Raw genomic sequence first — 115,343 nt, 5'->3', positions numbered from 1 at the left:
CGGACAGGTTGGCTTGATTATGCTTGAGGCTACAGCCGTAACACCCGAGGGCCGGATCTCCTATCAGGATTTAGGCATTTGGAGCGACGAGCATATTGAGGGATTACAGGAAATCGTCCGTCTCATCCATCACCACGAGGCTAAGGCGGCAATTCAACTGGCTCATGCCGGAAGAAAGGCCGAGCTGGAAGAAACGATTATCGCACCTTCCGCTATTCCCTTTGAAGGCATGAAGACACCGAAGGAAGCTTCCAAAGAGGATATTGCCCATATCATTGCATCTTTTAAAGATGGCGCGCGTCGTGCCAGGGAAGCCGGATTCGACATCATCGAAATTCATGGCGCCCACGGCTACCTGATTAGTGAATTCCTCTCCCCGCTCGCCAACAAGCGCAGCGATGAGTACGGCGGCAATGCAGATAATCGTTACCGCCTGCTGCGTGAGATTATCGAAGAGGTGAAGACGGAATGGAACGGCCCGATCTTTGTGCGTATTTCCGCAAATGAGTACCATGAAGAAGGCAACTCGCTAGAGCAATTCATTCAATTCGCTGCATATATGAAGGAACAGGGAGTTGACCTGATCGATTGCAGCTCCGGCGGTATCGTTCCTGCAGCCATTGATGTCTATCCTGGCTATCAGGTCAATTTGGCCGACCGGATTCGGAACGAAGCCGGCATCGCAACCGGAGCAGTCGGCCTTATTTCCAGCGGTCTGCAAGCGGAGGAAATCCTCGGCAATGGCCGGGCTGACCTTATCTTTATCGGCCGAGAGCTGCTGCGCAATCCATATTGGCCCCTAAGCGCGGCCAAAGAGCTGGGCGCTGTAATCGAGCGGCCTAAGCCGTATCATCGCTCATAATATTTTTACTTTAAGGAGTGGCTCACAACATGGATCATTACAATAACTCCAGTATAGGCAATTCCCCTCCTCCTCGCCGCGTGCTCATCATGACCGCGGTTGAGGCGGAGCGGGAAGCGGTGCTGCGCGGCTTAAACGGTGCAGTTGGATTTGAGGTGCGATTGGCAGGTGTCGGCCCAATCGCTGCTGCGGCCAATACGGCGACGACGCTTGCAGCAGCGGGCGGGGCAGAAGCATTTGATCTGGTGATCAGCGCTGGTATCGGCGGCGGATTTATCGGCATAGCGGACATCGCTTCCATCGTCATTGCAACCGACATCATCGCCGCAGATTTGGGGGCCGAATCGCCGGAGGGCTTCCTGAGCCTGGACGAGCTCGGCTTCGGCTCCTCGCGGCTCAAAGCCGATGAACGCTTGTCGAGTCAATGGGCTCAGACCGTTCTGAAAGCCGGAATTCCCGCATGTGCAGCACCAGTTCTGACATTATCCACGGTTACGGGATCGGCAGCCACGGCGTTGGAGCTTAGCCATCGGATTCCTGGAGCCGCCGCGGAAGGAATGGAAGGATACGGCGTAGCCCTAGCGGCATACCAGCTAAATCTGCCCGTGCTGGAAATTAGGGCCATCTCCAACCCGGTCGGCCCGCGCCAGCGCGAGCTGTGGAAAATTAGCGATGCTTTATCAGCCTTGGAACGAGCCTGTTCCTTATTACCGGAGGTACTGGAATTATGAAAATAGCTTTCTCCCCCTGCCCGAACGATACTTTCGTGTTTCATGCCTGGGCGCATAACCTCATTCCCGGAGCGCCGGAGCTGGACATTACCTATGCGGATATCGACATAACCAACGGTCTTGCCGCTAGCGGCAAAGGCCCTGACGTATTGAAAATTTCTTATGCCGCCCTCCCTTGGGTGCTTGATGAATATGCGCTTATTCCCTGCGGAGGCGCGCTCGGCCGTGGCTGCGGCCCGCTGGTGTTGACGGCCGGAGACAATTCCGCCACATCGGAGGCAGATACAGCAGCAGCTGATCCTTCCATGCTGTCTGGACGGCGCATCGCCGTTCCGAGCGAGCGTTCCACAGCCTACCTGCTCTTCCGCTTATGGGCAGCCCAAGCAGTGCCCGGCGGCGTAGGCGAAATCGTCGTCATGCCCTTCGACCAGATCATGCCTGCTGTGCGGGACGGCCAGGTCGATGCCGGGCTCGTCATCCATGAAGCCCGCTTTACTTACCCTGCTTATGGCTTAACCCTAATGCGGGATCTCGGCAGCTGGTGGGAGGAGGATACCGGCCTGCCGATTCCATTAGGGGCCATTATCGCCCGCCGTTCTCTTGATCTTGCGGCCGTTGCGAACTGGACACGTCAATCGGTGCAATATGCGTGGGCTCATCCTGCGGCCTCCAGGGAATATGTCATGAGCCATGCACAAGAAATGTCGCCGGAAGTTACCGACGCGCATATCAACCTGTATGTAAATCGTTATACGGAATCGCTAGGCGAGGACGGATATGCCGCTGTTACTGCGCTGCTTAGCCGTGCGGCTAAAGAAGGGCTCGTGCCAGAGATAGACCCAAGCCTGCTCCGTTAGAAACAAATAAAGAGCCGATCCGCGTTAAGCACTTTTGCCTAACATGGATCGGCTCTTTGTTTTTCGAATTATTTGCCGCCAAACCGCTTCCGGTAGCCGCATTTGCGGCACAGCTCCTCTACGGCGGTTCTGCGCGAGAATCCTTCATAGAGCCGGGTTGCCCGTTCTCCTTCGATAATGTCCGAGAATGGCGTCTTATAGACATTGCCTAAATTAATCACGCCTTCCCCGTCCAAGCAGCATGGGATGACCGTGCCGTCCACGAGAATGCCCGCTTGATTCCGCAGCGCATGGCAGAAGCCGTGGCCGTCGTCCTCCTCCGCCCGCAAGTCCGGCCAGTCAAATTCGTGGTCCTGGTTCAAGTACACCCGGTCGGCTAGCTTAATTCCGCCTCCCGGTACGACTCTCTCCTCGATTTGATAATCGAGCCCAAACTCTTTCTCGATCATTTGCAGCGTAGCCCGATTGCGGCTTCGCTGCAAATTGGTCTCGTTACTCTTATCCAAATTCCACAGCCGGAACGAGACGATCATATCGGAGGTATTGACCGCCTCCCGTACAAAGGACAATATATTCTCGATATATCCCTCGCGATCGGTCGAACCCTCATGACCATCAAAGCTGTGCAGCGAGAAGTTCATTTGCCTGAGAGCAGGCTTGTTGATGATTTTGGACCAGGCTTTGCGAATCAAGGTTCCGTTTGTCGTAATATTTACCTTGAGGCCCTTCTCATGGCTCAAATCAAGCAATTGGTCGATCTTCGGATGCAGCAGGGGCTCTCCCTTCACATGCAAATAAATATAGTCCGTGTGCGGTCTTACCTCGTCCAGCACTTTCGCGAAATCCTCGACTTTGATGAACTGGGATTTACGCTCCGTAGGCGGGCAGAAGCTGCAGGCCAAATTGCAGATGCTTGTCGTTTCAATATAGAACTTTTTGAACTTTTTCATCTCGTCTTATTCCTACTTGTCTTATTATATTTGCGTTTATAACGGAAACGGCGTATCCGTTGGCTTAGCGTAACCCTCCCGATACTTCTCGTCGATGAGTGAACGAATGTCCGCGGCTGTTTTGCCGTCCTGCTGCATTTGGATTGATTCTAAGGCAATCTCCAGACATACGTTGCATTTTGTACCATGATCATCCCAGACGATCGAGCCGTCCTCCTTCAACTCATGGATGAAGCAGTCCCGATTACTGCGATGACCCGCCGAGTCCCCGCAGCCGCAGTAGCAAGGCATTCCGTCCAGCAGTTCGGGATACTCGCTGACAGCTTTGTATACAAGAGTTACATATTCATGCTGGCCCTCCAAAAAAGAAGGCAGCATATCCCGGCTTGCCGTCAGTTCCTGCACGTCTCCGCTAGCCGTAATATGTACCTCGTCATGCTGCATATGATTCGCGTCATTTCCGCTGGCCTGACCCTTACTCCCGCCGGTGCAGGCAGTTAAAGAAAGTAATAGAAGAGTAGACGCCAGCATCGTGGCAAACGCTTGTCTCACCGTTCCAAATCCCCCATTCATCTTACGAGAAATATGATCATAATCACAAAATCACTAGCTCTATTCTATCTCAAAACAGGATGAAACGCCTAATGAAATATGCCTCGCCCTTAATCTCCTTACCGCTTCGTTCTTCTATTTCCTAAGCTTGTATCAGGCGGAATGCTCAGCAGCGTACTCTTGGAGGCGCCGATTTGCTGGGAGCTGTAAATGCCGCTATGGCCGGAGAATACATAACTGACCAAGCAGGCAATAAACATGTACAGCGCCCCTTCGGAACCGAACAACTCGATACCCATGATGAAGCAGGCCACCGGCGTATTGGCAGCTCCGCAGAACACCGCGATGAAACCAAGAGCCGCGAGAAACGGACCATGGAGATGAAGCCACCCAGACAAGCTATGCCCCAGGCTGGCCCCGATCGCGAAAAGCGGCGTCACCTCTCCTCCCTGAAATCCCGAGCCCAGCGTCACCGAGGTGAACAACAGCTTGCCTAGAAAAGCAAACGGCGAAACTCCCTCGCCAAAGGAATCGGCGATTAACGGCAGGCCAAGCCCCAAATAATCCCGGGTTCCCGCCGTATAGACCATAACGATGATGAGACCGCCTCCGAGCGCAGTCTTCAGTACAGGATTAGGGACTACCCGGCTGAAGGCTCCTTTTAAATAGTGGGTCAATTTACTGAATACTAGGCTTGTCAACCCAAACAGGATGGATGCGGCAACGACCTTCAGCAGCACCATACCGGATAAAGCCGGAATTTCCCCGATTTGATACGTATGGTGCTGAACACCCCACAGATAAACAGTGGTCAAATGCCCGACAAAACTCGCGGCAAAACAGGGTACGAGCGCCCGATAACTGATCAAACCAAGTACAGCCACCTCTAGTCCGAACATAGTCCCCGCCAGCGGCGTACCGAATACGGAGCCAAATCCCCCGCTGACTCCACACATCAGCAGGATGCGGCGATCCAGCGGATCCAGCTTGACGAGCCGGCTTAACGAATCGGCCAGGCTTCCCCCCATTTGCACGGCAGTTCCTTCCCGGCCGGCTGAACCGCCAAGCAAATGGGTTACCAAGGTTCCGAACAGGATGAGCGGCGCCATTCGAAGGGGGATGCGTTCATTCCCGTTTTGGATTTGCTCCAGAATGAGATTATTGCCCTTAGCGCTGCTTTTCCCCCATTTCATATACGCATAGCTTACTAGCGCACCCCCAAGCGGCAGCAACCATAATAGCCAAGGATGCATATACCGCCAATCCGTAACAGCATCGAGACTGTTCAGAAAAAAGGCGGAAGCCGTACCGGCAAGCAGTCCGACAGCACTCCCAAGCAGAATCCATTTCACGAATGAACCGGGAAAAGCAGCAATTTTTTTAATTTCCCCGACTAGATAGTTACCCATTGTTCGATCATTATGGCGAGGCGATGATTGTTGATCCGGCATGAACTCAAATCCTCCTGGCAGGTTGAACTGGTAATGAACAAAAACTCCTACCAGCGCGCAGGCAAAATACGCACTGATAGGAGTCATTAGCCTCATTGGCAGTTATGGCGAACTCCATCGCCTTCGCTTTTTGGTTGGACTCATTGTATATCAATTTACTGCCAGACGTCAATCGTCCCCGGTCAAAGCTGGATCAGTATCCACCGCCCAAACCAAACCAAGCCAAGCAAACCAAACCCTTCTTCCCGGCATAAGATGAATGAAACCAGACAGAAAAGGTGATTTCATTGGCAAGTTTCCACAAAGTGTATCAAATCAAGCAGCGGTTGACCACGAAAATGCTGAAACGGCGTGGTGTTCACGGCATAGGCGTAGGCTTATGCAACCCGCGCCGCCCGGGAAAAGGCGCAGCAATTATTCTATATGCCAGCGCTCTGGCGGCAACCGCAAAATCTAGCCAAAAAGCTTCGTCCAAACGAAAACCTTTAAATCCTGCCCAGTTGCAGAACAAATTAGGCGTGCCTGTCCGCATCGTACGTTCGACAGGCTTTCATAAACACGGCGGATCGGAAAGCTTCCGGTTCAGAAGAAGAATCCGCCCGGTAGTCGCGGGTTACAGCATCGGAACCCCTGTGGTTTCCGGTACAGCTGGATTAATTATAACCGGAGTACGGGGCGGCAAAAACCGCTACGTCCTCAGCAATAATCATGTGCTCGTGAACGAGAACACCAGGCGCTGCTCCAAGACGCTCCAGCCGGGAGGTGCCGACGGAGGAACGGTAAGGGCGGATCGCATCGGAGAACTGCATCGTTTCGTAAGACTTAGTAAGAAAAAGAACAATTACTTGGATGCAGCGATGGCCAAACCTTTTCGCCCTTCATTGCTCAGCCCCCGTTACGCTGTGTTCGGAACCGTCCCCGGCCATCTGCGCTCTTATCGTGCGGGAGACCGATTCAAGAAGGTTGGCCGCACGACGGGAATAAGCACTGGCCGCGTAGAATCGATCCATACTGATATACTTGTCAGCTACGGTTCATATGGCAACCTAGGGACGATAACCTTCAAGAACCAGAGCGTCATTCGCGGCAAACGACCCGTCTCTTTAGGCGGAGACTCCGGCTCGGTATGGCTTACCGGCCGCGGAAATTTGGCGGCCGCGGTCAATTATGCCGGCTCTGCCGATGGCCTCCTGTCGATCTCATATCCGATTGAATGGTTCATGCAGGTATTCCGTACGAAGGTAGCCCCCTTCCGTTCTCAGCGGAAGCATCATACCCTGAACCGTCCAGACCGGAGTCGGCCGCGAAACTATGCCTGTACGCAGCCTTTGCCGCCCAAGCTGCTGCGTGTAATCAAACCTATTTCCGCCGAACGCTGTCCCAAAACACGCCACCGTTAAAATAAAAGGGAGCTTTCGCTCGAGTTAAACTTAAGCGAAAGCTCCCTTTATCCGGCTATAAGCTATTATTCCATAAAATCTTTCAAGCGTTTGCTGCGGCTTGGATGTCTCAGCTTGCGAAGCGCTTTGGCCTCGATTTGTCTGATCCGCTCCCGGGTCACACCAAACTCCTTGCCAACCTCTTCAAGCGTACGCGTCCGTCCATCATCCATCCCGAAACGCAGACGAAGCACATTCTCCTCACGTTCAGTCAGCGTATCCAGCACTTCCTCCAACTGCTCCTTCAGCAATTCGTACGCTGCAGCATCCGCTGGTGCAAGCGCATCCTGGTCCTCAATAAAATCACCCAAATTGGAATCATTTTCTTCCCCAATTGGGGTCTCTAATGAAACCGGCTCCTGGGCAATCTTCATGATTTCCCGAACCTTCTCCGGCGTAAGATCCATCTCCTTAGCGATTTCCTCCGGAGTCGGCTCACGGCCGATCTCTTGAAGAAGCTGCCGGGACACGCGAATCAGCTTATTGATGGTCTCTACCATATGAACCGGTATTCGAATCGTTCTGGCCTGATCGGCGATAGCTCTCGTAATGGCCTGGCGAATCCACCATGTAGCATAGGTACTGAATTTGAAACCCTTCTTGAAATCGAATTTCTCGACGGCTTTAATAAGCCCCATATTCCCTTCCTGAATCAGATCGAGGAACACCATTCCCCTACCGACATATCGGCGGGCAATACTAACGACGAGACGCAGATTGGCTTCCGCCAGTCTGCGTTTGGCTTCTTCGTCACCTTGCTCTATTCGCTTCGCCAGTTCGATTTCTTCCTCTGCCGATAAGAGTGGCACTCTGCCGATCTCCTTCAAATACATGCGGACAGGATCATCAATCTTTATACCTGGCGGCAACGTCAGGTCATCCGTATATTCTGATTCAGTATGAAGCTTCAAATCCTCTGTCACGATTCAGACCCCCACCTATGAATTGAAATACAACTTATCTTGATCTATATTTCGTTTGACAATTGCCAGCTTTTATGCTACTATAAAAGCGATCCTAAAATGATTACTGCTATTTGACTACCCGTCATTTTAACATATAAATAATAATTAATCAACGAATAGTTTTGATTAATTTATGCAAATAACGCTGATCCCATACGGGTCGGCGTTTTTTAATGGATAACGATTTTTAGGATCAATGAATCAACCCGAATTCTCGGGCCTGCTCCTCCGTTAAAATGAACTGTTCCTTATCCCACACCTCATCATTCTCGCTCAAACCAAATGCGCTCATCACTTTCGGCCAGATCCCTTTTTCCATCGCCTCGCTCTGCGTGATAATAATCTTCATGCCAGGATCGCTCCTTTTTCCAAGGTCTTTTATACCTAATTAATTAAAATTTTAATAGTATTTTAGCCAATATATCGAATTTGAAACGTGGAGTTGACTGACCGAATCGAGTCCTAAGGATTATTTACAATTTGTAATCGCTTACAACATGCTTGCAAAGGTCTGCGGGAACATGCTCATTTTAGGCGTTCAGCCTCTTTACCGTGCACAGGATATATGCATGCCATCCTATTTTTTTCGACAAATAACCTCACGCAAATCTGAATATATACCCAAAATTTATGTCGATTAAACAATTATTTTGAAAAATAATGCTAAAGACCTACGACAAAATACGACAAAAATATCAATTTATATGATATAGTGCAATTATAACCAATTCTTTCATGTATTTTTCATACGGTAAAGAAAAAATAGGAGGTAGGGCCTGGAAGTAACAGCATATCATGAAATCCTTTCATCTTCCCGCCACCATAGTCCTATTTTTGTGAATATTTTATTATTAAAGGAGCTGGACAACATGACTTTACATTTAAATCCTTTTCTCCGGCGTCTCTTCTTCCTGTTAATCGCAAGCTTGATCATATTCGGCACTATAAGTACCCCCACATCAACCAAAGCCGCTGCAACCGGCAAGCTTCCCAAAGCAACATGGCTGTGGAATACTAAACTGATCGAAACGCAGACCGAAGAGCTACTGGCATTCTCCGCTTCGGAAGGCATCCACATGATTTATTTACAAATCAGCACGCGCGTAGACATCCCTTATTACAAGAACTTCATCTACAAAGCGAATGCGCTCGGTATCCAGGTTCACGCTTTGAACGGAGCCCCAAACTGGGCGCTAGAATCAAACCGCTCTCAGTTGACAAGCTTTATGAACTGGATACGCAGTTACCAAGCGATGGCCGCTGAAGAGGAACAATTCACAGGCGTACATGTAGATATTGAACCTTATCTTTTACCTGAGTGGAAGAACGACATGAATACCGTCATTGGGCAATGGCAGTCCAATGTACAGTATATCGTTCAAGAGGCTAAGAAGATGAAGCTGCCAATCGCTGCTGACCTGCCTTTCTGGTTAGATAAATATGCAGCAAGCGACTCGGAAATGTCACTAAGCTCCTGGATGATCTCCCAATACGACTCCGTGACCCTGATGTCTTACCGCGATAGCGCCACAGCCGTCATCAACCTAGCTAAAGAGGAGCTTCAAGAGGCGGCAAAGTTGAACAAGCGTATTTATACTGGCGTAGAGACTAAATATTCCGCTGAAGGGAATCATGTATCCTTCTATGAGGATGGATACGACTATATGAACACGCAGCTGCTTTATTTGGATCAGCTTGGCAGAACCTACAGTTCATATGCGGGCATCGCCGTTCATGACCTCGTGGGAATGATGGAATTGGCCGGGCGAAGCAAGCCTTAGTCCCTATTATTTCTAAAACCCGTCTTACCCTGAAGCTCTCTCCATTTTCAGAATGATCGATAGTCATTCAAAAATGGAAAGAGCTTTTTTGATATTCTGTACTGTAATATGGTCGATTTAAGGCCGTTGCCCTTCTAAATTTTTAGCCGCTACAATGGATGCTGTAAACGTTTACAACTATAGCAGCGGTGTTGATCCCGCGGAAAGAGAGGGATTCACGATGTCATGTCAGGTTACAGACAGGAAATCACGCGTTCTCCCTTCGCTATCCAAATGGCTGGTCATGATGCTCATCGTCGGTATTATGCCGTTGTTCCCCGTTTCTCAGCCCCCCGCGGCCTGGGCCGATTCGCAAATCACGATCGACTCCCACAGCGATGGGGCGCAGGTAGCAGCAGGCCAAGTTATTATTGCCGGGCATTTTACGGACATCTACGAAATCAAGCTGATTGTGAATGGGCGCGAGCAGCTCGATACACACATGAACAACTTGAGCGGAACAGAGACGGGCACATGGTACGCCGAGTTGGACACCAGCCGGTACCATGGAGAGATCAGCCTCGTTGCGCGAGGACTTAGCAGTGAGACCAGATACGGAGTAACAACCCCGGTCAAACGGATCGAGGTCGATAATCCAGACTCCTCCCCTCCCCTTGTGCACATTGATCAGCCGCTGGACGGCTCCCTCGTCGAAGGACAAATCTCCGTTGCAATATCCGTCTATGCCTTAAATCCGGTTCAAACCGTTGAAGTCAGAATTAACAGCGGACCATGGAATGCCGCCAGCGGCTCCGGCCAGAACTACGAATATATATGGGATGCCGATTCAGCTCCTAACCGCACCTCAAGCATCGAGGCTCGGGCAATCGACCAATTCGGCAATATCGGCCGCAGCTTGACCGTATACGTGAAGAATGGCGAAGTAGTTCCAGAAGAGATCGTTTTGGATCGGCAGGATCGAGCCATATGGATTTGGGAAAAAGCCGCCTATAATTTATTCCTCAACCCAGGCTCGCGCACTGCCCTTAAGGCTTTCTCAGACGATACTGCCACCTTCGGCTCCGACCCGGTAACAACCTTCTATCTTGGTGTATTCCCTTATGAAGGCGTCGACATCCTGGAGGATGAGACCCACAAAGTACGCGATTTCTTAGCCTGGGCTCACGATAACGGCTTTAAAGTCCATGCCTGTATCGCCGGAGGAACGGTTCCGCCCTATTTTGGAGCGTTAACCCCGTATCATGAGCTGTCGATACGTGAAATGGAGAAAGTCATCAACTATAATTTATCTTCATCTGCTAACGAGCAGTTTGACGGCGTAAACGTGGATATCGAACCGTATATCCTTCCGGAATTCAAACTGCAAAAGCCTTCGGTACAGCTACAGTATCTCAATATCATGGAGCAGTTGATAGCCCGTAGAGATACCGCAGGCATCGCATTGCCTTTTGGTCCGGCCATCCCCAGATGGTTCGACAGCAACGAACCAGCCAAAGATATTACGTGGAACGGGCATACCAAATGGCTGTCCGAGCATATTCAGGATATGAGCGATTATATTACGATTATGGACTACCGCGATACAGCCGACGGCAGCGCCGGAATCATTGCGCATGCGCAAGGGGAAATCGACTATGCCAATTTGATCGGAAAGCCGGACTCGGTCATTATTGGCGTCGAAACGCTGGATATTGCCAACAGCGGAGACCCGGAAACCATTACTTTCCGCGAGGAAGGCCGAACTTATATGGAAAGTGAGCTGGATAAGGTCTATGCCTGGTTCAGCGGGAATCCCGCCTTCGGGGGCATCGCCATGCATCATTATGATTCGATTCGCTGGCTGCCTTCGGCCTGGGGGCCAGGTGGAGTGAAGTGGACGGTAACGCCTGAAGATGTGAGTCCGCCGACTGCCGTGAGCGTGCAGCCATCCGCCGAAGCCTTCGACTATCAGAGCATAACCCTCCGTTACGGCAGGGCTTTCGACAATTCGGACATCGAGGAATACGTCATTTACCGCAGCACCGAGCCCGACTTCGAACCTGGCTCTACAAACATCGCCGGCCAGTCCCGCAACCTGACCTATAAGGACCGCGGCCTACTGCCTGATACCACATATTATTACAAGGTTGCGGCCAAAGACATTAGCGGCAATATCGGCCCCGCATCAGAAATAACTTCGGCCACGACCTTCGGCACAACCCTTCGCCCGATGATCATCAGCGGAATGAATATCGTCCGCGAAGGTACTCGCTCGAAGGTGACGCTAAAAGTGGGCGATTACGAAACAGGTGAACAAATCATCGCCAGGGTATACGGTCGCTTCACCTTTAATGGAGGCAAGTACATCGAACTAGCCCCCGATGCAAGCGGTATCCTGTTTGCCCATTCGGAAGCATTGCCTGACGCCGCTGGAGAAGTCGGCTTCTGGCCGCAGCGCGTGCTATCGGGAGACTACTACTGGGCAAGCGCATACGATAATCCGCGAACCCAGACAGTGATCGCAAGCTGGCCTAATCCGTAAACGGATAAACGGATCATAAACACCAACAAGCTCCCTCAACCGTTGGTCAAGGGAGCTTGCTGGTTGTGTACTCTATTGTTGAAGCCGCCTAATCTTATATATCGTCAGCTTGCCGGGCTGCTTGCACGAGCGCTGCCGCATTCCGCTCGATTTCATCAAAGCGCCCTTCTTTTACGAGAGCCATATTGACGATGCTCCCCCCGAGTCCGACCGCAGTTGCTCCCGCTTGAAAAAACTCATGAATATTATCAAGCCGGACACCTCCCGTGGCGATCATCGGTATATGACTAAGCGGAGCCCGGATCTCGCGCAAATAGGCGAGCCCCATCGATGCCATGGGAAATATTTTTACCGCGGTTGCCCCCACATTCCAAGCTCTGACGATCTCGCTTGGCGTTATCGCGCCCGGATAAACATCAATCGATTGTTCGCGGGCATAGTTCACGACAGCTTCATCCAAATTTGGGGAGATTAAATACTCTGCCCCTGCGGATACGGCCTCTTTGGCCATGTTCAAATCTAGGACCGTACCTGCCCCGATACGCATCCGATCGCCAAATTGCTCGCGCCAGCGCGAGATCATGCCCAACGCGCCGTCGCTGTTTAATGTCGCTTCCACAAACACTACCCCTGCACGGGCCAAAGCCGCGATCAATCCGTCTGCCCGATCATCAGGCACATGGCGAAGAATGGCGATGATTCTCTCTTGTTTCAATTGCTCAAACGCAGTGCTCATCCTGCTCCCCCTCTCGCTTCACAACGTAGCATGTTCGAGTCCCGAATACAATACTTCCGTTCTTCTTCTTACATAAATTAGTTGAAATGTGACTCAAGCGCCCAAGTCAGTTATAATTTAGTAGGGATTCAACTACGTTCATTGAGGTGATAAAAATGAAGCTGACCTATTTAGGACATTCTTCCGTTCACATCGACACCGGCGAATACAAGCTTATCATCGACCCGTTCCTAACGGGCAATCCGGTCGCTACGGTCTCGGCTGAAGACATCGAGGCCGATTACGTGCTGCTGACGCATGGCCATTCCGACCATATCGGCGACGCCGAGGCCATTGCCCGCAACAATCAATGCCCGGTCATTGCCGTCGTTGAATTAGCGAACTATTTTGCAGCCAAAGGGCTCGAGACAACCGGTATGAATCTCGGGGGCTCCTTCACTTTTCCGTTCGGTAAATTGAAGTTCACTCCGGCCCTGCACAGCTCATCTGTTGAAGTAGATGGCACAAATATCTACCTCGGGAATCCTGCGGGGATATTGCTCGAGCTGAATGGGTTTACCGTCTATCACGCTGGAGACACGGCTTTGTTCACCGATTTGCAGCTGATTGGCACGCGTCACCGGGTCGATTTGGCCTTTATCCCGATCGGCGATTTCTTTACGATGGGCCCAGAGGATGCTTTGACTGCAGCGGAATGGGTTAGCGCCCGCCATGTCGTACCTATTCATTATAATACCTTCGGTCTGATCCGGCAGGATGGCGACCTGTTCGTCAGCGAGCTTAGCAAGCTGGGCATTACCGGACATGCGCTTAAACCTGGAGAAGAACTGCATCACCATCAACTAAGCTTATAAATACAGCAGCCCCATGCTACCGGTTTCGGCAGCCTGGGGCTGAACTGTCTCGGCTAATCCACCAGCTCTTTGCCTTTCGTCTCTGTACCCAGCCATAATACGGCCGCCGCACCGATAAGAATGGTCACGAAAAAGATACCGAAGATGTATCCGATTTGATAATGTCTGGCAACGAGCATCCCTACCATATACGGCGCAATAACTCCGCCGACACGGCCGAATGAGGCAGCCAACCCAACGCCCGTTGACCGTACTCCGGTGGGATACAGCTCAGGCGTATAAGCGTACATCCCGCCCCAAGCGCCAAGATTGAAAAACGACAGGCAAATGCCGGCAGCGATCAATGCGCCTTCCGTAGTCGCGAGGCCAAACCATGCCGCACTGACGGCGGTAAGCGCCAGATATAGAACAAGGACAAATTTGCGGCCAAACTTCTCAATAAAATAGGCTGCCGTAAAGTAACCAGGAAGCTGTGCCAACGTCATGATCAGAACGTACTCGAAACTCTTGACCAGGCTGAATCCCTTCAGCATCATCACCGACGGCAGCCACAGGAACATGCCATAATAAGAAAATACGACTGTGAACCAGAGTACCCACAGCATGATCGTCGCACGACGATGGGGCTTGGCCCACACAGATTTGAATCTCTGGCGAAACGACGTCGCTTGTTTTCCCTTCTCTACCGTTTGCTTTGTGAATCTCGGCGGATCCTCGATCGCCCTGCGCAAGTATAGGGCATACAGCGCTGGCAGCCCGCCGATAATAAAGGCCGCTTGCCAGCCGTACTTCGGTATCACGAAATAGGCAATCAAAGCCGAAGCAATCCAGCCGGCCGCCCAAAAGCTCTCCAGCAGCACGACCGCTCTTCCCCGATCCTTAGACTGAACCGATTCCGACACCAGCGTAGAGGCAACGGGCAGCTCCCCTCCCAAGCCAAAGCCGGCAATGAACCGAAGGATGCATAGGACCGCAAATCCGGTGGCCGCTGCCGACAAGCCTGTCGCGAGCGAGAATATCAACAGCGTCCACAGCAGCACGGATTTTCGGCCGTATTTATCCGCCATATAACCAGCGATGGCCGCCCCGAAGACCATGCCGATCGAGTTGATACTCGTAAACAGGCCGGTTTGCTGAGGGGACAGCTGCCATTTCAGGCTTAAGTCGGCGATAATGAACGAAAGCATGCCGACATCCATCGCGTCAAACATCCAGCTCAGCCCCGCGCTCATCAGCAGCTTGCGCTGCTTCGGCTGGCGGATCGTCTCCATTATACTCATTCTTCTACCACTCCTACGGGTTCGATTGGTTTCTCTCTTCTCTTAATATGGATTAATAATAGCAAATAATGACTTTTTTCGCTTAAAAACTTCAGTTCCCTCGTTACTTCTATGTAATTCCATGGTACTATTGAGGATATTATGCTATATTTTGCAAATCTTTTTTAAAAGGCAGGATGATATTCATGGGAAGCAATTATAACACAAGTCCGGTTCCTTGGTATTATGTGTATAACGACATCATCAAAGGCCCGGTCACCATCGGACAGATGCAAAGAGATTATTACATTTACCGCGAGCTCCATCCCGGCACGATGGTTTGGACCGATGGAATGGCCGAATGGACGCCGCTATCTTCGACAGAACTGATTAATCATATCATGTTTGCGCCCGGCAGCGGCTCTCCAACAGAGCAAGCCCGTCCTCCGTATAATGGAACATATACGAATCAAGCACCCGCAGGCCAAGCCTATCCCGGATCGCAGCCCGGATCGGTTCCTGGACCAGCAGGATACCCTCCAGGAGGCTATATCCCCGGTGCGCAGGTCTATCCGGGACAGCATATCGGATCTCAGGTCCCACCCGGACAATATCCGCTGCAAAAAATCAACAATACATATATGTGGCTTATCGTTGGGGTTGCTGGCATCGGCAATCTTATATATCTTCTCGCCCGGGACGTTGGCTCGGGATTCAGTTTCATGATAACAATCATCATGGTCGGACTATATGCTCTGTTTTGCTCACTGGATAAAAATGAACTGCAGCGTTCAGGCCATCGTACGACTTCGGTCTGGTGGTTTTTGATCGTCCCTGTTTATATGTTTGTCCGAGCATACCGGGTACGGCAAGTTCCATCCTATGCGATCGTATTTTTGGTCATCAGCTTTGTCGTAGGTTTTATCTACGGTTTCGTCAACGCGTTTTTTGGAGCGTTGTTATAAGCAAAACAACATAACAAGAGCTGTTCCCTAACATTGCAATCTGCGCTCGGGAACAGCTCTTTTACTATACTCATTGCTCTAATTTAGCGCCAGATGGTAAATATGCTGCGGCCCGATCGGGCCTTCGATCAATTTGCCTTTATCTTGGAAGCCCGCAGCCATATATACGGCCTGGGCCACTTTATTGCGCTTATTTACGGCCAATGCGACTTCATTATGCCCGGGGAAGCGGGATTTCATAAATTCGGGAAGCTGGAGCATCGCTGTTTTGGCAAGCCCTTGCCCTTGATAGCGGTAGTCGATAGAGAAGGAACGCAATAGCATCGCATCGGGATTCACGGTAAATTCCTCGATGTCCGGTCCTTCATGCAGAATAAAAAAGCCGGCAGGAATCTCCTCGTATGTAATGACCACTGGGTACTGGTACTCATCCCGATTCGCTTCATCCAGCACGTCCTTCGGCAAAGCGCTGAAAAGGACCTGCTCTTCGGGAAGCTCGAAGCGCTCTAATGGCACTTTGTCACTCGGTAAATACAGACGCAAACTCACTTTATTGTTCATTGAATCAGCCGCTTACTGGCTCTCTACCCTCCTTCCCAAAATGACAAGGTCTCTCTCGTTTCCGTCCAAATTAGCGACCCGCGGCAACAGCCCCCACTGCTCAAACCCGTGCTTGTGCAGCAGCGCCAAGCTTCCGGCGTTATGGCCAAACACGAAACCGAGTATCGTCTTCACTGCAATTTCCGGGCATGATGCAATGGCCTTCTCGATCAACAGGCTGCCGATGCCCTGCCCGCGGAACCCAGAGGTTATGTAGATGCTTATTTCCGCCGTGCTGTCATAAGCAGGACGCCCATAAAAGGACTGAAAGCTAAGCCAAGCGATCACAGGATTTCCATGCTCAATAGTCAAACCTGACCTGTTGTTTTCTCCGGCCCTAACTACCCATAGCGGTCTACGGTCCGGCGTATGCTCCGCAAACCATTTCAAGCGGCTTTCCACCGTCACCGGCTCCAGATCAGCCGTAACTTCTCTGCTGTCGATTGTCTCGTTATAGATGTCTACGATCTCTTGTAAATCATCGATTGTCGCATGCTCGATTGCATATGATGTCAACATTAATGGTGGCCCCTATCCGTTTCAGCTTTCAATCCCACCAAAGATAACAAAAAAATATAAAAATAGCTAGCCTGCGAGGCTAGCTTTGGATTAATTTCTTGTACATTTTAATAACGCTGAAGTGCATTCCCTCATGATAAAGGTTGAAATTCAAAAATCCTTCGACCGTGTCCAGCGTAAAGCCGGACGATGTCGTATACGGCTTACTAACGCGCTCCTCCAGCTTGCCTGATAAAATCGAAGCAATCTGCTTAGGCTGCTGCCCTAGAAGCTCAACAATATCAGCGAGCTTTGGCACATCTTCCGTCCATTTTTCCGGGGAGGTCCCATTAGCAAAAAAACTCTTATATTCGCTAGGAATCAGCGAAGGACGACCGCTGAGCTGAAATGCAAATGCGTCCTGCACAAAAGCAATATGCCCTAGATTCCAGCGAATATTGTTGCGGAACCTTGCAGGTATAATATCCGCCTGTTCCTCCGGCAAATCCTGAACCATTTTCAATGTCTGACTGCGAATGAATTCCAATTGACTAAAAATAATTTCTCCCATGGACTGGCCTCCTTGGATTAATCGATGAGCTGCTTGATCTGGACATAGTGCTGGACAACGGGAAACGGGTCGTAGAAATGATGAAGCAGCGCTTTCCACTCTTGATACTGTTCCGACTTCCTGAATCCAACCTCATGATCGGTAATCGACCGCCATTTGACGAGAAGAATATACTTATTCTCCTCTTCCACACATTTATGCAGTTCATGGTCGATATACCCTGGCATGCCCGATATAATCTTGGACGCTTGCCGAAAACTGCTCTCAAAGTCATTGATCGTTCCCGGCTTCACATGCAGCTCGGCTACTTCAAGGATCATTCTCTCCCCCCTTACCAGCTATAAAAAGCATAAACTGTTACAATGCCCTTATTATACCATCATAATATAGATTTGAGTTAATAGGATTTTCCTTTCTGTGTCCGCAAGGCCTTGTTAATCCAAATCGCCGCGATGGAACCTTCGCCCATCGCTACGGTGGCCTGCTCCGCATGCAGGGCTAAATCGCCGGCGGCCCATACGTTATCCACGCTCGTTCGCTTGCTTCGCGGATCACTTTCCACATGGCCGTTATCACTGAGAGCAGCCCCAATCTGCCCGGCAAGCTCGGAATGAACCTTGTTTCCGCCAAAGGCAATAAAGCCCCGCTCAGCGAGCAGAACAGTACCGTCGCTAAGCACGACTTGCTCAATTTGTCCTTCCGCGGCAGGCCGTATTTTCGCAATCGCTCTTTCAATATAAGTAATGCCTTCTAGATGAATCCGTTCCAACAGCTCCGGAGTTACCCTGGAACAATCATGATTCACGTAAGTCAGCTTATTTGTCCGTTCGGCCAGAAGCAGCGCCATGCTGGCGCCGGCATCGCCTGCCCCCATCAAAACGGTAAGCTTGCCTTGGATTTCATACCCGTCGCAATCCGGGCAAATATACACACTGCTTCCCAGCAGCGGGAGAAGTCCGGGGATTTCAGGAATACGATCGCTCACTCCGGTTGCAAGCAGCATCGTATAGGCCTCGTATGTACTTCCAGCTTCCCCTGTAAGGAGTATCGTCCCGGCATCGGTTCGAGCCGCTGTTATAATCCTATCCTGAACAAAGCGGACACCGGTGCTCGCTGCCTGTTCCCTCCCCCTGCTCCGCAGCTCTTCCCCCGATACTCCCTCCGGCCAGCCTAGAATATTGTGATAGCAGCGGCAGAGCGTTGATCTGCCCTCTCCGGCGTCAACGACTAGAACATCATAAGCGGAATAACGACCCAATTGAATTGCGGCCTGAAGTCCGGCGATTCCTCCTCCGACGATGATGCAATCCTGCAGCATAAGCGATTTTCTCCATTCATTTAGATTTGGGCAAACGCTGCAAATATACCCTGGCTTCATACGGACGCAGCTTCAGTTTGCATAAGTCTTCATTTTTTTGTGGCGGATAATTCGAGATAAGCAATTCCATTCCCTCCGGGGATAATTCCTTTGGCAGTTCAAACAGCGGCTCCCGTTCAAAAAAATTAAGGATCACCAGCAGTTGATCGTTATCCAGCGTCCGAGTGTAGGAATAAATTTCGGAATGCAGCGGCAGCAGCAGCTTATACTTGCCGTAAACGATAACCTTGTGCTGCTTGCGAAGCTGGATCAGCTTCTTGTAATAATGAAAGATGGAGTCGGAATCATTCAGCGCTTCTGCTACATTGATCTCCATGTAATTGGAATTGATTTTAATCCAGGGAGTCCCCGTTGTAAAACCACCATTTGTAGTCGTATCCCACTGCATCGGGGTTCGCGCGTTGTCCCGGCTTCTCTTGCGAAGCGCCTGCATGATCTCTTCTTCCGGCACCCCGTTATCCCGCTGTTCTTCGTAATAATTCAGCGTCTCCACATCGCGGTAATCGTCGATAGACTCAAAAGCGATGTTCGTCATTCCGATCTCTTCTCCCTGATAAACATATGGCGTCCCTTCCAGTGTATGAATGAAGGTGGCCAGCATTTTTGCCGAAGGAACCCGGTACAGCACATCGTTCCCGAAGCGGGAAACCGAGCGTGGCTGGTCATGATTGCACCAGTAATTCGCATTCCAGCCCCGATCGTGGAGAACGTTTTGCCAGTTGCTAATGATTTTCTTCAGCTCGAGCAGGTTCCAGGGAACGACGTTCCATTTACCGCTCCCTGTGGAAGCGGCGTCTATGAACATATGCTCGAATTGAAACGTCATATTCAACTCGCGCCGGCCATCTCCGACATAATCCAACGCTTGCTCTGGACCGAGTCCCGACGTTTCTCCGACGGTCATAATGTCGTAATAGTATAGCACCTTGTCATGCAGGTTCTGCAATAAAGTGTGGACATTCTCCAGATTGGAGAACATTTCATAGGCCCGCACCGTTTTCGTCTGATGGGGGTTGTTGGCGTCTGGAAGCCCCTCGGCTTTGACGATATGCGATATCGCGTCAAAACGAAAGCCGTCCACTCCCTTTTTGAGCCACCACTCCACCATGTTATGCAGTTCATCGATCACCACGGGATTGTTCCAATTCAAATCCGGTTGGTATTTGGAGTATAAATGCAAATAATACTCATCCGTTTGCGGATCATACTCCCAAACCGAGCCGCTGAAGTAAGATTCCCAGTTGTTAGGAGGGCCTCCGTTTTTCCCTTTCCGCCATATGTAATAATCCCTCTTCGGATTGTCTTTAGACTGGCGGGACTCTATGAACCACGGGTGCTTATGCGAGGTATGGTTCAGCACCAGATCCATCATAAGCTTCATCCCCCGGGAATGCATGTCCTGAAGCAATCGGTCAAAATCCTCCATTGTGCCGAACTGCTCCATAATATCGCAATAATCGCTAATGTCATAGCCGTTGTCATGGCCGGGGGATTTATAAATGGGGCTCAGCCAAATGACGTTGACCCCCAGCTCCTGCAAATAGTCCAGCTTGGAGATGATGCCTTTGAGATCGCCGATTCCGTCCCCATTGCTGTCTTTAAAACTTATTGGGTAAATTTGATATACTACGCTTTCCTTCCACCATTTCGGATTCATTATATACTCTGCCTCCTTATCCGGGTTGGGCCCTAACCTGGCATGCAAGCGGATTAATTCATTCTTCCTTTATCGCGGTAAACCTGATATGCGCTTTGTTATATCTATAAACAAGTGAAACGTCCGGTATAACAAACAAAAAGAACTTTCGGCGGAATTGTATCTTTTTACCGCTTATTTTCACTGATATAGTATAATGAAATAATCTGCGTCTATACGTCAGACTATGCAATAATCGCCTTGTCTCGAAAGGATGTCAGCACAGTATATGAATTCAATTACCAGCGATTCTCAGACGTCTTCACGTCCCTTATCCCGTTCCGCACGTTTGAAGACGGCTTTTATTCTCGGCAGTCTGTCTGCCTTTGGGCCGCTTTCGCTCGATATGTATTTGCCGGCACTGCCCAAGCTCGCTGAAGAGCTGAATGCGACAGCTTCCATTATTCAGCTCAGCCTGACCTCCTGTTTGCTTGGACTAGCGCTGGGTCAATTGGCAGCTGGACCGATGAGCGATGTGCGCGGCCGTCGTGCACCGCTGATTATATCCCTCTGCATTTACGCGATAAGCTCGCTGCTTTGCGTATTTGCGCCTTCGGCTTGGATACTTATTGCCCTGCGTTTTGTCCAAGGCTTGTCTGGGTCAGCTGGAATCGTGATTTCCCGCGCCGTCGTACGCGATCTTTACTCCGGCACGGAACTGACGAAATTCTTTTCGCTGCTCATGCTCGTCAATGGTGCCGCACCGATTCTCGCTCCGATCTTTGGAGGGCAGTTGCTGCAGTTTACGTCTTGGAGGGGCGTATTCGTAGTATTAGCCTTGATCGGTGTTGTTATGATGATCGCGGTATTATTCGGGCTTCCCGAGTCGCTACCCAGGGAGCGCAGGCAATCCGGCGGCTTCGCCGCCATGTGGATGACCTTTCGTAGGTTGCTGGGAGATCGTCTGTTCATCGGCTTCTGTCTGACGCAAGGCCTCGTTTCTGCCGCGATGTTCGCATACATATCCGGCTCCTCCTTCGTCATGCAGAATGTATTTGAGGTCTCGCCGCAAATGTACAGCTTTATTTTTGCTACAAATGGCGTCGGCATTATCATCGCCAGTCAAACTACAGGCCGTTTGGCAGGAAAAATTAAAGAAGCCAAGATGCTGCAATTCGGGTTGGTTCTAGCGTTGGCGGGCGCCACAGGCCTGCTGACGGCGATACTGCTTGGAGGCAAGCTGATCACTGTCCTTATTCCTTTATTTTTTGTCGTATCCTGCGTAGGGATCATCTCCACATCAAGCTTCTCGCTGGCGATGCAGAGCCAAGGGAAAGCCGCCGGGAGCGCCTCCGCCCTGCTCGGACTTATCCCCTATATCCTTGGAGCTACCGTCGCCCCGCTCGTAGGTTTAGGTGGCGAGCACACCGCGGTGCCGCTGGGGATCGTAATCGTGATCGCCGAGCTTGGCGCTGTATGCAGCTATTTGCTCCTGGTACGTCCAAGACTTATTAGCAAATAACGCAACGGCTTCATAGAAACTAAAGCAAACAAAGCGCAATCCGGATAAACGTTTATCCGGATTGCGCTTTATAATTATTTCAGCCCTAACACTTCAAATTCATAAATACGGGCTGCAGTATCTCCACCCTGTGTCGGCTTATCGACCTGCAGACGTACGTATCTAGCCTTCGTTAGCCCGATGGCATGCTTGCTGACGCCTTTAGTATTGTCATTTATGCTTACGGCATTGTTCCAATTCTCTCCGTCCGAGCTAAGCTGAATAGTAAATGCCCGCGTATTAAACGCAGCTGGCTCACCGCCCGCTTCGGCATGCTTAATGACGAATTCACTAATTTGTTGCTCTGAGCCTAAGTCTACCGTTAGAGTATGTGGTCCCTCACCGACTGCACACCATTTCGTCTTCACATTTCCGTCCAAAGCAAATGTTGGAGCTTCCTTCTCATTCACATAACTGGATGCAGAAGCCGTTTTCCCGAGGGCAAGATTACCTATGCCGTTTACGGCTTCTTTAGTTACAGTAATAAGCTGCTTTTTAACCTCGTTTTCTCCTACTATATTTTTCGCGATTAAAGTCACTTCGAACGTACCTTCTTCATGATAAGTCACTTTGGGATGGCGTTCTGAACTCTGTTCAGGCGTCCCGCCAGGGAAACTCCAGCTCCATTCTTCGGTCACTTCCGACGATAGGTCGGTGAACTGCACCGCCTCGCCAGGCGCAATCAGCGTCTTGTCGGCTTCAAAAGCGGCAATCGGCTGCGGATACTCCGGCCAATCGAAGCCTACGGCTGCCGCCTTGCCCTTTTCATAATGACGGTTTACAGGAATGACGACCATTTTAGTCGATTTTTCTTTATCCAACCGCTTCATTTCAGGCACATAGTACACATTGTTGCCTGTCATGCCCGCCAGCTCATATTTACCGTCCGGATGCACGCGATATATTTGATAGTACAGCACATCACTGTCCTTTTTCGGAGCATTCCAGGACAGGCGGGCATCGCCGTATATGCCATCGCGGAAGTCATTTTCGATGACCTGCAGTCCCGTGACATCCCCCGGTTTCTTCGCCTTATCATTCACCTGAGTAACAGCGAGCCGCCCGACATTCGCGCTGTAATTGTCTATCGCCGCGCCAGCTTCAAACTGCAACGATATACCAGTAATGATACGACCGGCATACTGATTCAGCCTGACGCTACCTTCTCTCCAGTCCTGCTGTTCCCCAGCCTTCTCCCACTTTTTAGGCTCGAAGAGCTCATATTGATCCGGTTCATCGGAGAATGCTAAACCGATCTTTACTTTGGCTGCACTCGAATTATCCTGATAGATGAGCGAAATTTCCGTCGTCGCTTGCACCGGCAATTGCGCCTTGTACAATTTCACATGGGTGGCTGCGCCTTGACTCATCGAGCCGGCTACCTTTAATGAGCTTCCGCCATAATATGACTTGCCGAAGTCAAAGCTCGGCACAAGTGCTGCCCCGTCACCTTTAGTCTCGGTAATCCAGCGCCAAGTCGGGAGGATATCCTGTAAGCTGCGATTGCTCCAGTCTTTATCTCTCATAACTTCGCCGTTAATAGCGAACATATGACCATTGCCCGTATTGAAATGAGTAATAAACTCCGAGCCTGTCAGCACGCTCTTATCGACGATATCGTTAGCGATCCCTCTCCAGGCAAGCGGGCTGCTTCCTCCAGGCAGCTGCGTGTTCTGCGGGTTCTTGTGCTGGCCCACCCAGAAAATTTGCTCTTTCTCCATAAATTCTTCCTGGGTTTCCGAGCTGTTATAAGCCCAGTCCGGCCGATAAATGCCGAGAGATACCGGTGCCTCCTTCCCATTTGGGAATAAGATTGGCCAATTATAGTTGCCCTGATATCCTCTGGCCTCTACATCAATACCCGCATACAAATCATAAGGACTGCGCCCCAGCTCTTGGGCCTTGCCCGGTGAATTTAATAACGAATTGACATTGCTTTGCCATCTAAAATCCAGGAACATACTGTCGGACACACGCTGCTCCCCATTTTGGAAAAACATTTTGTTCCGATCGGTCAGAGCTCCTTGCCAGGCCACCGGACCAGTATCGACCATCGAATCATACCAAATGACTTCCATGCCCGACATTTTGGCGTTCTGCAAATAAGTTAAAAACTCCGCCATCTTGGCTGCATCCTGCGGCGTGCCTCCCTGGGTTTCCTGGTTAATAAACCAGCCGTCGAATCCGTAATACTGGGCAGCCTCAATGAGCTTATCCGCCACCGGGAACGATCCATCCTCGCGCTGCTGCAGTAAATCATGCATCCATTCGATTTTTCCGCCATGCTCCCGCTGCGGCAAGAACACTGTTCCAAAAACCGGAACGCCATTTTTATGGGCTGCATCAATGACATCCGCGCTTGGCGGAACGATTAGCCCCTCTCCTGCTGAACCGCCCCACATCACGAGCTTATCCACATACTGCCAGTAGCTGAAAGTATATGTATGGAACTTATCAGATCCCTGAGAAGGAGCGCCGCTTGTACTTGGATACATCGATGCCAGGGAAATGACCTTCGCTTCATTCTTCGCATTCGAATTGATTTTATCGCCTTGAATTCTGCCTCTCTGAAGCTCCACGGTTCCCCGATTAAAAGGAGCATCCTTATCCGTGGACGGTGACCATTCCAGCAATGTGCTTGGATACCAGTACGAGGAATACGGCTGAGCCGCCTCTACCTTTCCCGCATAGCCTGTTAACGAGGCTGCAAGCAGTGCCGTACCCAAAGCTAATGTCAGTTTCCGTTTCCATTTTGTACGTGTAAAAAAATTCGGATTGATTCGTTTCATAGTATCCCTCCAACGATTTACTGATTGCTCGCCTTCCATTCATCGAACTGCTTTTGCGCTTCTGCAATGACTTTATCGATCCCTGCATCCTTGAATTTCTGTTTTGCTTTCGGCAAATACGTTTCCGGATCAACCGAACCGGTATAGAGTGGAGGAATGAATTCCTTCGCCACGTTTGTAATGGCCGCAACCTCCGTTTTTACTGGACCCGTATCAAAGTTAAATCCGAAGGTAGGCGCTACGATCGCGGACGAATTGAATTTCTCAAAAGCATCCCATTTATCCTCTGGCTCGCCTTCATGCAGGTAAGTCAAGAACATATTGCCGAGTGCAAATCCAGGCATGGCGTAATTTTCTTGCATCGCCGGCAAATCTTCAATATATGGTCCTTCCAGCTTTGTATAATGCGTTCCTTCGAGTCCGTATTGAATCATATTGCGCAATTCAGCATCTGTGTTGAGCAGATTAAGAAACATCATCGCCCGCTCCGGATTTTTGGAATACGACGAAATCGCCATCATGGAACCAGCAGCAGAGCTCGTGTAGATGACCGGATCATGCATCGGGCGAGTCACGATATCGTAGCCTGCATTTCTTGACCAGCCAAGATCAGCGTAAGGCTGGGTAATCTCGCGGTCTACTAGCCATTTTCCAGTCTTGAAGTTATCAATGCCATCTAATGTAGCGATATCTTCGCGTACGTAACCTGCTTTATAGTATTGGCGCATCGTGGTTAGCGCGGCTTCCAATTCTGGAGACTCCAGCACATTCACAAATTTGAAATCCTCGGTGCCAATGTACATCCCAATCGGAATTTCGTCACCCAGTTGATAGTCAAATGGCATGTAAGGCTTGAAGTTTTTCGGTACAGCTAGAGGAGTAATATCCGCTGGTTCGTTGTCCTTGATCGTTTTCAGCAGCGGCTCCAAATCCTCAAGCGTCGTAACGTTGGATATGTCAAGATTGTATTTGTCCACATATTCCTTATTGAAGCGCCATACGAATTGCTGCGCCAATTCCTTGTTTGCAGGAATGCCATAGTTGACTCCGTTTACTTTTGTACCTTCAAGGAAACGTGGATCGAGCTGTTCTTTAATTCCTTCTCCATACTGATCAAGCAAATCGTTCAGAGGCATAAACGCTCCTTTGGCGGCATTCGGCAGGTAATCAAATGCCCAAGAGCTGGTGAAAGCGATATCATAATTTTCGCCGGAGCTGGTGATGACCTGCATTCGCTGGCTGTAATCGCCCCAATCGATCATGTTAATGTCGATGGTCGCATTGATTTTCTCGGTTAAGTACTCATTGATTTTGTCCTGAACCTTAGGCAGATCCTTCTGCATAGGGCCAATCAGGTACAGCTTCAGCTTCACCGGATCAAGCTTGGAAACATCAACCGTTCCATCGCTTTGTACTGCCTCTTCTTCTTTGGATGAACCAGCGCTCCCTTTAGAGGCGCCGCATCCGGTCAAGACAACGGACAACATTAGTAGTAAAGCAAGAGACATTAGTAAGAATCTTTTCTTGAACATGTTCCTTCCCCCTGTGTCACATAGTAGTTAAGCTATATTGAACCACTTACACAACCGGTTTGTCATACTGTGCTTCCTCAAACCGAGTGTAGCTGGCTGCAACCTGGATTTAACCTTTCACAGAGCCCACCGTTAATCCCTGCACAAAGTATCTTTGGAAGAACGGATAAGCCATGACAATCGGCGCTGTCGCCAGAACGACCATAGCCATTCTTACCGTTTCGGTCGGCAGGCTGGCGGCCACATCATAAGAGCCAATATTTTGTGCGTTCTTCGTCAGAAAGTCCATGTTCTTCTCGATTTGCATCAGCATGAACTGCAGCGGTGGTGTCTTCTGTGGATTGTTATAGTACAGCAAGGCATTGAACCAATCATTCCAATATCCTAGCGAGCTGAACAAGCCGATCGTCGCTATGCCCGGCAGCGATACCGGGAGCACGATTTTGGCGAACGTGAGAAACTCGCCGGCCCCGTCTATTTTTGCAGATTCGATAATTTCATCGGGTACCGTCGTTTGAAAAAAGGTGCGCATGACGATAATGAAAAACGCACTCATCGATAAGGGAAAAATCAGCGACCAGATCGTATTTTGCAAATGCAAAAACTGGGTCATTACGATGTAGCCTGGCACCATTCCGCCCGAGAACAGCATGGTGAAAAATGCTAGAAAGCTGAAAAATCCTCGAAATTCAAAGCTTCGCCGGGATAACGCATAAGCGTATGTAGTCACCAGAATCAAGCTTAGCAGCGTGCCCAGCACCGTTACTATCAAGGTCACTCCGAAGGAGGAGATCAGTTCACTGCCCGACCGGAAAATATATTCGTAGGCTGCGATGCTGAATTGACTCGGAAATAAGCTGAAGCCCTGTTGCACCAAGGTCTGCTCGTCAGTCAAGGAAATCATGATAACGAACAGAAACGGAAATATGCATGAGAAAGTAAACAAGCCGATAATGATGTTGAAAATAACATTCCATACTGGAGATATGGCGTTGTAATCCCGCTTCTTCTTAACCTTTCCCGGTTGCGGGGCGGCTTGAGTTGATAACTGTGTCATATAAAGCACCTCCGCTGTCTAGAAGATCGCATGATCTCTTTCGATTTTTCGAACAATATAGTTAGCGATCAAAATCAATACAAGTCCTACCATCGATTGATATAATCCCGCTGCCGTGCTCATCCCAACGTCTCCCATGTTGATCAACCCGCGATATACAAAGGTGTCGATAACATTCGTAACCGGATAGAGCGCACCCGAGTCCTTCGGAAGCTGATAGAACAATCCGAAATCCGAACGGAAGATCCCGCCGATCGCCAAAATGGTCAATATGATCATCAGTGGTTTAAGCTGCGGAATCGTAATATAGCGGATCTGCTTCCACTTGCTGGCCCCGTCAATGACAGCCGCTTCATAATAAGACTTGTCGATCCCTGTAATGGCGGCCAGGTAAATGACACTGTTATAGCCAACTCCTTTCCAGATGCCGACAAATAAAATGATGAACGGCCAATACTTCGGCTCTGAATACCAACTAATCCGCTCCCCGCCGAAAAAGGTAATGATCTGGTTTACCGTCCCTTTATCCATGCTAAGGAAGGTAAACGCGAAATAACTGATGATGACCCAGGACAGAAAATGCGGCAGGAACATGCCGGTTTGATATATTTTGGCCATCCGCTTGTTGACCAGCTCACTCAGCAGAATCGCAAAGCTCACAGCGATCACGAGTCCCAAGATGATCAGAGCCAAGTTGTACAGAATGGTGTTGCGCGTAATGATGAAAGCATCATTGGTCGTAAATAAATACTCAAAATTTTTGAACCAGACCCATTCACTATTGAACACACTGGCGAAAAATCCACCCCGGCTAATGCGGAAATCCTTAAACGCAAGTACTGTACCGAACATAGGCAAATAGGCAAAAATCAAAAACCAGACCGTCCCTGGCAGTATCATAATCAGCAATGCCCGGTTGCGAATAACTTTTTTGATAAACGCCGACATGATCAACCCCCCTTATGCCTGTTACTTACAAGCTCATTATCGTGTTTATCGATCCCCTATGATCATCAACACGGCAGCGGGTACTCCGCTTCTTACGCTTGCCCTTAACTACTTTTATTGTGCCAAGTAAGCGCTGCCAGCCACAAGTTGAAAAATACTAGAAAGTCATGGACAAATTAAAGAAATCTGTCTTGATTAGATTTGATTGAAACAAATGGCTCCCAAAGGCGGACGTAAACTCCCTACGATTCGTTATTCTTATTCCAGGGAGGAGCAGTGCAAGAAAGAAAAAGGCTGCCCTCAAAGCCGGTGGGCAGCCTATCTCAGTTCAATTTTGCGCTTATTTGGCATACATTGTTCTTAATTCCGTAGGTGATACGCCAGCATATTTTTTAAACTGCCGGTAAAAATAGGAGCTGTCGATATAGCCGACATTTACGGCGATTTCTGCTGTTTTCTGTTCGGTATGAAGCAGCAGTTGCGTCGCTTTCTCAATCCGATACTGGTTCACATAATCCGAGAAGCTGGAGCCGACTTCCTGCTGAAAAAGCTGTCCCAGATAGTTCGGATGCAGTTGGAGCCGCTGACTTAACGTCTTCAGGGAGAGCTCCTCTGAATAATGATGCTGGACCTGCTCAATCAGGAATGAGACATGCGTACTGTAGCCCGTATCACTTTGCCGCTGCAGCTCCAAGCTTCGTTCAATCGTCGCCCACACATGCTGCTGAAGCCCTTGCAGCGTACTGATTATGTGGAGCGGTGCAAACACCTCGCTATAATCAGGATTTTTCTCCATATCTTTCACGGTAAGCATAAGTTGAATAGCGATATTGATGTACGGCGCTCGGTACACCACCTGCTCATCCCCCGCGCTGCACAACAGAGATTCAATATACGCCTGCAGGGCGGGCTCATTCCCTTCAATGAGCAGCTTGTTCATCTGCTCCTGATTCAGCGGCTTCTGGGGTATTTCGATATCCGTCTGACCCTCAGCAAGCGAATAGAATATGCCGCCCTCTCGAGCTATGATGCTCCGGCCCAGGTATCCCTTCGCGGCCCGGTAGCCCTCCTGAACTTCTTTAAAATTATTCGTATGGCCCCAGGAACACCATAGGCGGATCATGGTCATGCCATGCAAGCGCTGCATAGCTGCCGTAATGCTGTCTTGAACAGCGGCATTATGCACATCATGCGACGCGAACAGGACGACGATATCATCATCCACATCGGGAAAACAAATAACCTCATGGCCTTCACCAAGCGTCTGCGCAGCGATTTGGCTAAATTCATCTGCTAGTCCAGTTAAACGATATAGCTGGGAAATCGGTTTATCTTCCGAAATTAGGCGAAGAATAGCGACATGATAAAATGAATAGTTCAGCGGTATGCCAAGCAGCTCGGCTCTCTGCCTAAACTCATGACTCTCAATTTCCCCGTTAACCCATCTTTGCAGCACATTGCTGCGCAGCACTTTCCAATCCTCCTCCGAGCGGAACATCTTCAGTTCCTCCCGCTCCCAATCACCGCGAATATGCTTGATCGTAGATTCCAATTCGTCAATATTGATCGGCTTTAGCAAATAGTTTTGAATACCTAGCGTAATTCCCACCTTCACATATTCAAATTCCTCATATCCGCTGAGCACAATAAATTTGGTTCGCGGATGCATTTCCTTTACTTTTTTGATAAGCTCAAGCCCGTTCATTCTAGGCATCATAATGTCCGTGATGAGCAAATCGACCGGTTCTTCCTTCAGCTTCTCCAGCGCCTGCTCGCCATCATTGGCCGAGCCTGCGATTTTCAATTGATACTGACTCCACTCTATGATCGAGGTCAAGCCTTGAGCAATGAGGGGTTCATCATCTACAAAAAACACTTTTCGCATGCCTATTCCCCCTTCCGGATCATCGGAATTTCAAGCTGAACTTCCGTTCCCCGTCCCTCAGTACTTTTCACTGTCAACCCGTAGCTTTCTCCGTAATTCATAATGATTCTTTCATGTACATTCATCAGGCCAATCGAGCTGTGATCCTTGTCTGGCGGTTGCTGCGCCCTTGCCAGTGTCCGGCGGATCTCAGCCAATTTCTCCGGACTGATCCCCGAACCGTTATCCGAGACGATGATATGTATTCGATCCTCTGCCCGATAGGCACGAACCGTGATGATGTTATCAAACTCCAAGGAACGGAATCCATGAACGATATAGTTCTCCACGATCGGCTGAACCAGCAGCTTAATGATGCTGAAGCCTGCGATAGACGTCTCAACCTCAATATTGACTTCCAGCCGGCCTTCATAACGGATACGGAATAAGTCCAAGTAGTTCGCGCACATATCAATTTCTTCTTCGATCGTGATGATCGTGCTTTTCTTCACCATGTTTTTGAACATGACCGATAGACTGTAAATCATCTGACCTACGTCCTTTGCGCCCATGTAATACGCCTTCATCCGTATGGATTCCAGCGTGTTGTATAAAAAATGTGGATTAATTTGCGATTGTAAAGCGACCAGCTCGGCGTTCTTTTGCTTGATTTCAGACGTGTACATTTTATCGATGTACTGTTCCAGCCGATCCCCCATATCGTTAAACCGCTGGGAAATTTGCTGCAGCTCGTCTTCGCCCGGCATTTGAATTCGCGTAGATAAATCCCCTTCCCCGATGCGGTTCATCGAGCGGAGAATCCGCTGAATTTTTTTGGAAAATTGGCGAATAATCGTTGACGTAATTGCAAAGCTGGCCGTAATAAATAATATCGTTACGACAATCAAGCCATTTCTTAAACTTTCTATATTTTGCTGGATCGATGATTTGGATACGATGCCTACGACGAACAATCCGGCGTTCCCGATATTTAATACATTTACCTTCGACAGCTCATCCAGTTCGGTCCAATCCCCTGTATTCTCCAGCTCCGAACGATAGGGATAAGTTTGTCCAAAATATGTTTCCTCCGAATCGTATAGGACGGTTCCCTCGGAGGTCAGGACCAGGATCCGCCCGTTGATGACCGGGGCTCTGCTCTGCAGCCAGGAGGAAATTTGCCTGGCATCAAATTCGACATTCAGCATCCCCACTTTTTCAAGCGTCCACGGATCCTGCAGCTCTCTAGAATAAGAGTATAGCTGGGAATCTTCCTTACCCGCCGATGTGAATTGTTCGGTATACGGCATCGTGTCCCATGCATGCAGCCTGCGATGAGCAATCCATTCGCTCCAATCGCTACTGGAGCCAGTTTCCCCGTTGAGCTGCTGCTTTTCGCGGCTGATATAGAGGTAAAAGTTTTTGGGATAGCTGTAAATCGATACGCTTTCCGCTCCCGGCTCCTGTTCCAAATAAGCTTTAAGCAATGTGTTGAAGGAACGCAAGCTTTGCTCCCCGGTTTTGGAGAACAGATTAAGCCGATACCCGAGGTAGCTCTCATACTTATGATTTAAAAAATAAATTAATTCATCGCTTAACGTCGCATCCCCGTATATTTGCTGGATGACGTTCTGCACGCTGTCATGCTGCCGGCTCAAATAAATGCTCAACACATGCGCTGTTTTCAGATTCGCATCGGTCTGCTCCCTGATCATCCGCTGGGTTTGGTACTGATACACCAGGATTGCCGCGACCGCAAACAATACGATCATCACCGTCGAATAGAGCAAAATAATCTTGTTGAACATTTTCCGCTTCAGGTGATTCAGGTAAAAACGGCGTAACTTCGACATTCGGAACACATCCTGTTCTCATGTGGTCATTTACGCGATTCAGTGTAACATCGGCTTAGTTATTGGGCAAATTATTTTGTCTATCTGTTTTTGCATTTGAAAAAAAAGCCGGGTCTGCTTATAATGGACGTTGATCCCCTAGATCACCGCGACACTTAACCTTGAGCATGGGTCAATCACCATGCGCAATATCAAGGTTCTTCTTATACACTTGCCCCCACAATACTACAAGGGGGTAACTTTCCTATGTTTTTGACAGAGCACAAACTCCAATCGCGCCTTCATGAATTGTCAGGCTATCGCTACCGCGATGCCATATCCATCCCGTCTTTTCTCAGTTTAGAAGATCATCGCAAAGAGATTAATCCCGCACTGCCAGGGGTCGACGACTCCTGGTCTGTCATGAACGTCGGCGATACCTGGAGCGGCCGCGATTTGTACTTATGGTTGTCTGCGGATGTGGAAATTCCATCGGTCTGGGCTGGTAAAAAAACGCTTGGACGTTTTGATTTCGGCGAAACCGGTGCTGGCAACAACTCCGGGTTCGAATCACTCTTTTATTTGCATGGCAAGCCGTATCAAGGCGTCGATTCCAATCATATGGAAGTATTCTTCAATGCGGATTTATCCGGAAGCAAGCAGCATCTGCTATTCCGTTTATGGTCGGGGTTAGAGGGCGGAGGACCGCGGAAAAATCAAACGCATGGCGTTCGTCTTGCCGAAATTTGCTGGCTGGATGAGATTGCCGACGATTATTACTACACCCTGAAGGCAGTCACGGAAACTGTGAAAGTGCTGGATGAGAATATGTCCGAACGCGCGCAATTGCTGAAATCCGCTGACAAATCTCTGACTTTTATCGACTGGAGCGAACCGGGCTCGGAAATGTTCTATCAGTCGGTTTACGAGGCGCGCGACTATCTCTCGGAAGCGATTAACCGGATGGAGAAAACCTCACCAGTGGAAATTACTTGTATCGGACATACACATATCGATGTGGCCTGGCTATGGCAGCTCAAGCACACCCGTGAGAAATCGGCCCGCTCCTTTTCTACGGTGATGCGCTTGATGGAGATGTTCCCGGAATATATTTTCCTGCAAACACAACCTCAGTTGTACGAGTATGTCAAGAATGACTACCCTGAGCTTTATGAAAAAATTAAAGACCGGGTGGCCGAAGGCCGCTGGGAAGCCGGGGGCGGCATGTGGCTGGAAGCAGACTGCAACTTGACCTCGGGAGAGTCGCTAGTTCGACAGTTGCTGGTCGGTACTAGATTTCTGAAGCAAGAATTCGATGTCGATTGCGATTACTTGTGGCTGCCGGATGTGTTTGGCTATAGCTGGTCCCTGCCGCAAATTTTACAAAAGTCTGGCATTCGGACGTTCATGACGACGAAAATCAGCTGGAATCAATATAATCGGATGCCGCACGACACTTTCCATTGGCGCGGAATCGACGGTACGGAGGTGCTGACTCACTTCATCACGACGACTGAGCCGTGGTCGCAGCCGGGATCGTGGTTCTACACTTACAATGGGCAGATCATCCCGAAGACCGTTAAAGGAAGCTGGGACGCCTATCGCGACAAAGAGATGAATCAGAAGCTGCTTCTGTCGTATGGCTATGGCGACGGCGGCGGCGGTGTGAACCGTGAAATGCTGGAAATGCGCCGCAGACTGGATCGGATTCCGGGAATGCCGAAGCTGAAAACAGGCAGAGCCGATGATTTTTTCCGGGAATTGAATAAGACGGTTGAGCAAACCGACAGCTATGTGCATACATGGGATGGCGAGCTGTATTTGGAATACCATCGCGGCACATATACGAGCCAAGCGTACAACAAACGAATGAACCGGAAGCTGGAACTGCTGTATCGTGATGCGGAGTGGCTGAGTGTCATGAACAGTGTATTGAGCAAGGATTGGGAGCTGTACAGCGGCCAGGCGCTGAATGATGGCTGGAAAATCATTCTGCGCAATCAATTTCACGACATCATTCCCGGTTCATCGATCCGTGAAGTGTACGAAGACAGCACGATTGAATATGCGGACGCCGAGCAAATCGGGCGAGGTGTATGGCATAAAGCTGAGCATGGTATAACCAGTGAAAAGAATCATGCATACACCGTATGGAATTCCTCCCCCTGGGCTTGGAGCGGGCTCGTTGAAATTCCGGTGACTGAGGGATTGGAGCAAGGCGTCTGGCAGGATTATGAAGGACGATCCCTTGCTGCACAGCGTTCACAGGACACCTGGGTTATCATGGTAGAGGATATCCCTTCGCTTGGACACACAACGATCCATTTCCATAGCGCTTTGCCTGCTTCTGAACAACGGAGCCCTTTCATCCTGAAAGATAACGGGGTTGTCACGCCATACTATGAGCTTGCATGGAATGAGCATGGACAGTTGACCTCTATTTTCGATCTGGAGGAACAGCGCGAGGTTCTGGCGAGCGGTGCACGCGGCAACGTGTTCCAACTGTTTGAAGACAAACCACTGGCACATGAAGCTTGGGATATTGATATTTTCTATCAACAGAAGTCCAAGGAATTGAATGATTTGCAAGGCGTCGAGGTCATCGAGTCAGGCGCGCTGCGCACCGTCATTCGCTTCAACTGGAAATATGGCAAATCAACACTGAAGCAGGACATGGTTATGTACAGTGACAACCGCCGCATTGACTTCGTAACGGAAGCGGATTGGCATGAGCGTCAGCAATTGCTTAAGGTTGCTTTTCCTGTAAACGTACGCTCGACCGAAGCGACCTATGATATCCAATACGGAAATGTGAAGCGTCCGACCCACTGGAACACAAGCTGGGATATGGCCCGTTTTGAAACCGTTGGCCATCAATGGGCGGACCTGTCCGATAGAGGGTATGGCGTAAGTCTTATGAATGATTGCAAATACGGCTACGATATTAAGGACAACGTACTGCGGCTATCGCTGATTAAATGCGCCATTCATCCGGATATTGAAGCGGACCAAGGACATCATCGCTTCACCTACTCCTTGTTCCCGCATCAGGGCGACTGGCTGCACGGTGATACCGTACGCCATGCCTGGGACCTGAATAACCCGCTTCGCTATACGGAAGGCTCCGCGGATGCTCCGGCAAGATCATTGTTCAAGCTGTCCAGCAGTACGGCAATGATCTCCGCGGTAAAAAAATCGGAGGATCGCAATACCGTAATTGTCCGGGTTCATGATTTCTCCGGCAGCCGAAATGCACTGACGCTCGAAAGCGATCTTACGCTCGCAGCATGGAGAATATGCAACCTGATGGAGCAACCGGAGGGCGAATGGCAGCATCAGTCCAGCATCAATTTTGTTCTTGAACCTTATGAGATCACTACTTTTGAAATTGATTTGCAGGCCTAGGCACTAGCCAATAATTAAAGGACCGCGTATCGCTTCTGTTGCGATCGCGGTCCTATATATAGCTACATATATTGCTCAACGGTCTGGACATATTTCCGCCGCAAGGAAGTAAGCTCTGTCTCGACTCTGCGCTGCAATACAGCTAGATCCGACAGTATTCTGCTTACCTCCGATTGCTTGCTCTCCACTTGTCTCAACATTTCGCTAATTTTCCCTTGAACGATCCAATCCATAATGAAGCCGTCAAAAAAATAATCCGAGAACTTGAGAAATCCGCCGATTTCGATATGGACCGGCATTTGCTCTCCTACATCCCGCAGCTCTTTCTCGAAATGCCGAAGGCTGTTCTGGGCATGGTACAAATCATTCATCGCCTCATCCAGACGACTATGCTTGATATGCGTCGAGATCATGCCGCCGCCAAGCATATCATAGGTACCCCAATTTTTGGCCGATCGCAGCTTGTCAACGGCGTTATCCAGATCGTGCGCGACCGAGCGCCCCGCCCGCAGTGCTTCTTCCAATTCCTTGTTCTGTACGCTTAGGGCCGCCTGTTCTTCCGCCAAAGTCCGCAGCTCTTCATTGTCCTGCAGCACTTGCCGCTCCTTAGCCCCAAACACTTGATCATAATCCAGCCTCCAGAATTTAACTTCCGCCAGCTGCTTTTCGGAAGCGGCGATTTGCTGTTCCGTATGCTGTACTGCCCGATCCGCTTCATCATATTTCAGCTTGGCTTCGAGCACCTCGCGCTGCTCCTGATCCAGTTTCTCCATCTTGCTGCCGAGAACCGTGTACAGCAAATTGGACAAGGACAAGCCGGTTAGCTGCCTGACGTCCTTCTCCTCCGCAGCGAGTCTCCGGCTAGCCTCCTCTCTCGCACGCTTCAATACGGCGAGCTCTTCCTTCAACTGCTGATGGCGCTTCTCCCACTTCTCTTTTTTCCGCCCCTTCTCTTTCAGTTCGGCTAAACGTTCATTCATCTCCTCAAACATGCCGCATCCTCTCCTCCCTAGTGTAAATGTGGCCGGATATACTGCCAATTGCGCTTTCAAATTGAAATATCAAGCGGTTCTTGCAGTTCCCTCCCTGCCTGGCGAACAAGCAAAATGACGAGCAGCATGCTGATCAGCCCGCCGAGCATTGTCAGCAGAAGCAATACGGATAAGCCGGATGCTGAAGTATTCAACAAGAAAGGAATCGTAACCAGGGTAGCTGCAGAACAGACAAAATAAATAGTCCAACTCCTGGCGGCTGAACTCGCCATTTCCTTCATCCCTCGATGTTCCGCAAGCTTCCCTGTACCTCTGCATATCGAATAAATGAGGAGCATTTGCAGTAGAGTTTCAAAAAGCATAAACAACATGCCAATTATGGAAGTCTCGAGATTATTAGAGAACAACTGCAAGTCATTCGTCTGAAACAAGCGGCCAATGGATAGAATTGCAAGAACACTTGCCGCCCACTTCCCTGCTGCATAAGCCCGCTCCCATCGCTGCAGTCCCATCAAACCGGATAAAATCATGGCGTAACCTACAACGTCAGGCAGAATATCAAAGCTACCAATGCGGATGTTGATCATGACGAACACTATCCCCCAGCCGATCCGGTAAAAATACGGCTTCATTTCTCTTGCCTCCTTGCTTTGACAATGTCCTTGACATCACTCTCTTTCAAATATGGGTCATACTGAATATATACGGGATAGTCATACTTGGCTCCGCTCTCATCCTCAAAATCCAAATGGATCATAAAACGATAAACCGCCAGCTTCAGGGCAGGGGCTGTCTTCGCTGAGTGGTCAAACTTATAAATGGCAGAGACAGATTGACCCGCTGTCATAGACAAGGGGAATTTAATATTTTGAAAAGGAACTCCTGTATACACGTAATCATTAAAAACAACCTCAACCTTTTCTTGCCCGTAACGGCCCTCTAATGCTGTGCTATTCAAAGCAGCCTGCAGCCAGCCGGATAATGAATCCAGATAGCGGGATTGTACCCCTATCAGCTTGATAGGGTGTAATATTTGAAAGCTGGTGTACCCCAACTGCTCAGACGAAGACCCGCTTGAACTGCTGGATACAGGTCTATCAGGTTCACTGGATTCATCTGCAACACTGTGGTCAGGAATAACATGGATTTCACCAACATCCACTTCCTCCAGCGACCCGTCACTGTAATAAACAAGAACCCGTTGAATCGTGATAGAATCATCTTCGTCATTAGATTGGCTATTGCGATCTAATTCCTCTAAATCCGCTTCACTAAATTGTACTCGTGCTGTCCCCATGCTCTGATGGTTGTATTGTATTTGATCTGGAAAGATTGTCACGCTCGACATGGGAAGCTCTTTAATATAAAGACCGTTTACCCGCCGATCCGCCGCTTTATTCTCCAAATATTTGAGCTCAAACATTTGGCCGAGGGCCCCTTGCACTTCGAAATAATGCTTTAAAAAGACTGGTTCCGGCAGCTGGGAAGCATTGTAAAACAGAAGATTGCCGACCCAGCTTCCAGTTATCAAAATAAATACAATAACGGTTGCGATTCGTTTCATCACCTAGTTGCCCGCCGCCTGACTATGTCCATGACCATGCCAAATGTCAGCACCATGCTCCTCAGCATGTCTAACGACTAATTCACAGAGCCGATGGGTTTCAAGCGCATCACGCGGGGACAGCCCCAGCTCCGAATTGCTGCGTACACTATCCAGGAAATGACCGATGATCTGGTGGAAGCCTCTACGGTAAAGCACCGGATCCCAGTCGTTAAATTTGATCAGCTGCTCTTTCCCTGCATGAAAATGCCTTGTTGTATTTAAACCGTCAATAAACCATTTATTCCCCGGACTCATCACTTCCAGCGTCTCTTCGGATATTCCATTATCCCGATTCATAATAGCCGTGCTTGTAAAACCGTCACCCTCCAGCTGCAGAGTAACATGGTACAGCTTCCCATTCTGCTGATAAGTTGTGATTTTGGTGTCCTTAATTTCCCCCGGCGCCAAAAAGCGAACCGTATCAACTACATGAATGAAATCATCCAAAACGAAACGGCGGGCAAAATCGGGAGAGGTCACGCGATTTTTTTGCATAATAACAAGACGCCGCTCGTCATATTCCTTCATGGCCGCATACATCGGGGCATATCTCCGGTTGAATCCGACCATCAGTTGAACTCCCTTAGATTCGGCCAGCTCTACCAATCTGGCAGATTCCTCGTAACAGTACGAAATAGGTTTGTCTACATATACATGGATGCCATGCCCAATCAAAAGCTCAATGATCTCGGCATGCGATTCCGTCGCTGTATGTATAAACGCTGCATCTACCCCGGCAGCGATCAATTGCTCAGGTCGATTAGCCGTTTCGCGAATGCGATATTGATTTGCTGTTTTGCGGAGAACCTCTGAATTGCGGGTACACAATACAAGTTCTATATTTTCGATGGCCGTTATGACCGGTAAATACGCTTTGCGCGCAATGTCTCCAAGACCGATAATGCCTATGCGCATATGGGTTCCTCCTAAATGGTTATTGTAATAACGCTTACCATGTAGTACGCATTTTTCCTTATAAAGTTACACCAAAAAGGCACCTTCCGGTGCCTTTAATCTTTTTTTACTAACGTCATATTTCGTATATTATCGGCCATCCACAACAAATTGTTCAATGCGGGCCTTGATTTGATCCCTGATTTCCCGAAAGCGCAGCATAATTTCTTCCTCGGTTCCTGTCGCCTTCGCCGGGTCTTCAAATCCCCAGTGCCATTTCACTCCAATCGGGTTAGGAACGGCCGGGCAGTGGTCGTCCGCATGGCTGCACAACGTAATAATATAATCCGCACGTTTTAGAATTTCCGGATCAATCACCTCTGAACGGTGAGTGCTAATATCCACTCCTGCCTCGTTCATAACCTGAACGGCGCGAGGATTCAACCCGTGAGCCTCCAGTCCCGCACTGAACACTTCAAACTGATTGCCCCCGATTTTCTTGAGCCAGCCGTCTGCCATCTGGCTCCGGCAAGAATTCCCCGTGCAAAGGAAATATACGCTTTTTTTATTGTTCATATAGCACTCCTCTTTCTAATGTTAACAACAGTATCGTCTATCCTATGAATAACAGCCATAAATAGAGCCCAGTTAACGTAATGACAAGCGTTGGTATCGTCAGAATAATTCCGGTCCGGAAATACTGGCCCCACGTAATCTTGATGCCTTTTTTGGACAGTACATGCAGCCATAGCAAGGTGGCCAAGGAACCGATTGGTGTTATTTTCGGCCCGAGATCCGAGCCGATCACGTTTGCAAAAATAAGTGCTTCTTTCATGACACCCGTTGTACTCGTACTATCTATCGCTAATGCGCCAATCATGACCGTAGGCAGATTATTCATCACGGACGACAACAGCGCCGTCAGCAGACCCATGCCTAATGTGGCCGCGTATAGCCCTTGATCCGCAATAACCTGTAGCCAGCTTCCAAGCTGATCGGTTAATCCGACATTGCGAAGCCCATATACGACGACATACATCCCGATGGAGAAAACGACAATAGACCATGGCGCCTCTTTGATGACTTTGGATGTGCGTATGGCCGGGCTGCGCCGGGCAGCGATGATAAATATGACCGCCACTGCCCCCGCCGCCGCCGATACAGGAATACCGATGAACTCGCTGGATAAATACGCCGCAAGCAATAGAAGCAGGATGATCCAGGATAACCGGAACATATGGGGGTCCCGGATCGCATCCTTTGGATTTTTTAACTGCGCCTCGTCATAATGGGCAGGAATTTGTTTGCGGTAGAACAGGTACAACACGATCACACTGGCACTAATCGAAAATAAATTAGGTATGATCATTTTGATAAAATAGGCGCCGAACCCGATCCCGAAATAATCCGCTGACACGATATTGACCAAATTACTCACAATAAGCGGCAGCGAGGCCGTGTCCGCTATAAAACCGCTCGCCATAATGAATGGCAGCACCATGCGGTCCTCGAATTTGAGCGCCCTAACCATAGCCAATACGATCGGTGTAAGGATCAGCGCAGCGCCATCATTGGCGAATAAAGCGGCGACAAGCGCACCTAGCAGAATGACATAGACGAACATTAACTTTCCGCTGCCGTTCGCCAGCCGGGTCATATGCAGCGCAGCCCATTCGAAGAGTCCAATTTCGTCTAGCAGGATAGAAATCAATATAATCGCAATAAAAGCGAGCGTGGCATTCCACACGATTGCCGTGACATCAAGCACGTCTTGAAAGCCAACCACGCCAAAGATCAATGCAAATATCGCGCCCCCCATCGCCGACCAGCCGATGCCAAGCCCTTTAGGCTGCCATATGACCAGGGTTATTGTAAGCGCGAATATGCTAAAAGCAATGTAAACCATCCGTTCTCCTCTTCCATTAGCAGCAGTTGTTCGCTGAGCATTTCTTAATCCACTTCAGTTGTTCCACAGGTATAGGAACATGCTCCATCAGAGCCTGGACATGAGGCTTGTCCTCCAGCGTCAAATCATAATACACCCATGACCCGCGTTTATCTTCATCTACCAGACCTGCCTCCTTCAGCTTGCGCAAATGCTGACTGACATTCGGCTGCGTCGTCTGCAGAGCATCCACCAAATCACATACGCAATGCTCCCCTTCTCTCAAAATCGCTAACAGCGTCAAACGAGTCCTGTCAGCCAGTAGTTTCAAATCCCGAATGATCTCTTCCACAGGGAGCCTCCTTCCTGCATTCCTTATAGCTAGAACAATTATATAATCAGTCAGTTATATAATCAATTAGTTATATGTAAGTTTCATGCGCACAAGTAAAAAAGGCGCCAATTAGGCGCCTCTCTCTATTGAAATTCCTCTATATGACCATGACCTTCTTTTCGGCGAAACAAATACATATTTACGATTCCAAGCCATTCGGCGTTTGCCGCTCATCGCCAGCAGCGACTAGCCTTCTATCAATCCTTTTTCAATCAAAAATTGGCGCGCGACCTCTTCTTCCTTCAGCCCTTCCACATCGACATCCGCATTCAGCTTCTGCATCTCCTCGTCGCTGATCACGCCGCTCATTAGATTCAATACCTCTTCTAATTCCGGATACTTCTCCAAGGTAGCTTTACGAATAATTGGCCCTGCGTCATATGGTGGGAAAAATTCCTTATCATCCTGCAAAATGACCAGATCATGCACCTTGATTTGCGCATCGGTGGCATAAGCATTCGTTACGTCTGTCTCTCCGCCAGCGATCGACTGATACATAATGCCGTGGTCCATCCCTTTTTGCTGCTTGAAGTTCATGCCGTACAGCTTCTGGATTCCCGGAAAACCGTCGTCCCGATCGAGAAATTCAAATTCGACGCCGAGAATCATATCCTCGGATACTTTCGCTAAATCGCTGAAGGTTTCAAGGTTGTGCCGCTCTGCAGTCTCCCGTGTTACCGCCAGCGTGTACGTATTATTAATGCCGAACGGCTCCAGAAAGATAAGTTCATCATCAGTCAGCAGTTCTCTCGTTCTTGCCAGCGATTCCGCCGAATTTCCCGTTTCTTCTTGATAGTAATTGGCCACAACCGTTCCCGTATATTCGGGATACAGCTGAATTTCACCGTTCTTCAGTGCGCCCCAAGCGACGTTGGATCCGCCGAGGTTAACCTGCCGCTTCACCTTAATGTCCGTCTTGGCTTCGATTAACTCCGCCATCATCAGGGCAAGCAGCATATTCTCCGTGAAATTCTTCGAGCCTATTGTAATTTCTCCCGTGCTTTCTGCCCCGGAGCCCTTGTTTGCTCCGCCCCCGCACGCACTCAGAAGCATTGCCGCCAATATTACCGCCAGCAAACCAGCCGCCATCTTTTTGCTTATCGTCATCATTTTCATTTTAATTGTTCGAACCTCCGTAATTAAATGCTAAATACGCCACTGCCTGCACTTTAGGAAGTCAGGCTCTAATTAGCCTGATCCATTCACACTTTCAAGCCTTTTGGAGTCGTCGCCCTCTCGAGCAGACCAAGCAAATAATCCATAATCAGGGCGAGAACAGCTGCAGGAATTGCACCGAGCAAGGTCAGCGCCTCAATGTTGCGCTGGATACCAAGAAAGATATATTCTCCTAGTCCTCCTGCTCCGATAAAAGAAGCCAGCGTTGCCGTCCCTACATTGATCACTGCAGCCGTTCGTATGCCAGCCATAATGACGTTCAAGGCCAGCGGCAGCTGAACGCGGAATAGAATTTGCCATTGCTTCATGCCCATGCCGCGTGCCGCTTCCACAATCGACTTGTCCACATCGGTAATTCCCGTGTACGTGTTGCGGATAATCGGCAGCAATGAATATAGAAACAATGCTGCCACGGCCGTCTTCATGCCGATGCCGAACAGCGGAATCATGAAGCCTAGCATCGCGAGGCTGGGGATGGTCTGCAGAACCCCGGCAGCACCCAAAGTAACACCTTTAAGAGACTTGACTCTAGTAATCATAATGCCTAAGGAGATACCGACGACGATCGCTAGCAGCATCGATAGAAATACGAGTTCGATGTGTACCAATAAAGACTGCGCCAATTCACCCTTACGCATGTCGAATTGATGAATCAGCTGCTCCCATAACGACTTATCTCTCATACTTCCTCCTCACCTCCTACCCACTGAGCGGCAAACGCCGTTAACAAGCTGCTTCGGGTTACGATGCCCGTGATTATTCCGGCCTCCGTCACGACAGGGATGATGCCAAAAGGCGCTTGTGTAATGAGTGCAAGCGCATCCCTCGCTGTCGCCGTATCCTGGAGTACAGCTTGAGGGGATTGCATGATCTCCCCGATGGTTACCGAGCTATCCATCTGAGCCGATACATCATAAGCCGAGACGATGCCCAGCAGTTTGCCCGCTTCATCGCTGACGAGCAGCGTATCCGTCCTCCTCTGGCGCATGAAGGTAAGCGCTCTGCTAGGACTACGGCCTGGCAGTGAAGTTGAAGGGTTATCCCGCATAACCTCCGTAATCGGAATATATTCGGGATTTTGATAAAGGCGATTTTTCCCGACGAAGCCTTCTACGAACTCATCAGCCGGATGACTTAAAATTTGCTCAGGGGTATCCATCTGTACCAGCTCGCCATCTCGTAAAATCGCGATCTTGTCGCCGAGCTTGAGCGCTTCTTCCATATCATGCGTGACGAATACAATCGTCTTTTTTACCTCCTGCTGGAGTCGTAATAGCTCATCCTGCAGTTGCTCCCGGGTGATCGGATCAAGGGCGCCAAATGGCTCATCCATCAAGATAATATCCGGGTCGGCAGCTAATGCCCTTGCTACGCCGACCCGCTGCTGCTGGCCACCGGATAGTTGTTTGGGATAGCGCTTCGCATAAATTTCCGGGTCGAGCCCGACCAAGCGGAGCATTTCGCCGATCCGTGCTTTCTTTTTGTCCGTGGCCCATCCTTTTAATTCAGGGATTAAACCTACGTTGTCTTCGATGGTGTAGTGAGGGAACAGTCCGATTTGCTGAATGACGTAACCAATGTTCTTGCGCAGTGTTACGGGGTTTTCCTGCGTGATGTCTTTGCCTTGCACGTATATTTTGCCCGAGGTATGCGGAATCAGGCGATTAATCATCTTCATGGATGTCGTTTTCCCGCATCCGCTGGGACCGATCAGCACCAGAATCTCACCCGCTTCCACCTCGAAACTGATATTTTTTACCGCCTGGTGGCCGTTTGCATATGTCTTGCTTACTTGTTCAAATTTCAGCATTTCTGCCTCCTTTGTGCTTAAGATTTATTTTTCTTCTCCCCCCAATATGACTTGAATCAGCTTTATTGATAGTTTTTTACTACTATGCTTGAAGCACCAATAGGTATTACTATACCAAACCCTCGAATAACTGACAACCTTGTATATACATATAAGTTGTATGTTAAAAAATGGACTCCCCACAGCAAAAAAAGAGGCTGTCCTGGCATATCTAGCCTAGGAACAACCTCTTTCATCTATGTATTACTCGCTGATTTGATTGACAAACCGCTCGGTCTTTTCGTAAATTTTCGGATCTCCCACAAATACAAGCGTATCGTTCTCCCGCAAAATAACATGCGGCCCGGGAGATATAGAAATTCTCGTACCTCTGCGCAGTGCAATCACGGTTGCTCCGGTATTTTGCCAAAATTGCAGATTGCCGATTGTTTTCCCAACCGCATGGGATCCTTCCTTAATCTGAGTTTCCATCGGGTTATACGGAGTCAGGTTTTGCAGCCGATCCGAGGCCTTCGTAATTTTGTTCAGCAGTACCTCAAATCTGCGATCCACTTCTTTTTTCTCCGCCATCAGCTGCTCCAAATCCCGCTTTAATGAATAAGCCGATTTCAAATAATTGCTGCTCGCCAAATATTCCTCGGCTTTCTGATCGGAAATAACGACGATCTCTTTGCCCTGCGAAACCGAGACGATTCCCTCATCCTTGAGCAGCCCGATCGCCTTTCGTATCGTTTCGGGAGAGACATGATATTGAGCCGCCAACAAGGAACGCCCCGATATTTTGCTATGGACAGCCAGTTCCCCGCTGACAATTCTTTGAGCAATATCGAGCGCGATGGATTTGTAGACAGCAATTTCCTGCATTGCGGTAAGTCCCCCTTTTATATCATCATGCTATCCAGTATATCTTTTTTTACCCGGCAAATAAACTAGCCCCCGTACACAGAGATTTCCCGTATTTTACGCTAGGTTAACAGAACTATGATAATGTAGACGAACGGATAAAATGGGCCGGTTTCTCTAGGTATCCAACACGCTGAAAGGAACATGACTTGCTATGAATTCAAAAATTGCTGCAAAAAAAGAGACTGCCGTCCAGTCTCCACCTCGCATAACCGTTCTTGATATTTTCCTTGCTTCAATCAAACTGGGGCTGACGTCCTTTGGCGGCCCCGTTGCCCATCTGGGTTATTTCCATCAGGAATACGTCGTCCGCCGCAAATGGATCGAGGAGAAGGCCTACGCCGATTTGGTCGCCTTATGCCAGTTCCTACCCGGACCGGCCAGCAGCCAAGTTGGGATCGGAATCGGCCTGCGCTGCGCCGGGCTTATGGGAGCCATTGCAGCCTGGATTGGATTTACGCTGCCTTCCGTCCTGCTGTTAGGACTGTTCGCTATTGCTGTACAGCGCATGAATGTTAGTGAAGCACTATGGCTGCATGGATTGAAGCTGACCGCTGTAGCAATCGTCGCCCAAGCCGTGTGGAGCATGGGTGTAAAACTAGCCGCAACCCGGAAGCAGGCTGCCATTGCTCTCGGCGCAGCAGGTGTTGCGCTGCTCTGGCCGGGCACATTTAGCCAAGTAGGCGTCATCACGGCTGCGGCACTGCTGGGGCTCTTCCTGCATCGCCATGAGACGACTGCGGAATCTATCAATCCTGTAGCTGCGGCTAAATGGCGAAAGGCTCCCAGCTACAGGCAGTCCATAATCTATATAGGACTCTATTTCACATTGCTCTTGCTGCTCCCCATGCTCAACCAATGGTCAAGCAGCGGATGGCTCTCCCTGATCGACGGCTTCTACCGGGCCGGTTCCCTCGTCTTCGGCGGAGGACATGTGGTGCTTCCACTGCTGCAAGAAGAAGTCGTCGCGCACGGTTGGGTTAGTCAGTCCGATTTCATCGCAGGATACGGTGCCGCTCAGGCCGTTCCTGGGCCCCTCTTTACCTTTGCCTCCTATTTAGGCGCAATATATGGAGGAGTGCCTGGCTTGGCCATAGCAACAATCGCCATTTTTCTGCCAGCCTTTCTGCTGGTCGCCGGCGTTCTGCCCCTATGGGATCGGCTGAGCAGCAGCATAGCTATGCAACGAGCGCTGCAGGGCATTCATGCTGCAGTGGTAGGAATATTGCTGGCCGCGCTGTACGATCCCATTTGGATCGGCACTGTTAGCAATGCGACTGATTTCGTTATCGTGCTCTGCCTTTTCGCTATGCTGGTAATCTGGAAGCTGCCTCCATGGTGCGCAGTCATCGCTGGCGCCGCAGCAGGTATTCTCACGCAAATGCTCGTTTATTCTTCATAGATCATTTTCCTGGTCATCCCGCCGTCGACAACGAGATGGATGCCAGTGACGAAATCGTTGTCCGGATCTGTTAAATAGAGACAGGCCCGGGCGATATCCTCTGGTTTACCTACACGGCCGGCCGGATGCTGGCTATGATCAATCTCTCGCAGCCCTTCGTAGTCTCCCGTCTCAATCCATCCGGGGCTAATGCAATTCACTCGTATCCCTTCAGTACCAAGCGACACAGCCATCGCATGGCTTAGGGATACGATAGCTCCCTTCGAGGCGGCATACGCCTCGGAGTTGGGCTCGGACATCAAGGAGCGAGTCGAGGAAATATTGACGACTGAACCTCCGCCTCGCTTTTTCATCAATTTGGCCGCCTCCCGCGTCACGAGAAAGCAGCTTCGCACATTTGTATTCAGCACATCATCCCATTCATCCACCGTCAGCTCAAAGGGTGATTTGAACCGGGACACCCCTGCATTGTTAATGACGATATCAATTCTGCCATATGTACGTTCAATATGTTCCAGTATGCCGAAAATGTCCCGTTCGCTGCGGACATCACAGACGATGAATTCAGCTTGTCCCCCTGCCTGATTAATAGCGTCAGCCGATTGCTCCCCGACTGAAGATTGCAGATCCGCCATGATTACTGCAGCCCCGCGGCGAGCGTAAGCTTCCGCAACTCCACGGCCAATTCCCTGTGCAGCACCAGTGACTAATACGACGAGATTGGCAAATGACATAACGAGTGCAGCCTCCTTTAAATTAACGGGTCGTAAAGAAGCTCTTCATCAGCGTTAATCCGCACATAAGACCGAAAAAGAAAAATTCACGCTCCTGAACCAAATGAAAGTATTCGGCAATCGCGATAATTTTAATATATGAAGAGGCAATTGGATAAATCCAAATCAAAAAGCATGGCAGAAACACGCCGAAAAACAGCGGTTTATTCATTTTTCGCCGGGACGGCCACCCGTTGAGCAAACTTAAATACAAGCCGAATACGAAGGCATAAATCATGTTGGCCAGCAGTGTATTGTCGGTCTTGTAAAGAATCGCCCGCTGATGTTCCATCATGGCGAAGAAGCTGCCGCTATAGTAAATAAGCAAACAGACGCCGATCATCCACGCAATGTAATAGAAAATCCCCTTTGAGTTGTTCATGTACGACTCTCCCATTTTTTTGTTGGCACGCCTTGCGGGGCGTCTGTCCTTCCCATTTTAACATGCTTCAGTTGTGCAACGATGATGATGCTGATCACAACGAGCAGTAGCCATGAGCTGATTTTTCCGATGTGAACGAGCTGCCATACTTCTTCCTGATTCGGGTATTTCCAGGCTCCAAGGAAGGTGGTTACATTCTCAGCAATCCAGATAAAGAAGCCGATAAGCAGAAATGACAGCAGCAGCGGCATGCGGAAAGTCCGCTCTTCTAGCGTAAAATAAACCGTGCAGCGGAAAAATACTGCGATTAGGAGCAGCATGAGTATCCAGCGATAATCCCCGATAAAATGATGCGTGAAAAAATTGAGATAAATTGCCGTACTGACGGCAACGGCGTAAACCGATTTCGGCCAGCCCGTAATTTGCAGCTGCAGCCGTCTCCAAGCTTGGCAAATGTAGCTGGCGACACTGGCATACATAAATCCGCTGTATAGCGGAACGCCAAACACTTTGTTCCATGCGGGTTCTGGGTAGGACCACGAGCCCATATGAACTTTGAATATTTCGAGAGCAAGGCCAATCACGTGGAACATGCAAATGACCTTCAGCTCATCCAGCGTTTCCAGCTTGCTGATGATCATTCCTGCCTGAGCGAGCAAGCAAATCAGCAAAATCCAGTCATATCTCGGAAGGATCGGCAGCTGGACCGCTTTCGTCAGGGCGAGGGCTCCGAAGATCATTAGCGGAAATATGCAGGATAGCGCTTGAAGCCAAGCAAACACGAAAAGCTTGCGGATAAATGTCATAACGATGCATCAGCCTCCTGCTTCTTCAATAGGATTTTATCACAATTCAGACCTTGAAGTGACTAAGACCGCAAAAATTAAAAACAACAGGAAAAGCGCCCAACTTGCCAGGATCAGCAAGTTGGGCGCTGGCTATGCTCTGTTGCAATTAAGGCTCAAGACCCCATACCAGATTTCCGTTCAAGTGCAAAGTCGCCTTCTCCCAGCTGGCAAAATTGGTCTTAGTGGCATCATACGAGTAGTCATCCGATTCATTATAGTTGGACCAATCCGTCTTATTGACCCGCACCTGAATTTCGCCGGTATTCGCACCCGGTGCCAAGCTGCCTGCACCAGTTCCGAACGAAATTTCCAAATAATAATCGGCTCCCGGCTTGGCCGAAGGCAGCTTGACGAAGGTTCCGCTCAAGTTGCCGCTGCCGATGGCGGCGTAGTCGCAATTGAATTGCTGCGGCTTATCACCGTCAATGGTGTAATAATAGCGAATCTTCACATTGCTTAACGATACGGCAGTGTCCCCAGTATTCACAATGCGGAACTGCGGCCGGAATTGGTTGTCTCCCGGATTCGTGTCATTCGTGCGGTATTCAAGCTTCAAATTGCCTTGCACCGGCACTGGAGTGGATGCAGGCTTGGCGCTTGCCTCCGGCGAGTTAGGACTCTCCCCAACGCTGTTGGATGCGCTGACTACATAGTAATATGTCGTGCCGTTGACTACGTTGGAATCGGTATAGGCTGCTTGCGCCGTAGTGCCTAGCGTCGTATATGGACCGCCGCTTGTCGTTGCCCGCTTCACCGTATAGCTGGTAGCGCCGTTCACACTGTTCCAGGACAGATTGACTACTGCGTCGCCAGCCACTGCGTTTGGCTTGGATGGAGCTTTTGGCGCTACTGGATCTACCGGCCCGCCTTGATTGCTGTTGATCAGACGATCGTATTCGGCATAGGCTGTAGCCATATCGACTTGAGACCAGAAACGGTGATAAGTGAACTCTGGAGCTCCATTCGTCCATTTCTTCGTTTGCGAGTTCCAAGAAGTATTGTATTTATTCTCTAAATACTGCCACTGAGGATCATTCTTAATAGCTGGTCTTACATCGGTATAGCTGGCATAAACACCGTTGCCTCCCTTAGCCGGGTCGGATGGCACCGTGGACGATCCCGGGATGGTGTTGCCTTGGCCGAACAGACCCGTCCAGCCGTTAGGGAAATAAATTTCCTTCGTGAAGTAACGGTAGTAGTCCTCGCGCGGCTCAACGGTTGTGATTCCGATGCCGTCATTGTATCCCCAAGCGGCATCAAGCAGCGCCTTGGCCAACTGTTCTGCCTGGCTGCCCAGCGCAGAGTAGCTGCCAGTTTCCGCTTTGGTTCCAGCCGCAAAGAAAGTCAGCGCTTTGATATAGCTTCCAAGCACGCCAGCATCTTGCCCCGGGTTCTTCGTTACCACGCGCAAGTTCGGATTGCCGTTGTGGCTGCCGAAGCCGTTCCAAGTTGCCGGCTGTCCGGACCATTCCAGATTGCTTGGAACCCAGAACTCCCCAGGAGCCGAAACCGTGGCAATTGCCGGATTATTACCTCCAAGTACACGATTGCCCTGGCTATCCAGATAGTAGCCTTCAGAATCGGTTACCGGACGTTGGTTAGCAAAGACATAGTCCATAGACCAGTCGATCCAATTCTGTATGACCTGTTTAGCCATTTGGAAGTTTTCCGAAGAGGTATCTCCATTCGATGCCAAAATATAGTACAGTTCTGCGATCCGCTCTACTGGCCAAGCCTGCATGCCGAACCAATTATTGGATGGCGGATCATGGTAAACAGGCGCATCATCATAAGCCAGGCCGTAGAAAGTGCTCTTGCCAGCAGGATAAGCTTTATATGATCCGTCCCAGCTGTTAGTCGCTCCGCCCGCAATCGCTCCTTCCGCGGATTGCAGCCAAGTATAGAATTCCAATTGACGTTTCAGTGAAGTCGTCCAGTCTTGACCCGCCGTCGGAGAATTCGGCACCAGGCCGCCGCTTGGATTAGAAAGCGCGTAAGCCGCTACGACGTTCTGATAACCTTGGTGAGCGTGGCTCGCTCCGATTCGCCAAGCCCAGTTGCCTGTTTGTCCCAGGCCGCCGCCCCATGCGGTATACCATGCCATGAGATAATGGCTGGCATCCTTGCCGGTACCGGCTGCCGGCGCTCCATTTGAAGCGCTTCCAATTTTCTGGAAGTATTTATCGTACATCCCGTAACGCAAGTAGTCGCCCATTTTTTTGGCCTTGTTCAAATATGCGGAATTGTTATATCCCAACTCCTTGGCCCAATACATCGCTTGAATGGCACGCGCATCCGCATCGGTCGCGTTCGTATAACGCCATTGCTCGGCCGGGACATTGCTCTCCTTCGTAAACAGAGTCATGAAGCCTTCCCCTGTTTTACCAAACGTTTTATTGTCTTGCGATGGATGTGGTACAGCCTCCCATACCGACTCCTGCTCACCCCGCTGGAACGTGTTCACATAAGTTGCCGTATGGTTTGGATTGAGCAAATTGCCGAATCCATACCAATTGTCCACATCCAGCAGCCAGTGCATCAAATACGTCTGGTTATTTCCATACGTCGCTTTAAGCTCCGCATCGAGCGGATCCCTTCCTGCGGCATATTGACCGCTAAGCTGGCTCGGATACTGATCCGGCTGCGAATATTCCCCGGCATAAGTCGCCGGGCTACTCGGGTTGTAGTAGCTCATCGTCGGCTGCTCTTCCTTGCCGTCCCCCTCATTCACCGGGATAATATACTTCTCCATATTGTCCCACGCCGCTTCAAGTTTGCTCCAATCCCCGGTGTAATGACCATACAGCACCTCGAGCCACAACCAATAGCTGTACGCCTCCGAGGTCGTCATATGCCCATAGTCCGGAGCCTCGCTCATCAGAGTCTCGATGGAGTGATAAGGAATTCCTTCGGGCGAAAAGTAGCCATTGGTTGGATTTTTAAGCTGCTGATACATTTGCAGAAACCGGGTTTCCTCGGTGGACGATGCCGCAAACGCCTTGCTGGACTGGACGGTAAACACGCCCGATACGATCGAAAGCGACAGCGCTGCACTCATTAAGAGCGATATCGGTTTCTTAAGAGCTGACCATTTCATCATAAACATCCTCTCTATTCTTTGTTTTAGGGCTCAATCCCCCATACAAGATTACTACCTAGATGCACTGTTACTTTGTCCCAATCAGCAAAACCGCTTTGTGTTCCGTTGTACGAATAATCATTCGATTCGTTGTAGTTCGACCAGTCGGTCTTATTGACTCTGATCTGAATTTCTCCGCTATCCGCTCCAGGCGCCAAGCTTCCTGCCCCTGAGCCGAATGAGATCTCCAAATAATAATCCGCCCCGGGAACCGCGTTGCCAAGCTTTACGAATTTCCCGGTTACATTCCCACTGCCTACCACCGCATAATCACAATGGAATTCTTGAGCCTTGTCCCCGTCAATCGTGTAATAATAGCGAATCTTTACGTCGCTGAGGGCAACGGCCGTCGTTCCTGTGTTGACAATGCGAAACTGCGGACGAAATTGATTGTCGCCCGGATTGGTATCATTATTGCGGTATTGCAGCTTCAATCCACCCTCAGCCGGAACTGTCCCTTCTTGGGGCTTTGCGCCTACTTGCAGCGAATTCGGACTATCCCCGACAGAGTTCCTGGCAACAACGATGTAATAATAGGTCGTCCCATTGACCACGCCATGATCGCTATAGGTCGTCCCCGTCGTTTCCCCAACCACGGTATATGGTCCTCCGTCGGCTTGCGCACGCTTCACCACATATAGGTTTGCGCCGCCTGATGCATTCCAGACTAGATCAACCTGGGCGTTTCCGGACGTTGCCTTGACGCCTTTGGGCGCAGCAGGAGCAGTCGGTGTTCCCGGATTTCCTCCGCCGGAAGGCAGTTGTCCAAACACATGAACACCAGCATCATAGACCGGAATATTGTTCATCTTAGCGGGAGCAGCAGCATTCAACGCAATGCCCTGGTAGGAAAAATCATTGCTGTTATCCCAGAAATTTGTGTTCAGCGGAGCCGAGATCCGGAATTGGACCTCCTTCCGGTGCGCTGATTGCCCTCCGGGATAAATCGCAGTTCCGGTAAAATCGATCGTCGTATAGTAAATATAATTAGCTGCATCGTACGGCTTAAGCGGCGATACCGTCGCTCCCTGATTGTATCCGCCGGCAGAAACGGTGATATCCTCGGGGCCGTAGCCTGCCGCAACTGCTTCGCTGAGATCAATGTAATAATTGAAGGACAGCTTATCGCTGGAGCGCGCAGGCCAGCCGGATCGGTTATTGAGCAGAGCTCTGATTTCCACAAAATTGCTGCCGCTCACATTCACTGAGGCTTCGACGAACATTTCGTCGTCGCGAACTTCATGTGCTGGGAAGTTTGGAAGAGGCTGCTGTCCCTGTCCATGAAGCAGCACCATTCTCGCAAGCGCCCCCGTAAAGGCGGCATTATAATCCGTGGCTACTTCGTTCGACACATAATCTCCGATCGAGTCGGTGTAGCTGTCGTTCTTGGACGGCCCGCCAACGAGAGCTCCGTACAGAATATGCCTGTGATTCGCAGGAGTCTGCTGATTATCCGCCCAGGAGCCATGCGAGGTTCTATGATGCGGATGCTGAGGTGCATTACTGCCAAAACCAACTACGTAGCTGCTGTTGCGAGGATTGTCCCCCAGCATGTACAATATTTGATTTTCGGCAAATGAACGCGCACGTGATTTCTTGACGGGATCAGTCACCCAATCCGAGTATACGAAAGCAAGGAATGCCTGATTTGCAGCATAACGAAGAGCCCCCCATTGATCCAAATGAGCAAGTCCTCCAGGCGTATACGAGACTCGTTCACCGGTTCCGGAGACGCCTGTCGTCCAGAATTCCATACTCCGTTCCGTAGACTGTACGAACCGAGAATCGCCGGTAATCCGGGCCAAGAGAAGCTGGGCGCCATATTGCTTGTTATCCCAGTTATGCGTCCACTTGTAATCCCAGCCACCAGACTGCAGCGTCCCCCATTCGCTGCTTGCGGCTATAGCCTTGTTAAGATAAGTTTCGTCCTTCGTAGCGAGATAGAGCCACACGCCACCCCAGCTCAATTCATCGGCATAACCGCTCCAGGACTTGTAGTACTGGGTTGCGTCGGTGATGCTGTCCGAATATGATCCGCGGTATTGATCCGCGAATTGATAGAGCTGTTTCGCGTGCTTAAGCAGCTCTGCCGAATAGGCAGCATCCGTATCCTTGAAAATGATAGAGGCGGCAGCCAGCGCTGCAGCTGTCTCACCGGCCAGATCCGAGCCTGGATGGGCTGCATCAATCTTATAGGATGGCCGCGCCATAGGCATGACTTCGGCTGGTCCCCACCAGTTATGATCCGCTGTACCGTTTCCTACCTGCCCCCATAATTCATTGGGAGCCGTATGGGCTTTGATAAAATAATCGGTCGCCCAGCGGATATTATCCAGGATATAATCGAGCTGGCCGGACTGCTCATATCCTTCACGATACTCGTATACAGACCACGCGAGCATCGTTGCGGTATAGGCCATCGGAAAACCGAATTTGACATGATCCCCTGCGTCATACCAGCCACCCGTCAAATCCCGGCCGACGTCAGCACCGTCCTTCATCCCGGAATCCCCGCGCCATTCCACGCGATTATTATCAGGCAATTTGCCGGAACGCTGTGTCTCGTAGAAATAAATCGATTTCTGCAACGCTTCGGCATAGTTATAATCCGAGGCCGCAGCATGAGCACTTGGCATGTTTGTTAGAGCTGAACTCCCTGTAAGCGCTAACATTAGGGCGAAAGAAAATATCCCGCTTCGTTTCACCCATTTTCCCATAATATCCTTGCCCTCCTTTCTAATACGACAAAATCTATGAAATCCTTGACAAGCCGTTTAAATTACCACCTTCCTTCGTTAAATTAGGTTTGTTGTTAGTTATTTTCCAATTAATTACAACAACCCTAGCCATAATATAGCATATGAAACTATTAATTTCTATATTTTACATAAATATTGTTATTAATTGTTAGCATCAATATAAAAAAGAGTGATATGTCAAAAAGACATACCACTCTTGCTTCAAGTTGCTATTAAAAAACACGCAGCGCAATCATGCCAATGATGCATATGGACATGCCGATGACTTCGAGCCTTCTAAATTTCTCTTTTACAAAGATACGAGTATAAAGAAGAATTAATAGCACATTCATTGCGACAACGGCCGACACCAGCCCCGTAATGCCAAATTTAAATGCGGTTATGATCAGAATCATTCCGAAAAAATTGGTTAAACCGATCGCCATGCCGCTGAAGAAAGTTCGTTTTTCATTCCACTTGCCCTCCTCCGCAGAGGATTCGTATGTGCCGGAAGCCGCTGATTTCCGTTTGCGATTTTTATCGATCAGCCACCAAGCAGCAAAACAGATCGATCCGACGGAGAACATGTAAAATAACGTGGGAAACAGCTCAGCTTCCAAGCGCGTTGACATCTTGCCAGCCATATCGTTTAAGCCGAAAAATACCATCGCCAGCAATCCCCACTGCGCTCCCTGCAAATTCCCGATTCGCAGGTCATTCGAATATCGAACTGTCAAAATTCCTGCTACGATGAGGAAAAACGCAAGCATCTGCCCTAGGGACAGCGTCTCCCCCCACATCAAGTAGGCCAGCGTGACGACAACGACAGGCGGGAGCCCGGTCAGAATTGCGATGATCGACGGTTTGCCAACAGCGAATCCTTGGAACATGCAGGCATTCGCCACAAAAGAAAACGCTCCCATAAATACGCCTGTAAGCGCGCTCAACGTCCAGCTCTGTCCAAATATGAAGCCGCCTATTAAACTAGCGAGCGCTCCGGTAAAAAATACCCCGAATAGCATTAAATTACGATCCAATCCCTGTTTTGATGACCAATGGTACAAAATACCGCGCAGACCAAAACTGATCGCAGCGAGAGAAGCGAATAACAGCCACATTTTCTTGTTAACTCCTTCTTCTAGTTGAACTCGTTATTAAAAGCCGCTAATTATGCATTATACCATCATCCTGGATATTGGCCATCACCATTGTCACTATTTTTTACAAGTTCTCTGTTTGGGCTTTTCTTGTTGCCAAGTAACTTAAGCTCAATTAATCTTATATTAAGTTTGAACACCGTCAGGAGGGACATTCATGTGGAAAGAGTTCAAATCATTTGCATTTAAAGGAAACGTACTGGATTTAGCCATTGCCGTCATCATCGGCGGGGCGTTCGGGAAAATTGTCAGCTCGGTCGTCGAGGATCTGATCATGCCGCTTTTGGGTATATTGCTAGGCGGGCGCGATTTCTCGAACATCGTGATCCAGGTCAATGAAGCAACGATCAAAATCGGCTCGTTCATACAAACCGTGATCGATTTCCTGATCATCGCCTTCTCTATCTTCCTCTTCACAAAATTGCTCAGTAAATTGAAGCGTAAAGAAGAGCCAAAGGCGGATAAACCCGCAGAACCAAGCAAAGAAGAGCTGCTGCTCACTGAAATCCGCGATCTGCTGAAGAACAAGCAAATTTAGGGGAACAAGAAACTCACTGCAGCTATTCTACATAACAACACCCGCAGCGAAGCATATCTGCAAGCTGCGGGTGTTGTCTTGTTATTCTCAGGAAGAAGCAGCATTTGCTGCATTCAGCGTCGCGATCATTTCTTCCATCATTTCTTCCGTAAATGTACCTCCACCAAAATTAACCAACGCGCGCAGCGGCATATATTTCATCATCGCTGCCAGCATTTCCGCCATGTTCCCCTCATCGCTCATCTGCGCAAAAGGATGCGTCTCGTTCACTTTATCGAGCAGCTTCTTCGCTGTCGCAGAAAGATGCGGATCGGCAAGCAAATCTCCGACCAGCGTATTCCGGTGCACCTTCATTTTGATCGCTGTGCCCGAACGGACAAGCAGCGTGTCGCGCAGCACGATTTCACGGGAAGATTTCCCGATCAGCACTTCGAATTCCCCCGTTTCGACATGCCAATCGTTTAACTCGACATTGTAATATGCGAAGGAGCGTTTATCGAGAGTAAAAGTAACTTTCTTCTCCTCTCCCGGCTCTAGGCTGACCTTCTCAAAGCCTTTCAGCTCTTTCTCCGGTCTCGTTACACTGCTTTGCACGTCTCTCACATAGAGCTGGATAGTCTCTTTACCGGCAGTCTTCCCCGCATTTTTTACGAATACGCTGACTTCCACAGTATCGGAATCCTTGATTTCCTTTGCGCTGATCGACATATCCCGGTAACTGAACTCGGTATAGCTCAATCCATGCCCAAACGGGAACAGCGGCTTGATTTCTTTGGCGTCGTAATAACGGTAGCCGACGAATATTCCTTCCTTATACTCCACCTTGTCCCCGTCACCCGGGAAATACAAATAAGAAGGGTTATCGCTGAGCTTCATCGGGAACGTCTCAGCAAGCTTGCCGGAAGGATTCGCATCGCCGAACAGAAGCGAAGCAATCGCACCGCCGAGAGCCTGCCCGCCTAAATAGCCTTCAAGTACCGCTCTTACTTTAGGCAGCCACGGCATTTCAATCGGCGACCCGTTGCTGAGCACCGCCACGAGATTCGGCTGAACAGCAGCCACTGCTTCGATCAGAGCGATTTGGTTCTGCGGGATGCTGAGATGCTCACGGTCATAGCCTTCCGATTCGTAACGGTCGGGTAAGCCGATAAACAATACAGCCACATCCGAATTCTGCGCCGTTTCCTTCGCCTTGGCAATGTATTCCGCGTTGATTTCATCATGTTCCAGAGGGTAGCCCTCGGCAAATGACACCTCTGCTCCGCCCGCCGCCCGAACGATCTCCTCGTACACATTATCCAGCTTGGTCGGCAAAATATGCGAGCTGCCTCCGCCCTGGTACCTAGGTTGTGTCGCCAAAGTACCGATCACGGCAATCTTCCCTTGCTTTGCAAGCGGCAGCAGCTGATCCTCATTTTTCAACAGCACCATGCTTTCCATGGCTACTTCTTTGGCCAGCTGGTGATGCGCCTCCCGATCATAAACAGCGTTCTCCTGCTTCTCGTCAACCGCCTTGAAAATAATGTTCAGCAGTCTTTCCACAGCCTGATCCAGCTTCGCTTCCGGAAGCATCCCATTTCGGACAGCCGCGATCACTTTCTGCTCCCCGAGGCCGTTGCTCGAAGGCATTTCCAGCTCCAATCCTGCTTCAAGCGCATTTACGCGCTCATTGACCGCACCCCAGTCGGAAACGACAAAACCTTCAAAGCCCCATTCATCTCTTAAAACATCGGTCAGCAGCCCTTCATGCTCGGAAGCGTATTCGCCGTTTACTTTGTTGTAGGCGCACATGACCGTCCAAGGCTCGGCTTCCTTAACGGCATACTCAAAGCTGGCCAGATAGATTTCGCGCAGCGCTCTTTCGTCGGCGACCGCATCGGTCGACATCCGGCGATGCTCCTGATTGTTGGCGGCGAAATGCTTTAACGACGTGCCTACCCCTTGGCTCTGCACACCGCGTATATGGCTCGCCGCCATTTGCGAGGAGAGGTATGGATCCTCGGAGAAATATTCGAAATTTCTGCCGCACAGCGGCGAACGTTTGATATTGGCTCCCGGTCCGAGCAGCACCGCCACATTCTCTGCCTGGCATTCCTTGCCCAGCGCCTCGCCAACCTGCCAGATCAGCTCCCTGTTCCATGTACTGGCCAAGCCGACGGCCGACGGGAAGCAGGTAGCCGGCACACTTTCATTCAGTCCTAAATGGTCGGAACCTTCCGCCTGTTTGCGCAGGCCATGTGGCCCATCCGTCACCATGATAGAAGGAATGCCCAGACGTTCGATTCCTTTCAAATGCCAGAAATCAAGTCCCGAGCATAATCCGGCTTTCTCCTCCAACGTCATTTGGGCAATTAATGATTTAACATCTCTTTTCATAGGCTCCTCCTGTTCCATGCGAAATCGCTTTCAAGAACTATATATCTATTATAAGAAGAGCAGTTGATTATTTATGGTGTTTATTTAAGCTTTTTGATATTCTTTTAACATTATTTCATGGGAATTATCGTGGAAATCGCCGGAATATGCTATGTTCGAAGTAAGAACCAAAAAGGAGATTATGTCATGACTCTGCCAGCCTGCCATTCATTGAAATATATTTGCAAGCTCATGTGGCACTCTTTTAAAATTCCGGTCTTTTATTTGAATGAGCATAAAAAGATCGAGCTCGAATTCTCCGCTAATTTTGTATTAAACCCTCATTTCTCGTCCAAAAACAGCTGGTTGTCTCAATTTTGCGCAACGCAAACCGGACATATGCCCACTCTTTTCAGAACGGATGATTCGGAGACCTTTATCTCCGTTCCAGTTCGTATGGACGAGGAACAGAAAGGGGCCATCCTGCTTGGTCCGACAACAGAGCGGGAGCTGGCCGATGAGGAAATTCAGTCCTTCGACATTGAACACGACCTGCATGGCGAACTGGCGGCCTACTATCGCTCCCTCCCCGTGCTGTCGATCCCGGACTGCGTTTATGCTGCAATGCATCTGCACTATATGCTGTATCAAGAGGAGCTTGATCCTGCCTCTGTCTATACGCACAGCCGTTCGTTAACGAGCGTGTTTAAAGGAATCGAGGATCCGATTCTTACGATCTCCGAACGCCGCCAGAATACAGCCATGCATCATGATGCCTTGTTCGAGAAAAAATCAATGCAAGCAATAAAGGAAGGCAATAAAGAAGAGGTTATCCGCAACTGGAGGCAGCTCCCCCATTACGGCGAAGTCGGGCTTCTCTCTAAAACGAGCGAGCTCAGAAGCAAGAAAAATCTCGCGATAACCGTCATTACCCTGGCGACCCGGGCCGCAGTGGAAGGCGGACTGCAATATGAAACCGCCTTGACCATCAGTGACCTGTATATTCAAAATGTCGAAGAGTTCAATGACAGCAAGGCGGTCGACTATTTCATCGAGGAAGTGCTGTCCGATTATGCGGAACGCGTGCATCAAGCCAAACGGAACCGATACTCCAAGCCGATCAATATTTGCCTGGATTATATGTTCAAACATCTGTACGACCCGGTCAGCTTGAATGATTTGGCCCAAAAAGCCGCGCTCCATCCCAATTATTTATCCGCGCTGTTCAAGCGCGAAGTCGGCTGCTCCCTACGGGAATATATTCAGCGAACCAAAATTGAAGAAGCTCAATCCCTATTGCTGCTTACGAATCGACCCATTTCGGAAATATCGGCCTTGCTGAATTATCACGACCAAAGCTACTTTTCGAAAATCTTCAAGAAATTCACCGGAGTTACACCCATCGAATACAGAAATAAACGAAGCGTCCTGTGAACGCTTCGTTGATGACGCCGCACGAACGGGCAGCACAGCGTGTATGAAAAAATTCGTTATTACAGTTATTTGGTGTTCAAAATGCCTTCCCGCGGCGTTACGCCAAATGCTTGGGCCAGCTCAGCCAACTCCCCGTCGGTGATTCGCTGCCTGATCGGCTGATTGACGATGAGCATATAGATTTGCGCCGCCTTTTCAATCGTTTCAATGAGCCCGAAGGCCTCGTCAATGGAGCTGCCCGTGCCAAAAATGCCATGATGCGGCCATACCACTGCCCGGTGGTCCTGCATTTTCTCCGCCGTTGCCATGCCTATTTCGCTGGAGCCCGGTACCATCCAAGGGATAACGGCGATGCCGTCCGGGAAGACGACGATGCATTCCGTACACATCTCCCAGAGCGTCTTTGTAAATTTTCTTTCATCCAAATCATGAATAAAAGTCATGGCGATGACGTTCGTCGCATGGTTGTGAATGACGACGCGGTGATTTGGATCGACCTTCAAGCGTTCGATATGGCTCATGAAGTGAGACGGCAGTTCACTCGTCGGCACTGCGCCGTCTTTCAATCCCCACAGCAGCTCTAATTGCTCTCCGTCCTTCGAGACGCGCAGCACGCCAAGATTTCCTTCCGGGTCGGCAACGACATTCTTAAAGTACTTGCCCGAACCGGTAACGATAAAGTAGCGGCCAGCCAGTTCATGCACGGGAAAGGCAGGCTTGATCGTACGGATCACCTCATGAATATCCAGGTACTCCGACACTTCGGCTTCATCAAGAATACAGCTTACATTTCCGCCGTTCCGCTCATCCCAGCCAAACCTCCACATATGCTGCGTAATTTGCGCCATTTCCTTCACAAAAGGAATATCCAGCTTGCGCGTACAGGATAAAGGTTGCTGTTTAAAAGTTGTCATCGCGGTTTCTCCCCTTCTCTTATCTTTCAAACCCTCTAAACTTCTTTCTTCTACCCACATCGTACCTGTGTTTGTATACCAAGTCAACGTAATCAAACATAAATAAATGTTGTTTTACCTGTTTTATTCACTTTCGTTAACGTTTTTGTAACAAAACTATACTTTTCTTTTTTTCAAACATATAATAAGGAGCATAATGAAGCACGGAGAAAGGAGTTTCTATGCTAGCAGCTGAACGGCGCCAAATTATGATCAATATGGTGCATACGGATAAACGCGTCCTCGTCTCGGAGCTCAGCGGCAAATTCAACGTTACAGAAGAAACGATTCGCCGTGATCTGGAGAAGCTGGAGAAGGAAGGCATCGTCACCCGAACCTATGGAGGCGCGATTTTAAATAGCCATACTAATGAAGACCTGCCCTTTACGACCCGGAATGCCACAAATTCGGAAATCAAGCAGCAAATCGCTGCTAAAGCATTAGACCTGATCAATGACGGGGATACCTTGATGATGGACCCTAGCTCTACCTCCCTTGAGCTTATGAAGCTTCTGCACCAGCGCAAAAATTTGACCGTCATCACGAGTTCGATTCATATTCTGCATGAATATTTGAACACCGGAATTCAAATCATTTCCACTGGCGGAACATTGCGTCCCCGGTCGATGTCCCTGGTCGGCACGAACGCAGAGGAAGTCGTGAAGAAATACAACGTGGACAAGGTAATCATGAGCTGCAAAGCGTTATTCCTCGGCAAGGGGATCATGGATTCCAACGAACCGGAATGCGAGTTGAAGAAAGCTATGCTGCGCCAAGCCGGTAAAGTGCTGTTGCTTGCAGACCATTCGAAGTTCGATAAGACAGCATTCGTTAAGCTCATGGAATTCGATGATATCGACATGCTCATCACGGACCGGGAGCCCGAGTCGGCATGGATGGACATGCTGAAGGAGAAGGAAATCGAAGTCGTTTTCTGAGCGCAAAAAGGCTCTCCAGCCAGTTAGATGGCAAATGGAGAGCCTTTTTGATTTTTGAATTATTTTCAGATTAATATAACTGGTACTTATCAATCGCCTGGCGAATCAAAGCCAGCTCCTGTTCCGTCATTTCGTATCCTGCAATATCATAGGCCGCTTCCTGCGGAATGACGCCGGCAATGGCCAGGCAATGAAGCATTCTTAAAATGTATTTATCCATCGGCTCCGTGAAAGTAACCTCGGCGAATCCGTCCACGCGCTCCGATAAGTCGAGAAACCTGGCATAATCCTGTGCGCGATGCGCCTTGATCAAGTCCGCCTGAATATTCGGAAATGCGGTGCCAAGGCCAACGAGCGCGCTGCGTGCGCCGCGCATCAGGGCATAACCAAACATCCTGTCTTCTCCCGTGATGTGCAGCTGGCCGGGGAACTCTTCGGCGAGAAGCCGGGCAACGTCCTGCATCGTCATGATGCTGTCCAGCGTCGCTATTTTGATGCCGATCACATGGGGCAGGGACAGCAGCTCCCGCAGCAAATTCAAGGAATACGACCATCCGCCAGCTCCCTCATATAAATAAAATATAAATAGCGGAATGCCGAGCCGAGCCAAATCGCGGTGATATTCAACCGCGGCCGCTTCCTGCTCATGATCCGGCAGCTGGCGAAGGAGGACAGGCGGAAATACGAGCAAAGCATCTGCTCCCCCAGCGATAGCTTCCTCGGCCATGATTTTACTGTCCATTCGCCAACGCTCGATTCGATCAACCATGCATAAAGCATCGTCGGACAGCGCTCCTGTCCCCGCAATGACCATTCTAGAGGGACCCAGGGCCGCTCGCCACAACTGCAAAATATACCGGCGCTGCTCCGGCTGCAAATGCAGCCCTCTCCCGGTATGCGCCCACACCGCTACCCCAGCGATGTTCTGGTTAGCCAAGTAAGAAGCGTAAACGGCCTGAGCCTCGTCGTGAATCCTTCCATCCGCATATCGCGGAACCGGAACAGCAGGAATCAATCCTCCTTCCAGTGCTGTCCTAACCCGCTCCTCCGGCCTCAGCATCATTTTATCCCCCCCTTTCATAGCACCTAGGCATTAGTCCTTATCCCGTAAAAAGTTGCGTACGAATTGCGCCAAATATGCGGCGCCATAGGTTAGTGACTTCTCATCGACGGCAAGCTCGGGATGATGCAGCGGAAAGCTGCCCCTGCCTTCCCCACCCGTGCCGATCAGCAGAAATGCGCCTGGAACGCGCTCCATGTAATACGCCATGTCTTCGCTGGTCATTTGCGCATGCTCAAGACGTTGGATTGCTTTCTCTCCGTACAGTTCGTAAAGCGCCTTTTCGGCGTAGCTGATCCACTGGTCATCATTTACGGTAGGTGGATACCCAAACTCATACTGAACGTCAGCCCGGGCGTTCATTCCGGCCGTGACCGCCTGAGCAAGTTCTGTCACACGGGCTCGCATCCTTTCGCGGGCAGCTGAATTCACCGCACGAACTGTGCCGCGAATCTCCACCTGATCCGCGATGATGTTCGGGATGCTGCCTCCGTGAATCGAGCCCATGCTCAGCACAACGGCGTCCGCCGGGTCGCTCTCGCGGCTGATCAGCACCTGCAGCGCCGAGAGCACCTGAGCCGCGGCGATAATTGCATCAACACCTTGATGCGGAGCCGCTCCATGACTGGAACGGCCATGGACCGTAATATCGACATGATCCATGCTTGCCATGATTGTCCCCGCCTTTACGCCGAAGCGGCCCGTCGGCAGGTCCGGCCACAGGTGTAAACCGATGATGCCGTCCACGCGCGGCGAGTCCAGCACCCCGGCATCGATCATGTGCCGGGCACCGCCCAGCATTTCCTCCGCCGGCTGAAAGATAAACTTGACCGTCCCGGCCAACTCGTGCTTTAGTCCGGTCAGTAACCGGGCGGCGCCTAGCACCATGGCCATATGTCCATCATGGCCGCAGGCGTGCATCACGCCCTCATGCCGTGATGCATAAGGCAGCCCTGTCCGCTCCAGCAAGGGCAGGGCGTCCATATCCGCCCGTACCGCGATGCACGGCCCGGGACGGCCCGTCTCGAGCAGCGCCACCACCCCGGTGCCGGCAACGTCGCGCTGCACCTGGAGCCCAAGCTGCTCAAGATGCCCCGCCACGTACGCTGAAGTAATAAACTCCTGAAATCCAAGCTCGGGATATTGATGCAAGTGGCGGCGAACGGCTACAATTTCTTGTTCTAGAGATAAGGCGACTTGCAACAGGCTCATATTATTCATAGTCGACTCCTTCTAGGTTCAAAGAATAAATTTGCCGAGGTCTGCCCCGGCCGGCAGGCTGTTCCTCCCCTACGATGCAGGCGATCTCGTATTTCTCCAAGGCCGCCATAATCCGCCGTGCGCTGCGGAGCGTAATGCCGAAGCCCTCGGCCAGCTGTGCAGCGGTAATCTTCGACGTTCCGAGCCTCCGGCATAAGGAGATAAGCTTATTAATCGTGCCGACGCTCAGACCCACCATCTTCGCTAACGAGATAAGCTCGGGGTTCTCGCTCCGTGCTGAATATTCCAGTTTCAGCTCCGAGCCCATCGGGCCGTAAACCATTCCGTCCTGCATAATCAGGAAGCAATTGCCGCCGCCTCCTGCCTTGGCCTTGAGCAGCGCTTCGCGCGCTTTGCCTTCCGCCTCATTGGCTGTACGGCCTATGCCAATGCCGATGCTGACATTCCACTGCAGCCGCTCCATGACTTCCAGCAGCAGCGGGGCGTCATGGAATTTGCGCGTCACCTGCTCGATAATTCCCCGCGTGGTGATGAACGACACTTCATCCGAATCGCTCCATTTGATCAAGGACTGAGTTTCTTCCCCGAAATCGATCAAGATTTGCTGCAGGATGATTCTTTTGCGCTGGATGTCGTATTCGGATGCTGCCTCTTTGGCGACCTGCTCAAAGTTATCGATGTTCATAATGCCAACGGCGATTTGCGTGCTGCTGTAGCGAAGGCTCTTCCCCTCCAGCAGTGCGCAATTCAAGGCGTCTCGGATCGCCGATTGCGTCGGCACGACGCGGAATGCAGGAACGCCGAGCTCGACCAGCCGATGATACACCGAAGTTACGCAGGTTACCGTCACCGTTACTTTCCCCGCTCTCCATAAGTCATAATGAAAGGCGACGAATTCTTCATGGCTCATGCACGATGCATAGGTTTTGATGTAAATGTCACGAATAGGCAGACCGATTTCCCGAAGCGGCTCCTCCACCTCGTTTCGCTGCAGCACGTCTACGCTGATTGGCAGCCGCTCATCGAAGGACAGAATATGCTGACGGTAGCAATCAAACAGCACCTTATACAATGCTGTCCCCGAATAAAACACGTGTACCATGGGTTTGTCGGGCGATGCCGCCAAAGCGATTTGATAAGGTATCGGCCCCGTGAAGAGCAAAATGTCCGCCTGATCCTGAATTTTCTCGATCACCTCGAGCGTCTCCCGTTCGTGGCAGTAAGGCGCAGGGAGCATGGACAGCTCAGAAAACAAAGACCCAATATGGAGCACCGCATCGACTAAATCATGCGGACCGATGACTGCTACCTTCATGTTCATCGACATGTTCGCCACCCCCAGAATCAGGATCATATGCTTTAATTCAGGACAAGAACCCGCTACTGCGTGTATTCGATTAACTCCGCCAACGATTGCTTAGCCAGTTCCAGAGCCTGGCCTCCGAAATATTCGAACGAGATGAAGCCTTGATACCCTAAGGCAAGCAGTTTGCCGAAAATGGCCGCGTGATTCGCGTCGCCCTGCAATATGGGCACGGCTTCGCTTTTACTCCAATCCTCATGGTTCCAATGGTAATCTTTAAAATGCACATGGCCGACCAGCGGATAGAATCGCTCCAGTACCGGAAGCGGATCGAGCCGATCCACGCAGAGATTGAACCCGTCATAGATAAGTTCAATTTCATTTTCATAGGGTTCCAGCAGCCTGTTTAAGCCGTCGGTCGTGTCGGCCAGCGTATTATTGTGAATCTCGACCACAAGAGAAACGCCTTGACCGCTGCAAATTTGGAGCGCCTCCCGCAAGCCTTGTGCGGCCATGCGCCAATGTTCGTTTTCCGCCTTTCCAGAGGGTACATGACCCGCAAATACGCGAATTCGCGGACATTGCAGCGCGCTGGCCCACTCCGCCGAACGCCGAAGGCTCTCAAGCTCGGTTTGGTACGCTTCTCCCCCCTTCGTAAAATAGCAGTATTCGCTAATGCAGGGTACTTGCAGCCGGTTGGAATCCAGCAACTCCCGCATTTTGCTCAACGTACCGCCGCGATTCAGGTAGTCTTCGATATGTCCGCGCCAGATTTCCACTCCTTGCAGCCCCATGCCTTTGGCTTCAGCGGCGATCTGTTCGATTGGCATCGTCTTTAATCCGGTCGTGCAAATGCTAAACTGCACAGAGGCTTGTTTATCATTACTCTGTATCAACGGTTTGTTCCACTCCCGTCTCGTCCGAGCGGTACACCGCTTCCAAGACGGCGATGACCGATCTAGCGTATTCACCCGAGCTGTCCGGCTCGACATCCTGCCTGATCGCCTGCAACAAATCTTCGAATTGCAGAACGAACGGGTCAGAGCTATATGGAGGCTTAACCTCCTCATACCGCCCGTCCCGGCTCACCCACAGCCCTTTCGCGGAAACGAGCCTGATCATCCCTTGCGCAAATATCAGCTCGGTCTCGTCCTTGGGTACGCCTGCGTACCCGGATTGCACAATAACGGCCGATACTCCGCTTGACGTTTCTAGAAAAAGACTGCCGCTTCCCTCCACATCGCCCTTTTCCCCTTCAAAAGACAATGCCGCCTTAACCTTCTTAATTCTGCTGCCCGTCAACCACTGGATCTTGTCAATGGAGTGAGCGCCCAGATTCATGAGAATGCCGCCGCCTGCCTTGGCTTTCTCCAGAAACCACGCTGGGCGGTTTTCATTGAAATAATACAAATGGCGGGTATCCTGGATTGCAATGAGCTTGCCAAGCTCTCCGCGTTCAATGAGCGTCTTGGCCAGCAGATTGGCCGGCCAGTAATGCTGGGTATGCCCCACCATAAGCTTGACGCCTGCCTCCCTTACCCCTTTCAGGATTTCGTCGCACTGCTTCAAATTAAGAGCCATTGGCTTCTCCAGGAGCAGATGACAACCCTGGGCGGCACACCATACGGCGCATTCCTCATGCAAAAAATGAGGCAGTGCGATAATGGCAATGTCCGGCTTTTCTTTGCGGATCATCTCCTTATAATCGCTGTAATAAGTGATGTCGTACTCGCCGCTGACGGTTCTGCCTCGCTCCTCGTCGATATCTGCAACGGCCGCCGCGCTCAGCTCCTTCATTTGCCGGATTGCGTTCAAGTGATTGCGCGAGATGATGCCGGCTCCGATAAGTGCGACCCGATAGGGCATGCGAGCCCCTCCTTTCTTGAGGGTTACTTTATACCGGAAGAGATTGCCTTTGGCACAAACTTTCCCGGTTATTTGATACCGGACGAATTTGTGCCTTGGCCCAAATTCATTCGGTCATTTTATTCCGGGGAATTTGCCTTGGCTCAAATTCGTCCGGTCACTTTATTCCGGACGAATTTGTGCCTTGCACAAAGTATTTCTCCGCAAACAAAAACACCAGCAATATCGGAATCAAGCTCATCAACGCCGCGGCAACCATATACTGCTCATTGCCCGACCACTGCCCGGCCATGGAGAGGATGCCGATCGGCAGAGTGAAGTTCTCTTTCGAAGTCAGGAAGATCGCCGGCGACAATATCTCGTTCCACTTCGTCATAAACGTAAAGACAGCCAAGGTGGCGAAGGTCGGCTTGCACATAGGCAGGAATATTTTCCAATAGATCTGGAACGGGTTGCAACCATCCAGCTTAGCGGATTCCTCGTAATCCTTTGGAATCATGAGAAACGCCTGCCGCATCAGGAATATGCCGAACGGCTGGGCCAGCCACTCGATAATCCACAGCGGCGTCAACGTGTCAAGCATATGCAGCGATTTAAAAATAACGAATTGCGGGATGATCAGCACGACCGGAGGAATCATCATCGTGCCAAGTACGATCATGAATAGTGTATTTTTGAAGGGAAAACGCAGTCTAGCGAACGCATAAGCAACCATAGAGCATGAGATCAGCGCTCCGCCCACGGATAGCACCGTCACGATGACGCTATTTATCGTATATTGCTCGAATGCGCCCAGCTTCCACACCTCGGAGTAATTGCTCCATTGGACCGGGCTTGGGAACCATTTGGGCGGGAAGGCTGTATACTGAGCATAGGTTTTCAAGGAATTGAACAGCGTTGTCAGAAACGGCAAAATCATAATAAGCGAACTAATAATAATGACAGCGTAACCCGCACTCTTGCGAAATCCATTCAGCTTCATTCCGGAGCCTCCTTTCGACATGCTGTGCTATTCATTCGTAATGCACCCACTTTTTCTGAAGCGTAACCTGCAGGGCGGTAAGAATGAACAGGATGACGAACAGCACCCAAGCAATCGCTGAAGCATATCCCATGCGCAGGAAAGTGAAGCCTTCCTGATACAAATAAATCATCAGCACAAGGCTTGATTTATTCGGTCCCCCAGCCGAAGATGCGTCGAGCGCCCCTCCCGTCATCACGTAAATTTGCTCGAACGCCTGGAAGGTGGAAATCGTGCTCAGAATGAGAACGAGAAACGTCGTGCCCGAGATCAATGGCACCGTAATATGCATGAATTTACGGAATACGCCAGCTCCGTCAATTTCGGCCGCCTCGTATACATCTGAAGGAACGTTCTGCAATCCGGCAAGAAAAATGACCATGATGTAGCCGATCCCTTTCCAAACGGCGATCATCACCAGCAGAGGAATGACGAGACGTTCATCCTGAAGCCATTTTTGCGGTTCCAGCCCTATTTTCAGGAGAAAAGAATTGGCGATCCCAAAGCGGGGATTAAAAATCGCATCCGAAACATACAAAATGACCGTCCAAGAAGAAATGACCGGTACAAAATGCGCCAATCGAAAAAATTTCAATCCCCGCAGCCGCTGATTCAATGCCGTCGCTAAGATCAAGGCCAAGATGGTCTGCAGCGGCACGAATAGTACCGTGAAATACACCGTGTTCCACATCGCCTTCCAGAATACCGGCTCATGGAACAGCTTCTTATAATTCGCCAGGCCCGCCCACTGCGGAGCGTTCAAAATATCATAATGAGAAAAACTGAAATACAAGGAGGCAAGCAGCGAACCTAGCACAAACACAATAAAATGAATGATATAAGGGGTTACCATCAGCAGTCCCCACTTGCTGTCGCTATTAAGGCGCCGCCTTCGCGGGGCTAATGGTTTGACTCCCATCCTTACCTTTTCCGTTTTTTCCATCATGATCATCACGCTTTCTGTCGCTATTCTAGAGGGCCGGCATTTGGCGCCAGCCCGTAATTATCCAACCTATTCAAACCCAATGCGCTGCTCTGTTATTTCTTATAAAATTCATCCAGCACCTTCTGCACTTCCTGATCCGCCTGCTTCATCGCCTGCTCGACAGAAGTTTCGCCTTCGAATGCCCGGTTGATGTTGTCGTTGAATTTGCCGACCCATTCGCTCCATACTGCATTAACATCCAGCGTTCCGGCGAAATCGAAGCTGTCGAGGAAGGCCTGTTTATTGGCCGGCGATCCGCTCAGGAACTGTTCGGAATTCGCCACAGACTTCTTGACGGGCACAGCCTCGCCCAGCGAAGCCCACTCCTTCTGGACCTCATCCTCCGTGGCCCAGAATTTCACCCATTCCCAGGCGGCTTCCCCTACCGCACCCTCGGCCTTCTTGTTGATCACCCAGGAGTTCGCGATGACCGGGGAGAAGCGCTTGCCCTCAGGCCCCTTCGGCAGCAGCGTCACGTCGTAGTTCAGGCCCGCCCCATTCGCGTCGATCGTCCGGGCGTAGATGCCAATTCTCATGGCAGCCGCCTTGCTCGGAAAGGGGGCCATATTGCTCTGGAAGCTTTTTAAATCAGAGGGAGTCGGAAGCAGTTCGCGCTGCATGCCATCTACTATCCAGTCCAATGCGGCCTGATTCTCCGGCGAGTCGATGATCGACTGGTCCAGCGTCTCGTTAAGCACCCCTCCGCCGTACGATTTCAGCACCGTCATCCATCCTTCGGTGATGCTGAAAAAGGTGAGACCGTATTGACTGATTTTGTTTTTATCGAAAGAAGAGTCTACGGCGTATTTGCCATTGGTATCCTTCGTCAATTTCTCCGCGGCCGTCTTCAGATCGTCCCAGGTCCAATCCACGGACGGATATTCGACCTGCGCTTCGTCGAACATATCCTTGTTGTAGTACAGCACGGCGATTTGGATGCCTTGCGGCACGCCCCAGTACTTGCCTGCAGCGTCTTTATTAAATTCCAGGCCGTAATAATCGTCTGCTTTCAAATCCCGCTGAATCCATGCCGTCAAATCCTTGAGCACTCCGCGCTCCGCGTATTTAGGAACGAGCACCCCATCCGAGAGCCATATATCCGGTGCGCTCTCTGCCGCAATTTGCGTATCCAGCTTCTGAAAGAACTGATTGTACGGTGAGGATTCCGTTTTTATTTTAATATTCGGATGCTTTTCATGAAATTTAGCGATCAGCTCCTGCATTTTCTCATCCGATTGAGCGGAGGAATAAAACCCAAGCTTCAATTCCACATCTCCGCCGCCCTTGCCCTTGGTCGAACAGCCGGAGATCAGCAGCGCGGAAAGCAATGTCATCGCAAGCAGCAATGCGCCCCATTTTTTATGCTGACTTTTCAAGCTATAACCCCCTAATGATTGGAATGTTCACTTCATAAAAGCGCTTTCTCATAAATGTGTCTTTTTTGTGAACCGTGAACTTACTTTAAAATTACTGCATGCATCCTTTTAGGGTCAACGTCCTTAAAAAGTCCTTTATTCGTGCTTTACTTATACCTTTATGATGTATGGCCTCGCATCATTCCCGGTAAATCCGCCGCTACGCACAAGAAGCACCTCACCACTGAGATGATGCCCACCGAACCGGTAGCTGCGCGGACCTTGATGGGAGAACACGAACTCTTCCTTCCCCTGCTCTCTTTGCACGGAAAATGCTGAAGCCAAATGGGACGGAACCTGCTTGCCGTAACTATCCAGCACCTCCAGCTCTTGCAGGACAGGCAGCTTCGACTGCCGGCTGGCGCTGGGATACAGCAGAGTTATGAATTTGGTAAAACCTTTGCCTTTACGGACGAAGGATGCTTTGACCGAAGGGGTCTTCTCGTTGTAATGTCGAGACACCCAGCTCGCCCCCTGCTGTACTTCCACGGGAACAAACGGAATGATCCACAAGGCTGGACCGTCCTGAGCTTCAGCCGCTTGAACGATGCCATCCTTCCGGACCGTCAGCTCAAGCCCCTCTGCAAAATGAAAAGGGATCGTATACTCATGCTCTCCATGGGAGCGGCAAGTATCAACGATGACCCAATAATCCGGCTTCACGAACAGCACCTGACGCGCCACATGCACCGGCTGCTCCAATCTCCAATAGCCGTCATGTCCGGCCTGCACGTAATCAAAATCCGGACCGCTGTTCCAGTAACGGTCGAGCGGCCTCGCCACATCCGCCCATCGCCAGGAGCTGACGTACGTTGATATCGTCTTCCCGTCAACGGACAACGTATTGTGCTGCAGCGATTCCATGAAATATTGTCTTTCTTCCGTTTCCATGTACGTAAATCTGCCGGGATCAATAAGAAACTCGCGGCCGTGCGCAAACAGGCTCACATGCAGCAAATCATCGTGCCCATGCGCCCGGATCACGTCCATATGGCCACCGTCAAAAACAAGGTATTGCGCTTGGCTGCCCCATTCGCTGCGCATAAAGGCATATCCGCTGTCATTCAACAGAATCGACGTGAAGCTTGGCTCCTGGATCTCCAATTGATTAAAGCGATCGTACCCGCGTTCCCCAAAAAACCAAATCCCTTCATAATCCAACCTCTCATAAGCCATTCGCTTCAAATCGCCACGCGTAAACAAAACGGCACCATGGCAGAGCACGTCCCGCATATCTGTCCCATCGCTATCGCCGAGCATCGGCTGACATCCGTCGGGTTGAACGAACGCTAGCGAAGCGGTATACATGCGATTTAGCGTGTCATCCAGCACTTGCGGCATTTCAATGCCATTCAGCTTGCCGAGCCAAAGCGATTCGAACAGGCAATGCAGCACCTCATGATGGTACATCGTGCACTGCTCGTTTTGCAGTCCGTCCGGGTACACTTGCAGCCTGCACATTCCCGCCAGCCGCTGCAGCGCAGTCTGCAGCCATGCCTCGGATTCCGCGATATCGGGGAACAACAGGGCCAACTGAAATAAACCGTTAGTCTCCAGGAATCCCCAGTTGCTCTGGCGATCATGCGGAACATAAGCCAAATTCAAATACATTCCATGCCTGCGGACCGCTTCTTTAAACAGCTTCTCCTCCGCATCCCCCCACAAGGAACAGCGGCGAACGCAGTAATATCCCTTTAGCCAATGAGTAATCCGTATACCGCTATCCAACTTGCGCCACGTATCCTTGACGTTGTATGCGCGGTCTGCCGCAGATTGCACTTCTTCCTCTGTCAAAGGATTTTGCTGCATCCAGTCCTTCAAGAGCCGGATGTATCCCTCGGCATACTTCTCCTTTCCCGTCAGCCAATAGGCCTGCCCGAGCTCGCCCATATACCTTGCACGGTTCAGCATCACAAGCCATTCCAAATCCTCGTTATGCCGGTAATACCAGTTAATGCGCTCCGGAAAAGTAACCTCCTCCTCGCAGCGCTCCATATCCCAGCGATGGGTGAAAATAAAGGTGTTCCGGCACGCTAAATCAGCCCGGTGAACCACTTCCTTCACTTCCTCCGGCCAGTGCTTCCGGCAGGCATCGACGATAAACCGGCGATCCTCCTCTGTCCAATAAAAGCGCCGAACCGGCGGTGAGCCTTCACTCATCCCGTATGTCTCCCTTCTCTTCTGATCGATCTATACTTGATCCGAATAGCCTCCGGCGATGCCTTTCGCCAGTCGGCGTCGCCGCAAGCCCGCCGAGCGCCGTCTCTTTAAGCGTTCCGGGCATCGCCTGGCCGATGCGATACATCGCTCCGATCACTTCGTCCGCCGGAATAATGCTTTCGATTCCGGCCAGCGCCAAATCGGCCGATACGATCGCGTTGGCCGCCCCCATCGCGTTCCGCATCACGCAGGGCACTTCCACGAGTCCTGCGACGGGATCGCATACCAGACCCAGCGTGTTCTTTAAGGCGATCGCAACGGCATGGGCCGACTGCCTCGGCGTACCCCCGGCCATTTCGACGATCGCCCCGGACGCCATGGCCGAGGCGGAGCCGACCTCAGCCTGGCATCCCCCGGCGGCGCCGGAAATGAATGAGCGGTTGGCGATCACATAGCCGATGGCGCCTGACGAGAACAGGAAGCGGACCATTGCGTCGCGATCCGCGCCCAATTCCTCGGCCAGCCCGAAGAGGCAACCTGGAATTACACCACTAGCTCCCGCTGTCGGCGTAGCGACGATCGTTCCCATCGCGGCGTTGACCTCATTCGTCGCAATCGCCCGGCTGACCGCTTGAAGCACCCGCTGACCGGATATGGTACGACCCTGCTGCAAGTAGCCCGCCAGCTTGCGCGCATCCCCACCGGTTAAACCGCTACGCGATTTGACCTCCTCCGTCAATCCGCGCTGCACGGCCTTCTCCATCGTGTCCAGGTGCTGAAGCATTTTGCCGATAATCTGCTCCTTCGGCACTTCAGTGGCCAGTGCTTCCTCCTCGATCATGATGTCGGATATCGCTTTGCTCTGCGCCTCTGCAAGCTGCACCAGTTCCTCTATCGTGCTAAACTGCATGGTCGGGAACCTCCCTCTATATTCACCGTATTCACAATGGTGGCAAAATCCGGACATACGCGACATCGGCAATAGCTGCGATTTGCGATCCGGCGTAAGCGGATATCTCTTCATCCGTCTCAATGATCAAGAGCGCTTCCCTGCCCTTCGCCTTACGGGACATTTCCATTCTGGCGATGTTGATCCGCCGATCCGCCAGCACACTGGCCACAGAGGCGATCAAGCCGAATTGATCCTTATGGAATACGAGGGATGTCCAGGCATCCCCCGCCAGATTCATTTGAAAATCATCCGTCTCCAGGATGGCGATTTTACCGCCCCCGACGGAGATGCCCTTCACCTTCATTGTCCCTGCTTCATCCTCAAGGCGAATCCAGGCCGTATTAGGATGCTCCTCTGGCAAGTCTACGGTCGTGATCGTAACTTTAAGACCAATATCTTCTGCAATTTTAAGAGCATCCTTTATTCGGGGATCATGGGTATCGAAGTCCATCAGCCCGCCGACCATCGCCACATCCGTACCATGCCCCTGATACGTCTTGGCGAATGAGCCGCAAAATTCGATTTGGGCCTTATGAGGAACGCAGCCGAATAACCGCCTGGCCATCCGGCCGATGCGCGCTGCACCCGCCGTATGCGAACTGGACGGCCCGATCATGACCGGACCGATGATATCAAAGACCGAGCGATACTTCATGGCAATCCCAGCCATTTTGCCAAATGGCCCTGCACGAAATCATCATCGTTCAGATGGGGATAAGCGCGGTATACCCGGTCGATCTCCTCCATCTGCCCCGGAGACAGCTGCTCCGCTGGGTTCAGGCACCAGCGGCCTTCGAGCAAACCTTGGCGGCGGAGTACCTCATGGATGCCCGGAATACAGCCATGGAAATCATGTCCGGGATCAAAGAAGGCGGCATTCGCATCGCAGATTTCCATGCTTCGCGTGAGAAGCTCATTAGGTATGCTGTCGCCGCTTTCCCGCAAATCAATAATCTGCGACATCAGTTCAACCGCTTTGCGCGTCCAGACCGCCCAGTGCCCAAGCAGACCACCGACGATGCGCTTCTCCACTTTCGCACCGTCGACCGTAAAGCGGTAGATCGTCAACAAATCAGCCACGATATTGTCGTCATTGCCGGTATACAAAGCGATGGATTCACAGCGGCTGGATTCACAAACAGCCCTGACGACATCCAGCGTCTGATAGCGGTTGAAAGGGGCCAGCTTGATCGCCTTCACGCCTGGGATTTCAGCCATTTCCCGCCAGAACTCATAGCTTAGCCGTTTTCCGCCCACAGCCGGCTGCAAATAAAACCCGAAAACGGGAATGACTTCTGCGATCGCTTCCATACGCTGCAATAGCTCGGACTCGCTCCATGAATCCAGCCCCCCAGTGCTTACCAAGCCCAAGTCATAACCGAGATTAGCCGCGAGCTCAGCTTCCCGCAGCGCCTGATCCGTCGGCCCGCAAATCCCCGCGACCTTAATAAACGTGCGATCCAGGCACGCTGCCTCGACTTCCTCCGCCGCTATGCGCAGAACCGGCTCATACAAGCCGATCTCTGGATCGCGAATTTCGAATTGGGTCGTATGCACGCCTACAGCGATGCCGCCCGCCCCGGATTCGATATAGTACCGGGACAAGGCGCGCTGTCTCCGTTCATCCAACCGCCTAGCCGCATCCAGAGCCAACGGGTGGGCCGGCATAACGGTGCCTCGGTGCAGCAGCGCATCTACCTCCGGTTTCAACTGAAGGGCCGTCATTAGAACGCACCTGCCCGTTCTTGGAAATGCGTCGGTTTGTTTAACGTGTCTCCTCCAGCTTCAATCCAGCCGGCCGTCCATTCCATCATTTGCCGAAGCGTAATGCGGGGATAGCCAAACATTTGATGGGAGTGCGAGGCATTGTTAAGGAGCGCCGTAGGCTGCTCCGTACCGCTGAATTGCGGAGATTTTCCAAGCAGCTCGCCAAAACGCTCCGCCATCCACCGTACCGAGACCGTCTCTGGTCCGGTAATATTGAGCGTCACGGGAGGCGAGTCGCACAGCAGCAAGGAGCGGATCGCCATTTCATTGGCGTCCCCTTGCCAGATGACATTGACCTGGCCCATGCTTAAGTCGATCGGCTTTCCTTCTTTAACGGCCTTGGCGATTTCGAGCAATATGCCATAACGCAAATCAATTGCGTAATTTAAGCGGAAATTGACGATAGGCGTGCCATTTTTCCGGGAGAAATACTCAAACACTCTTTCCCGGCCAAGACAGGATTGCGCATACTCGCCAACGGGAGCAGGAGGAGTCTCTTCGGAGGCGCCGCCCGACCCGATATCGGTAAGCGGGTAAATATTTCCCGAGGAAAAAGCGACGATCCGCGATTGCGGGAATTTCTCCGCCACACGCCCCGGCAAATAGGCATTCATCGCCCAGGTAAAGTACTCGCGCCCCGTAGTTCCAAACTTGTTCCCAGCCATATAAATGACATTGCGTGCGGATGGCAGCTTGGCAAGCGCCGCTTCATCCAGCAGATCAGCGGCAATCGTCTCAATGCCTGCCGACTCCAGCTCGGTACGTAGCTCGCCGGTGGAGAACCGGGATACCCCGGTTACTTTCGTGCGGAGGCCGGCGGCATCGATCCCTCTTTTCACCAGTTTGGCCAGACTTGGCCCCATTTTTCCGCCCACGCCGAGGATGAGAATATCTCCATCCAGCTTGGACAAATCCTCTATTAAACGGTCAGAAGGCTCGCTTAATTTGCTCTCCAGTTCGCTTATCGTTTTCACATTCTCACCTCTACTAGTAATATGATCAGATGGAAATCAATACCTCCTATCGTCTTTCATTCTAGAAGCGGCGCTATTATAAGACAACGTCTTTAAATCGTCCTTAAAAGCGCTTACAGTAATTTTAAAAATAAATAAAGGCCGGGGATATTCCCCGGCCTTCCTGATTATGCGGTCGCTGTAACCTTCGATTCACTGCGCAGTCTTTGTCTCGCGCGGTATAAGGTGATTTTGAATTTGGACAGTGAAATTTCCATCAAATTCGCTGCTTCCTGGTAAGAGAAGCCGTGAATGTCGTACAGCAGCACAGCCTGACGCTGATTAAGATTCAGCAAGGACAATTGGCTGTAAAGTTCTTGACGGCTCTCCTCACGAAGCACGCATGTTTCCGGCGTTTCCTCGCCAGCGAATTGGTAGAAAAATTCATTTTCATAGGAGGAGGAACGGCTCTCTTTGCGCAGCTTATCTATGTAAGCATTATGAGACACACGGAACAGCCAGGGCTTAACTTTTTTCTCGGGCAATTGCTCAAGATGGGACCAGGCCCGGCAGAACGTCTCTTGCGTCAAATCCTCTGCAGTATGGTGATTCCGGCATAAATAGAACAGATACCGGTATACGTCGTTTTTATATTCACGGTAAGCTTTGTCGATCGATAATGCGTTCATTTCCAATTCTCCCCTTCGTCTTTCTCTCTTTAACTTTGAAATCCGTAATCCAGCAGTTTGACTGAGTCCGACCAAACCCCAAGCTCTGTCGAATGAAGAACTACGGAGATCAACTCTTTGTCGTTTCGGACGGCCGAGCCGACCAGGCAGTAGCCTGCCTTCTCGGTATAACCCGTTTTGATGCCATTAGCCCCTTGAAAATACCACTCATTATCACTTTGAATTAGTCTATTGCGGTTACGGAAAGCACTTGTTGTCCCCGTTCCCTCTCTATAGTGAACCGCCTCGCCGACGATATCCTGAAATGCTTCATGACTCATCGCGGCTTTGGCGATAGCTGCCATATCACGCGCCGTCGTATAATGATCCGGATCATGCAGCCCGTGCGGATTGACGAAATGGCTGTTCTTCGCGCCAAGCTCCTTAGCCCGCTGGTTCATCAAACCGGCAAAATAAGCGATCGCTTCCTCCGGCTCCTGCTTCCGGCCGGTTTCTTTCTCCGCAATAAATACTGCCGCGGTTCTGGCCGCATCGTTCCCCGACGGGAGCATCATCGCCGCGATCAAATCACGAACTGACAGCCGATCCCCTTCCTGCAAGCCTGCCGTGCTCTCGTCGGCTGTGCGAAGACGCACCTCCTTGCCGACCGTTACAAGCTCGTCGAGGCTGCCTCTTTCCAGCACGACTAGCGCCGTTAATATTTTGGTTGTACTGGCCGGGTACATTCGCTTCTTATCGTTATGGGCATATATGATTTTTCCGGATTCCCGATCCATAACGAGCATGGCCTTCCCTTCCACGCCGCTCAACTTAGAGGCCGTTATCATGCGCCATTGCGTTTTTGCTTTATTCATTAACGCAGACGCGTTCAGGTTCAGATGGTCAAGCTGCGGATAGTTGGCCAGGAGCAGCAGCCCGACGACCACAAACAGTGCAAGCCATTTTTTTCGCAAGTAATTCTTAACCCCTTTCCCACTCTGCATGCATTCGTCATATGAATTCGATAGTTCCATTATCGGGGCTAGAGTTTTCTTTCCGCGTAAGAAATTATTAAGAATATCTTAAGATTTTGCTGCAAAATTCTTAAACTTTCTGTCCTGGCACCAACAGTAACTGGCTCAGATCAGGTTACGGTTATAGGACAAGGTTCCACGAATGTCGTGATATCGATAAAAAACGCGCCTCCCTGTAAGGGATGACGCGTCTTTGACAGACTGATCTAAAACAGCATTTTTCTCTTATGCTTCTTCCTAAGCGTGTACTCCAATTCTTTCAAATATTTATGCCTTTCCTCTCTGTAACGGGAATAACGGTTTCTGCCGAGCTTCTTAGCATGATACATCGCGAGATCGGCTTCGGCCATCATTCGCTGCCGGTCGACCTTACGCCCTTCACTAATACTGATCCCTATGCTCCCGGTCACGGTGACGTTCCTGCCTTGAACTTCGAACGGCCTGCTAATTTTATCCAAAATGAGTGCAGCTAAAATTTCCACCTTATTCAAATCGCAATTTTTCATGATGAATACGAACTCGTCGCCCCCGATTCTGAAAGCCAGCTGGTTTTTATTCGTGATTTGGCGCAGGCCAATGCTGACATCATGCAGAAGCTGATCCCCCGCCTGATGCCCGTATGTATCATTAATCTCTTTAAAATGATCCAGATCAAGGGACAGCACAGCAAGATGGTCCTTTCCTTTGTAGCTTTCCCAGAAATGGTCGAAGCCGTTTCGGTTCATAAGCCCTGTTACGGCGTCGGTATAAGCGAGCTTCATCAGGTTTGTCCTGTCACGGAGCAGGGACCGAAGAACAACGGTCATCCCGACCAGAGTGGCGCTTAAAATCCCAATAATAATGATATAAATCGTTCCAGTATGTTCTGCCATACTCTTATCACATCCTATTTCATAAAAAGAACTATAAATAGCGAAGAATCAAGGTCGGTCAGGCTATGATTTAGGCTTAGGTATCTTAAAAGCCACCCTCGTTCCTTCGCCAGGAACGCTGCTTATACGTAAGCCCTGTCCATAGAGCTGCTTTAAGCGCCGGTCTGTATTAATGAGCCCTATCCCGCGGCGCGAATGAGAATCGGCTTCAAGCAGGCATCGCAGCTTCTCTTCCTCAATGCCTACGCCGTTGTCCTCAACAATGATTTCTGTAAAATCGGAGTGATTATGGATGCGGATCGTTACAGTACCTCCGCTTACCCGTGTCAGCAGACCGTGTCTGACCGAATTTTCCACGATGGGCTGAACGGATAGGGGAGGTATCTGAACCCTACTGTAATCCTGCAAATCCCAAACAACTTGCAGACGGTCACCAAAGCGCTCCTTCTCGATGTACAGATAAGATTGCAGCATCTCAATCTCATGCTCAATTGGCACGAGCCGCTGCAAATTGCGTACATCAAAGCTGTTCCGCAAATAACTGCCAAATCGTTCGAGAAGAACAATCATCCTTGACGTATCCATAACACTGAGCGAAGCAACGGAGTTTAGCGTATTATACAGAAAGTGCGGCTCAATCTGCGCTTGCAGCCAAGCGGCCTCCATGCGCAGACGCTCCATAATCGACCGCTTTAAGGCGATCAAAGCCTGCACCCTTGTTTTTAGCTCCAGTGCATCCATTGGCTTGCTTAAGTAATCATTTGCTCCAGCCTTGAAACCGGCTTCGATATCCTGAGACCTACTTCTTGCCGTTAGGAGCAGAATCGGCAGCTCGGAAATCGAATATTTGCGGCGAATTTCCCGCGTCAGCTCGTAACCCGATATATTTGGCATCATGACATCGGAAATGACGAGGTCCCACTCCCCCGCATCAAGAAGCAGCAACGCTTCCTCGGCGGTAGTTACGGCCGAAATATGATAATGCTCTATAGAGAGAACATGCTGCAGTATTTTCAGGTTCACCGGATCGTCATCCACAGCGATAATTTTCGGCTGGCTATCCCACTGGGTCGTCTCCTGATCCGGAGCAGTTTCCTCCGTAACGGCTGGCTCGGCTATCTCTTGAGAGGAAGCTAAAAATAAATATGCTGCATCGTCATCTCCGGATTCCCATGCTTCTGGAACAGCTTCATTCTGATCGGCCATGGATAGCGGCAACGAGAAGCTGAATACGGAACCATGACCGGGCTCGGATTGCAGCTCCAAGCTGCTTCCGTGCAATTCGACGAATTGCTTGCAAATGCTGAGTCCAAGTCCTAGCCCGCCTTGTAAGACCGGAGCGCTAGAAGTCCCCTGAATATATGGCAGGAACACTCTGCGCTTTGTCTCTTCGTCCATGCCGATACCAGTGTCTCTTACGTAAATACGAGCCTGGTTCTCATGCACTTCCGCCGACAGCACGATGAAGCCTTCGTTCGTATATTTAATCGCGTTATGCAGCAAATTGAACAGGATTTGCACCAGCCTGTTCTCATCGGCAAGAACGCGCGGAAACGCTTCAGGCACATCCAGAACCATTTCCAGTTTTTTTGAATCGCTTAAATAACGAAGCATCTCGACTACGCCGGAAGCCGTCGCCTGTAGACTCACGCTCTGCTTATACAGCCGGATTTGCCCCTCTCTGAGCAATGAAACGTCCAGCAGATCATTGAGCTGAAGCGACAGGCGCTGGCCAATCTGGACCAAGAGCTTCAGGTCGCTTCGATGCCTGTCTACCAGGCGATTCTGCCCATTATCAAGCACACCCTGAGCCATGTGGATCATGCCGTGCAGCGGATTACGCAATTCATGCGAAGTGTTGGCGAGGAACTCGTCTTTCCGCTTATCTTCCTCTTGCAGCCGTTCAGCAAGCCTCTTCGCATGAATTGTTGTCTGTGCGAACCGGATGAACCAGAAGGCTGCAAAACTGACAAATGCAATGATCAAATCCAGCGGATAGTATGGCATATCCATCCAAAATCTACTCTTGATAATCCCGCCGATAAATATATTTATAGAAACGGCAGCGGCCGCCATAAGAATGAAAACGGCCGACCGTTCTCCTTCCCGTATAGAGCGGAATGCGAAATACGGAACAAGTATAATGACGGCAAGCATAACGATAAGCAGTAGATGATTGCCTACTCTCAAATAGCGATCCGGCAAGCTGATCATGAGCAGCATGCCTGCAGCGCTAAACACGATAAGCGCACGAACGATTCTTTTACTCTCATTTCGGCCTAGAAGGGATTTCGTGCACAGCATTAGAAAAATGGCCAAGCAAATGTAGATGATAATCTTCAGCTTAAATATCCATGCCATTTGGATAGGCAGCCAGACCAGAAGCAGCTTATCGTCGTCCGTTAACACGGAGAGGACGGCAAAGAAAATCATTAGCGCAAAGTAAAACAGTTCTTTGGCGCGATGACCGAGGGCAAACAAGATTCCTGCATATATGCCATGCATCAGCAATACGACACATACGACGATCTGCAGCATTTCTGACAGCAGCCTCTCATTCATCATGGCCGTGGCCGTTCCAAATTGCACGGACTGTACAATACCGCCCATGCCGTAGATATGAAAGTTCGATACATGGAGGAGAACATCAATTTCAGATTTAGTGGTGTGGAAATTAATAGAATAAGGGACGTTTCTTGCTTTGTTGTGTTCCTTCGTCTCTGCTGGGTGCCCCATTTCACCATACATTTGGCCGTTTATATACAATCGTGATGCTGACTGGACATTCGGGAGACGAATCGAATATACGTCGTCCGTATCCTGAATCAAAACCCGAAGGCGGTAAGTTCCATAGCCGAATTTATGATTTATGGATGAGCTCCATTTTCCCGGCACCTGCATGTAGAGTCTATCGAATTCACCACGCTGTTCCACGTTGGTTGCTGGACTTACAAATTGCCCGGGGTAGAACTCCCACTCCCCATTCAGTGTAATAACCTGCCGATCGCTGAACTGCCACTGTCTAAGGTCCAGTTCTCCGCGTTCAGCCTGAGGATGCTCTGGCATTATGCGAAAGGAGTACCAAAGCAGTCTCAGGCTGACCAGCACAAGTATAAATATGCCGAGACAAATGAACACTTCTTTCGTTGTCATCTGCTTTTTTGAAATGGACAAGGTTCAACAGTTCCTTTACGGTAAGGTTGTAGATCATGCCTCACAATCATATTGATAAGGGAAGTCTACTCATTTCCCGCTGCTTGTTCGCTTTCCCTGATGTCCTGCTTGGCATGAACAATCAATCGATGGGTAGGGTTAACCAGCGGATCGCAAGTAATCAAAGTCAGTATACGATCATTGCCACTGCTCTCCAGTACGGATACGTCGGTGGGTTTGACGATCGAAATTTCGTATACGGAGTACACGAAGTTCTCTCCGTTCGAACGAACGACGATTTCATCTCCTACCTCCACCTCTCCCAGACGATTGAACAGTCTACCGGCTGTGCGAGAACGATGCGCGGCAATGGCTGCGTTGCCGACCTCTCCCAGGGGAGCCGTCTCCGTCATATGCGCGGCTGCATGCTGCAAATTCTGCTTTGAAGCACCTTCCAATATCGGCAGCTTCAAATCGATAGAATCGATGAGGATTGTCCCTAGACCTTCTTCCTCCTCTGAATCGATAGGTTCCGCATGTTCAGCCAGCGGCTCAGATTCTGCGCTTTCCTCAAGCCACCGGGATACTTGCGCATAGCTTGATACCAGGTCGCTGTGATTAACCTTCCAGTGGCTTTGCTCAGCGCTTTCAATCTCGCGCAAAAGCACTTCCTGCCTATGCTCGCTGTATAATACGCTCATTTTGGGATATAAAACAATGATTATTCCGGCAACAATCAAAATGTACGCTAACTTACGCATATCCATTACTCCTGTCCATCATTCTTGATTCATGTTTGATTTGCCCAGTATACAATCCGTTTCTATACAATTTCTCAACTTTTCTGAACAAAAAAATCCTTCCCCGGCAAATACCGAGAAAGGATTCATCATTAAACTTGTTTAGTTGTTCTTCGCCGTAAATAGATTCCGGCGATAATCATGGCCAGTCCAGCGGCATAGTAAGGCAAATCAGAGCTCTCTCCCGTTTTTGGAAGTTTGGTCACGCCCACGTCCGATTTACTCGGATGATCCTGCGCTTCTTTGGCAGCTCCTGACACGTTCTTGCCGTCATTGGCATTCGCATGTTCTTCATTGTCTTGACCGCCTGCCCCGGATTGAGGCGGATTGCTCTCGCCAGGCGAGGCATTTTCGGCGGATTCGCCATCCTCTCCGTTCTCCTCTGGCTCTTGCGGTGTCACTGAATTCTCCGGCTCTACCGGAGGTGTTACTGGTGGCGTTACCGGTGGCGTCACTGGTGGTGTCACCGGTGGCGTCACTGGAGGTGTCACCGGTGGCGTCACTGGAGGTGTCACCGGTGGCGTCACTGGCGGTGTTACCGGTGGCGTCACTGGAGGTGTTACCGGTGGCGTCACTGGAGGTGTTACCGGTGGCGTCACTGGAGGTGTCACCGGTGGCGTCACTGGAGGTGTTACCGGTGGCGTCACTGGAGGTGTCACCGGTGGATCCGCCTCTTTTTCATTGGCAATGGTCATTCTCTTAACATTGCCGTCGGCCTTGATGCTGGAGTCAATTGTGATATTGATCGGAGCATCAAGCAGCTCGTAGCCTACGGGAGCCTGCAGCTCTTCCAGTACATAGTCGCCGTACAGCAAATCGGTAAACAACACTTTGCCATCGACATCGGTCGTTTTCGTGATCGCCGGTCTTTTACCCTTGTCATCCTGCAATACGAACACAGCGCCTTCCAGCACTTGGGACGAATTGTCCTGGTCGACCTTGGTTATTTCCAGATTGCCTCGGATTCCAGAGCCTGTGCCCGAGCCTCCAGAGGTTCTAACGATAATCTCTTTGTTGGATTCCATCTTATCTGTCTTGATGCCGGTTCCCTCAAAGTGAACCTTATTACCGATAGCCTCGCCGTTACCTGCATCGATTAGCGATTGATATTTCAAAATGTACGCATCGGTTATCGGATCAATAAACAATAATTCGAAATTTCCCGAATCGTCTGGAGCGATGACCAGCGTATAATCGACGCCTTCCTGCAGTGGCGTCAGGCCCGTTATATCACTGCTTACTCCGCTTGCGTTAACCTTTGCTTTGTACAGACGGAAAGAATCCTCGACCAGCACCTGATTTGGTGTCGGCTCGTCAATGATTTTGGCATCCTCAACATAGGATTGTCCGCGGTTAATATAAATCGTCCAATCAATTCTGTCGTCGTTCTGCTCCCCGCCCTTGGATACAAACTCTCCGCCTTGCGGTATGGAAGCATTGCCTTTCCAGGTTGCGAGCGTGCTATTTCCCTCTTTGAACACCGCTTCATTCTCTACCGCGCCTTTATCGATAATAACACTATCCTGCAGGCTCGTCTTGAATTCAATCCAGTACGGAGTATTATCGTTCACGGTATTGAACGTTAACTGAAGCTCGTTCCCATTGGCTTCGGTCGGTGGCGTCAACGTATACTTCAACGGATCAACCGGAACGCCCTTAGCCGTTCCGTTCCATCCGCCGGTGAGGGTCATTTCATAGACTGACAGAGAACCGTCGACATACTTCTGCCCCTGCTTCAATGCGTCAACGATGGCCGCACTGCTCAAGGATTTTTTGTTATAGTTTGCGCGAATCGTCCAAGTGATCTCTTTAGTTCTTGGATCATATTGTCCCGATTTGGAACCATTGGTTTGGGTCAACCCGTCAGGCCAAAGCGTAGCTTCCGCCGTAACGTTTACAAGCGTGCCTCCCGTTTCTTCCCCCGTGATTGTTGCGCGGTTAAGGAACCTCGTAAAGTCACCATTATCCTTCCATTCTGGATTGAAGTACGTCACATACGTTACCGTATGAGCGCCGCTGATTGGCTGTTTGAAGTCAATGGTGAACCCTTGTTTCATATCCGGCGAAGCAGCAGCGAACTCGTAATCCGTCGGAGAGGACAAGACTGAACCGTGTTGATCTGTAACGACTAGCGATCCCAGCTTGAATTGCTGGCCGCTATTTACAAATTCATCGGTGATGACAACGTCCTTCATCGCGTAATTGTCTTTGTTGATCTCAATGCTCCAGGACGCCTCTTTGGCGTTGTAATCTGTCGCAACTTGAGTTTTCTGGATGACCAGGTTCTTATGTGTCCAGGAAGCTGTTTTGTAACCATAGACATCCGTAGTTACCGTATTTTCGACCAATTCATCCTTCAGGATTCTCCCATTGGCCTTAGTATCATATTTAATAATGTAACCGGAATTAATAGGAGTATTGAATTCCAGATCGAAGCCGGTCTTCCCGTTTGCCGCTGGAACGAGAGTTAGCTTATAATCATAGCCCGTTCCTTCGTTCAGAACCGTGCCCGTTTCCCGGTCAGTGACTTCAAGCGTTCCCGCTACCAAATGCTGAGTGTCGTTAAAGCGGTCTTCCAAAATTCCATTCGGAATATGCTTGCCTCTGAAATTATACTCGATCACCCAGGAAATCGTTCGAGTCTGCTCATTATAGCTCTCAAATCTCTTGCTCAATACATCAGGGCGCTGAATCGGCACAGTTTTCGAGGCGGTGGCAGATTTGCTTCCCGTCAGCTTCGCCGTATTGGTGAAGCTCGTTTCATCGCCGTTGCCGACATTCGTCGTATACGTTACCCGGTACGCCGAATCTAGCGTCCCGTCAAATTCGATTCTGAAGCCGTTTAGGGACTGTGTATCGAGCGTATACCCTGACGTAACGGATGCTCCAAGCTGGGTGGTGCCATCCACGTTGACGGCCAGCTTATAGACCTGAATCGAGGAAGTATCCAAGGTTAACCCCTGTGGCGTCTCATCCGTGATTACAGCCTGATCGATTCGTTCAAGCAAAGTGTTGACGTCGATGGACCAATGAATCTGTTTATCCCCTGCAGCAAAGCCGCTCTTGTCAAGCAGCGAGCCTTTATCCGGCTTGAAATGAACAATCGCTACCTGCTGCCCTCCGCGGATCGGGAACGGAATTTTCACCTCTGTACTGCCAGTTATTGTAGTCTTGCTAAAATTGGTATTGAAAATAATTGTCCCGCCCACATCAGAGTACCCGCTTACATCTTCGTCGAAGGTAACAATGACATGGCCGTTTTTGGAGGCAACGAACGTACCGATTTCTAGGCCGCTAATTTCAAGAATTCCATTCACGCTGTTGTACAACTCGAATTCCTGTGGAATGTCGAACTCAAACGTACTCCCTGCGACGTAATCATGACCATTCTCCAAGGCCCATTCATATTCCAGGGTCACCGGCGCTCCCATGACCACAGGGTCGGCATTGGGATTATAGACGGCATCAATGACGCTGCCTGCCGCATTCTTAAGCGTTACTTTCGTCAAAATGCTCTTACTGCCCGTTCCGGCGCCGCCTGCCCCACCAGCCGCATTGGCCGATGCAAGTCCGGGACCTATGATGCTGTGAAGAAACAGCATGACGGCGACCAGCAATACAAAACCTTTTTTTCTCATACTTTAATTCGTCTCCTATTTAGAACTTGTCTTCCTTGTACAGGATTTTCTGAAATACACTCCCTTCGTCGGTTTCTGCAGCGGCAAGCCTATAGTACAAAATTCGACTAGACAAATTCTCAACAAATAGGATGGACGCGGTTACAAAAGCTTGATTTGCTTATTATTGAGCCATTTTCAGCAAAATTACATCGTTCTCTTGAAACTCATCTTCTTTTAAAGTATAGAAACTGTAGAATTTCTTCCGCTTGACGGCCATCGTAAGCCAAGTAAAGAAATCCTGCACCATATCGTCTACCCACTCATCGCCTTTTCGGTATAACATGCGAGAATATGCGAGGCGCAGTTTGGTTTCCCCTCTCCAGGAGAACAAAAACGTATTCTCTTGGCCCTGGTGCAGCAATTGAATTTTAAAATTATTATCCTTCAGCAGGTAGGTATCCTCGTTGCAGAACAACAAAGGTCCCTTCGGCGTAGCAACAATGCCAAGCATCTGCCCTTCAAAATTAATATAGTAACCTCTTCTGTAACTAGCATACTTATCTCTAACAATCTCGACTTCTTTCATAGCAAGGAGATCCAAGCCCTTGGAAACAATGGTAGAACGATGTCTAAAGTTACGGATTAATTTCATATGCAGCTCTTCCCCCAATTTTTTTATGTCAAAGATTCTTGTCTCCATCATAGATAAGTGTCCTATACAATTTCTAAACAATTGAGAAAAGGCCCGCACAACAAAAAAAGCCGCACATCGGCGACTGTAATCATGTCTATAGCTGAATCATATTCTTCTTCCATTGCTTATACCATTCGATAATGTGAGGGCTTGGCTCCTCATTCAATTCTTCGTGGAAAATCTGAGTAAGCAGTTCATATTCCCGCTCGACCAAATGGGGATGTTTCATGGAATCGTGAAGCTTCATAAGAGCTAAATATGCGTCTTCCTCCAGAGAATGCTGCCTGCAAATAGCACTATAGCTATTTACCGCCTGATCAAGGAATCCCTCGTTTTCATACAGGGCAGCTACTGCATATGAGGCCTCGAGCCAAAGCTCCTTTAGCCGCTGGCGTTCACTCTCTGCCCACCAGTAGTCTTGTTCTTGCAAATAATGACCCGTATACAGCCTTATGGCTTCAGAGCATTGACCCATACGTTCTGAAGTCGGGGGAAAGAGAGATGCAAGCTTTGACTCCCACTCTTCCACGTCGAGCACGACATTATGGATTTTGAGAATGTAGCCTTCGGTTGCGTTGGCGATTTGAAATCGCTCTCCGAACGGATCCAGCGTTTTACGAATATGATAAACTGCGGTGTATAGCTGGGAGTAGACCTTGTCCACCTCATACTCGGGCCAGAGCAAATCGATCAGTGATGACTTCCGCACCAATTGCCCGCGATGCTGAAGCAAGTATAGAAACAATTCCTGCGCCTTGGAGGTCCGCCATTGCATGATGGAGAATTGCCCGGGCGAGGTTTCGATCGTGACCTGCTTCAAAACGTTCAGCCGGATAAGCTCGTCTTTCGGCGAAACTTCCTTATGTTTGGAGGCCAGTTCCATCCGCGACCTGAGGCGTTCCATCGTGATAGCTAAACGTTCGGCAATGATCGGTTTGACAATATAATCCAAGGCATTCAGTTCGAATGCTTTAACGGCATGCTCATTATAGGCAGTCACAAATACGATATGAATGTCCGGCTTCTTCTCCAAGATTTGTTCCGCCAGCTCGATCCCGTTGATTTCAGGCAGGCTGATATCGAGGAAAATAACGTCTACGTGCTGCTGCAAAATTTGCTCTTTACCTACGAAAGGATTGGTATACTTGCCCAGAACTTCTACTTTATCAAGCTTAATCAGCTGACGCTCCAAATAGTCCAAGGCGAGTCTTTCATCATCTACCAAGATTACCTTCATCGTAATATGCTCCTTCGACAACATTGCTTAAGGCTTTGACTTCCTTGATAACTTGACGGTAAATGCAGTCCGATCCCCATCGCTGTCCGCAAAGATTTCACCTTGATGAAGATCGACGATGTGTTTAGCGATAGCTAGACCAATGCCGGAGCCTCCCGTGTTCGTAGCACGCGACTTCTCAACCCGGTAGAACCGGTCGAACAGGTGTGGAAGATCGGCTTTCGGAATCGGCTCGCCGTAGTTAATCACTTCGGTAATCACTTGATCTCCTTCCACTCTGCCGCGGATATCGATATATTTCCCGTCACTGCCATAGCGGATCGCATTGGCGATCAAATTCTCATATACCCTTCGCAGCTTGTCGCCATCGGCAATAACCAAGAGCTGCTGCTCTCCGAAGCAGAGCCGGCACTCCATGTTGCTCTCCTGCAGCTGCCAGCCGAAATGCGCCGAAATTTGATGGAGCATTTCCACCAAATTGATCCGGCTTTTGTACAGCTTCATTTCTTTGTTCTGCAATCTTGTAAACTCAAACAAGTCCTGAAGCAACTGCTTCAGGCGCAGCGATTCTTCATAGGCCATACCGACGTAATAACGAAGCTCTACCTCATCCTTGTACCTATCCTGTTCAATCAATCCCAAATATCCGGTAATCGAGGTCAGCGGCGTGCGCAAATCATGAGATACGTTCGTAATAAGCTCATTCTTCGTCTGCTCCGCCCGTCTCTCCTCCTCCATAGACGTTCGCAAGCGATCGACCATCCGGTTGATGTCCGTCGCCAGCTGCCCTAACTTTCCGACATTCTCAATAGGGATTTTATGTGTGGTCCCCTCCTCGATACGGTGGACCTCTTCGATCAGAAGCGCCAAATACTTCTCCTCATGACGGCGAATACTTCGCCGGTAGAAATAGAGTGCAAAGAGAAGCAGGATCGGAACGCCTGTAATATAATAAGCATCAGGATAGCCGATATTCCGGTTAATCCAGCTAAGGACAAACCCAATGGTTACCGACGGGAATAGGACGTAGAACAGCTTCGCTACCAGCACTAAAATAAGTAAGGCAGCGATGGAAGTAACGACAGTCCATAGCAGCCACGTCAGAAATCTGAGGCTAGCTTTCAATTTTGTAGCCAACCCCCCATACGGTGCGAATCAACTTTTCGCCGTCCATTTCTTTCTCCAGCTTATCCCTCAGCCGGCTGATATGAACGGTGACCGAGTTGTTGCTCTCGAAATACTTGTCCTTCCAAATTAGCTCGAATATCTCCTCCGAACCGAATACCCGCCCAGGATGACTGGCCAGCAGGAACAATATATTGAATTCGATCGGTGTCAGCTTGACTGCCCGGCCATCGACCGTTGCCGTATGTGTCTCCTTGTCGATTTGCAGGGAACCCAAATTAATAATGTGATCCTGCGGAGGCTGTGCAGGCTGCATGCTGTATGAGGAGCGGCGCAGCAGCGATTTGATCCGGGCAATCAGCTCTAGGGGGTTGAACGGCTTCACCATATAATCGTCAGCCCCGGTCATAAGGCCCGTTATTTTGTCCATATCCCCGTCCTTGGCGCTCAGCATCAATATCGGCGTCGTTCGCGTCTCCCTAATTTTCATGCAAACAGTAATTCCGTCCATGCCCGGCATCATGATGTCCAGGATAACCAGATCTATGGGGTCACTCTCCACAATGTCAAGGGCCTCCGGTCCATTGTCTGCCTTAAATACCGAATAGCCTTCATTCAGTAAATATATCTCGATCAGCTTCGCGATCTTCTCATCATCATCTACAATTAAAATTTGTTTGCTCATCCAATAATCCATCCTTTGGGGTGATTATTCTAAAGATAGGTTAGTTCTATCATACCATGACCCAATCGCCTAATATGAATAACTTTCTGATTATCTTAAAAACGGACGGATCTATTGGAAAGTTACAGGCACTACAAATTTTCTACTTCAACGCTAACGACATGATCGATTTGACGTACGAAATGGTATATTTCAGGCGTGTATTCGCGTTCGGAGGCCGAGATTACCATATCAATACGCTGCCGCCCTTCCTCCAAATCCTTTATTTTCAAACGGCGTATGCGATGGCGGTTCCATTTCGCAGCCGTTCCCTTCTCATCCTTGCCCTCAATAATGCGGATCAGGTTCGTGACATTGCCTTGATCCTCCATCACGATTTTGACGGAAACGTCGCGTTGATTCAATTTATAAGGGCCGAGCCACTTGATCATATAAGGGATGAAGTTCACCGCCAAAATGAGCAGCACGACCGCCAGCGCCGCCTCAAGATAAAATCCGGCACCGATGGCGATTCCAATGCCTGATGCCGCCCAGATCATCGCTGCTGACGTAAGCCCGGAAATTCCCTCATTGCTTCTCCGTAAAATAACCCCGGCACCCAAAAAACCGATGCCGCTAACGATTTGCGCTGCTAATCGCATCGGATCCATATTCGGATGATCGGGGCCGGCGAATTTGGCAAACGATTGAATCGATACGATGGTCACCAGACAGCTGGCAATACAAATGACCATGCTCGTCTTAATGCCCAGCGGTTTCTGCTTTAGCTGACGGTCGATGCCGATGAACAAGCCGAACAGAAGCGCGATAAACAGCTTCATTATAATTTCCCATTCCATTAACATTCTTGATCTCCTCCTGCGTATAGAGTGAGTATAAGTGGAACTGCCATGTTTATGCAATCAAAATAAGACTACCCCTCAGGTTATCTTATAACCTATTCAGGGTAGCCTTATTGTTTACTATTATTATAAAGATCAGCGGATTACTTGGCGCCGATTAGCGACTCTTTAGCGCGGTATTGATTTGCGGCCAGGACCATGTTCTTCAACGATTTCACGGTCTCATCCACTCCCCGCGTCTTCAGGCCGCAGTCCGGATTGATCCAGAACAGCTCAGGATCAAGCACTTGAAGCGCACGGTCGATCATGGAGGTCATCTCCTCAACCGACGGTACCCGCGGACTGTGAATATCATATACGCCTAAGCCGATGCCCAGATCGTACGTGTGCTCTTCAAAGCTATGAACTAGTTCGCCATGGCTGCGCGAAGTTTCAATGGAGATGACATCCGCATCCAGGGCGCGAATGGAATCGATGATATCATGGAACTCGCAATAGCACATATGGGTATGGATTTGCGTCGTATCCCGCACAGTCGAAGTTGTGACGCGGAACGCTTTGACGGACCAGTCCAGATACCCCGCCCAGTCTTGGCGCTTCAGCGGCAAGCCTTCGCGCAGCGCAGGTTCGTCAACCTGAATCATTTCAACCCCTGCCTGCTCCAGCGCCTCTACCTCTTTACGCAGGGCTAGCGCGATTTGATAAGCGACTTGCTCACGTGATAAATCGCTGCGCACGAAGGACCAATTCAGAATCGTGATTGGCCCAGTCAGCATTCCCTTGACCGGCTTGTTCGTAAGAGACTGCGCATATTCCGTCTCCTTCACCGTCATCGGCTGGTCGAAATCGACATCCCCATATATAACCGGCGGCTTCACGCAGCGCGTTCCGTAGGATTGAACCCAGCCGCCATTCGTAAAGGCGAATCCCGGCAGCTTCTCGCCGAAGAATTCCACCATGTCCGTACGCTCAAATTCGCCGTGTACGAGCACGTCGATGCCGATTTCCTCCTGAAGAGAAATCCATTGCTGAATATGCTCATTAATGAATGCATCATATTGCTCCTGGCTCCATTCTCCCTTACGCCATTTCTGACGGGCGGAGCGAACCTCTGCCGTCTGCGGGAAGCTGCCGATTGTCGTTGTCGGAAGCAGCGGCAAATGCCATTTTTCTTTTTGCTTCTTGCGGCGAGTTGCGAACTCGCTTGCTCGCGTTGCCGGCTCGGCGGCGATCTTCTCTACCGCTGCCGCTACGTTTGCCCGGTTGCGTGCGGGATCCTGGGCTAGATTATCAAGCGCGAGGCGATTGCTTTCGAATATACTCTTCACACTGTCAATGCCTTTATTAACCGCAGCGCTCAATGCCACGACCTCATCCAGCTTCTCTTCGGCAAAGGACAAAGCGTCGCGAAGCACCGTCACCAGCGCCTGCTCCTGCTTAGCCGACACCGGTACATGCAGAAGACTGCAGGACGGCTGCACGATTACCTCGGCACCGGAAGTAAGTTCCAGGATCTCCTTCAGTTGCTGCTCCTGGCGATACAAATCCGTGCGCCATATATTGCGGCCATCGACGATTCCCGCTCCCAGCGTCTTGCCTGCCGGGAATCCAAACTTGCGAAGGGCAGCCAGGTTGCCGTCTGCGCCATGAATGAAGTCAAGGCCGATGCCTGCTACAGGCAAGGATACGACTTCCTCATAACGGTCAACCGCTTCGAAATATGTCTGCAGTAGAACGGAAATTTCCGGAGCCTCGCGCTGAATCGTTTCGTAAATGTTTCTAACCCGCGTCATATCCTCGGCGGATACAGAGGTCACCAAGGACGGTTCATCCACTTGAACCCAGGTTACGCCTTCAGCAACCAGCTCTTTAAGCACTTGAACATATAGCGGCAGCAGCTGCTCCACCCAATGATCCCACTCTGTTGCTTCATTAAACCCTTTTGACAGCTTGAGGAAAGAATACAGCCCGATCAGCACGGGTCTTCCTTCGATGCCCAGCTGCTCTTTCGCTTCCTGGTAAGCAGCCAGCGGACGGTTTGTCGTTAGCTGCGGTTTTCTGCTCCCAAGCTCCGGAACAATATAATGATAGTTCGTGTTGAACCATTTCGTCATTTCACTCGCCGGCGCTTCTTTATTCCCCCGGGCAATCGCATAGTACGTATCAAGCGATACCTCTCCGCCGCTATAGGAGAACCGCTCCGGAACAAGTCCGAACATAACAGCCATATCGAGGACATGGTCATAGTACGTAAAATCGCCTACAGGGATAATTTCGATGCCCTGATCCCGCTGCTGCCGCAAATTATGAAGCCGGATCTCCGTCAACTGCTCGTGCAGTTGCTGCTCGTTCAGCTTGCCAGACCAGTAGGCTTCAATCGCTTTCTTCCATTCCCGTTGCCCGCCGATTCTCGGATAACCTAAATTTCCGCTTTTTACCGTATGACTCATTAATAATTCCTCCCCAGTGTATGTGTCTTTCCAATAACAAAAAGGGCCCCCTATAGCTGGAATGGCTAAAGAGGACCTCGTCATGCTGCGCGATGGTTCAAATCTTTAACACCTCCCTATCTCCCGTAGGTACAGCAGTGTTGACAGAACAGGCAGGTCTCCTGGCTTCAGAATCACAACTGGACAGCTGCCTTCCCGATGACGGATCATCAGTGGCATGAACGCTTCCAGCTCCTCTGTTACAGTGGCGGGACCGCGCCGGCATTGCACCGGACTTCCCTTTTAAGCTTCAATCGACGGCGATTAAAGCACCTGTTCCCAAAATATTCGGTTATAAATATAAAATTTATGTTACTTCATGTTGTCAAATAATACAATACAAATCGGATTAGTCCTTGAATAAAAATGCAATAATTATGCACAAAAATCAATAATTATCAGCAACGGCCTTATTCAGCATGCCAATGCAGCGGTCTAAGTCGATCTTTACCTGCTTCTTATATAGCTCTGCCTTCTCATGCCCTTCATCGGTGAAATGATAGAGCACAATTTCCTGGAAATCTACGCTGGGATCATTCCCTTTCAGATGCTTTGTACGGTACAGTACCCCCTCCTGTACCAACTCATGAAGGGCCCGATAAATTTCGCTCTGCGGGGGAACATAGCCGAACGGCTTGAATTCCTCCTTCAACTCTTCGAGCATTTGGTAGCCGTAGCCCCTTCTCTGCTCAACCATCGAAATCAAATAGAGCTTAATGTAAGCTCGCTGTGCAATCATAAAAGCCATCGTCCCGCCTCCTGCTCTTTCCTAAAGTATAGAATAGCTATGAATTTTTCACAACAGCTGTCTATATTGCTCTTTATTACATATACATAGTTTACTAAGTACGTAGAAATGAGTAGGATTTGCAGATAGGAGCAAGAGAGGTTTTTGGGCTTTATTGTTGTGAATTTTTCATATATTGAAATATGATCATTAGAAGTTAACGTTCGACCCAGCCTTGCTCCAAAGCGTATCTCGTCAATTGCACACGATTTTCCAAATGCAATTTTTGCAATATATTTTTCAAGTGGTTTTTGACCGTTTGATCGGAAATTTGCAGCTCCTTAGCGATTTCCCGGTTGGTCATCCCTTTGGCGACCCAATCCAAAATCTCGCGCTCCCGGCTCGTAAGCGGGTGATCATCACTTTTATTTTTCTTCGATAGCGGAAATTCCTGAAGAATCCGAAAAGCCAGCTCGCTGGACAGCGGAGCTTCATCGCTAGCGACCGCCCGTAAATATTGCAGCCAGGTGCCCGGCTCCAAGTTCTTCAACAAATAGCCCTGTGCTCCTTGCTTCAGCGCTTCAAACAGATGAGCCGCATCATCGGAGACGGTAATCAACACGATTTTGACATAAGGATACTTCAGCTTGATCTCCCTCGTCGTTTCCAAACCGTCTTTCCCCGGCATATGAATATCCATCAAAATAAGATCGGGCATCCACAGCTCCGTCTGCAGCAGGGCTTCGTCTCCATTCTCGGCATACCCGATTATTTCAAAGCTGTCGTCATCCGATAATATTTCGCCGATGGCCTCTCGGGCATGGGGATGATCGTCAACGACTAACACTCTTACCTTCATAGCCCCAATCTCCTTCATGAAAATGATATATGTGGTTTTGCTGGCATACTCCACCGAATATACGCCATAGGCCTTGGGCCTGGCAAGCCTTTGCGGCAAAGTAAAAAGCAGGGCGAAAACAATCGCCCCGCTAACCCTGCCTGGTATTCTGACCTTTCCCGTTTCTTACTTCATCAACTCCATGATTTCATCTTTGATCGATTCGGATTGCGGCCCGAACACGATCTGCACCGCGCCTTGACCCAGCCGGATGATTCCCGCAGCGCCCAGCTGCTTCAATGCCGCGTCATGGACGAACTTATCGTCTTTGACAATGAGGCGCAGCCGGGTTATGCAAGCATCTACAGATTTAACGTTGTCAGGACCGCCGATTTGCCGCAAAATTTTAGCGGCGCGAGTATCTGCCTGTGGCTTCGCTTGGCCTGCCTCGCTCGAGGCGCTGCCGCTCAATCCATCCTGCTGACTCGGGCCGGCAAGCCCTTGGCCATCCTCATTATCCAACTCGTCAGGCTCATCTTCTCGGCCTGGCGTTTTTAGCTTCAGCGCTACGATGAGGACGCGGAATAATACGTAATACAGAAACGCAAAGACAAGCCCGACTGGAATCAGCAGCAGCGGCTTCGTCGAAAGCTGATAATTGATCGCATAATCGATAAAGCCGGCGGAGAAGCCGAAGCCGAGCTTCATACCGAGCACATAAGTCACATAAGCGGATATTCCGCTAAGCACCGCATGAACTACATATAACACGGGAGCCACGAACATGAAGGCAAACTCCAGCGGCTCGGTGATTCCCGTCAAGAAGGATGCGAACGCCGCCCCAATGAAGATCGAACCGACCGTTTTGCGGCGCTCCGGCTTCGCTGTGTGCACAATAGCGAGGGCCGCGGCCGGAAGGCCGAACATCATGATCGGGAAGAAGCCCGTCATGAACATGCCTGCGGAGGAATCTCCCGCAAAGAACCGGTACAAATCGCCGTGAATCACAGTGCCGGCAGCATCGGTGAAGCTGCCGATTTGGAACCACACGATCGTGTTGAGGATGTGATGCAGTCCAAACGGAATCAACAGGCGATTCGAAATGATATGAATTGCGGAACCGACGCCCCCTAGGCTCGTCACCCAATTTCCAAACACGTCGAGGGCCTCCTGGATTGGAGCCCAAATGAGACCAAATATAAGTCCGACCAGCACCATCGTAAACGCCGTGACCATCGGCACAAATCTTTTTCCCCCAAAGAACCCTAGCCAATCCGGCAGCTTGATATTATGAAACCGATGATACAAATACGCAGAAATCGACCCGACGATAATGCCGCCAAGCACCCCCATGTTGAGAACGGTTCCTTCGGCGATCAGCCCTGTGAACACGCCGGGCACTACCTCGAGCACCCTTAGCAAAATAATATATCCGATGACCGCCGAAAGGGCGGCCACCGCATCCCCGGCCAGACCAATCGCAACGCCTACCGCAAAAATAAGCGGCAAATTATCAAATATAGTCGTTCCGCCGGCATCCAGAAATGGAGCGATATACTTGTTCAGAAAGCCCCCTATGCCTTCTCCGAAATGGAAATCCTTGATGTAGTCGATATTGCCAAAGCGCATCAATATAGCTGCCGCCGGTAATGTAGCCACCGGAAGCATCAACGATTTACCGATTCTTTGCAGGAATGCCAACATGCGATCCTCTTCCTTTCTACATCATTATTCATCAGTTATTCGAAACCGCTTTCAATTAAATCTATATGTCTCTACCTGCTTATAAGAACTAATCCCACCTTATGCTTGTCATTGAAACATTTCTGCGCATACCGCAAACTTGCGGGTGGCCAAAATCGCACAACACAAAAAAGAGCCCGAGAGCATCCGACTCTTATTCGGAAGCTCTCGGGCTCCAAGCTTCTAATCATATAAACCATCGTAACCTATGCGGTTCATTTCGGCCGCACTCTATTCGTTGCCGTCGCCTGAAGCGGATCATCCGGCCAATAATGCTTCGGATAACGGCCCTTCAAATCCTTCTTCACCTCAAAATAAGCGTTGTACCAAAAACTCCGCAAATCGGCGGTAACCTGTACGGGACGCCGAGCGGGAGACAGCAAATGCATGATAACCGGAACATTCCCGTAGCCGATGCGCGGCGTGTCCATCATGCCAAACAGTTCCTGCAGGCGAACTGCGGCATACGGCTCTCCCTGATCATAATGGATCTGGATTCGAGAGCCGCTGGGAACTGTCAAATGCGTTGGCGCCTGCGCATTCAATTCCTGCTTGAGCTCCCATCCCAGCTCATTTTCGAAAATCATCGCCAGAGACAGGGACTGCAAGTCCGCTCGTTTACGAAAGTTGGCGATATAAGGTGCTAACCACCCTCCCGCGGATTCAGCCAAAGCATCGTCGGAGAAATCCGGCCAGCGCGCGCTCAGCTTGCGGAGAAATCCGATACGGGCCTGCAGCTGCCTTGCTTTATCATTCCAAGGCAGTATCTCCACGCCCAGTGTCGACACGGCATGCAGCAGCGCCTTCGTAAAATCCTCGGCCACAGGCTGTACCGGCTGCTCCCGAAACACAATCGCACCAAGCGTCTCCCGCAGGCGAACCCTGACAGTCCCTGCTGCTTCATCCCACTCTGCCTGTCTCTCTTCCTGGATATGCTCGCCGTAATACTGCGTTAAGTCATCCCGTTCTAAGGGAGCGGCCAATAAAATCCGCCCCTCCGTCCCTTCATCGTCGATTTCCGCTATCGCAAGGTATGGGGATTCCCCAAGATGCTGCTTCCTGGCGAAAACCGCGCCGCGGCCGTTGCGCAGCAAATATCTTCCGTCAGCTCTGCGTTTGGCGATGCGATCCGGATAAGCAAACGACACGAGTGTGCCGCAAGCATCAAACCATTGCTCATCGCCCGCTCGCTCTAACTCCTTGATTCCAAGCCTACGCTCATATTGGGCGCTCATGGCTACCAATCGCTGAATATCGCGATCTTCCACCTGAATCGCCGGATCTCCTGTGTTCCGGGAAAAACTGCCTTTTCCCATCAGCAGAGCCAGCCGGCTGCGGATATCGTTGTCTTCTCCAGCTCCAGCGGCCCCCCTGAATAAGTCGCGCTCCTCTAGAAGCGCGGCCAGGCGGCAGGCTGGCCGGCCCAGCCCCAAATCCGCCGCCTTCAGCAGCATATGCGCAAGACGCGGATGCAGCCCAAGCTCGGCCATCCTGCGGCCATGCCCGGTAATGCGCCCTTCGCCGTCAAGCGCTCCGAGCTGCTGCAGCAGCCGCACGGCCTGCCGATAAGGCGCCGCAGGCGGCGGATCAAGCCAAGCGAGCTCCGCTGGCGAGCCCGCCCCCCATGCCGCCAGCTCTAGGGCGAGCGGCGTCAGATCCGCCTCGAGCATTTCCGGCGCAGTGCGCTCGGGCAGCATCCGGTCCTCCGCTTCGCTCCAGAGGCGGTAGCATACGCCGGGCGCGGTCCGTCCGGCGCGCCCCCGCCGCTGGTCAGCGGAGTCCCGGGCCGCGCGCACGGTTACGAGCCGGCTCATGCCAGTGCGCGGGGAGAACAGCGCCGTACGCCGCAAGCCGCTGTCGATCACCACCGTCACGCCCTCGATCGTCAGGCTTGACTCAGCGATCGACGTGGCTAGCACCACCTTGCGCTTGCCCGGCGGCGCTGCCGCTATCGCCCGCTGCTGCTGCTCCGCAGACAGCGCGCCGTATAGCGGCGCCAAGAGCACATCGCTAGGCACCGCAGATGCCAGCGCCCGCTCCACCCGGCGAATTTCCCGTGCGCCGGGCAAAAACACAAGCAAGCTCCCGTCATGCTGCTCAAGCGCGACGCGTACCGATCGCGCCACCGCCTGCTCCATGGGAGCTTGGCCTAATGGCCCTGCCGCGTACCTGGTCTCTACCGGGTACGCCCGCCCCTGGCTGCGGATGACGGACGCGCCGCCAAGCAGCTCGATCAACGGCTCGGGATTCAGCGTAGCCGACATAATCAAGAGCCGCAGATCGTCCCGAAGCAGCTCGCGGCTCTGCAGCGCTAAGGCGAGACCGATGTCGCCATGCAAATTCCTCTCGTGGAACTCATCAAAAATAATCAGCCCGATTCCCATCAAGGCCGGGTCATGCTGCAGCATCCGCGTCAGAATGCCTTCTGTCACAACCGTAATTCTTGTCCGGTTCGATGCTTTGCTGTCAGTTCTCGTCCGGTAGCCTACCGTTTGCCCAACGGGCTCGCCAAGCTGTGCGGCCATATAAATCGCCGCCGAACGGGCGGCAAGCCGCCTTGGCTCCAGCATAACGATACCCTGACCCTCCAGCCAAGGCTCATGAAGCAGCTCAAGCGGCGTGCGCGTCGTCTTGCCCGCTCCCGGCTCCGCGAGCAAAATGGCCGTTCCCGCTGAGTGCAAGCTCGACTTAAGCTCCGGAATTACCTCATCAATAGGAAGCCTCGTCATTCTCTTCTCCTTCACGATACAAAGTGCTGTTAGCATTTTACCATACGGGCGTCACTTGTCCTACGGGCAGCACAGAGCCCCGTCCCGAATAGAGTGCACGAATCGGGACGGGGCTTTCTTGTTCATGTATACGCCCTATGGATCAAACGAAAATTACAGCAGAGATTCGGCCCCATCGATCACGATGCGGGCACCGGTAATGTGCACGGATTCATCGGAAGCGAGAAACGCCACCAAATCCGCCACGTTCTCCGGCTGTCCAGGACCTTCCGCGAGCGGCTGCGAACCTTCCGGGTATTCAACCGGAATGATAATTTCGCCCAGTTCCTCACTGACCTCAGAAGAAGAATCGATATTCGTCGAGATGGCGCCAGGACAAATGACATTAACACGAATTTTAAACTTGGCAAGCTCCAAGGCCAGCATTTTGGCAAATGCCACCTGACCGGCCTTCGTCGTGCTGTAAGCCGACATGCCGAATCCGGAAAAGCGGTCATTCCCGTTGATTGAGCTCGTAATGATAATGCTGCCCCCGCCCTGCTTTTTCAAAAATGGAACAGCATGCTTCACCGTTAGAAACGTCCCGTTCAAATTGACTCCGAGTGTGCGCTGCCAATCTTCGAAAGACATTTCTTCTACGGGAGCCAGCGTACCGTTAATGCCGGCATTGGCAAACACGATATCAATGCGTCCGAAATGATCCGCCGCTTCCTTGACGGCCTGCTCCATTCTAACAGGATCCGATACGTCGACGTCAAACGAACGCGACACGCCCCGATAGATTTCATTAATCTGGTGCTCGGTGCTGCGCGTGCGGTCATCTATTAAATCAAACAGCGCGACTTTTGCGCCTTCCTTCGCCAGCTTGATGGCGGTTGCCTTGCCGATCCCGGAGCCGGCCCCCGTAACAATCGCGGTTTTCCCTTGAAACCGAAGTCGATTACCCTGCTTATCCGTCATGAAGGTCACACTCCTACCAGAATTTTGGGTTCATTCGGCGAGGCAAGCTGCGCTATATGTTCCTCCGCCTTGCCTTCTGTTTCAAGATTACCCAATTCAGGGGGTGATTTAACCACTGGACAAGCAAAAATATATTGAAACGACATAAATTTTACCAAAATGCAAATTGAATAACGACAAGAGAAACGAGCCCAGCGGCCATCAGTCCGATCACTACAAGAAAGCCGGTAAGGAACCACCGTACATAGCCGCCTCGCGCAGGCGCTTCTTGATATTGCCTGACCTGCTCCTCCAAACGGACGATCCGCTCTCTCAGCTCCATGATTTCATCATCTACCCTGCTCATAAACTCCCTCTCTCACATCGTAGACTACTGCCTGCCTTCAACTTGCTCACACGGCTCCCTGAACCAGTGTAGAAGCATCTCCTGAAATTGGTCCTTCTGCGTCGGGGTAGCAATTAGCCAGTCTTCCTCTGCCTTCGTGCTGGAACGGAACAGCCAATTGATTGAATGGTTGTTGATGAACTGCGCATGCTGGGACTCCCATTGGTCGCCATTCCATGCAAAGAAACGAATGTCTCCTTGCGCCACATGAGTCTTCAGGCATTTGGCCAGCGAAATAACCCCTTCCTGATCATCGGTGATCTTCAGCAGCTCTACCATAACATCCTCCATATCCAATTCATCGAGCTGCCGGACGATTTCCCCAAACTGCCGCTTGGACAGCATCAGCGCAGGCAATTCCCCTGGGCAATGCGCATTCCACATCATTTTGCCAGCCAGGCTCCCGCATACGTTCTTGACCTCACTTATTTCATCCAGCTGATGCAGTGCCGGATTGTCCTTTGATCTTTCCACCTTGACTACGCATTCATCTGCAATATGTAGAAATTGTTCATGCGTCTCGGTACCCGTGCGATATCTCAGCCAACAAGCCTTATCTGCGAGGGACGCCGCCACAAGCCTCGACATAACAGGCATAGGCACGGTCAGCATATCCTCGCTTCCCCGAGGCGTTAAATAACCTTTCTGAATTAAGGATTCCCGGACATGCTCCCAATTCTCATCCATCTCCTTGAGCAAGAAGCCGCGAAATGGATCCTCCTTGCCCAGCAGACGGTCTGCTCCGAGCAGATCGGTTAAATAGATCAGTTCTTTGGACTCCAGTGTTACGATTTCACTCTGGGACGCATCCGCAATTAACATCTGCCCACCTCCTCAACAATATCAGGTATGACTCGTTAATCCTATTTTCTCTATCTAACTCGATTGAAAACAGTATTACTAGTTTGAATGGCTTAATTATATTGATCACACCTATAAACATTAACCAAAATAATTAACCCTTATTTCCAAAATTTGAAACACTCCTTACAGTTTTGTAATAACTTCATCACTATCATACCACTATTTATATCATTTATGCTCGGAATAATTTGGTAATCTATTGCATAATACCCATAAAAATAGGAAAATGAGCTTAACTTTTTCGCTATTTTGAAACTTTTCGGGCCTCTTTTTCGTAATTAAAATAGAAAAAAACTAGATAACAGCCATTTAATTTTTCTACATTCCTCATCAAAGATTAATTAAATTATAATGTTTTCTTAATCTAGTTTTAAGTTTTCTGTTTTACAATATGTATTATGAAACCACTGTATTAAGAGGTGATTCACATGAAAATACTTATTAGCTTTCAGAATAATCAGATCCCAGTATATTTCAATGTTGATAGCAAACAGCCGATTCAGCGGACTCTCAAGCTGCTGACCAGCGCGCTGGAGAACAAATTCAATCATGGTAAACAGGCGTTGAAGAAATGCCTGAACTCCTTGATCAGTATTGAAATCGAGGGTTCGGAAGCAATTTTGCACAGCAAAAGCGAATATGATTCCTTGGCGCTGTCTCTCTATTAATATTTTCGCCAACAGTAAATTATGATCATTCTTTAATAGAAGAATAGAGGCCCAAAGCTGCGGCGGTCACCATGCCGGCTTTTGGGCCTCTTCTTCATGCCAAGCTATCTCGATGCGTATCAAGAATAAACGAATCAAATTTTGCCTCATCGGCTGATAAGTACAGCTTTGCAGCTTGTTCAAAATAAAACGGTCGATCGCCATATCCTCCTCCCCTTTATTCAGGCTATACTTCCCCCTGGAAATATTCCCCTATCCCTATTGGTTATTTAACCCAAATGGAACGGATGAAACCCCAGTATTATTGGCCAGCAGATGAATTTTTACCCGATAGGCGGATGGTCTTCGACCCCGGTTTCAATTTTAGCGCCACTGCTGTCGCAACAAGCAGCAGTCCATTCAGCACAAACACTATGGGAATCGCTATCCATCCCGCCAACGTTCCGCCAGCGATCGGTCCCATCATATTGCCGAGCTGCGCCGCGGATTGGTTGAGACTGAATGCCCTGCCGCGGAATTCAGGCTCCGTCGTTTGGACGATCAGCGCATTAAGGGCCGGAAATACGGCGGCAAAAAACAGTCCGTAGATGAAACGCAGAGTGCCAAAACCGAAAATGTCGTGAAAGAACATTTGCAGAATATTGCCAAGTCCCCCGCCGACCAGGCCGATCATCAGTGTATTCCGGTAGCCGATCCGCTCTCCAATTTTTGCCCATACCGGAGCGGCAAGAACAGTAGAAATCCCGACTGCCGAGAAAATGATTCCCGAGCTGAACGAAGCATCTGCAGCAGCGGCGCCCAGATGCAGCACATAGAGCGATAGCAACGGCTCAAGCACCATAACGGAAGCAGTAACGATGAGCACGACGGTCAAATGCCGCATGAGCGGGCGATTCTCGGCAGCGGAACGCAAATCGTCAATGACACGGGAGCGGGCTTTGTTTTTATCGAAATTGTATTCCCGAACGAACAGCCAGGCGATCAAAGTGGGAATGAGCACGATAGCACCAGCCACAAGGAAGGACTCCCGGTAGCCGACGAATTTGCTCAGAAAACCTCCTACCAGCGGTCCGATAATCCCTCCTGCCGCCCCGGCTGTGGACATAATGCCGAGACAGTATCCCACCTTCTTCTCCGGGGTGTTGGTCGCGATCAGCGCGATCGCCGACGGAACATAACCTGAGAGCAAACCGGTAAGAATACGAACGATGACCAGCTCGAACGGATTTCTGACGAATGCATTCAGCACATAGACTAGACATAGGGCAAAACCGGCACGAAGCAGCATCGGCTTACGGCCGTATTTGTCGGATAACGATCCCCAGAATGGAGCAATTAGCGCGCTCGCAAGAAATGTGATGCCAAACGTAAAGCCGGACCAAATCGTTAAGTGATTGGTAATACCTAAATCATGGGCAATGAATAAGGACATGAAGGGGATGACCATCGAATAAGCGGTACTGCAAAAAAATACACCGACCCAAAGCACAACCAAATTTCTTCTCCAGGGGATTTCCATGCAACCACCTCTGCTTCTGTGACTTGAATTCCCTGATCCCTTAATCCCTGGTACATAAACATGACAACTCCATTGTACCACTTTACCCATATTTCGATGGCCTGAATTCCGCTAGGTAATGATATAATTTCTTTTATAACAATTGTAGAAGGAGCAAATGCCATGGCTTTAATCCAATGCCGTTTTTTCTCTGAAGTGCTGGGCCTCTCCACTTCCATGACGGTCATTTTGCCGCAGCCTGCCAAAGCGCAAATCGGTATGGGGGGCAGCGATGTATCCGGCCCTTTTCCCACCTTGTACTTGCTGCATGGCCTGTCGGATGACGATTCGATCTGGCTGCGCCGGACATCGATAGAACGTTACGTTTCCGAGCTCGGACTCGCAGTCATCATGCCCCAAGTCGATGTCAGCTTCTATACGGACATGGCCGCCGGCAATAGATACTGGACTTTCATCAGCGAGGAGCTTCCTTACATATGCCGTTCCTTCTTTCCCTTGTCCCAACGCCGTGAGGATACCTTCGTCGCCGGTCTGTCGATGGGCGGCTACGGCGCGTTCAAGCTGGCCTTGAGGAAACCGGACGTATTCGCAGCGGCCGCGAGCCTGTCCGGCGCATTGGACGTATCGGTCAACCGGATTGATGAAATCAGGCGCCAAATCAACAATCAGTCGCTTCATCAGCAAATTTTCGGACCTGACGGACCCGAAGGCACCGAGAATGACCTGTTTTATCTGCTTAAAACGGTAGATCCTGCTTCCGCCCCGCATCTGTTCCAGTGCTGCGGCACCGAGGATTTCCTGTACGAGCACAACATTCGCTTCAGGGATGCGTGCAGAGATTCGGGCTTCAATTTGACCTACGAGGAAGGGCCAGGGAACCATGATTGGGCCTACTGGGACGCCCGCATTCAGGATGTTTTGGCCTGGCTGCCATTGAACAAGGCTTGACTCCTGGTAGATATTCAGGATCATTTCCTGTAGGATAGTATTGTTTCGGCTAGCGCCAACGTAAACTTCATTCACAAACTAGGAGGACTCACATGCAAGACGTTATTATTATCGGTGCTGGTCCTTGCGGACTCTCTGCAGCCATAGAATGTCAACGGCGGGGACTTCACGTCCTCGTGCTGGAGAAACACAGTCTCGTTCATTCCATTTATTCTTATCCGACGCATATGCAATTTTTCAGCACCCCAGAGCTGCTGGAAATCGGGGACATTCCCTTCAGTACGCCTAACGATAAGCCTTTCCGCCATGAAGCCTTAGCCTATTATCGCGGAGTCAGCCACCACTACAATCTGCACATCGCTTCCTACGAGGAAGCCACGGCGATCCACCGTCACGAAGACGGGACCTTTACCGTTCATTCGGTCACGCGCAGCGGCGAAAAGTGGGAATACCAGGCGCGCAACGTCATCATATCCACGGGTTACTTCGACCATCCGAACATGCTCGGCATCCCGGGGGAGGAGATGGATAAAGTATCCCACTATTTCCGGGAGGCGCATCCGTACACCGGCACGAAAGTCACGATCATCGGAGGCAGCAACTCCGCGGTTGATGCAGCGCTGGAATTGATTCGCGTCGGGGCGCAGGTAACGATCGTCTACCGCCGGGACAACATCTCGGAGCAAATCAAGCCATGGGTAAGACCGATCTTTGAAAGCATGGTCAACCGTGGAAAGATCGATCTAAGGTTATCTTCACGGGTCATCGATATTGCCCAGGATCATGTTATCATCGAATCCGAGCTCGGCCGGGAGAAAATTTTGAACGATTTCGTGCTGGCCCTTACCGGATTTCACCCGGATCGAAAGCTGCTGTTCCAAGCGGGCGTCGAGATGTCAGGCGAAATGGAGAAGCCGATCTTCGACCCGGAAACGATGGAGAGCAACGTTCCCGGACTATATGTTGCCGGGGTCATCGCCTCAGGAAGCAACGCCAATGAGGTATTCATCGAAAGCGGCCGCAAACATGGCGTGCTGATCGCCGAGCATATCGTAGCCATCAAATCAGGAGAAGCTTAACGATGAGCCAAGTCGATGTCACTTCGCTTATTCTGCTATTTCTAGCGGCGTTAGGCATTTTCAGCAGCAATTTGCCGATTACGGTCGCAATGATTTTCCTGCTGCTGATCCGGGTACTGCAGCTGCACTCGGCATTTCCCTGGCTGGAAAAGTATGGTTTGACTGTGGGGATCATCATCCTGACGATTGGCGTCATGACCCCTGTCGCCAGCGGTAAAATCCCGTTGTCCGTCATATGGTCGTCCTTCTTCCACTGGAAATCCCTGCTGGCCATTGCCGTAGGCATGCTCGTCGCTTGGCTTGGCGGACGGGGAGCCGCACTGATGGGCAACCAGCCGACAATCGTCGCTGGATTGCTGATTGGCACGGTGCTCGGCGTGGCCTTCTTTCGTGGAGTTCCGGTCGGCCCGCTGATCGCGGCCGGCATTTTATCGCTCTTTATCGGGAAGCTTTGACAAAGCTCAGCCAAAGCATAAAGCAAAAGCGCCCGTGAAGCATTACTTCCGCTTCACGGGCGCTTTTTGGCATGGTTACACTGCTATTACTCTGCAGACAAAATAACTAAAATGAATAAGTCCTGACTTCTCTAAGGATTCAAATTCTGAATGCTGTAGAGCTGAGCATAAACCCCGTCCTTGTCCATCAGCTCTTCGTGTGTTCCCCGTTCGGCGATACTGCCGTTCTTCATGACGATAATTTGATCCGCATGAGTAATCGTGGACAGGCGGTGAGCGACGATTAAGGTTGTCCGGCTTCTGGAGAGCTGCTGAAGCGACTGCTGAATGAGATGCTCCGACTCCAAATCCAGAGCCGAAGTGGCTTCATCTAGGATTAAGATCGGCGGATCTTTTAAAAACACCCGAGCAATGGCAATCCTTTGCTTCTGCCCGCCGGACAGCTTCACTCCCCGTTCCCCTACTTCCGTATCATAACCATTCGGCAGCTCCATAATGAATTCATGCGCATTCGCCGCCTTGGCCGCCTCATGAACCGCCTCTTCGCTGCTGCCCGGCTTACCGAACAGTATGTTCTCGCGAACGGTGCCGCTAAACAGAAAATTGTCCTGCAGTACCATGCCGATCGAGCCGCGAAGGCTCTCCATCGTCCAATCCTTCACATCGCGGCCGCCTACCATCAGGCTGCCCTTCTGGATGTCGTAAAATCTTGGAATCAAACCGACAAGAGACGATTTCCCTCCCCCGCTCATTCCGACGAAGGCTGCCGTCTCTCCCGGATTGATCTGGAGGGATATATCCCTTAGCACCCAAGGGTCTTGTTCATGATATTTGAACCACACATTGCGGAGCGTTATGTCATGGTTCCCCCCTTTTAGAGGAAGAGCACCAGGTTGATCGACCATATCATACGGTTCCTCGAGCAATTCCAGCACCCGTTCCCAAGAGGCGGAAGCCTGGGTCAGTACGGTAGAAGAGTTGATCAATCGCTTCAATGGTGAATAAAGCCGGTCTAGGTAACCAAAAAAAGCAATAAACGTACCAAGCGTCAGTTCCTGCTGAAGAACCAGATAACCCCCATAGCCGATGACCAGCAGCGGAGCGATGTCCGTCATCGTATTGATGATCGCGAAGGTCCAGGCATTCCAGCGGCTGTGGGCCAGCGCTTTCTTCAAATACTTCCCGTTGACGCCTTCAAGCTTAGCCTGATCATGCTTCTCCAGGGCAAAGCTGCGAATGACCGAGATCCCTTGGATCCGCTCATGCAAATACGCCTGGATGCCGGCGAGGGCTGCGGAGCGGTCTTTGGTTAATTTCTTGAGCCGTTTATACAGCACCTTGACCGCAATCGCGTACAGCGGAAATATCGCGATGGACACAAGGGTCAGTACCGGATCCAAATAGAACATGAACCCAAGGACGAAGACGAGCGTAAAGGCGTCCAACCACACATTCATCATGCCGACTTCAACGATATTTTTGGTTTGTTCCGCATCGTTGATGAACCGGGAGATGATTTCCCCCACCTTCGTGTTCTGGTAATAACGGAGCGAGAGCCTTTGCAAATGACTGTACAGCTTGTTGCGTAAGTCGAAGAGAATCTTTGCCGTAATCATTTGCGCAAAATACTGCCTGGCATATTCGACGGGCCCTCGCACAATAACGAAGAGGAACAATGTTGCCCCAAGCACGATCATCAATTGGTAGACCTGCTCCTGAAGCCCAATCGATTTGTTCAGTAAAATATCGTCAACGACGTACTTTTGAACTAGCGGCAGCATCGACGGAATGCCGAATTTCAACACACCGATGAATAAAGTGAGCAGAATCCATTTCGTATACGGTTTGACAAAAGCGAAATAAGCTTTCCAATGTTTCAACTGATGCGCACATCCCTCTATGTTGTTCTGCTAAATTAATTTTGTAGTTTCCGCTGCTACAATCATCAAGCCAAAAGGCTGGCCGAACGCCGCTGCAGCAGACTTTCCGCGTATTCGTCCAATCGTGCGGCCAGCAAATCCTTGTGCAGATGCGTAATGCCAAGATCAATCCATCCACGGTATACCTCGAGACCGTAGGAAACGTAGCTCGCCAAGGTTGCCATATCCCAGTAAGGGTCGTATTCCGCTTCCTGCCCTCCCTGCATGGATTCCATGTAGGCTTCAAGGAACCGGTCGGCTGCATCAACCCCGTGAAGCTGTGCCAAATTCACCCGGCAATGACCTACGTCGATTCCTGAAGGACCCATGCAGGCATTGACCCAGTCGACGATGCCGGACACCTGCCCATGCTCCCACAGTACGTTGCCGGGATGATAATCGCGATGAATGAACCTAGGCGTATATTTTGGCTCCGGCCCCTGGATGACTCGCACGATTTCCTCCCAAACCTCGGGTCTGCCCGTCCATTCGGGAATGCCGAACTGGGTCGGATCGATATATGAAAAATAGGTCCATGAAAATGTCTTCGTCCCCTGGCGATGTAAATGGACCAGCGCCTGAGCGAGTTCCCTTAGCCAGACGGCTCTGTCTTGCGGCATAAGAACGACCTCGCCCGGCAATCGCGTCATCAGGACGGAAGGCGTACCGCAGCCGCTGCCATCGGAATCGGATGCGAGCCATTTCGGCGCCACAAACCCGTGCTCTGGCTCTGACGCTGCTTGAAGCGCCGCCGACTCATGTGCGATGAGATCCGGTTCTGCCTCAAACCGAGTCAGATCTGTATATTGGCGAAGCACCCAGCCGGTGATCTCCCCGCTTCTCTCCAAATTCACCTCGTAGACCGCAGACGAAACCCCTCCTAACAGGGGGATGATACGGCGAATGTTCCAGCTCCCCCCGTTTTGCTCCCTAATCCAGGCAAGGACGTTTGGAGACAACCCAGCTTTCCGTGCCAGATCCTCTGATTCAGGCATAACCATCCTCCATTTGTCGTTCATTTTTTCCCGATCAAGCTGTAATTGTACTCATGTTGTGATATACTCCCTATAATATGCCCTTGCCGCAGGCGAACACACTTGTGGCTAGCGGCAAAGAGCAGCAACCGTTTGTAGGAGGATAACCATGTCACGTCGATTTGTAATTGAAGCCGTGATGGTGGCCATTTATGGGGAGTTACTCGCGCCTAGCGCGCCTGTAGAATATATTGTTCCTTACACCACCGTCTTGGAGCTGTACGAATTTCAGAATAGTCCCGAACCTCTCATGCATGACCCGGCCGACGACATGCATGTTAAGAATAAGATTAATGAGTTAATAGCCTATCTGGAAGAACCGCTCAACCGCAAAAAGCTCGAACGGGCCCTAAACGTCCCTTGGACCAAGAGCCCTTCCATCCTGCTCGGCGAGAATATCTCATGGACAGTGGTTAACGCGCTCGACAACGAGCAGTACGGAGAATTTCTCGACCCGATCGAGACCGAGATCGTCCTGACCGCGCAACGTGAAGGTGCCCCTGTCTTGACGGATCAGTTGGAGTTGATACGCCGCATTATCGAAGCGGAGGTTCCCATTCAGGTATTTGATATCCAGGACTTCGAATTCGCGATGGAAGATAGCATTTTCACGAATAACCAACCATAATACAAACGAAGGCCCGAAACTCGGGCCTTTTCTTGTCGGAATTATCCTCTGCTCTGCTTATCCCCGCTTGTTATAAATTCGCTTTCTGAAGCTTCAGGGCTTATCGTTCTCTTTCTTGATTCTTTGCCAAAGGTTATGTGCGGTGTACCGCTCTACCCTATACCTCGGCCGTTTCATACTCATATTCGATATCATTGTGCTTTTGGTCATATACAACGTTCAAGTTGTATCCCTTCAAATACCACAAATCCTTGTCTTCCATGTAGAACGTAATCCCATCTACTTCGGAGACGGCTCCCGGCGAAACCGGGGTTTCAATGCCGATGCCCAGCGCAAATCCCGGGTGAATGGTCCCTCCGGCACTATATCTCGCAAAAAAGCGGATCGCCTGACCCTCTTGTACGCCAAGTTCATTTTTGTACCAGCGGGCCGCTTCTTTTGTAACGTTGATCATATCGATCCCCTCCTATCTTCTCCTTATTTTAGACCAATCCCGTTTGAATTGCCAAAATAAAAATTGACAGCGGTAAGAAAGCGGTGTTAAACTCAACAACATACGAAACTCATTTGCATTAATTACCAAACTATGAAAGGGTGAGCACGGTGTTAATTGTTAATCATTTTCCTGCACTTCATAACGGACACATATTACAACTGAATACCGGAGCAACCCCTGCAGGCTGGACTGGAGTATATTCGCGAACTGTCCCCGTCGTCTTCTAACGGGTATAGGCAATGCTATACGGCTGAGGTTGCTTCACTTTGTGATAGCAGCGTACGCGTTATATGTTATTGGTCTTCAAGGCATATCGTTTACGGACGATATGCCTTTTTTTGCGGTTTCAAATAGAGTCACCTGCAGTGGCTGCTCAAGAATTGACTTAAATATTGCATTGTTAAAGGAATAGGAGGAAACCTTCATGTTTTCCGTTCTTCAAAAGCTGGGCTGGTTCTTCCAGCGGGAAAAAAGGCGATACACGATCGGATTGATCCTGCTGATTATCGTCGGGATTATCGAGCTCCTTCCGCCGAGGCTGCTGGGCGCAGCAATCGACGACATCGTTAATGGATCCATTAGCTGGAAATCGCTAACCCAATATATTCTGATGATTGCCGGCGTACTCATCGTTATTTACTACATGACTTATATATGGATGCACAAGCTGTTCGGCGGCTCTAATCTGATTGAGAAGCTGCTCCGCACGCGGTTTATGAACCATTTGCTGAGAATGACGCCGCCGTTCTTCGAACGGAGCCGTACCGGGGATCTTATGGCAAGAGCAACAAACGATTTAAGATCCGTTGCTCAGACAGCTGGCTTCGGCATGCTGACCTTAACCGACTCGACGGCTTACTTGTCCGTCATCTTCATCGCTATGGGTACGCTTATCAGCTGGAAACTGACGCTGGCCGCAATCATTCCGCTACCCATCATCGCCCTGGCCATGATGATATACGGCCGCATCATCCATCAGCGTTATACGCTGGCTCAGGATGCGTTTGGCGACATGAATGACCAGGTGCTGGAATCGGTCGCCGGCGTGCGTGTCATTCGCGCCTATGTTCAGGAGCGGCTTGACGAGAAGCGGTTCCAGGACGTTACCGACGACGTGTACCGTAAAAATCTGGCCGTAGCGCGGGTCGATGCCTACTTCGAGCCAACGATACGGTTCTGTGTCGGGCTCAGCTACGCCATCGGTCTAACCTACGGCATTTACCTCGTGTTTCACAATGAGCTGACCTTGGGTGACCTCGTGTCATTCAATATGTATCTCGGGATGATGATCTGGCCGATGTTCGCCATCGGCGAATTGATCAACATCATGCAGCGTGGCGGCGCCTCCCTCGACCGGGTCAACGAGACGCTGAACGTCAAGCCTGACGTCGAGGACGCGGCCGATCCAGTTCATGTGGATCATCCCGACGCTATTGAATTCAACAATGTCACTTTCCAGTACCCGACCTCGGCGAAGGTCAACCTCGACAGCATTAATCTGAAGATTCGCCGTGGCGAAACGCTAGGCGTCGTCGGTCGTACCGGCAGCGGCAAATCTACACTGCTGAAGCAGCTGCTGCATGAATATCCGCTAGGAACCGGCGAGCTAGCGATTTCCGGGGTGCCGCTTCAAAGCATCACGCTTTCTCAGCTGCATGGATGGGTCGGATACGTACCGCAGGAGCAAATTCTGTTCTCCAAGAGCGTGAGGCAGAACATTCAATTCGGCCTCAAGGATGCTTCCGATGACACGATTATGAAGGCGATCCGTACCGCTGCGTTCGATCAGGATCTTGGGACCTTATCCGATGGGCTGGATACGCTGGTCGGCGAGAAAGGCGTGGCCCTCTCCGGAGGACAGAAACAGCGGGTATCGCTGGCAAGAGCCTTTATCGCCAATCCGGAAATCCTGATTCTCGATGATGCGCTTTCGGCCGTTGATGCCCGTACAGAAGCCCGAATCGTCGACAATATCCGAAGCAAGCGTTCCGGTAAAACCACGCTCATCTCCACCCACCGGCTATCCGCGGTGGAGCACGCCGATTGGATCGTCGTGCTGGAGGAGGGACGCATTATCGAGCAAGGTACACATCAGGAGCTGCTTCAAGCGAATGGATGGTACCGCGAACAATATGAGCGTCAACAGGTTGAATCCAACCTTGACGGGGAGGTGTCCTAGTCCTATGCACTCGCAAACAGGTAAAGCACTGTTTAAATATGCCTTGACGGCAAAAAATACATTTATCCTTGCCTTGGTCATGCTGGCGATTGGCGTCGCCGCCGACCTGGCCGGTCCCTTCATCGCCCGCTCCATGATCGATGATCACATGCTGGCGATCGAGCGGCCTTTCTACGAGACGTCCGGGCCCGGCAAGGAGACCGTTTCCTATGACGGGCGTTTCTTCAAGCGCGGTGACCGCTTTGCGGCTGACGAAGCCAAAGGCCAGGAGGTTCGCATCCTGCAGACGGGCAAGAACTTCGTCTTCATTGACGAGCCAGTCGCAAATCCTAGCGGAGACCGCAGTTTTCAAGGGGGCATGCTGACGATTGATTACAACGGGAGCAAAGCCGAGTATCCGGCAGTCAAGCTGTCGAAAACGGAATTATTTTCATTTTACCAACCGGAAGTTCCCGGCATTCTTACGTTGGTCGGCTGGTATTTCGCCTTTCTGGCAGTCGGCATCGTCATGGAATTCGGCAAAACCTACTGGCTGCAATCTTCCGCGAACAAAGTCATTCAGAAGCTGCGCGTCGACGTGTACAGCCATATTCAGCGGCTGCCGGTCAACTTCTTCGACAACCTGCCGGCGGGCAAAGTCGTTTCCCGGGTAACGAACGATACCGAGGCGGTCAAAGATTTGTTTATCGCCGTACTCTCCAATTTCTTCTCGGGAGTGATAAACATGCTAGGGGTGTACGTGGCCCTGTTCCTGCTCGATGTCAGGCTGGGACTCATTTGCCTTTTCGTCGTACCGGTCATTTGGATTTGGGTCGTGCTCTACCGGAAATTCGCTACGAAATACAACACCATCATTCGTTCACGGCTGAGTGAGATCAACGCGATGATCAACGAATCGATACAAGGCATGTCGATCATCCGGATATTCCGGCGCGAAGAGCAAACCAAAGAAGAATTCGAAAACCTGAACAACGATTACATGAAGCATCAAAACAAAATGCTCAACTTGAATGCCCTGACATCGCATAATCTCGTGAACGTCATCCGCAGCTTGTCGTTTGCGATCGTCTTATGGTATTTCGGTTCGGCTCAGCTGACCGGAGCCGGAATTATCTCCCTTGGCGTGCTGTACGCCTTTGTGGATGTGCTCGGTCGGTTGTTTCAGCCGATTACCGGAATGGTCAACCAGCTTGCGGCGCTGGACTCTTCCATGGTGTCCGCCGGCCGCGTGTTCAAGCTGATGGATGAGCCCGGCGAGCATGTCACTGACGGCGGAATGCCGCGCTACAAAGGCAACGTCGAGTTCAAAAACGTCTCCTTCGCTTACAAGAGAGATTACGTGCTCAAAAACATTAATTTTGAGGCGAAGCAAGGACAGACCGTGGCGCTCGTGGGCCATACCGGCTCAGGCAAAAGCTCCATCATCAATCTGTTATTCCGTTTCTATGATCCACAGAAGGGAACGATTACGATTGACGGCCAACATGTCACCGAGCTGCCGAAGCAGTGGATTCGCCAGCATATGGGCATCGTCCTGCAGGACCCATACCTGTTTACCGGTACGATCGCCTCAAATGTAAGCCTCGGTGATGAGCGGATCAGCCGGGCTAGCGTAGAAAAGGCTTTGGCCGATGTAGGCGCGACACGCATCCTGCAGCATCTGCCTAAAGGCATCGATGAACCTGTGGTGGAGAAAGGAAGCACTCTATCCGCTGGAGAACGGCAGCTTATTTCCTTCGCCAGAGCGCTAGCCTTCGATCCGGCGATCCTGATTCTGGATGAAGCGACGGCCAACATCGATACCGAGACCGAGGCGCTGATCCAGTCTGCGCTTGAAGTACTCAAACGCGGACGCACGACCTTCATCATCGCCCACCGTCTCTCGACAATCCGCAGCGCCGATCAAATTCTCGTGCTGCATCGAGGCGAAATCGTCGAAAGGGGTACGCATGAGGAACTGCTCGCTCTCGGCGGCAGATACTATCAGATGTATCGCCTTCAGCTGGGTTCAGCGGAAGAAGCGAAATCTGAGCCGCTGCCGCAGCACGCAGGCGCGGCAACTCCGCGAGCGGTGGTTAATCCGACCTGAACTGAACTGAACTGAACTGAACTGAATTGAACTGAACTAGCCTGATCTGATCTGATTTAACCTGGCCTGGCCTTTCGGCAACACACAGGATCAGCGCCAACGAAAAGGCGGCTTCCTGTAACGAACCTTGAGCACGCTAATCCCTCATTTTCTGGACAGTTTCCGATGTAACGAATCCAGATATCGCTATTTGGCTCAAATGCAGCACTTTGGAGTAGTTTTGAGGCCAATAGGGTTACCAGGGTTCGTT

96 protein-coding genes and 2 riboswitches (1 of these 98 running past the window's edge) are annotated in these 115,343 nt (G+C 50.5%); of the genes, 21 read left to right on the top strand and 75 right to left on the bottom strand.

All coding sequences use genetic code 11. The annotated features are described in order from the left end of the window. The 3 genes in view from namA to ACYUJT_RS05900 are tightly spaced (at most 29 nt apart) and all read left to right on the top strand, a layout consistent with a single transcriptional unit that may run on beyond the window. Positions 1 to 862: the 3' portion of an NADPH dehydrogenase NamA gene (gene namA, locus ACYUJT_RS05910; RefSeq protein ID WP_460319474.1), read on the top strand. Its footprint begins 152 nt before the window's first position; only the last 862 of its 1,014 coding nucleotides appear in the window; the start codon falls outside the window, past its left edge; its stop codon occupies positions 860 to 862. A 29-nt stretch (positions 863 to 891) separates the two neighbouring features. Beyond that, positions 892 to 1,593 carry a futalosine hydrolase gene (locus ACYUJT_RS05905; RefSeq protein ID WP_460319473.1) on the top strand — a complete coding sequence of 234 codons (702 nt, stop codon included), beginning with the start codon at positions 892 to 894 and terminating at the stop codon, positions 1,591 to 1,593. After that, positions 1,590 to 2,450, top strand: coding sequence for a 1,4-dihydroxy-6-naphthoate synthase (locus ACYUJT_RS05900; RefSeq protein WP_460319472.1), 861 nt, complete (start codon positions 1,590 to 1,592; stop codon positions 2,448 to 2,450). Before ACYUJT_RS05905 ends, ACYUJT_RS05900 begins: the two co-directional genes overlap by 4 nt. A gap of 68 nt (positions 2,451 to 2,518) precedes the next feature. Here the strand turns inward: ACYUJT_RS05900 and ACYUJT_RS05895 are convergent, their stop codons facing one another. The 3 genes from ACYUJT_RS05895 to ACYUJT_RS05885 all read right to left on the bottom strand — a co-directional run bounded on the left by ACYUJT_RS05895 (position 2,519) and on the right by ACYUJT_RS05885 (position 5,361). Beyond that, positions 2,519 to 3,400 (bottom strand): radical SAM/SPASM domain-containing protein, encoded by an 882-nt coding sequence (locus ACYUJT_RS05895; protein WP_460319471.1) that lies wholly within the window; start codon positions 3,398 to 3,400, stop codon positions 2,519 to 2,521. 36 nt (positions 3,401 to 3,436) lie between these two features. Next, complete coding sequence (locus ACYUJT_RS05890) at positions 3,437 to 3,931, bottom strand: PCYCGC motif-containing (lipo)protein (protein ID WP_460319793.1); 495 nt, start codon at positions 3,929 to 3,931, stop codon at positions 3,437 to 3,439. Between the two features lie 140 nt (positions 3,932 to 4,071). After that, positions 4,072 to 5,361 (bottom strand): voltage-gated chloride channel family protein, encoded by a 1,290-nt coding sequence (locus ACYUJT_RS05885; protein WP_460319792.1) that lies wholly within the window; start codon positions 5,359 to 5,361, stop codon positions 4,072 to 4,074. Positions 5,362 to 5,473: 112 nt separating this feature from the next. Further along, positions 5,474 to 5,534, bottom strand: a riboswitch (Fluoride riboswitch). Between the two features lie 156 nt (positions 5,535 to 5,690). On the opposite strand from ACYUJT_RS05885, the gene ACYUJT_RS05880 reads away from it, so the two are divergent. After that, positions 5,691 to 6,803 carry a hypothetical protein gene (locus tag ACYUJT_RS05880; protein WP_460319469.1) on the top strand — a complete coding sequence of 371 codons (1,113 nt, stop codon included), beginning with the start codon at positions 5,691 to 5,693 and terminating at the stop codon, positions 6,801 to 6,803. A gap of 65 nt (positions 6,804 to 6,868) precedes the next feature. Here the strand turns inward: ACYUJT_RS05880 and rpoD are convergent, their stop codons facing one another. After that, entirely contained in the window at positions 6,869 to 7,765 is an 897-nt protein-coding gene (gene rpoD / locus ACYUJT_RS05875) for an RNA polymerase sigma factor RpoD (protein WP_213588476.1), read from the bottom strand. A gap of 235 nt (positions 7,766 to 8,000) precedes the next feature. Next, positions 8,001 to 8,156: a hypothetical protein gene (locus tag ACYUJT_RS05870; RefSeq protein ID WP_460319468.1), complete on the bottom strand. Its 156-nt coding sequence runs from the start codon at positions 8,154 to 8,156 to the stop codon at positions 8,001 to 8,003. 520 nt (positions 8,157 to 8,676) lie between these two features. Here ACYUJT_RS05870 and ACYUJT_RS05865 point away from each other — a divergent pair. Further along, positions 8,677 to 9,588, top strand: a complete 912-nt coding sequence (locus ACYUJT_RS05865; RefSeq protein WP_460319466.1) for a hypothetical protein — start codon at positions 8,677 to 8,679, stop codon at positions 9,586 to 9,588. A gap of 220 nt (positions 9,589 to 9,808) precedes the next feature. Beyond that, a complete protein-coding gene (locus ACYUJT_RS05860; RefSeq protein WP_460319465.1) occupies positions 9,809 to 12,109 on the top strand; it encodes an Ig-like domain-containing protein in 2,301 nt (766 codons plus the stop codon). Positions 12,110 to 12,203: 94 nt separating this feature from the next. Here ACYUJT_RS05860 and ACYUJT_RS05855 read toward each other — a convergent pair whose 3' ends face one another. Next, on the bottom strand, positions 12,204 to 12,845 hold the full coding sequence (locus ACYUJT_RS05855; protein WP_460319463.1) for a bifunctional 4-hydroxy-2-oxoglutarate aldolase/2-dehydro-3-deoxy-phosphogluconate aldolase: 642 nt from the start codon (positions 12,843 to 12,845) through the stop codon (positions 12,204 to 12,206). Positions 12,846 to 13,000: 155 nt separating this feature from the next. Here ACYUJT_RS05855 and ACYUJT_RS05850 point away from each other — a divergent pair, with 155 nt between their 5' ends. Continuing rightward, entirely contained in the window at positions 13,001 to 13,699 is a 699-nt protein-coding gene (locus tag ACYUJT_RS05850) for a metal-dependent hydrolase (RefSeq protein WP_460319462.1), read from the top strand. A gap of 53 nt (positions 13,700 to 13,752) precedes the next feature. Here ACYUJT_RS05850 and ACYUJT_RS05845 read toward each other — a convergent pair whose 3' ends face one another. Then, positions 13,753 to 14,979, bottom strand: coding sequence for an MFS transporter (locus tag ACYUJT_RS05845; protein WP_460319461.1), 1,227 nt, complete (start codon positions 14,977 to 14,979; stop codon positions 13,753 to 13,755). A 185-nt stretch (positions 14,980 to 15,164) separates the two neighbouring features. Here ACYUJT_RS05845 and ACYUJT_RS05840 point away from each other — a divergent pair, with 185 nt between their 5' ends. After that, the gene (locus ACYUJT_RS05840; RefSeq protein ID WP_460319460.1) at positions 15,165 to 15,923 is read left to right on the top strand and encodes a DUF4339 domain-containing protein; all 759 of its coding nucleotides are present in this window, start codon (positions 15,165 to 15,167) and stop codon (positions 15,921 to 15,923) included. Between the two features lie 78 nt (positions 15,924 to 16,001). On the opposite strand, the gene ACYUJT_RS05835 is transcribed toward ACYUJT_RS05840, so the two are convergent. The 6 genes from ACYUJT_RS05835 to ACYUJT_RS05810 form a co-directional block, all read right to left on the bottom strand. Further along, positions 16,002 to 16,484 (bottom strand): GNAT family N-acetyltransferase, encoded by a 483-nt coding sequence (locus tag ACYUJT_RS05835; RefSeq protein ID WP_460319459.1) that lies wholly within the window; start codon positions 16,482 to 16,484, stop codon positions 16,002 to 16,004. A gap of 12 nt (positions 16,485 to 16,496) precedes the next feature. Next, entirely contained in the window at positions 16,497 to 17,042 is a 546-nt protein-coding gene (locus tag ACYUJT_RS05830) for a GNAT family N-acetyltransferase (RefSeq protein WP_460319458.1), read from the bottom strand. Between the two features lie 79 nt (positions 17,043 to 17,121). After that, positions 17,122 to 17,592 carry a DinB family protein gene (locus tag ACYUJT_RS05825; protein WP_460319457.1) on the bottom strand — a complete coding sequence of 157 codons (471 nt, stop codon included), beginning with the start codon at positions 17,590 to 17,592 and terminating at the stop codon, positions 17,122 to 17,124. A 17-nt stretch (positions 17,593 to 17,609) separates the two neighbouring features. After that, entirely contained in the window at positions 17,610 to 17,912 is a 303-nt protein-coding gene (locus tag ACYUJT_RS05820) for an antibiotic biosynthesis monooxygenase family protein (RefSeq protein WP_155611119.1), read from the bottom strand. 77 nt (positions 17,913 to 17,989) lie between these two features. Beyond that, positions 17,990 to 18,910, bottom strand: a complete 921-nt coding sequence (locus tag ACYUJT_RS05815) for an NAD(P)/FAD-dependent oxidoreductase (RefSeq protein WP_460319455.1) — start codon at positions 18,908 to 18,910, stop codon at positions 17,990 to 17,992. A 16-nt stretch (positions 18,911 to 18,926) separates the two neighbouring features. Beyond that, positions 18,927 to 20,627, bottom strand: a complete 1,701-nt coding sequence (locus ACYUJT_RS05810) for a glycoside hydrolase family 13 protein (RefSeq protein WP_460319454.1) — start codon at positions 20,625 to 20,627, stop codon at positions 18,927 to 18,929. A gap of 268 nt (positions 20,628 to 20,895) precedes the next feature. On the opposite strand from ACYUJT_RS05810, the gene ACYUJT_RS05805 reads away from it, so the two are divergent. Next, positions 20,896 to 22,128, top strand: coding sequence for a multidrug effflux MFS transporter (locus ACYUJT_RS05805; RefSeq protein WP_460319453.1), 1,233 nt, complete (start codon positions 20,896 to 20,898; stop codon positions 22,126 to 22,128). A gap of 74 nt (positions 22,129 to 22,202) precedes the next feature. Here the strand turns inward: ACYUJT_RS05805 and ACYUJT_RS05800 are convergent, their stop codons facing one another. From ACYUJT_RS05800 to ACYUJT_RS05775, 6 genes are all read right to left on the bottom strand, one after another. Further along, positions 22,203 to 24,956 carry an endo-beta-N-acetylglucosaminidase gene (locus ACYUJT_RS05800; RefSeq protein ID WP_460319451.1) on the bottom strand — a complete coding sequence of 918 codons (2,754 nt, stop codon included), beginning with the start codon at positions 24,954 to 24,956 and terminating at the stop codon, positions 22,203 to 22,205. A 17-nt stretch (positions 24,957 to 24,973) separates the two neighbouring features. Next, a complete protein-coding gene (locus ACYUJT_RS05795; protein WP_460319450.1) occupies positions 24,974 to 26,488 on the bottom strand; it encodes an ABC transporter substrate-binding protein in 1,515 nt (504 codons plus the stop codon). A 109-nt stretch (positions 26,489 to 26,597) separates the two neighbouring features. Further along, positions 26,598 to 27,545 (bottom strand): carbohydrate ABC transporter permease, encoded by a 948-nt coding sequence (locus tag ACYUJT_RS05790; RefSeq protein ID WP_460319449.1) that lies wholly within the window; start codon positions 27,543 to 27,545, stop codon positions 26,598 to 26,600. 18 nt (positions 27,546 to 27,563) lie between these two features. Next, the gene (locus ACYUJT_RS05785; RefSeq protein ID WP_460319447.1) at positions 27,564 to 28,493 is read right to left on the bottom strand and encodes an ABC transporter permease; all 930 of its coding nucleotides are present in this window, start codon (positions 28,491 to 28,493) and stop codon (positions 27,564 to 27,566) included. Positions 28,494 to 28,833: 340 nt separating this feature from the next. After that, complete coding sequence (locus ACYUJT_RS05780) at positions 28,834 to 30,378, bottom strand: response regulator (protein WP_460319446.1); 1,545 nt, start codon at positions 30,376 to 30,378, stop codon at positions 28,834 to 28,836. Between the two features lie 2 nt (positions 30,379 to 30,380). Continuing rightward, a complete protein-coding gene (locus ACYUJT_RS05775; protein ID WP_460319445.1) occupies positions 30,381 to 32,210 on the bottom strand; it encodes a sensor histidine kinase in 1,830 nt (609 codons plus the stop codon). A gap of 246 nt (positions 32,211 to 32,456) precedes the next feature. Between ACYUJT_RS05775 and ACYUJT_RS05770 the strand changes: the two genes are divergently transcribed. Next, positions 32,457 to 35,594, top strand: coding sequence for an alpha-mannosidase (locus tag ACYUJT_RS05770; protein ID WP_460319444.1), 3,138 nt, complete (start codon positions 32,457 to 32,459; stop codon positions 35,592 to 35,594). A 62-nt stretch (positions 35,595 to 35,656) separates the two neighbouring features. On the opposite strand, the gene ACYUJT_RS05765 is transcribed toward ACYUJT_RS05770, so the two are convergent. From ACYUJT_RS05765 to ACYUJT_RS05715, 11 genes are all read right to left on the bottom strand, one after another. Next, positions 35,657 to 36,586, bottom strand: a complete 930-nt coding sequence (locus ACYUJT_RS05765; RefSeq protein ID WP_460319443.1) for a hypothetical protein — start codon at positions 36,584 to 36,586, stop codon at positions 35,657 to 35,659. Positions 36,587 to 36,642: 56 nt separating this feature from the next. Continuing rightward, entirely contained in the window at positions 36,643 to 37,218 is a 576-nt protein-coding gene (locus tag ACYUJT_RS05760; RefSeq protein ID WP_460319442.1) for a hypothetical protein, read from the bottom strand. Next, positions 37,215 to 38,153, bottom strand: coding sequence for a hypothetical protein (locus ACYUJT_RS05755; protein ID WP_460319441.1), 939 nt, complete (start codon positions 38,151 to 38,153; stop codon positions 37,215 to 37,217). Before ACYUJT_RS05755 ends, ACYUJT_RS05760 begins: the two co-directional genes overlap by 4 nt. Continuing rightward, positions 38,154 to 39,107 carry a Gfo/Idh/MocA family protein gene (locus ACYUJT_RS05750; RefSeq protein WP_460319440.1) on the bottom strand — a complete coding sequence of 318 codons (954 nt, stop codon included), beginning with the start codon at positions 39,105 to 39,107 and terminating at the stop codon, positions 38,154 to 38,156. Positions 39,108 to 39,236: 129 nt separating this feature from the next. Then, a complete protein-coding gene (gene arsC / locus ACYUJT_RS05745; protein ID WP_460319439.1) occupies positions 39,237 to 39,662 on the bottom strand; it encodes an arsenate reductase (thioredoxin) in 426 nt (141 codons plus the stop codon). Between the two features lie 37 nt (positions 39,663 to 39,699). Continuing rightward, positions 39,700 to 40,992, bottom strand: coding sequence for an arsenic transporter (locus ACYUJT_RS05740; protein ID WP_460319438.1), 1,293 nt, complete (start codon positions 40,990 to 40,992; stop codon positions 39,700 to 39,702). A gap of 16 nt (positions 40,993 to 41,008) precedes the next feature. Next, complete coding sequence (locus tag ACYUJT_RS05735; protein WP_460319437.1) at positions 41,009 to 41,323, bottom strand: ArsR/SmtB family transcription factor; 315 nt, start codon at positions 41,321 to 41,323, stop codon at positions 41,009 to 41,011. A gap of 228 nt (positions 41,324 to 41,551) precedes the next feature. Beyond that, the gene (locus ACYUJT_RS05730) at positions 41,552 to 42,454 is read right to left on the bottom strand and encodes a glycine betaine ABC transporter substrate-binding protein (protein WP_460319436.1); all 903 of its coding nucleotides are present in this window, start codon (positions 42,452 to 42,454) and stop codon (positions 41,552 to 41,554) included. Positions 42,455 to 42,567: 113 nt separating this feature from the next. Then, positions 42,568 to 43,224: an ABC transporter permease gene (locus ACYUJT_RS05725; protein WP_460319435.1), complete on the bottom strand. Its 657-nt coding sequence runs from the start codon at positions 43,222 to 43,224 to the stop codon at positions 42,568 to 42,570. Continuing rightward, positions 43,221 to 44,351, bottom strand: a complete 1,131-nt coding sequence (locus ACYUJT_RS05720) for an ABC transporter ATP-binding protein (RefSeq protein WP_460319434.1) — start codon at positions 44,349 to 44,351, stop codon at positions 43,221 to 43,223. The genes ACYUJT_RS05725 and ACYUJT_RS05720 overlap by 4 nt, the downstream gene beginning before the upstream one ends. Before the next feature lie 243 nt (positions 44,352 to 44,594). Further along, entirely contained in the window at positions 44,595 to 45,215 is a 621-nt protein-coding gene (locus ACYUJT_RS05715) for a TrkA C-terminal domain-containing protein (protein WP_460319433.1), read from the bottom strand. A 193-nt stretch (positions 45,216 to 45,408) separates the two neighbouring features. Between ACYUJT_RS05715 and ACYUJT_RS05710 the strand changes: the two genes are divergently transcribed. After that, complete coding sequence (locus ACYUJT_RS05710; RefSeq protein ID WP_460319431.1) at positions 45,409 to 46,656, top strand: chromate transporter; 1,248 nt, start codon at positions 45,409 to 45,411, stop codon at positions 46,654 to 46,656. Here the strand turns inward: ACYUJT_RS05710 and ACYUJT_RS05705 are convergent. The 6 genes from ACYUJT_RS05705 to ACYUJT_RS05680 all read right to left on the bottom strand — a co-directional run bounded on the left by ACYUJT_RS05705 (position 46,644) and on the right by ACYUJT_RS05680 (position 55,654). Beyond that, positions 46,644 to 47,390, bottom strand: a complete 747-nt coding sequence (locus ACYUJT_RS05705) for an SDR family NAD(P)-dependent oxidoreductase (protein WP_460319430.1) — start codon at positions 47,388 to 47,390, stop codon at positions 46,644 to 46,646. The genes ACYUJT_RS05710 and ACYUJT_RS05705 overlap by 13 nt on opposite strands. A 22-nt stretch (positions 47,391 to 47,412) precedes the next feature. Then, complete coding sequence (locus tag ACYUJT_RS05700; protein WP_460319428.1) at positions 47,413 to 47,811, bottom strand: hypothetical protein; 399 nt, start codon at positions 47,809 to 47,811, stop codon at positions 47,413 to 47,415. Continuing rightward, a complete protein-coding gene (locus ACYUJT_RS05695) occupies positions 47,808 to 48,617 on the bottom strand; it encodes a DUF817 domain-containing protein (protein WP_460319427.1) in 810 nt (269 codons plus the stop codon). The genes ACYUJT_RS05700 and ACYUJT_RS05695 overlap by 4 nt, the downstream gene beginning before the upstream one ends. A gap of 148 nt (positions 48,618 to 48,765) precedes the next feature. Continuing rightward, positions 48,766 to 51,756 (bottom strand): glycoside hydrolase family 48 protein, encoded by a 2,991-nt coding sequence (locus tag ACYUJT_RS05690; protein WP_460319790.1) that lies wholly within the window; start codon positions 51,754 to 51,756, stop codon positions 48,766 to 48,768. Between the two features lie 26 nt (positions 51,757 to 51,782). After that, positions 51,783 to 54,434 (bottom strand): glycoside hydrolase family 9 protein, encoded by a 2,652-nt coding sequence (locus ACYUJT_RS05685; RefSeq protein WP_460319788.1) that lies wholly within the window; start codon positions 54,432 to 54,434, stop codon positions 51,783 to 51,785. A 335-nt stretch (positions 54,435 to 54,769) separates the two neighbouring features. Then, entirely contained in the window at positions 54,770 to 55,654 is an 885-nt protein-coding gene (locus tag ACYUJT_RS05680; RefSeq protein WP_460319426.1) for an EamA family transporter, read from the bottom strand. Positions 55,655 to 55,850: 196 nt separating this feature from the next. Between ACYUJT_RS05680 and mscL the strand changes: the two genes are divergently transcribed. After that, positions 55,851 to 56,231, top strand: coding sequence for a large conductance mechanosensitive channel protein MscL (gene mscL / locus ACYUJT_RS05675; RefSeq protein WP_460319425.1), 381 nt, complete (start codon positions 55,851 to 55,853; stop codon positions 56,229 to 56,231). A gap of 87 nt (positions 56,232 to 56,318) precedes the next feature. On the opposite strand, the gene ACYUJT_RS05670 is transcribed toward mscL, so the two are convergent. Next, positions 56,319 to 58,607: a glycoside hydrolase family 3 C-terminal domain-containing protein gene (locus ACYUJT_RS05670; RefSeq protein ID WP_460319424.1), complete on the bottom strand. Its 2,289-nt coding sequence runs from the start codon at positions 58,605 to 58,607 to the stop codon at positions 56,319 to 56,321. Positions 58,608 to 59,042: 435 nt separating this feature from the next. Here ACYUJT_RS05670 and ACYUJT_RS05665 point away from each other — a divergent pair, with 435 nt between their 5' ends. After that, positions 59,043 to 60,020: a helix-turn-helix transcriptional regulator gene (locus tag ACYUJT_RS05665; protein WP_460319423.1), complete on the top strand. Its 978-nt coding sequence runs from the start codon at positions 59,043 to 59,045 to the stop codon at positions 60,018 to 60,020. 65 nt (positions 60,021 to 60,085) lie between these two features. Here ACYUJT_RS05665 and rhaD read toward each other — a convergent pair whose 3' ends face one another. Next, entirely contained in the window at positions 60,086 to 60,934 is an 849-nt protein-coding gene (rhaD, locus tag ACYUJT_RS05660; protein WP_460319422.1) for a rhamnulose-1-phosphate aldolase, read from the bottom strand. A gap of 221 nt (positions 60,935 to 61,155) precedes the next feature. Between rhaD and ACYUJT_RS05655 the strand changes: the two genes are divergently transcribed. Continuing rightward, positions 61,156 to 61,911, top strand: coding sequence for a DeoR/GlpR family DNA-binding transcription regulator (locus ACYUJT_RS05655; protein WP_460319421.1), 756 nt, complete (start codon positions 61,156 to 61,158; stop codon positions 61,909 to 61,911). A 70-nt stretch (positions 61,912 to 61,981) separates the two neighbouring features. On the opposite strand, the gene ACYUJT_RS05650 is transcribed toward ACYUJT_RS05655, so the two are convergent. The 32 genes from ACYUJT_RS05650 to ACYUJT_RS05495 form a co-directional block, all read right to left on the bottom strand. Further along, a complete protein-coding gene (locus tag ACYUJT_RS05650) occupies positions 61,982 to 62,974 on the bottom strand; it encodes a dihydrodipicolinate synthase family protein (protein ID WP_460319419.1) in 993 nt (330 codons plus the stop codon). A gap of 30 nt (positions 62,975 to 63,004) precedes the next feature. Continuing rightward, on the bottom strand, positions 63,005 to 64,192 hold the full coding sequence (locus tag ACYUJT_RS05645; RefSeq protein ID WP_460319417.1) for a M20 metallopeptidase family protein: 1,188 nt from the start codon (positions 64,190 to 64,192) through the stop codon (positions 63,005 to 63,007). Beyond that, positions 64,185 to 65,546: a transcriptional regulator gene (locus tag ACYUJT_RS05640; RefSeq protein ID WP_460319416.1), complete on the bottom strand. Its 1,362-nt coding sequence runs from the start codon at positions 65,544 to 65,546 to the stop codon at positions 64,185 to 64,187. The genes ACYUJT_RS05645 and ACYUJT_RS05640 overlap by 8 nt, the downstream gene beginning before the upstream one ends. A gap of 26 nt (positions 65,547 to 65,572) precedes the next feature. Continuing rightward, a complete protein-coding gene (locus ACYUJT_RS05635) occupies positions 65,573 to 66,361 on the bottom strand; it encodes a sugar phosphate isomerase/epimerase family protein (RefSeq protein WP_460319415.1) in 789 nt (262 codons plus the stop codon). Positions 66,362 to 66,377: 16 nt separating this feature from the next. Beyond that, on the bottom strand, positions 66,378 to 67,361 hold the full coding sequence (locus tag ACYUJT_RS05630) for a Gfo/Idh/MocA family protein (RefSeq protein WP_460319413.1): 984 nt from the start codon (positions 67,359 to 67,361) through the stop codon (positions 66,378 to 66,380). A gap of 157 nt (positions 67,362 to 67,518) precedes the next feature. Continuing rightward, entirely contained in the window at positions 67,519 to 68,343 is an 825-nt protein-coding gene (locus tag ACYUJT_RS05625; RefSeq protein WP_460319411.1) for a carbohydrate ABC transporter permease, read from the bottom strand. A gap of 31 nt (positions 68,344 to 68,374) precedes the next feature. Then, entirely contained in the window at positions 68,375 to 69,301 is a 927-nt protein-coding gene (locus tag ACYUJT_RS05620; protein WP_460319786.1) for a carbohydrate ABC transporter permease, read from the bottom strand. Between the two features lie 119 nt (positions 69,302 to 69,420). Beyond that, positions 69,421 to 70,701 (bottom strand): ABC transporter substrate-binding protein, encoded by a 1,281-nt coding sequence (locus ACYUJT_RS05615; protein ID WP_460319785.1) that lies wholly within the window; start codon positions 70,699 to 70,701, stop codon positions 69,421 to 69,423. 192 nt (positions 70,702 to 70,893) lie between these two features. After that, the gene (locus ACYUJT_RS05610; protein WP_460319410.1) at positions 70,894 to 72,942 is read right to left on the bottom strand and encodes an alginate lyase family protein; all 2,049 of its coding nucleotides are present in this window, start codon (positions 72,940 to 72,942) and stop codon (positions 70,894 to 70,896) included. Continuing rightward, the gene (sdaAA, locus tag ACYUJT_RS05605) at positions 72,935 to 73,852 is read right to left on the bottom strand and encodes an L-serine ammonia-lyase, iron-sulfur-dependent, subunit alpha (RefSeq protein ID WP_460319409.1); all 918 of its coding nucleotides are present in this window, start codon (positions 73,850 to 73,852) and stop codon (positions 72,935 to 72,937) included. The genes ACYUJT_RS05610 and sdaAA overlap by 8 nt, the downstream gene beginning before the upstream one ends. Before the next feature lie 31 nt (positions 73,853 to 73,883). Then, on the bottom strand, positions 73,884 to 74,549 hold the full coding sequence (gene sdaAB / locus ACYUJT_RS05600) for an L-serine ammonia-lyase, iron-sulfur-dependent subunit beta (RefSeq protein ID WP_460319784.1): 666 nt from the start codon (positions 74,547 to 74,549) through the stop codon (positions 73,884 to 73,886). Next, entirely contained in the window at positions 74,546 to 75,619 is a 1,074-nt protein-coding gene (locus ACYUJT_RS05595; RefSeq protein ID WP_460319408.1) for a dihydrodipicolinate synthase family protein, read from the bottom strand. The genes sdaAB and ACYUJT_RS05595 overlap by 4 nt, the downstream gene beginning before the upstream one ends. After that, positions 75,619 to 76,635 carry an NAD-dependent epimerase/dehydratase family protein gene (locus ACYUJT_RS05590; protein ID WP_460319406.1) on the bottom strand — a complete coding sequence of 339 codons (1,017 nt, stop codon included), beginning with the start codon at positions 76,633 to 76,635 and terminating at the stop codon, positions 75,619 to 75,621. Before ACYUJT_RS05590 ends, ACYUJT_RS05595 begins: the two co-directional genes overlap by 1 nt. 167 nt (positions 76,636 to 76,802) lie before the next feature. Beyond that, positions 76,803 to 77,303 carry a sigma-70 family RNA polymerase sigma factor gene (locus tag ACYUJT_RS05585; protein ID WP_460319404.1) on the bottom strand — a complete coding sequence of 167 codons (501 nt, stop codon included), beginning with the start codon at positions 77,301 to 77,303 and terminating at the stop codon, positions 76,803 to 76,805. A 29-nt stretch (positions 77,304 to 77,332) separates the two neighbouring features. Continuing rightward, the gene (locus ACYUJT_RS05580) at positions 77,333 to 78,256 is read right to left on the bottom strand and encodes a D-alanyl-D-alanine carboxypeptidase family protein (protein WP_460319403.1); all 924 of its coding nucleotides are present in this window, start codon (positions 78,254 to 78,256) and stop codon (positions 77,333 to 77,335) included. A 266-nt stretch (positions 78,257 to 78,522) separates the two neighbouring features. After that, positions 78,523 to 79,188, bottom strand: a complete 666-nt coding sequence (locus tag ACYUJT_RS05575) for a GGDEF domain-containing protein (protein ID WP_460319401.1) — start codon at positions 79,186 to 79,188, stop codon at positions 78,523 to 78,525. A 63-nt stretch (positions 79,189 to 79,251) separates the two neighbouring features. Continuing rightward, positions 79,252 to 82,341, bottom strand: coding sequence for a hybrid sensor histidine kinase/response regulator (locus ACYUJT_RS05570; protein WP_460319400.1), 3,090 nt, complete (start codon positions 82,339 to 82,341; stop codon positions 79,252 to 79,254). Between the two features lie 86 nt (positions 82,342 to 82,427). Beyond that, positions 82,428 to 83,102, bottom strand: a complete 675-nt coding sequence (locus ACYUJT_RS05565) for a class D sortase (RefSeq protein WP_460319399.1) — start codon at positions 83,100 to 83,102, stop codon at positions 82,428 to 82,430. A gap of 131 nt (positions 83,103 to 83,233) precedes the next feature. Beyond that, on the bottom strand, positions 83,234 to 86,779 hold the full coding sequence (locus tag ACYUJT_RS05560; protein ID WP_460319397.1) for a collagen binding domain-containing protein: 3,546 nt from the start codon (positions 86,777 to 86,779) through the stop codon (positions 83,234 to 83,236). A 163-nt stretch (positions 86,780 to 86,942) separates the two neighbouring features. Beyond that, complete coding sequence (locus ACYUJT_RS05555) at positions 86,943 to 87,413, bottom strand: hypothetical protein (protein ID WP_460319395.1); 471 nt, start codon at positions 87,411 to 87,413, stop codon at positions 86,943 to 86,945. A 136-nt stretch (positions 87,414 to 87,549) separates the two neighbouring features. Beyond that, positions 87,550 to 88,692: a response regulator gene (locus ACYUJT_RS05550; protein WP_460319393.1), complete on the bottom strand. Its 1,143-nt coding sequence runs from the start codon at positions 88,690 to 88,692 to the stop codon at positions 87,550 to 87,552. 27 nt (positions 88,693 to 88,719) lie between these two features. Then, positions 88,720 to 89,817: a sensor histidine kinase gene (locus ACYUJT_RS05545; protein WP_460319392.1), complete on the bottom strand. Its 1,098-nt coding sequence runs from the start codon at positions 89,815 to 89,817 to the stop codon at positions 88,720 to 88,722. Continuing rightward, positions 89,807 to 90,502, bottom strand: a complete 696-nt coding sequence (locus tag ACYUJT_RS05540; RefSeq protein ID WP_460319391.1) for a response regulator transcription factor — start codon at positions 90,500 to 90,502, stop codon at positions 89,807 to 89,809. Before ACYUJT_RS05540 ends, ACYUJT_RS05545 begins: the two co-directional genes overlap by 11 nt. Before the next feature lie 131 nt (positions 90,503 to 90,633). Beyond that, positions 90,634 to 91,347, bottom strand: coding sequence for an MgtC/SapB family protein (locus tag ACYUJT_RS05535; RefSeq protein ID WP_460319390.1), 714 nt, complete (start codon positions 91,345 to 91,347; stop codon positions 90,634 to 90,636). A 140-nt stretch (positions 91,348 to 91,487) separates the two neighbouring features. After that, positions 91,488 to 93,794, bottom strand: coding sequence for a 5-methyltetrahydropteroyltriglutamate--homocysteine S-methyltransferase (metE, locus tag ACYUJT_RS05530; RefSeq protein WP_460319389.1), 2,307 nt, complete (start codon positions 93,792 to 93,794; stop codon positions 91,488 to 91,490). A gap of 134 nt (positions 93,795 to 93,928) precedes the next feature. Further along, positions 93,929 to 94,125: riboswitch (cobalamin riboswitch) on the bottom strand. A gap of 96 nt (positions 94,126 to 94,221) precedes the next feature. Beyond that, the gene (locus ACYUJT_RS05525; RefSeq protein ID WP_460319387.1) at positions 94,222 to 94,581 is read right to left on the bottom strand and encodes a helix-turn-helix transcriptional regulator; all 360 of its coding nucleotides are present in this window, start codon (positions 94,579 to 94,581) and stop codon (positions 94,222 to 94,224) included. A gap of 196 nt (positions 94,582 to 94,777) precedes the next feature. Then, complete coding sequence (locus ACYUJT_RS05520) at positions 94,778 to 95,419, bottom strand: response regulator (protein ID WP_460319386.1); 642 nt, start codon at positions 95,417 to 95,419, stop codon at positions 94,778 to 94,780. 165 nt (positions 95,420 to 95,584) lie between these two features. After that, on the bottom strand, positions 95,585 to 97,102 hold the full coding sequence (locus tag ACYUJT_RS05515; RefSeq protein WP_460319385.1) for a PTS transporter subunit EIIC: 1,518 nt from the start codon (positions 97,100 to 97,102) through the stop codon (positions 95,585 to 95,587). 254 nt (positions 97,103 to 97,356) lie between these two features. After that, a complete protein-coding gene (gene hrpB / locus ACYUJT_RS05510) occupies positions 97,357 to 99,870 on the bottom strand; it encodes an ATP-dependent helicase HrpB (protein WP_460319383.1) in 2,514 nt (837 codons plus the stop codon). Between the two features lie 153 nt (positions 99,871 to 100,023). Next, entirely contained in the window at positions 100,024 to 100,830 is an 807-nt protein-coding gene (locus ACYUJT_RS05505) for an SDR family oxidoreductase (protein WP_460319381.1), read from the bottom strand. Between the two features lie 151 nt (positions 100,831 to 100,981). After that, complete coding sequence (locus ACYUJT_RS05500) at positions 100,982 to 101,176, bottom strand: hypothetical protein (RefSeq protein WP_460319380.1); 195 nt, start codon at positions 101,174 to 101,176, stop codon at positions 100,982 to 100,984. A 24-nt stretch (positions 101,177 to 101,200) separates the two neighbouring features. Next, complete coding sequence (locus ACYUJT_RS05495; RefSeq protein WP_460319378.1) at positions 101,201 to 102,037, bottom strand: hypothetical protein; 837 nt, start codon at positions 102,035 to 102,037, stop codon at positions 101,201 to 101,203. A 470-nt stretch (positions 102,038 to 102,507) separates the two neighbouring features. On the opposite strand from ACYUJT_RS05495, the gene ACYUJT_RS05490 reads away from it, so the two are divergent. Beyond that, the gene (locus ACYUJT_RS05490) at positions 102,508 to 102,747 is read left to right on the top strand and encodes a hypothetical protein (RefSeq protein ID WP_460319376.1); all 240 of its coding nucleotides are present in this window, start codon (positions 102,508 to 102,510) and stop codon (positions 102,745 to 102,747) included. Between the two features lie 66 nt (positions 102,748 to 102,813). On the opposite strand, the gene ACYUJT_RS05485 is transcribed toward ACYUJT_RS05490, so the two are convergent. Continuing rightward, positions 102,814 to 102,951 carry a hypothetical protein gene (locus ACYUJT_RS05485; protein WP_460319375.1) on the bottom strand — a complete coding sequence of 46 codons (138 nt, stop codon included), beginning with the start codon at positions 102,949 to 102,951 and terminating at the stop codon, positions 102,814 to 102,816. 97 nt (positions 102,952 to 103,048) lie between these two features. Next, positions 103,049 to 104,356, bottom strand: a complete 1,308-nt coding sequence (locus tag ACYUJT_RS05480) for an MFS transporter (RefSeq protein ID WP_460319373.1) — start codon at positions 104,354 to 104,356, stop codon at positions 103,049 to 103,051. A gap of 72 nt (positions 104,357 to 104,428) precedes the next feature. On the opposite strand from ACYUJT_RS05480, the gene ACYUJT_RS05475 reads away from it, so the two are divergent. The 3 genes from ACYUJT_RS05475 (at position 104,429) to ACYUJT_RS05465 (ending at position 106,748) form a co-directional block, all read left to right on the top strand. Continuing rightward, positions 104,429 to 105,214 (top strand): alpha/beta hydrolase, encoded by a 786-nt coding sequence (locus ACYUJT_RS05475; RefSeq protein WP_460319371.1) that lies wholly within the window; start codon positions 104,429 to 104,431, stop codon positions 105,212 to 105,214. Between the two features lie 92 nt (positions 105,215 to 105,306). After that, a complete protein-coding gene (locus tag ACYUJT_RS05470) occupies positions 105,307 to 106,293 on the top strand; it encodes a YpdA family putative bacillithiol disulfide reductase (RefSeq protein WP_460319369.1) in 987 nt (328 codons plus the stop codon). A gap of 2 nt (positions 106,294 to 106,295) precedes the next feature. After that, on the top strand, positions 106,296 to 106,748 hold the full coding sequence (locus ACYUJT_RS05465) for a DUF441 domain-containing protein (protein WP_460319368.1): 453 nt from the start codon (positions 106,296 to 106,298) through the stop codon (positions 106,746 to 106,748). 131 nt (positions 106,749 to 106,879) lie between these two features. Here the strand turns inward: ACYUJT_RS05465 and ACYUJT_RS05460 are convergent, their stop codons facing one another. Together ACYUJT_RS05460 and ACYUJT_RS05455 are read right to left on the bottom strand one after the other, a co-directional pair. Then, positions 106,880 to 108,628 carry an ABC transporter ATP-binding protein gene (locus tag ACYUJT_RS05460; protein ID WP_460319367.1) on the bottom strand — a complete coding sequence of 583 codons (1,749 nt, stop codon included), beginning with the start codon at positions 108,626 to 108,628 and terminating at the stop codon, positions 106,880 to 106,882. Positions 108,629 to 108,693: 65 nt separating this feature from the next. Next, on the bottom strand, positions 108,694 to 109,662 hold the full coding sequence (locus ACYUJT_RS05455; protein ID WP_460319366.1) for a phosphotransferase family protein: 969 nt from the start codon (positions 109,660 to 109,662) through the stop codon (positions 108,694 to 108,696). 148 nt (positions 109,663 to 109,810) lie between these two features. On the opposite strand from ACYUJT_RS05455, the gene ACYUJT_RS05450 reads away from it, so the two are divergent. Then, positions 109,811 to 110,329 carry an ADP-heptose synthase gene (locus tag ACYUJT_RS05450; protein WP_460319364.1) on the top strand — a complete coding sequence of 173 codons (519 nt, stop codon included), beginning with the start codon at positions 109,811 to 109,813 and terminating at the stop codon, positions 110,327 to 110,329. A 157-nt stretch (positions 110,330 to 110,486) separates the two neighbouring features. On the opposite strand, the gene ACYUJT_RS05445 is transcribed toward ACYUJT_RS05450, so the two are convergent. Continuing rightward, entirely contained in the window at positions 110,487 to 110,783 is a 297-nt protein-coding gene (locus tag ACYUJT_RS05445; protein WP_460319362.1) for a HesB/YadR/YfhF family protein, read from the bottom strand. A 466-nt stretch (positions 110,784 to 111,249) separates the two neighbouring features. On the opposite strand from ACYUJT_RS05445, the gene ACYUJT_RS05440 reads away from it, so the two are divergent. Together ACYUJT_RS05440 and ACYUJT_RS05435 are read left to right on the top strand one after the other, a co-directional pair. Continuing rightward, a complete protein-coding gene (locus tag ACYUJT_RS05440; RefSeq protein WP_460319361.1) occupies positions 111,250 to 113,004 on the top strand; it encodes an ABC transporter ATP-binding protein in 1,755 nt (584 codons plus the stop codon). 4 nt (positions 113,005 to 113,008) lie between these two features. Further along, positions 113,009 to 115,093, top strand: a complete 2,085-nt coding sequence (locus ACYUJT_RS05435) for an ABC transporter ATP-binding protein (protein ID WP_460319359.1) — start codon at positions 113,009 to 113,011, stop codon at positions 115,091 to 115,093. The last annotated feature ends 250 nt before the right edge of the window (positions 115,094 to 115,343 follow it).

The organism is Paenibacillus sp. YSY-4.3, from assembly GCF_054767475.1.
The sequence above is the reverse complement of the archived record's forward strand: the minus strand, read 5'-3'. Positions and strand labels throughout refer to the sequence as shown.

Bases quoted from the DNA above. Each gene is read 5' to 3' on its own strand.
- ACYUJT_RS05905 (WP_460319473.1), top strand. From the start codon at position 892: ATGGATCATTACAATAACTCCAGTATAGGCAATTCCCCTCCTCCTCGC.
- ACYUJT_RS05900 (WP_460319472.1), top strand. From the start codon at position 1,590: ATGAAAATAGCTTTCTCCCCCTGCCCGAACGATACTTTCGTGTTTCAT.
- ACYUJT_RS05895 (WP_460319471.1), bottom strand. From the start codon at position 3,400: ATGAAAAAGTTCAAAAAGTTCTATATTGAAACGACAAGCATCTGCAAT.
- ACYUJT_RS05890 (WP_460319793.1), bottom strand. From the start codon at position 3,931: ATGCTGGCGTCTACTCTTCTATTACTTTCTTTAACTGCCTGCACCGGC.
- ACYUJT_RS05885 (WP_460319792.1), bottom strand. From the start codon at position 5,361: ATGGGTAACTATCTAGTCGGGGAAATTAAAAAAATTGCTGCTTTTCCC.
- ACYUJT_RS05870 (WP_460319468.1), bottom strand. From the start codon at position 8,156: ATGAAGATTATTATCACGCAGAGCGAGGCGATGGAAAAAGGGATCTGG.
- ACYUJT_RS05865 (WP_460319466.1), top strand. From the start codon at position 8,677: ATGACTTTACATTTAAATCCTTTTCTCCGGCGTCTCTTCTTCCTGTTA.
- ACYUJT_RS05860 (WP_460319465.1), top strand. From the start codon at position 9,809: ATGTCATGTCAGGTTACAGACAGGAAATCACGCGTTCTCCCTTCGCTA.
- ACYUJT_RS05855 (WP_460319463.1), bottom strand. From the start codon at position 12,845: ATGAGCACTGCGTTTGAGCAATTGAAACAAGAGAGAATCATCGCCATT.
- ACYUJT_RS05850 (WP_460319462.1), top strand. From the start codon at position 13,001: ATGAAGCTGACCTATTTAGGACATTCTTCCGTTCACATCGACACCGGC.
- ACYUJT_RS05845 (WP_460319461.1), bottom strand. From the start codon at position 14,979: ATGAGTATAATGGAGACGATCCGCCAGCCGAAGCAGCGCAAGCTGCTG.
- ACYUJT_RS05840 (WP_460319460.1), top strand. From the start codon at position 15,165: ATGGGAAGCAATTATAACACAAGTCCGGTTCCTTGGTATTATGTGTAT.
- ACYUJT_RS05835 (WP_460319459.1), bottom strand. From the start codon at position 16,484: ATGAACAATAAAGTGAGTTTGCGTCTGTATTTACCGAGTGACAAAGTG.
- ACYUJT_RS05830 (WP_460319458.1), bottom strand. From the start codon at position 17,042: ATGTTGACATCATATGCAATCGAGCATGCGACAATCGATGATTTACAA.
- ACYUJT_RS05825 (WP_460319457.1), bottom strand. From the start codon at position 17,592: ATGGGAGAAATTATTTTTAGTCAATTGGAATTCATTCGCAGTCAGACA.
- ACYUJT_RS05820 (WP_155611119.1), bottom strand. From the start codon at position 17,912: ATGATCCTTGAAGTAGCCGAGCTGCATGTGAAGCCGGGAACGATCAAT.
- ACYUJT_RS05815 (WP_460319455.1), bottom strand. From the start codon at position 18,910: ATGCTGCAGGATTGCATCATCGTCGGAGGAGGAATCGCCGGACTTCAG.
- ACYUJT_RS05810 (WP_460319454.1), bottom strand. From the start codon at position 20,627: ATGAATCCGAAATGGTGGAAGGAAAGCGTAGTATATCAAATTTACCCA.
- ACYUJT_RS05805 (WP_460319453.1), top strand. From the start codon at position 20,896: ATGAATTCAATTACCAGCGATTCTCAGACGTCTTCACGTCCCTTATCC.
- ACYUJT_RS05800 (WP_460319451.1), bottom strand. From the start codon at position 24,956: ATGAAACGAATCAATCCGAATTTTTTTACACGTACAAAATGGAAACGG.
- ACYUJT_RS05795 (WP_460319450.1), bottom strand. From the start codon at position 26,488: ATGTTCAAGAAAAGATTCTTACTAATGTCTCTTGCTTTACTACTAATG.
- ACYUJT_RS05790 (WP_460319449.1), bottom strand. From the start codon at position 27,545: ATGACACAGTTATCAACTCAAGCCGCCCCGCAACCGGGAAAGGTTAAG.
- ACYUJT_RS05785 (WP_460319447.1), bottom strand. From the start codon at position 28,493: ATGTCGGCGTTTATCAAAAAAGTTATTCGCAACCGGGCATTGCTGATT.
- ACYUJT_RS05780 (WP_460319446.1), bottom strand. From the start codon at position 30,378: ATGCGAAAAGTGTTTTTTGTAGATGATGAACCCCTCATTGCTCAAGGC.
- ACYUJT_RS05775 (WP_460319445.1), bottom strand. From the start codon at position 32,210: ATGTCGAAGTTACGCCGTTTTTACCTGAATCACCTGAAGCGGAAAATG.
- ACYUJT_RS05770 (WP_460319444.1), top strand. From the start codon at position 32,457: ATGTTTTTGACAGAGCACAAACTCCAATCGCGCCTTCATGAATTGTCA.
- ACYUJT_RS05765 (WP_460319443.1), bottom strand. From the start codon at position 36,586: ATGTTTGAGGAGATGAATGAACGTTTAGCCGAACTGAAAGAGAAGGGG.
- ACYUJT_RS05760 (WP_460319442.1), bottom strand. From the start codon at position 37,218: ATGAAGCCGTATTTTTACCGGATCGGCTGGGGGATAGTGTTCGTCATG.
- ACYUJT_RS05750 (WP_460319440.1), bottom strand. From the start codon at position 39,107: ATGCGCATAGGCATTATCGGTCTTGGAGACATTGCGCGCAAAGCGTAT.
- arsC (WP_460319439.1), bottom strand. From the start codon at position 39,662: ATGAACAATAAAAAAAGCGTATATTTCCTTTGCACGGGGAATTCTTGC.
- ACYUJT_RS05740 (WP_460319438.1), bottom strand. From the start codon at position 40,992: ATGGTTTACATTGCTTTTAGCATATTCGCGCTTACAATAACCCTGGTC.
- ACYUJT_RS05730 (WP_460319436.1), bottom strand. From the start codon at position 42,454: ATGGCGGCTGGTTTGCTGGCGGTAATATTGGCGGCAATGCTTCTGAGT.
- ACYUJT_RS05725 (WP_460319435.1), bottom strand. From the start codon at position 43,224: ATGAGAGATAAGTCGTTATGGGAGCAGCTGATTCATCAATTCGACATG.
- ACYUJT_RS05720 (WP_460319434.1), bottom strand. From the start codon at position 44,351: ATGCTGAAATTTGAACAAGTAAGCAAGACATATGCAAACGGCCACCAG.
- ACYUJT_RS05715 (WP_460319433.1), bottom strand. From the start codon at position 45,215: ATGCAGGAAATTGCTGTCTACAAATCCATCGCGCTCGATATTGCTCAA.
- ACYUJT_RS05710 (WP_460319431.1), top strand. From the start codon at position 45,409: ATGAATTCAAAAATTGCTGCAAAAAAAGAGACTGCCGTCCAGTCTCCA.
- ACYUJT_RS05705 (WP_460319430.1), bottom strand. From the start codon at position 47,390: ATGTCATTTGCCAATCTCGTCGTATTAGTCACTGGTGCTGCACAGGGA.
- ACYUJT_RS05700 (WP_460319428.1), bottom strand. From the start codon at position 47,811: ATGAACAACTCAAAGGGGATTTTCTATTACATTGCGTGGATGATCGGC.
- ACYUJT_RS05695 (WP_460319427.1), bottom strand. From the start codon at position 48,617: ATGACATTTATCCGCAAGCTTTTCGTGTTTGCTTGGCTTCAAGCGCTA.
- ACYUJT_RS05690 (WP_460319790.1), bottom strand. From the start codon at position 51,756: ATGAAATGGTCAGCTCTTAAGAAACCGATATCGCTCTTAATGAGTGCA.
- ACYUJT_RS05685 (WP_460319788.1), bottom strand. From the start codon at position 54,434: ATGCCAAGTGCTCATGCTGCGGCCTCGGATTATAACTATGCCGAAGCG.
- ACYUJT_RS05680 (WP_460319426.1), bottom strand. From the start codon at position 55,654: ATGTGGCTGTTATTCGCTTCTCTCGCTGCGATCAGTTTTGGTCTGCGC.
- mscL (WP_460319425.1), top strand. From the start codon at position 55,851: ATGTGGAAAGAGTTCAAATCATTTGCATTTAAAGGAAACGTACTGGAT.
- ACYUJT_RS05670 (WP_460319424.1), bottom strand. From the start codon at position 58,607: ATGAAAAGAGATGTTAAATCATTAATTGCCCAAATGACGTTGGAGGAG.
- ACYUJT_RS05665 (WP_460319423.1), top strand. From the start codon at position 59,043: ATGGACGAGGAACAGAAAGGGGCCATCCTGCTTGGTCCGACAACAGAG.
- rhaD (WP_460319422.1), bottom strand. From the start codon at position 60,934: ATGACAACTTTTAAACAGCAACCTTTATCCTGTACGCGCAAGCTGGAT.
- ACYUJT_RS05655 (WP_460319421.1), top strand. From the start codon at position 61,156: ATGCTAGCAGCTGAACGGCGCCAAATTATGATCAATATGGTGCATACG.
- ACYUJT_RS05650 (WP_460319419.1), bottom strand. From the start codon at position 62,974: ATGATGCTGAGGCCGGAGGAGCGGGTTAGGACAGCACTGGAAGGAGGA.
- ACYUJT_RS05645 (WP_460319417.1), bottom strand. From the start codon at position 64,192: ATGAATAATATGAGCCTGTTGCAAGTCGCCTTATCTCTAGAACAAGAA.
- ACYUJT_RS05640 (WP_460319416.1), bottom strand. From the start codon at position 65,546: ATGATCCTGATTCTGGGGGTGGCGAACATGTCGATGAACATGAAGGTA.
- ACYUJT_RS05630 (WP_460319413.1), bottom strand. From the start codon at position 67,361: ATGCCCTATCGGGTCGCACTTATCGGAGCCGGCATCATCTCGCGCAAT.
- ACYUJT_RS05625 (WP_460319411.1), bottom strand. From the start codon at position 68,343: ATGAAGCTGAATGGATTTCGCAAGAGTGCGGGTTACGCTGTCATTATT.
- ACYUJT_RS05620 (WP_460319786.1), bottom strand. From the start codon at position 69,301: ATGGGAGTCAAACCATTAGCCCCGCGAAGGCGGCGCCTTAATAGCGAC.
- ACYUJT_RS05615 (WP_460319785.1), bottom strand. From the start codon at position 70,701: ATGACATTGCTTTCCGCGCTGCTGATCTCCGGCTGTTCGACCAAGGGC.
- ACYUJT_RS05610 (WP_460319410.1), bottom strand. From the start codon at position 72,942: ATGAGTGAAGGCTCACCGCCGGTTCGGCGCTTTTATTGGACAGAGGAG.
- sdaAA (WP_460319409.1), bottom strand. From the start codon at position 73,852: ATGCAGTTTAGCACGATAGAGGAACTGGTGCAGCTTGCAGAGGCGCAG.
- sdaAB (WP_460319784.1), bottom strand. From the start codon at position 74,549: ATGAAGTATCGCTCGGTCTTTGATATCATCGGTCCGGTCATGATCGGG.
- ACYUJT_RS05595 (WP_460319408.1), bottom strand. From the start codon at position 75,619: ATGACGGCCCTTCAGTTGAAACCGGAGGTAGATGCGCTGCTGCACCGA.
- ACYUJT_RS05585 (WP_460319404.1), bottom strand. From the start codon at position 77,303: ATGAACGCATTATCGATCGACAAAGCTTACCGTGAATATAAAAACGAC.
- ACYUJT_RS05575 (WP_460319401.1), bottom strand. From the start codon at position 79,188: ATGGCAGAACATACTGGAACGATTTATATCATTATTATTGGGATTTTA.
- ACYUJT_RS05570 (WP_460319400.1), bottom strand. From the start codon at position 82,341: ATGACAACGAAAGAAGTGTTCATTTGTCTCGGCATATTTATACTTGTG.
- ACYUJT_RS05565 (WP_460319399.1), bottom strand. From the start codon at position 83,102: ATGCGTAAGTTAGCGTACATTTTGATTGTTGCCGGAATAATCATTGTT.
- ACYUJT_RS05560 (WP_460319397.1), bottom strand. From the start codon at position 86,779: ATGAGAAAAAAAGGTTTTGTATTGCTGGTCGCCGTCATGCTGTTTCTT.
- ACYUJT_RS05555 (WP_460319395.1), bottom strand. From the start codon at position 87,413: ATGAAATTAATCCGTAACTTTAGACATCGTTCTACCATTGTTTCCAAG.
- ACYUJT_RS05550 (WP_460319393.1), bottom strand. From the start codon at position 88,692: ATGAAGGTAATCTTGGTAGATGATGAAAGACTCGCCTTGGACTATTTG.
- ACYUJT_RS05540 (WP_460319391.1), bottom strand. From the start codon at position 90,502: ATGAGCAAACAAATTTTAATTGTAGATGATGATGAGAAGATCGCGAAG.
- ACYUJT_RS05535 (WP_460319390.1), bottom strand. From the start codon at position 91,347: ATGTTAATGGAATGGGAAATTATAATGAAGCTGTTTATCGCGCTTCTG.
- metE (WP_460319389.1), bottom strand. From the start codon at position 93,794: ATGAGTCATACGGTAAAAAGCGGAAATTTAGGTTATCCGAGAATCGGC.
- ACYUJT_RS05525 (WP_460319387.1), bottom strand. From the start codon at position 94,581: ATGGCTTTTATGATTGCACAGCGAGCTTACATTAAGCTCTATTTGATT.
- ACYUJT_RS05520 (WP_460319386.1), bottom strand. From the start codon at position 95,419: ATGAAGGTAAGAGTGTTAGTCGTTGACGATCATCCCCATGCCCGAGAG.
- ACYUJT_RS05515 (WP_460319385.1), bottom strand. From the start codon at position 97,102: ATGTTGGCATTCCTGCAAAGAATCGGTAAATCGTTGATGCTTCCGGTG.
- hrpB (WP_460319383.1), bottom strand. From the start codon at position 99,870: ATGACGAGGCTTCCTATTGATGAGGTAATTCCGGAGCTTAAGTCGAGC.
- ACYUJT_RS05505 (WP_460319381.1), bottom strand. From the start codon at position 100,830: ATGACGGATAAGCAGGGTAATCGACTTCGGTTTCAAGGGAAAACCGCG.
- ACYUJT_RS05500 (WP_460319380.1), bottom strand. From the start codon at position 101,176: ATGAGCAGGGTAGATGATGAAATCATGGAGCTGAGAGAGCGGATCGTC.
- ACYUJT_RS05495 (WP_460319378.1), bottom strand. From the start codon at position 102,037: ATGTTAATTGCGGATGCGTCCCAGAGTGAAATCGTAACACTGGAGTCC.
- ACYUJT_RS05490 (WP_460319376.1), top strand. From the start codon at position 102,508: ATGAAAATACTTATTAGCTTTCAGAATAATCAGATCCCAGTATATTTC.
- ACYUJT_RS05485 (WP_460319375.1), bottom strand. From the start codon at position 102,951: ATGGCGATCGACCGTTTTATTTTGAACAAGCTGCAAAGCTGTACTTAT.
- ACYUJT_RS05480 (WP_460319373.1), bottom strand. From the start codon at position 104,356: ATGGGTAAAGTGGTACAATGGAGTTGTCATGTTTATGTACCAGGGATT.
- ACYUJT_RS05475 (WP_460319371.1), top strand. From the start codon at position 104,429: ATGGCTTTAATCCAATGCCGTTTTTTCTCTGAAGTGCTGGGCCTCTCC.
- ACYUJT_RS05470 (WP_460319369.1), top strand. From the start codon at position 105,307: ATGCAAGACGTTATTATTATCGGTGCTGGTCCTTGCGGACTCTCTGCA.
- ACYUJT_RS05465 (WP_460319368.1), top strand. From the start codon at position 106,296: ATGAGCCAAGTCGATGTCACTTCGCTTATTCTGCTATTTCTAGCGGCG.
- ACYUJT_RS05455 (WP_460319366.1), bottom strand. From the start codon at position 109,662: ATGCCTGAATCAGAGGATCTGGCACGGAAAGCTGGGTTGTCTCCAAAC.
- ACYUJT_RS05450 (WP_460319364.1), top strand. From the start codon at position 109,811: ATGTCACGTCGATTTGTAATTGAAGCCGTGATGGTGGCCATTTATGGG.
- ACYUJT_RS05445 (WP_460319362.1), bottom strand. From the start codon at position 110,783: ATGATCAACGTTACAAAAGAAGCGGCCCGCTGGTACAAAAATGAACTT.
- ACYUJT_RS05440 (WP_460319361.1), top strand. From the start codon at position 111,250: ATGTTTTCCGTTCTTCAAAAGCTGGGCTGGTTCTTCCAGCGGGAAAAA.
- ACYUJT_RS05435 (WP_460319359.1), top strand. From the start codon at position 113,009: ATGCACTCGCAAACAGGTAAAGCACTGTTTAAATATGCCTTGACGGCA.